The sequence below is a fragment of the Candidatus Nitrospira neuquenensis genome (genome assembly GCF_979578155.1).
Map to the genome: position 1 here is coordinate 1 of NZ_CEFZDU010000022.1, position 115,343 is coordinate 115,343.

A 115,343-nucleotide genomic window follows, 5' to 3' on the forward strand; every position below is an offset into this window, starting at 1 on the left:
GTGCCGTTGCCAGGCTCTCGGAGGCTTGCTATACTGCGCCGCCGCTCGATCGCCGGGGCCGGCCGCGGGCGGCGGAGAAAGGAAGCCGTATGCACATCAGCGTCATCGGCACCGGCTACGTGGGCTTGGTCACGGGGGCCTGTTTCGCGGAGTTCGGCATCACCGTGACCTGTATGGACACGGACTCGACGCGGATCGCCCGCCTGCAGAAGGGCGAGGTCCCCTTCTACGAACCGGGGATCACCGAGCTGGTCGGCAAGGGGCTCCGCGAAGGCCGCCTCACCTTCACGACGGACATCGCCAGGGCGGTGGACCAGGCCTTGGTGATCTTCATCGCCGTCGGCACGCCCTCGCGCAGCGACGGCTCCGCCGACCTCTCCTACGTCGAGGAGGTCGGCCGCGGAATCGCCCGGCACATGGCCGGCTACAAGGTCATCGCCACCAAATCCACCGTGCCCGTCGGCACCGGCGCCCACCTCCGCGGCGTGATCCAGGCCGATCAGCCGACGCCCTGCCGCTTCGACATCGTCTCCAACCCGGAATTCCTGCGTGAAGGCTCCGCCATCGAGGACTTCCTCCGGCCCAACCGCGTCGTCATCGGCGCCGACAGCCCGGAGGCGGTCGCGATCATGAAGGACCTGTACCGTCCCCTCTACCTGATCGAGACCCCCTTCGTCATCACCGACATCCCCACCGCCGAGATGATCAAGTACGCCTCCAACGCCTTCCTGGCGACCAAGGTGTCGTTCATCAACGAGATCGCCAACCTCTGCGAGCTCGTCGGCGCGGACGTCAAGGTGGTCGCCAAGGCCATGGGCCTGGATCACCGCATCGGGGCCAAGTTCCTGCACGCGGGCCCGGGGTTCGGCGGCTCCTGCTTTCCCAAGGACACGGCGGCGCTCATTCAGATGGGCGAGAAGGCCGGCTGCGAGATGCAGATCGCGCGGGCGACGGCGACGGTCAACGAGCGGCAGCGGGCCCGGATGGTGGAGAAGATCGGCCAGGTGGTCGGCGGGCTCGAGGGAAAGACGCTCGGGCTGCTCGGCCTGTCGTTCAAGCCGAACACGAACGACCTGCGCGAGGCGCCGGCGATGGCGATCGCCGAGCGGGCCATGCGGGCGGGCGCGACCATCCGGGCCTACGACCCCGCCTCGCTCGCGGAGGCCGCGAAGGCGCTGCCGGGGCTCGTCCCCTGCGCGGACGCCTACGACGCGGCGCGGGGGGCCGACGCCCTCGTGCTGCTGACCGAATGGAACCAGTTCCGGAACCTGGACCTGGACAGGATCAAAGCGGCGCTCAAGCGGCCGATCTTCGTGGACCTGCGAAACGTGTACGAGCCGGAGGCCATGGCGGCGCGGGGGTTCCGGTACGTGGCCGTCGGCCGCCCCACGAAGACCCGCGACGCCTGACGAGCGCCGAGGGCCGGCTCCCCGGCCCTCTCCGATCACCCTTCACGTTTCACCGTGCTCACGCCTTCGGCTTATAGCCCATTCGATCGAGCACCTTGAGGATCTTGCCCTTCAGCCGCTCGTCCGCCTCGCCCAGCGCCGTCGCCAACGGTTCGACCGCCGGTTTGCCGATCTTGCGGATGATCTCGGTCGCCGCCTGCCGCAGCTCGTCTTCCTCCGAGTTGAGCAGCGGCACCAGCGCGGGCACGGATGCGGCGCCCAGCTTGATCAGCGAGTCGTAGGCCCGCTGCCGAACGTCCCCGACCTCGTCCATCAGGCACTCCACCAGCGGCGCCACCGCCCGCGGGTCCTTCAGGTCGCCGAGCTGCTCGGCCGCGTACTTCCGGTTCAGCCAGTGCGTGTCCTTGAGGTCCAGCAGCATCGCGTCCGCCTTGGCGGCATTGGGGTCCTTGGGCCGGACCTTGAGCTGCTTGACGAGGCGCTTGCCGCCCTCCTCGACCACGCGGAGCGTCGCTCCGTCCCCCGGCTTGACCTTCTGGAAGTCCTCGAGCGCCTCGTCGGAGACGTCCAACACGACGGTCTTCCCGTCGTAGGCCAGCAGCTCCACCTCGAGCTGCTTCGCCTGGGGATTCACCGCGACGACCCGCTCCGTGACCAGGTTGAACCCGTCTTTCTTCCCCCCGCCCTTCGGGGTGATCTGCACCAGCTTGATGGGAGCCTCGTCGGCCATGGTACGTCCCCTATGAAAAAGGAAAATGGATTTCAGGTCGCGGGATCGGGCTTCCAGCCGAGGCTCGCCAGGGCCGCCTCGGCCGTCTCCTTGACCATCTCGTTCTCGTCCTCGAGCAGCGGCACGAGCGCCTCGACCGCCCGGCGGTCGCCGAGCCGCGCGAGCGACTCCGCCGCGTTCCGGCGCACGAGCCAGTCCTCGTCCTGCAACGCCTCGACCAGCGCGCCGTACCCCCGCGGGTCGCCGATCTTCCCGAGCGCCTCGGCCGCGTGGCGGCGAACCATCCAGTTGTTGCCGAGCAGGCCCTCGATCAGCGCCTCCACCGCCCGCACGTCCCCCACCTTCTTGAGCACGCGCGCCGCGTCCTCCCGCAAGGTGCTGTCGCCGAGGGCCTCGATCAGGCCGGGCACCGCCCGCGGGTCCCCGATGCGCTCCAGCGCCCAGACCGCGGCGGAGCGCACGGCTCCGTCACGGTCCTTCAGGGCCTTGATCAACGGCTCGACGCCGCGGGGGTCTTTCAGCTTGCCCAGCGCCGTCACGGCCTGCTCGCGCACCGCCCACTCCTCGTCGTCCAGGGCCGCGATCAGCGGCTCGACGACGGAGGGGCCCATCTGCACGATCGCGCTCGCCGCGGCCTCGCGGATGACCATGTCCTCGTCGGCCAGCAGGGTGATGAGCTTGGGCAGGGCCGCCGGCCCCGCCTGCCCCAGGCTGGCCGCCGCGTGGTCGCGCAGGGCTTCGTTCTCGTCCCGCAGGGCCGATAGCAACTGATCGATCCGATCGCCGGGCTCACTCATCATTCGACCCTTCCTGCTGATCGTGCCCCGCCGCGCCGGCGGCGGTCTCCGTCTCCATCGCCAGCGCCTTGAGCTTGTCCACGATCACGCCCGCGTTGTAGGACACCAGCCCGTCCCGGTCCGTCTTGAGTCGCTCGAAGAGCGCCAGGTGGGGCGCGAGCACCTCCACCTGCTTGACCTTGGCCAGGGCCTCCATCGCGAAGACCCGCAGGGGCCGCACCCCGATCGCGTCCAGATAGAGGTCCACCGGCCGCGCGTCGCCGATCAGCCCCAGCGACTTGAGCGCATATTCCTTGACCCCCGTGTCCTTGTCTACCTTGAGCCGCCGCATCAGGGGCTCCACCGCCCGCACGTCGCCGATCTTCCCCAGCAGGTCCGCGGCGGCCTCCCGGACCACCCAGTCGTCGTCCTCCAGGTATTCGATCAGGATCTCGACGGCCGGCCGCCCGATCGCGAGCAGCTCGATCACGGTCGCCATCCGGGCCGCCTCGCGCTGGCCGGACTCCTCGACGTCCCGCAGGGCGTCGAAGGCCTCGTCGATCCGCTGGCGGACGGCCCCCAGCTTTTTGAGCGTGCGCGCGGCCGCGTCCCGCACCGCGTGGTCGCCCATGGCGTCCACGAGGGCGTCCGCGCAACGCGGGTCGAGCAGGCGCTCCAGGCTCTCCGCCGCCAGAAGCCGGGCCTGGGCGTCGGGGTGCTTGAGCATCGCCCCCAACGGCCCGACGGCGTTGGGCATGGTCCCCAGCAGCCGCTGGACCAGCGCCCGCGACTCCTCGGCCAGGTCCTCGGAGAGCATCCGCGCGAGGGCCTCGGCCGCCGCCGCGTCGAGGACGCCGGCCATCTGCTCGAGCGCGACCGCCGCCGCCTTCCGGACCAACGGGTCCCCGTCCTTGAGCAGCCCGGCCAGCGGAACCCCGGCGCGCGGGTCCTTGAGGCGCGCCAGCATGCCCGCGATCTCGACCTTGAGCGCGACGCCGGCGCCGCCCAGGGCCCGGATCAGCTCCTCGACGGCCTTGGGGCCTCCGGCCAGGCAGGCCGCGGTGGCCCGCATCCGCCGCCAGTCCTCCTCGTGGACCAATTCCGCGATCAGGGTCGCGAGCGACTCTTTCGGCATGTCACCCCGCCCTCGGCGCCCGGCCCGCCGTTCAGACGCGATTCGGTCGCCAGCCGGCCTGGGCCAGCGCGCCCTTCACGTGGTAGAGGATGTTGTCGTCCTTCTCCGTCCGAAGCACGTCGAGGAGGCCGGGAACGGCGCGCGCCCCGAAAGTCGCCAGGGCCGTCGCGGCCTCCGCGCGGACCGCCGTGTTCTTGAGCGCGCCGAGCAGCACGGGGACGGCGGCCTCGTCGCCGATCTCGGCCAGGGCCTTCACCGCCGTCCCCATCACGAGCATCTCCTCATCCCAGCGGTCTCCGCAGCCGTGGATCGGTCGGCTCTCCGCCGGCCGGCCGGCGCCCGTCACGATGTCCAGGAGCGCCGGGACGGCGCGCCGATCGCGGATCTTCCCCAGCGCCTCGACCGCCGGCCCGCGCAGTCGGGGCTCGCGCAGGGCGAGGAGCAGGAACTCGACCGCCCGCGGGTCGCCGATCTCCCCCAGGGACGTGACGCTGTCCTCGCGGACCGCCGGGTCCCGGTCGTTGAACAGCGCGTGCAGGAGCGGCTCCACGGCTTCCGGCGACTTGATCCGGCCCAGCGCCTCGACGGCGTGCAGCCGGACCAGCCACTCCTCGTGCTTGAGCGCGGCCAGGAGCGACGGCACGGCGGGCCGTCCGATGCGGACCAGCGCGGCGGCCGCCTCCACCCGCACGGCCTTGACCTTGTCGTCGAGCAGCAGGATCAGCCGCGGGACGGCGTCCGCGGCGCCCATCCGTCCCAGCGCCTGAGCCGCGTGCATGCGGACGATCCAGTCGGCGCTCGCCAGGGCGCCCATCAGGGGGCCGGCGACGCGGGCGTCCCCGATCTGCGCCAGGATGCGCGCGGCCGATTCCTGGACGGTCAGGTTCGCTTCGGCCAGACAGGCGCCCACCGCGATCACGGCCGGCTCGCCGATCCGGATCAAGGCGCCGGTCGCCGCCTCCCGCACGGCGCGGTCGGCGTCCTTGAGCAGGGCCAGGAGCGGGGTCACCGCCCGGGGGTCCCGGGCCTCGCCGAGCGCGATCGCCGCCTCTTCGCGGATGCCCCAGTCCTCGTCCCCGAGGGCCGCGATGTTCTCCAGCACCGGGTCGCCCATCCACATCTCTCGCGTTGCGCTCGCCCCGGGGGGTGGCTGGTCGGGAGGACGGCGGCGAGGCGGAAGGGACCGCGACCCTTGCGCGCCCGTCGCCGTCCGGGACCGCGCGGGGAAGAGGGCGCCCGTACCGTAACACACGCTTTTTCCGAGGGTCAACTGGGAGTCCCCGCCTCCGGCTTCAGGCGCCGGCGCAGTTGACAGCCTCCCCGCCCGGTGTTAAGTATGCCTCCGTCCGTTCCCGCACGCATCCGTTTCTCCCGCGCGCATTCGCATCGTCGGTGAACCATTCACGCAAGGAGGGTCCTCATGGACAGGGTACTCACAGTCGGCGGAGCCGGGACGATGAGACTCTTCCTCGCGGTGCTCGTCGCGACGGCGGCGGGCCTGGGGCTCGACGCGCGGTCCGCGTCGCCGGCCGCCGCTTACGAGGTCTGGGCCCTGGATCAGTCGGACACGGCCAAGGAGAGCGGCGGCTACCTGCACATCTTCGACGGCGCACAGCTCGCCGCCGCCCCCGGGAACGCCAAGCCGAAGGAAACCATCGACCTGGCCGGGGAGGTCAACACGCTCTGCCAGGACGCGACCAAGAAGGCGGTGCGGCGGCCCCACATGATCTTCTTCACGAAGGACGGCTCCCACGCCATCCTTTCCTTCCTCTCCGGGCAGGTCCTCTTCATGGACGCGGCGACGCGCAAGCCCGAAGCCTGTCTGTCCATGGGGAAGAACGTCCACGCGGCGTGGCCGACGCCGGACCAGAAGATGGCCCTGGCCGCCAACATGGCGGACAAGACGCTCATCCGCATCTGGACGGACTATGCGGGCCACAAATTCGGCTTCGACCCGGCCAAGGACGTGCTGAACCTCAAGGAGCTGGAGAGCGGCGAGCGGCCGGACACGGCGCCGGTCTGCCCGATCACGGACGCCTCGGGCAAGTACGGCTTCGTCACGCTGCGGGGCGGCGGACTGTTCGTCGTGGACGTGACCGAGACGCCGATGAAGATCGTGGCCACGGCGACCAACGAGCAGGTCCACCCCTCGGGCTGCGGGGGCGTGCAGGTGGGCGACACGATGTACATCAACTCGGGCGGCGGCTGGCCGGCGGACAAGTTCCCCGCCGCGGCCTCCCTGGCCTATGACGTCTACGCGATCAACCTCTCCGCCCTGCCGAAGGCCGTGGACGCGAGGCTGATCACCTCCCGCGATACCAAGTTCGCCGACTCCCACGGGATGGTCGGCGTCGGGCGCTACGTCTGGAGCGCGGACCGCGCGGGCAACAACATCGAGATCATCGACAGCCTGACCAACCTGAGCGTCGGCGGGATCGACCTGGTCGGCCCGGCCAGCGACGACCCGGCGCCGGATCTGATGGACGCGGCGCCGGACGGTGGGACCGTCTTCGTCGCGCTGCGCGGCCCCACCCCGCTCACGGGCAACGACAAGAAGGTGGACAACGCGAAGGGCTCGACCCCCGGCGTGGGCGTGATCACGGTCAAGGACGGCGGCAAGGGCGGCCAGTTCGTGGGCGTCGCTCGGGTGAGCAACATCAAGGACGGGAAGGAAACGGCCGACCCGCACGGGGTCGCCGTGCGGAAGTAATCGTCAGGTCCCGGGCCGGTCGCCGGCGGGGCCGAACCGTCCGGCCTCGCCGAGCGGCTTGTCCACCCGCAGGTTGTCGGCCTGCGAGGCGGCGTCCAGCGCCTCCTCCTCGCCCGGCGGCGGCTCCCAGCCCAGCTTCTTGAGCGTCTCGTAGGTCAGCTTCTTCAGCGACTCGACCGCGGTCAGGCGGCTCGTCGCGAAGGACAACACCCGCTCCCCCTCCGCCCCGACCTCCGAGGCCTTCGGGTCGTGCAGGAACGCCACCAGCGGCTCGATCGCCGTATCGCCGATCAGGACCAGCGAAGCCGCCGCCTGGTCGCGGAGGTTCACGTCCTTGAGCAACATGATGAGGTCCGGGATCACGCGCGGGTCGCGGAAGTGGCCGAGCGCCGTGGCCGCCGCCTCCTTGATGAAGGCCTCCTCGCTCACGATGCAGCCGGGGGTCGGCGTGCCGTCCTGCCGGATCCCCTTCCCGCGCAGGGCGTTCAGCACCGCCGGGAGCGCGCGGGCGTCGCCGATCATGCCCAGCGACGCGATCGCGTGCCGCTTCACCGCCCCGTCCTGCATCGCCTCGATGAGCGCGTCCACCGCCCGCGGGTCGCCGATCATGCCCAGCGCGATCGTCGCGTCCTCGCGCACCGCCCGATCCGGGTCCTTGAGCGCCCCGATCAGCGCGTCCACGACCTTCGGCGACCGGGCCCAGGCCCGGCCGATCTGGTAGTCCGTCGTCATCCCGCCCAGCGCGCGGGCCCCGTGGCAGCGCACGACGAAGTCCTTGTCGGCGAGGCAGTCGATCAGCGGATCAACGGAGGGCTCCCCGATCGCGACCAGCGCCGTGCCCGCCGTCTCGCGGACGATCTTCGAGGAGTCGCGGAACAGCTTGACCAGCGCCGGCACCGCCTTCGGATCGCCGATCCTGCCCAGGGCCTCCGCCGCGGCGCTCTTGACCGCGCCGTCGCGGTCGCGGCAGGCGACGATCAGGGCGTCCACCGCGCGGCTGTCCCGGATCTCGCCGCAGGCCTTGGCCGCATGCTCCCGGACGCGCCACCGCTCGTCCTTCAGACACGCCACCAGCCGGTCCACGACCGAGGCCCCGAGCCCGGCCACGGCCGCCACCGCCGCGTTCCGCACCTCCATGATGGGATCGTTGAACAGGCCGATGAGGGCGGCGACCGCCTGGGGGCCGCCGAGCCGGCCGAGGGCCGTCGCGACGTGGCAGCGGACGGACCAGAACTCATCCTCGACCGCGCGCAGGAGCGCCTCGAGGGTCGCCGGGTCCGCCAGGTCGGCCAGCGCCTTGGCGGCCTCCTCCCGCGTGGCGTCGTCCACGTCCTCGAGGGCTTCCAGCAGCTCTTCGACCGCGTCGGTCATCGTCGTGCCTCGCCGGCGTCCCGGCTCAATACTCCGGCTTGCCGCCGTAGGGCTGGGTCCGGCTGCAGCGGACCTTGAGCGTCCGCGTGCCCCGCCCCTCGACGCACTGGTCCAGGGAAGGGGCGAAGTCCAAGGTTCCTTCCAGCGTCACCCGGAACGGAAAGTCGAAGGTGAAGGTCCCGAAGCGATAGCTGCCCGGCTTGAGCTTCACCGTCTGGACGTCCGTGGTCCGGTAGGCCTCGGTGCTGGCGGGGTCCAGGCTCCAGATCAGGGGCGTGATCCCGGGCACATGCCACCAGGTCGGCGGCTGGAGCGCCGTCGCGTCCACGGTGATCTCATACGGCGTGGTGTACGGCGAGTCGGGGGCGGCCGGCGACTCGCCCGCTCCCGCGACCGCCAGCAGACAGGCCAGCGCCGTCGCGCCGACTCGGCAACGCGTCTCAGTGCGCATGGGCGTCGCGTCCCGGCTCATACTCGGGAAACTCCTGGGGCGGCTCCACGAGCCGCAGGGGACCCGTGAAGATCTCCTCCACCGGCCGGCTGTCCCATTCCGTATGGGTGGCCAGGCCCAGGCTGCGCATCACCGTCGCACCGATGTCGATCACCGACACCGGCTGCCGGATGGCATAGCCCGCCTTGACCCCCGGCCCCCAGACGATGAGAGGCAGCCGCGGGACCGCCGCGCCGTTCGCCGCCGCCCCGTCGGCGGCCGGCTTGCCGCCGGCCGGGCTCAGGGCGGTGACGATGATGTTCGTCCGCTTCAGCAGCCCCATCTCCTTGTAGAGGTCCAGGAGCGAGCCGACCGCCTGGTCCACCGTCTTGAGCGAGTCGCGGTAGGCGGCGGAGGTCCACCCCTCGGCCTCGCCGACCCGCGCCGGCTCCGGAAGGTGCACCACCAACAGATGCGGCAGGTACTGGATGGCGTGGCCGTAGCCCTGCTTGCTCCGGGCCTTCTGGAAGTACTGGCGGATGTACTTGAGGATCGTGCCCGTGTTGCACTCGGGCTTGAGCGGCCCGCACATCTGGTAGTCGGTGTAGGGCTCCGGCTTCGCGAGCTGGTACAGCGACTCGTCCATGAAGAAAATCGCGCTGTCCTTCCCCCCGCTCAGGTCCAGGTAATCGAAGAGGGTCGGCGGGCGCGGATAGCCGCGGATGAAGTCGAAGGAGTTCCAAGCGACGCCGTGCTTTTCGACGGGGAGTCCCGTGATGATCGAGGCCATGGTGGGCAGCCGCAGGGGCGGGTTGACTCCGGCCGCCGACCAGGTGACCGAGCCCTCCCTGACCAGGCGGCTCACCGTCGGCATGGCGCCGCCCTTCAGCGACTCCTGCCCCACCCCCTCGAAGACCACCAGCATGACATACTCCACGGCCTCCGGCTCGCCCTTCGGCGCGGGAGACGCCGGCTTCCCGGGCTCGGCGGACGCCGGCCAGGCCTGGCCCAGAGCCAGGAGGGCGGCCAGAGCCAGGCCCCCCGCCCCCCAAAACCTCACGACAGCACTCCAGACTGACATGGTTCGACGTTCCTGCACGATGGTGTGGGAATGTCCGGCATGGGCTCGCAAACAGAGCCGTACCTTAGCACGCGCCTTTTCAGCCGGTCAACCGGCGGTCTCGACGACGGGACCGCGCCCGGGGGGCGCGGCGGACCGGCCGGCCTCGTTGCGCTCCTTCGCCCAGTTCAGGTATGAAGGGGCACGCGGATTCGGAGGACGGGATGCCTCCCGGCAATACCTTTCAACATGCGCCCTACTTGCGGGCGGACCCCGGCGAGCGGGCTCGGTACGTCGAGGTCGTCCCCGGCGCGCCGCCCGGCTCCGCCGCCTGGCTGGACGCGACGGCCGGCCACGGCCGGACCCTGGCAGCGGCCCGCGTCCGCCTGCTCCTCCTGCTCCACGGCACCTTCCTGGGAACCGACCTCTTCGGCGTCCGTCGGCTCGACGAGGCGGGCGGGCTCAAGCGCGGCTATTCGCGCGGCATCCCCGGCGTGGACGCGCTCCTCGCCCTCATGCGGGAGGACACGAACGGCCTGCCGCGGCCGGCGAGCGGCGGGACACCGCCGCTGGCCGACGAGGAAGAGCCGAAGGCGGAGCTGGACCGGCAGGCCGGCGACGCCGGCAACTTTCCGGCGCGGATCGTCGAGTCGCTGACCATCGGCCTGAACCGGGACCTGCGCGGCGCCGGGCCGCTGGCCGTCGTCCGCCGCCTCTGGCCCTGCGAGCACCACCACCTCGGCCGCGCGCTGGAGGCGGTCCGGCTCATCGTCCGACTCCGGGCGCTCATCGCGGCGCACCGGCTGGAGCAGGGCGACCGGGTCCTGGTCCTCGCCCACGGCCACGCGGGCCAGGTGCTCGCCCTGCTCTCCAACCTGCTGGCGGCGGAGGAGTCGCCCGGGCGGACTCACGTCTTCAAAACGTTGGCGGCCTACGCGCAGGAGGCCGACGCCCCGCCGGGCCTGGCCGCGCAGGTCGAGGAGGTCCGCACGGCCCTCTCGGCGGGGCCGCCGTTCGGCGGCGTCGCGCTCGATGTCGTGACGCTCGGCACGCCGGTCCGGTACGGCTGGGACCCCGCCCCCCTCGGCCGCCTCCTCCACATCATCAACCACCGGCCCATGAGGCTGGACGGCAAGCGCTGGCTCGCCAAGGTGGACCTGCCGCAGATCACGATGGAGATGCCGATGGTCCTCGGCGGGGACTATGTCCAGCAGCTCGCCGTGGCCGGGTCGGACGCGGTGCCGCCCACGCCGGCCGCGCAGGCGGCCAACAAGGCGCTCTGGGAGCTGCTGGAGCCCTACGACGGGTTCGAGCGGTGGCTGGAATGCGTCCGGCGCGGCGTGCGCTGCCCGCAGGACGGGCTCTGCCTGCTGGTGGATTACAAGGATACGGTCCTGCCGCCGGCCGCCAAGGCGGCGGACGTCGTGTACGGGCACGCGGCCTACACCCGCGCGAACACCCTCCTCTTCACCCTGGACGCGATCGTCGGCGCGCTATACCCGTAGCCTCGGCCGGGCCGAGGCCGGCGGGGGCGGTCCACGGCGGGCGGGTCATCGAAGAACGCGCTCCTTCACCGCCTCGCGGGCGCCATGGGCCCCTCGTCGGCGCGCCTCGATCCCCGTTCCGATCTTCTGCCGGACGTAGATTTCATCCATGCTGTCCTCCCCGCTCACCCGCTCCGGCAGCTTCCGGTGAGGTCCAAGGTCGGTTTCGTGCTCGTTGACATCGGCGGCCGCCTCGTGCCGTCGGCCCGCTTGCCGGCGGCGACCGGCTGCCCGTCAATCGTCACGGATGCGCCTCCCGCCAGTTGCGGCCGACGCCGAGGTCCACCTTGAGCGGCACGGTCAGCCCGAGCCGCGCGCCCGTCGCCTCCATCTCGCCGCGGACCAGTGCCTTGGCCGCCTCGACCTCGCGCTCGGGCGCCTCGAAGATCAGCTCGTCGTGGACCTGGAGGATCATTTTCACCATCGGCCGTTCCTCCCGCAGCCGGCGGCTGACCTGGATCATAGCCACCTTGATGAGGTCGGCCGCCGAGCCCTGGATCGGGCTGTTCACCGCCATCCGCTCCCCGAAGCCGCGCTGGGTCGGGTCGGCGCTCTTAAGCTCGGGGATCGGCCGGCGGCGGCCGAGGAGGGTCGTCACGTAGCCCCGCGCCCTCGCCTCCGCGATCGTCCGGTCCAGGAAGGCCTTCACCCCCGCGTACCGCTCGAAGTAGGTGTCGATGTAGCGCTTCGCCTCCGCCTGCGAGACGCCGATGTTCTGGGAGAGGCCGAAGGGGCTGATCCCGTACAGGATGCCGAAGACGACGGTCTTGGCCGCCCGGCGCATCTCCCGGGTGATCTGCGCGGCCGGCAGGCCGAAGAGCTCGACGGCGGTGGCCATGTGGATGTCCTCGCCGCGCTCGAAGACCGCCAGGAGCTTCTCGTCGCGGGAGAGGTGCGCCAGCAGGCGCGGCTCGATCTGGCTGTAGTCGGCGGAAATCAGCCGGTGGCCCGGCTCCGCGACGAAGGCCTCGCGGATCCGGAGCCCGTACTCGCCCTTCACGGGGATGTTCTGCAGGTTCGGCTCGGTGGAGGAGAGCCGGCCCGTCGCCGCGACGGTCTGGTTCAGCGAGGTGTGCAGCCGGCCGGTCTGGGGGTGCACCAGCGCCGGCAGCGCGTCCACGTAGGTGGATTTGAGCTTGCTGAGCGTCCGGTAGCCGAGGATCTGGGCCGGCAGCTCGTGCTGGGTCGCGAGCTGCGTGAGCGTGTCCTCGTCGGTAGAGTAGCCGGTCTTGGTCTTGCGGATCGGCTTGAGGCCCAGCTTGTCGAAGAGCACGGCCGCCAGTTGCTTGGGCGAGTTGATGTTGAACTCGCCGCCGGCCAGGCGGGCGATGGCCGCCATCATCCGATCCAGCTCCCGCTCCAGCTCCTTGCTCAGCTCCTCGAGCGCGGCCCGGTCCAGCTTGAAGCCGTTCCGCTCGATCTCGGCCAGGACCGGGACGAGCGGCATCTCGACCTCCTCGAAGAGGCGCAGGCTCCCCTGCTCCTCCAGCCGCGCCTTCAGCGGCTCCGCGAGCCGCCGGGTCAGCGCGGCCTCCTCCGCCAGCCGCGCGGGCGGCGGCTCCTCGGCGGGAAAGAGCCCCTGCGGCTCCGCGGGCGTCGCGGCCGCGGCGCCCGCGCCCAGCCGGTAGCCCAGCACCTCGAGCCCGACCGCCTCCAATGACGGCGTCCGCCGGTTGGGGTTGAGCAGGTAGGCGGCGACCATCGTGTCGAACCAGGGCGGGGGCACTTCGATTCCCGCCTGCCCGAGCGCGAGCAGGGCCGGCTTGAGGTCGTGGACGACCTTGAGCCGATCGGCGCTCGCCAGCAGCCGGCGGATCGGCTCGAGCCGGGCCGCCCGGCCGCCTCCCGCGTCGCGCAGGGAGACGACGGCGGCCCGGTCGTCCGCGAACGCCAGCGCGAGGCCCTCCGCGCTCGGGAACCCCGCCGGCGGGCCGGCGCCCTCGGCCGGGGCCCAGGCCAGCCCGATCGGCTCGCCGGCGCCGGCCGCCCCGGCGACCCGCTCCGCCGTCGCCCGATCGCACAGCGTGACGACCTCCGCGCCCAGGACGTCCCCGGGCGAGGCCGAGGGCTGGACCATCTTGAGCAGCGTGGAGAACTCCAGCTCGCGCAGGAGCGCGACGAGGGGTTCCGGCGGCGGCGGCGCGACGCGGAAGCGCTCGGGCTCGAACCGCACCGGACCGTCCACGTGGATCGTCGCCAGCCGCCGGCTGAGCCGCGCCCGCTCCGCCTGCTCGATCAGCAGAGCGCGGGTCTTCGGCGGCTTGACCTCGTCCACCCGCCGGAGCAGTTCCTCGATCGTCCCGAACTCCGCGATCAGCTTCGCCGCGGTCTTCTCCCCGATCCCCTTGACGCCGGGGATGTTGTCCACGGCGTCGCCCATCAGCCCCATGATCTCGACGAGGCGGGCCGGCTCGACGCCGAAGCGCTCCCGGCACTCCGCCTCGCCGATCCACCGGTCCTTGACCGGGTCGTAGATCCGGACGGCCGGCGACACGAGCTGGACCATGTCCTTGTCGCCGGTGACGATCACCACCTCGAACCCCGCCGCCTCCGCCTGGCGCGCGAGCGTCCCGATCAGGTCGTCCGCCTCGTAGCCGGCGGCCCGGACTACCGGCAGTCCCATCGCCTCCACCACCCGATGGATGTAAGGAATCTGCGCGGCCATGCCCTCCGGCATCGGCGGGCGGTGGGCCTTGTACTCCTTGAACGCCTCGTGGCGCTGCGTCGGGCCCCGCTCGTCGAAGGCGACGGCGAGCAGTTCCGGCCGGTGCTCGCGGAGGATCTTGAGCAGCATCGTCGTGAAGCCGTAGACCGCGTGGGTCTGCAGGCCGCGGGAGTTGGTGAGGACGGGCAGCGCGTAGTAGGCGCGGTAGACGTAGGCGCTGCCGTCGATGAGGTAGAGGGCGCGGCGGGAGTTGGCGGGCGGCTCGGTCATGGCCCTTGGCCGGTTACGGGTCCGGCGTCACGGTGAGCGGCGGCCGGTTGTGCTTGGCCCGGTGGGCGTTGATGGCCCGGAGCACCAGCGGCTGCCCGATGATCTTCCGTTCGAGATAGTGCTTGCCGGGAAAATCGAGCAGCGACAGCCCCAACAGGATCGTCACCCAGCCCGGACCGGGCAGGGGAACCATCGGGATACCGACCAGGACCAGCGCCGCGCCCACCAGGTTCTTGAGGATCAGGCCGACCGTGCGGAGCACCGGATGGTGGTCCTTCATCCAGATGCGCGGGTGCCGTTCGTCGAAGTAGTGCGGGGGGAGCCGCACCAGGATGAACGGCAGGGCCACGACGGTGCCGACCATGCCGACGACGGAGAAGACCCCCAGCCCGATCAACACCTCCTGGGTGAGCAGCGCCTCAACCTGTGCGAGCCATCCCTCCATCGGGCCGGCATCCTAGCACGGGGTCCCGGGGCAGACAAGGCGGGACGGCGGCGCGCCCCGATCGGTTTACGGCGCCGCGCCCCCCGGCTATAATCCGGCCCTGTGAAGCCCCTGCTGCTTACCGGATGGGACCTGACGCCGGAGGCCTTCCACGAGGTCGCCGTCGAGGGCCGGCCCGTCCGGCTGGAGCCCCGGGCCCGGCGGCGGATGCTCCGCGCCCGCGAGGTGGTCCGGCGGGCGGCCGAGCGGCCTGAGCCGCGCTACGGGGTCAACACGGGCTTCGGCAAGCTCTCGGACCAGCGCATTCCGCCCCGCGAGATCGCGCAGCTCCAGCTCAACCTCGTGCGCAGCCACGCCGCCGGCGTGGGCGAGCCCCTCTCGCGCGCCGCGACGCGCGGCATGCTCCTGCTGCGCGCCAACGTGCTCGCGAGCGGCCACTGCGGCGTCCGGCCGCTCGTCGTGGACTACCTGCTCGCGCTCCTGAACGAGGACGTCCTGCCGGTGGTCCCCTGCCGCGGGTCGGTCGGGGCCAGCGGGGACCTGGCGCCGCTCGCCCACCTGGCGCTCGTCCTGATCGGCGAGGGCGAGGCGATGGTCGGCGGACGCCGGCGCCCGGGGCGCGACGCGCTCGCGCGGATCGGGCTTCACCCCCTGGTCTTGGAGGCCAAGGAGGGGCTGTCGCTCGTCAACGGCACCCAGGCGACGCTCGCCCTCGGGCTGCTCGCGCTGCGCCGCTGTGAGCGGCTGGCCGACGCGGCGGACGTCGCCGGCGCCCTCTCGCTGGAGGCGCTCAAGGGCACCCCCGCCGCCTTCGACGCGCGGATGCAGCGCCTGCGCCCCTATCCGGGCCACGGGCTGGTGGCCTCGCACCTGCGGGCGCTGGTCGCCGGGAGCGGGATCCGGGCCTCGCACCTGGACTGCCCCCGCGTCCAGGACGCCTACAGCCTGCGCTGCATGCCCCAGGTCCACGGCGCGGTCCGCGACGCGATCGCGCACGTCAAACAGACATTGCTCGTCGAGCTGAACAGCGTGACGGACAACCCCCTGGTCTTCCCCGAGCGCGGCGAGATCCTCTCCGGCGGCAACTTCCACGGCCAGCCGCTCGGCCTCGTCCTCGACTACCTGGCGATCGCGATGACGGAGCTCGGGAGCATCGCCGAGCGCCGGATCGAACGATTGACGAACCCCGAGTACGGCGACCTCCCGCCCTTCCTGAGCCCGAAGCCCGGCCTCCGGTCGGGCTTCATGCTCGCGCAGGTGACGGCCGCGGCGCTCGCCTCCGAGAACAAGGTGCTCTCCCATCCCGCCTCCGTGGACTCGATCCCGACCTCGGGCAACCAGGAGGACCACGTGAGCATGGGCATGGGGGCGGCGCTCAAGCTCGGCCAGATCCTGGACCACGTCGAGCGCATCCTGGCCATCGAGCTGCTCTGCGCCGCGCAGGGCGTGGAGTTCCACCGCCCGCTGCAGCCGGGCGCCGGGAGCCGCCTTGCGCTCCGCGAGGTGCGCCGGGTCGCGCCCCGGCTGGAGGAGGACCGGCCGCCGGCGCCGGACATCGAGCGCGTGGGACGCCTCGTCGCGGAGGGCGTCCTGACGCGCGTGCTGGAACGATCCCTTCACCCCGCACCGAGGAGCGCACCATGAGCCACCGTCCGCCCCTTGCCCGTCTCGGCCTCGTCGCCTTGTGGTCGGCCGCGCTGACGACCGCCGCCCTCCTCCTCCCCCACCCGCCGCCCGCCCGCGCCGCCGACGACCTCCAGGTGGAGGTGGCGAAGAAGGGCCTCGGCAAGGAGGTCTCGATCAAGCAGGGCGCCAAGGAGTGGTTCATGATGGTCGAGGTGACGGCGGAGAACACCGTCATCGTCCGGCAGGAGATCGACAACGGCGCCTACCTCGTGGACGAGAGCGAGACGCACGACCGCGCCATGACGAAGGAAGAAGTGGACGCGGCGATCGAAGCCTTCATCAACAGCGTGAAGACCCAGGCGGCCAAGCGCAAATGACCCGCCCCGCCGCCATCCGGGCGCCCCGCGGCGCGGCCCTGAGCTGTAAGGGCTGGGCGCAGGAGGCCGCGCTCCGGATGCTCATGAACAACCTCGACGACGAGGTCGCGGAGAACCCGCGCGAGCTGATCGTATACGGCGGCGCGGGCAAGGCCGCGCGCTCGTGGGCGTGCTACGAGGCCATCGTCCGCGAGCTGCGCGCGCTGGAGGGCGACCGGACCCTGCTCGTCCAGTCCGGCAAGCCGGTGGGCGTGCTGCGGACCCACGAGTGGGCGCCCCGCGTGCTCATCGCCAACGCGAACCTGGTCGGCCGGTGGGCGACCCGGGAGGAGTTCCAGCGGCTCGAGGCGCTGGGGCTCACCATGTTCGGCCAGATGACCGCCGGCTCCTGGTTCTACATCGGCACCCAGGGCATCGTGCAGGGCACCTACGAGACCTTCGCCGCCGCCGCGCGCCGGCACTTCGGCGGCGACCTGGCCGGCCGCTTCGTCCTCACCGGCGGCATGGGCGGCATGGGCGGGGCCCAGCCGCTCGCGGCGACGATGAACGGCGCGGCGATCCTCTGCGTGGAGGTGGACCCGGCGCGGATCGCCAGGCGGATCGCGACCCGCTACTGCGACCGGATGACGGCCTCGCTGGAGGAGGCGCTGGGTTGGATCATGGAGGCGAAGACCGCGCGCCGCGCCGGCTCGGTCGGGCTGGTCGGCAACTGCGCCGAGGTCCTGCCGGCCCTGGTCCGGCGCGGCGTCGTGCCGGACCTCGTGACGGACCAGACCTCCGCCCACGACCCCCTCAACGGCTACGTGCCGGCCGGGCTCACACTGGAAGAGGCGGCGGCGCTGCGCCGGCGGGCGCCGGCGGAGTACGTGGACCGCGCGCTGGACTCGATCGCCGTCCACGTCCGCGCCATGCTCGACTTTCTACGGGCCGGCTCGGTCGTCTTCGACTACGGCAACAACATCCGGACGATGGCCCACCAACGCGGCGTGGCCGACGCCTACGCCTTCCCCGGCTTCGTGCCCGCCTACATCCGGCCGCTGTTCTGCGAGGGCAAGGGGCCCTTCCGCTGGGTGGCCCTGTCGGGCGATCCGGCCGACATCGCCGCGACGGACGAGGCGGCCCGCGCCCTGTTCCCGGCGAACGAGGGGCTGCGGCGCTGGCTCGCGCTGGCCCGCGAGCGCGTGGCCTTCCAGGGGCTGCCGGCGCGGATCTGCTGGCTGGGGTACGGGGAGCGGGCGGCGATGGGACGGCGGATGAACGAGCTGGTGCGGCGCGGGACGCTCAAGGCGCCGGTCGTGATCGGCCGCGACCACCTGGACGCGGGGTCGGTCGCCTCCCCCTACCGGGAGACGGAGGGGATGAAGGACGGGAGCGACGCGATCGCCGACTGGCCGATCCTCAACGCGCTGCTGAACACGGCCTCCGGCGCGAGCTGGGTGTCGTTTCACCACGGCGGCGGGGTCGGGATCGGCTACGCGCTGCACGCGGGCCAGGCGGTCGTGGCGGACGGCACCGCCGAGGCGGCCGCCAAGATCGAGCGGGTGCTGACCAACGACCCCGCGAGCGGCATCCTGCGGCACGCCGACGCCGGCTACGAGGAGGCGATCGCCGCGGCCTCGCGCCATGGCCTCCCCCTGCCCATGGACCCCGCCGGGGCGCGCTTGTCGTCCCCCGGGGCTGAGGGTATAATCCGCCACGACCCGCCGAGCCCCCACGAACCGGAGCGACCGTGAGCCAGAAACCCCGCTTCATCATCTACGCCCACGACGCCACCTACGACAAGCTGCACCAGGTGGCGACGATCGGGCTCACCGCCGCCGCCATGGGCAAGGACGTGACGGTGATCCTGATGTTCTGGACCATCAAGAAGCTGGCGGAGGGCCGGCTCGACGCCGTGGACTTCCCCCCCGAGTACGAGGGCCAGGCCGCGGAGGTCGCCCGCCTGCTCAGGGAGAAGAAGGTCCCGACGATCTCCGAGATGTTTCAGCAGGCCCGGCAGGTGGGGCAGTTCCGGCTGGTGGCCTGCAGCGCGGGGCTCGAATACATGGGCGTGGACCCGGAGCGGGTCGCCAAGAACGTGGACGAGGTCATGGGGCTCCCCGCCATCATCAACTACGCCGCCAAGGCGGAAACGACGCTGTTCATCTGACCGGACGATTGAGGGATTGCCGCGACTCTCGTGCGCTCCTGCCCGCCTTGCCCCCGCTACCGCGACGTCGTCACGCCCCGCCGATCACAATAAGGAACGAGCCGGCACCGGCTGCACCAGGGCGAGACCGGCCGGCAGAGGTGCTGGCCGAAGGGAACGAGCAGGTCGTTGAAGGTGATCCAGTAGCGGGCGGGCAGCTTGCGCCGGAGCGCCTGCTCGGTCTGCTCCGGCGTCTTGGTCCGCACGTAGCCCCAGCGGTTCGAGATGCGGTGGACGTGGATGTCCACGCAGATGCCCGGCTTCCCGTACCCGACCGTGACGACCAGGTTGGCCGTCTTGCGCCCCACGCCCTTCAGCGTGAGCAGCTCGTCGATCTCGTCCGGGACCCGCCCACCGTAGGCATCGAGCAGCCGGTCGCAGATCGCGTGGATCTGCCGGGCCTTGGTCCGGTAGAACCCGACGGGGTAGATCGCCCGCTCCAGCCGGCGGAGCGGCAGGGCGCGCATCGCGGCCGGGTCGGCGGCGAGGGCGAAGAGGCGACGGCCGGCGGCGGCGGTGGTCTGGTCCTGGGTGCGGAGGCTCAGGAGGCAGGCGATCAGGATGCGGAAGGGGTCGCGCGACTCCCGGGCGACGACGCCGACGACCGGCTCCTGCCACCGGCGGACTTCCCGGCGCAGGATGCGGAGGGCGGCGTGGATGTCCTCGTCGCGCATCGAACCGCTACCGCTGATGGGGATGAGGAAGGAGGGGACCGCCGGACGGAAGGAATGAACCGCCGAGAGACGCTCAATCCATCTTGTGCTTGGCCAGCCACTTCTGGCGGCGGCGCTGGGCCTCGCGCTGCTTGGCCTTCCGCCTGACACTCGGCTTCTCGTAGAAGCGACGGCGCTTCAGCTCCCGGAACAGTCCCTCGCCGGCCAGTTTCTTCTTGGCGACCTTCAGGGCCTTTTCGACGTTGTTGTTGAAAACTTTGATTTCCATCGTTCCCGCTGTTCCTTTTTCGTGACCGCCCGCCCGGCTTTCGCCCGGTCTGTTGGAATCGAGGGGCGAGTCTAGCACAGCCCCTTGAGTGAAACAAGGCTCTCGTTGAGTCGCCTGGCCTTTTCCGAAAACGATCGCGCAACGTCTTGGTTTTTCATCGCTTTGACATTTTCCGCCACGTTCTCCAGCCCCCCGGACGCCGCGGCGACCGCCAGCCACAGCCCCACCTTGAGGTCCGGCGCGACCGAGGGCCTGACCTTGCCGCCGATCCCCCTGATCAGGCCAGCCGTTTCGAGGGCAAGGGCGGCGGTCTGGAGCGGCACTTCGGTGGCGGCGCGGAGGCGTTCGGTGATAACCTCCGCGCGGTTCGGGTCTTCCCTGGGAAGGCGGTAGCTCTGGATGACGCCCTCGTAGGCCTCGGCGTCGGCCCGGGCGAGGCGCCGGAGCTCACGCTCGATCGCTTCGAGGCGGTGTGCCGCTTGGGCCAGCGCCCTTCCCGTCGCTTCCGGTTCCGGGCCCGAGGACGGAGGGCCGATCCGGCAGGCCATGAGGCCGAGGGCCGCGGCCATGGCGCCGGCCAGGGCGGCGGCGCTGCCCCCGCCCGGCGCGGGTGTCCCCGCGGCCAGCGCGTCGAGGAAGGGCCCGGGCGCGGCGGCCCAGCCGGCGGCGGACCTCGCGCGCTCGGCCAGAGCCGCTTCCAGCCTCACTTCCAGCACCTGGGAGGGATCGAAGCCCTCCAGTTTCAGGGCCCGCTCGGCCGCGGCGAACAGCGCCCGCTGCGGCACGAGCCCGACGATCTCGCTGCCCGCCACCGCGAGGCCCCGCCGCTCGGCTTCTCCGACCACCGCGTCGAAGGCGACGTGGGGGGGCGTCTCTTCATGGTCGGTGAGGTTCATGGACACCTGCACGAGGCCGCGGCTCGGAAGCGCCACGCCGATGGCCTTGACGCAGGGCAGGCCCCCCCCCGAGGCCCGGACCGTCTTGGCGATGGCCTTGGCCGCCTCCAGGTCCGTCGTCGCCAAGTTGACGTTGTAGGCGATGAGCGGCGGCCGCGCGCCGACGACCGTGACCCCCGCCGTCTCGTGGGGCCCGACCGGACCGAAGTCCGGTCGCCACGCCGCCTCCTCCGCCATGCGCTTGGCCAATCCTTCCAATCCGCCCTTCCTGATCGCTTCCAGGTTGGTCCGCTCCGGCCGGCTCGCCGCCCGTTCGTAGAGAAAGACCGGGATGCGCAGCTCGCGGCCGATCCGCTCGCCCAGGGCCCTGGCCAGGGCCACGCAGTCCGCCATCGTCACGCCGCGGACCGGCACGAAGGGCACGACGTCGGTCGCGCCGACGCGCGGGTGGCCGCCCCGATGGCGCCCGAGGTCGATCCGCTCGGTCGCCGCCCGCGTCGCGCGGAAGACGGCCTCCGCAACCGCCTCCGGCGGGCCGACGACGGTCAGGACGGCGCGGTGATGGTCGGCGTCCATCTCCAGGTCCAGCAGGACGACGTCCTCGACGCTCCGAAGCGCGGCCGCCAGCGCCTCAACCGTCGCGCGATCACGCCCCTCGCTGAAGTTCGGCACGCATTCGACCAGCCGTTCCATCACGTCGCGCTCCCACGATCGACCACGCCGCGAGGCTCCGCGTCACAAGGGGTCGGCCGCCCGCCAGTCCGGCCTCGCATAGACAAGCGCGCCCGCCTTGATCGCCGCAACGCAGTGGTTCATCCCGAAATAATAGGGAATCTCCCGGTAGTCTCTGAGGTCCATGATGACCACGTCGGCCTGTTTGCCGGGCTCCAGCGAGCCGAGCCGGCCGCCGCGCCCCAGCGCATGGGCGCCGTTGATCGTCGCGGCGACGATCGCCTCCTCCGGCGTCATCTTCATCCCGGCGCAGGCGAGCGAGAGCGCCATCTGCATGTTGAGCGTGGGCGAGCTGCCGGGGTTGAAGTTCGTCGCCAGCGCCACGGGCACCCCCGCGTCGATGAGGCGGCGGGCCGGCGCGGCGGGCCCCTCGTTCAGGTGGAAGGCCGCCCCCGGCAGCAGCGTCGCCACCGTGCCGGCTCCCCGCAGGCATCCGATGTCGCGCGCCCGGAGGTGCTCCAAATGGTCCACGGACAGGGCCCCGAGGCCGGCCGCGAGCGCCGCGGCGCCGGAGGGGGCCAACTGCTCCGCATGGACCTTGAGCTTCAGCCCCGCGGCGGCCGCCGCGCCGAGCAGCGCGCGGGTCTCCGCCGAAGAGAAGTAGCCCCGGTCGCAGAAGACATCGAAGCATTCGGCGAGCCCGCCGCGGGCGGCCTCCGGGATCAGCCGGTGCAGCCAGAGGGAGAGATAGGCCGCGCGGCGCGACCGGAACCGTGCCGGCACGGCGTGGGCCAGCAGCGTCGGCACCACCTCGACGGGACTCCCGGCCGAGGCCCGGCGGATGGCGCGCAGCAGCTTCAGCTCCTGCGCCGGCTCCAGGCCGTAGCCGCTCTTGACCTCGACCGTCGTGCTGCCGTGGGCGAGGAAACGCGCCAGCACCGCCGCCAGACGGCGGGCCAGGGTCCGCTCCGAGGCGGCCCTCGTGTGCCGGGCGCTGGCCTGGATGCCGCCGCCGGCCGCGGCGATCTGCTCGTAGCCGGCGCCTCCGATGCGGGCGACGTACTCGCCGACGCGGGAGCGGGCGAAGAGCGCATGGGTATGGGAGTCCACGAACCCCGGCAGCACGACCCGTCCGCCCACGTCGAGCACCAGGGCACCGCGCCCCGCCGCCCGCGCCGGCCGCGCCCGCCCCGCGGCGACCGCGGCGATCCGTCCTCCGCGGATCAGGAGGCTCCCGCCACGGACGAGGCCCACGTCCGCCATCCGCCGGCCGGCCCGGGGTCCGGCCGGCCCGGCGAGCGTGAGCACCTGTCCGCAATCCACGAGCAGGATGGGGCGGCGTCGCGAGGGCATGCGATCCTTGCGGGGGCGACGAGGGAACGGCGGCCCTACGGTACGGGCCGCCGTGCAGGATGTCAAGGCGAGGCCGGCCGGCGCCGTCAGCGGCCGGTCGGGGCGAGGGCGCAGGCGGCGCAGCCGGCCGTCGTGCACCGCCAGGCCCGACCCTCGACGCCCGGCGGAGGCGGCACATTGTCGCTCGGCCGGTAGCGATGGTACCAGGTCCGCTGCAGGTGCATCGCCTCCTCGGCGGAGCCCGCATACGCGAACCAGAAATAGCGGTAGCCGGCCCCGCGATGCCCCACGATGGCGCCGGCCACGTCCTGGGGACTGGCGCCGACCAGGTCGGCGGTCTTGCCGTTGCGGGAGAGGATGAACGCGCCCCCGCTCCGTTTCGTCACGAAGAGATGCAGGTACCTGAGGTTGAACGGGCCTGACATACGGGCCTCCCTGTCCGGGTTCGAATCGAGGCCGTCCGTGGCGCCATCGGCCGTCAGCGGCCGGCGCCGACGGACGGGACCGGCACGATCCGGATCCGGGACAGGGAGGCGAGCAGCTTTACCGGATTGGAGATGTCGCTGCCGAACGGCACATAGAGGAGCGCCCGCCTCGCCTGGACGCCGGCCATTAGCCGACGCACCTCGCCGATGTCGGCGGGAGAGAGGACCTCCCGGTTCCGCACCACCGCCAGGACCCGTTCGAGCGCCGTGTCCACCACCAGGCCATCGGGCCGACCGCTCTCCTGGTTGACCAGGGGCTCGACACGGGACTCGTCGGCTTCGGCCATCACCCTGCACGTCAAGTCGAACACGACCTCGTCGAAGACCAGTGCGCTGCCCGTCATTGGTCCACCTCCTTGGTCGAGTGCACTGTCGGGGTCCGTCGGGAGAGTCGGAAGGCGAGGGAACGAGCGAGGCCGACCGCAACATCGGGGAAGACGCTGCCGCTCATCGCATCGCGCCCCCTTGAGGATCGAAACACCGCAGGATGACCCCTTGTACCAGCCTGAACCGTCAAAATCAAGCAAAAAACACCATATGTAGAAGGCATCAAGGATGCCACCCTTAGGGGTTGTGGGTTGACGGAGGCTTTCCTGTTGGTCCGCGGCGGGCAAGCTGGGGATAAAAAAGCCGGAGCACCCCTCGGCACCCCGGCTCGTGGCTCCACGGTCAGGTTGGAACTACTTGGTTTTCTTGACGAAGGCCTTGTAGATGCGCTTGCGCTCCTGCTCGGTTTCCTCCAGGCCGACCATCTCGTGCCCGGTCGTCTGACACCAGGCCGGCATGTCTTTCTTGATGCCCTCGTCGTCCGAGATGACTTCGAGCACCTGTCCCAGGGTCAGCTCCTTGATTTTCTTGCTCGTCATGATGATCGGCATCGGGCAGAAGTACCCGAGCGTATCGAGCGTGACGTCTGACTGAATCACGACGCGCTGCTCCGTCAAATGAACAGATTCACGCTGCCCTGCCTGGCCTCGGCCAGGTAGGTGCTCACGCCGGCGAGCTGGTCCACGCCGTCGATCAGGGTGTCCTTGGTGATCCCCATGAGGCCCATGGTCGTGGTGCAGGCGATGAACCGCACCCCGAGGTCCTGCGCCGTTTCCATGAGCTCGGGGATGCCCGGCATGCGGTGCTGCTTCATGACGGTCTTCATCATCCGGGTCCCCAGCCCCCCGAAGTGGAAGCGGGAGAGGGGCAGGCGGTCCGCGCCGCCCCGGTTCAGCAGGCCGAACATCCGCCTCAGCCAGTCGCGGGCGCCGCTCGCGGCTCCCTGCTTCCGGATGGCGTTCAGCCCCCAGAAGGTGAAGAACATCGTGACCTGCATGCCCATGGCGGCCGCGCCGGTCGCGATGATGAACGCGGCCATGACCCGGTCCATGTCGCCGCTCAGCACGACGAGCGTCACCCGGTCGGGCTTGGACTCCTTCAGCTCGGCGAGCGCGACGTGTGGCTCCACTCCGGTCTGGCTCATGGGCACCCCCTTGGCTCAGGGGCCTCGCACAGGAGGGGATCGAACCGGCGGCACCGAGACCCGCCGTCACTATACGGTGCGCTCGTTTTCCCTGTCAAGGCACGGGGATCGAGCCCTTCCCGCGTCAGGCTTCCTTGCTGTCGGCCAGGAGCCCCACGGCCCGCCGGATCTGGTCCCGCGAGCCGAGGAGGACCACGATGTCGTCCGGTTGCAGGCTGGTGCGCGCGGAGGGGTTGGACTCGGTGACGCCTCGGCGGGTCAGGGCGATCACCGAGGCGCCGGTCCGCGGCCGGATGGAGAGCTGGCCCAGCGTCCGGCCGACCGCCGGGGAGTCCGGCTCGATCCGGCAGGTGTCCACCTCGACATCGGTCAGCGTGCCGCCCCGGAGGTGGTGGGCGAGCTCCGGCAGGGCGGTGCGCCGCAGCAGAGCGTACCCCTCCCGCCGCACCTGCTCGGCCTTCTGATGGATGAACTCCGGCGGCAGCCGGTAGGAGCGCAGGACCAGGGCGAAGATCTCGATGGAGGTCTCGAACTCCTCCGGCACCACCTCGTCCGCGCCGAGCTGGTGCAACTCCTCGATCTCCTTGAGGTACCGCGTGCGGACGATCACGTGCAGCGCGGGGTTCATCCCCTTGGCGATCTTGACCGCCCGCCTCGTCGAGAAGGGGTCGGAGATCGCCATGACGAGCACCCGCGCGTCCTCCACCCGCGCATGCCGGAGCACGTGGGGATTGGTCGCGTCGCCGTAGTAGATCGGCATGCCCCGCTGGGCTTCGGCGCGGACCAAGTCGCCGTTGAGCTCCAGGACGACGAAGGGAATCTCGGTGTCCAGGAGCACCCGCGCGACGTTGCGCCCGTTGAGCCCGCAGCCCACCACGATCACGTGGTCCTTGATCCGCAAGTGCCGCAGGTCCTGCCGCTCCATGTGGGCGGTCGTCTGCCCGGGGAACCAGTGCCGGAGCCGCTGCATCGCCTCGGCGCGCCGGGCGAGCCGCGGCGCCCCCTGCATCAAGAGGGGCGTCACCACCATCGTCAGCACCGAGACGACCAGGAACACCTGGTAGGGCTCGTCCGCCAGGAGCCCCACGGCCTGTCCTTCCTGCGCCAGGATGAAGGCGAACTCCCCCACCTGGGCCAGGGCCACGCCGGCCAGCACGGCGGAGCGGGGCGGATAGCCCGCCGCCAGCACCGGCCCGGCCGCGGTCGCGAACTTGCCGACGAGCACCGCCGCGACGAGCCCGACCACGAGCACCGGATGCGCCGCCACGACGCGGACGTCCATCAGCATGCCGACGGACACGAAGAACAGGCTGTTGAAGGAGTCCCGGAACGGCAGGATCTCGGCCATCGCCTGGTGGCTGTATTCGGACTCGGAGATGATCAGGCCCGCGATGAAGGCCCCCAGCGCCAGCGAGAGCCCCGTGACGGACGTCAGCCAGGCGATCCCCAAGCAGAGGACGATGACCGTGAGGAGGAAGAGCTCGCGGCTGCGGCTCCGCACGATCTGCCGGAGGATCCGGGGCACGAGGAACCGGGCCCCCACGACGATGGCCGCCACTACCGCCGCCGCCTTCAGCAGCGGCAGGAGCAGGGCCGTGAGCGAGGTCTCCGCGGGCCCGGCCAGCATGGGGGCGATCAGCATCATCGGCACGACGGCCAGGTCCTGGACGATCAGGATGCCGATCGTCGCCCGCCCGTGCAGCGAATCCGTCTCCCCCCGCTCGGAGAGGGCCTTCAGCACGATGGCCGTGCTGCTGAGCGAGAGCAGGCAGCCCCAGAAGACCGCCTCGCGCCACGGGAGGCCGGCGGTCGCGGCCACGGCCGTGACCAGCAGCAGGACGCCCGCGAGCTGGAGGGGGGCGCTGATCAGGAGCACGCTCCGCGAGGCGGCGAGCTGCGTGAGGGAGAACTCCACGCCGATCGTGAACAGGAGGAGGACGACGCCGATCTCGGCCATGGTCTGGACCCGCCCGAGGTCCGAGACGAGGTTGAGCCCGTGCGGGCCGATGAGCGCGCCGGCGGCCAGGAAGCCGGCGATGGAGGGCAGCCGGGCCTTCTGGAACAGAAAGACCACCGTGATCGACACGGCGAAGATCACCAGCAGGTCGGTCAGGAGGTCGCGTTCCGCCATACGTCCTCGTTCGCCGGGGATTGTGGGGGCAAGGGCAGGATACAGGAGGGACCCTCGGTGGGCAAGGCGCGCTTGCCCGCGCCGCGCCCGCGTGGTACCGTGCCGCGGGCCGAGTCGGGAGGGGGGAATGTTGCGGGCCGTGATCTTCGACTTCAACGGCGTCGTCGCGGACGACGAGACGCCGCATTTCCTCGCCTTCCAGCGGGCGCTGGCCGAGGAGGGCCTGACGTTGCTTCAGGAGGACTACTATGGCCGGTATCTCGGGATGGACGAGCGCAATTGCGCGACCGCCCTCCTGGCCGCCTCCGGATGGACCGATCCCGCCCGGCTGGCCCGGATCCTGGAGCGAAAGGCCGCGCTGTTCAGGGAAGAGACGGCGGCGAGGAAGCCGCCGCTGTTTCCGGGAGTGGTGGAGTTCGTGAAGCGGGCGGGGGCGCGCTATCGGCTGGCGATCGCCTCGGGGGGCAGGAGGGAGCAGATCGCGTTCGCGTTGAGGGAGACGCCCGTCGAGCAGGACTTCGCGGTCATCGTGTCGGCCGAGGATACGACGATCGGCAAGCCGGACCCGGCCGTCTATCGGCTGGCGCTGGCGCGGCTGAACGCCTCGGCGCCGCCGGCCGAGCCGCCCATCGAACCGGGCGAGTGTCTGGTGATCGAGGACTCGCTGGCCGGCATCGAGGCGGCCCTGGCCGCCGGCATGACGGCGGTCGCCGTCGCCACCACCTATGCGGCCGACCGGCTCGCGCGGGCCCGCCTCGTGCTGCCCGGGCTGGACGCGGCCGCGCTCGAGCGCATGGAAGCGCTGTTCCGGTAATCATCCACCGCCCCCGCCGCCTCAGAACTCCATCGTCAGCATCGTCCAGAGGAAGTTGTTGTTGGCCACGACGCCGGAGGCGAAGGTCTGCGTGTAGGGCGTGAGCGAGGCGATCTGGCCCGGGTTGTCCAGGCGCTGGAAGGCGTAATTCACGCTGATGTGCTTGCGGGGCGCGAACCACCAGGTCAGGTCGAGGTCGAACTCCTTCTTCTTTTCGTGGACCGGGACGCTCATGCCGCGCTCGGAGTATTCGAGGTTGAGGCCGACCTGGATGTCCTCGCGGAAGAAGCGGCTGGTGCGCAGGAAGTAGTCCACCGCGTCGGGCCCCATCCAATGGCCGAGCGGATAGCCGCGGTAGCGCATGCCGCTCGTGTAGAAGAAATTGTTGTACCAGACGTTGGCCTGGCCGGTCCGGCGGTAGCTCAAATCGGTGTCGGCGTACTCGAAGCGCAGGTCCCAGGAATCGCCCGGAATCAACTGCGGGATGTAGAGGCCGCCCAGGATCGCCGCCTGGGTCGGCAGCGGAAACTTCGTCCACTTGTCCTCGGACCCGATCTCGCCGTAGATCTGCAGGCCGGAGGCGAAGGGCACCAGGTAGTTCACGTGGGGGACCTTGATCTTGAAGTCGATCATGGCCTGCTCGTTCACGTCCGTCTGTCCGAGGCTGTTGGTGGGGTTCGAAAAATAGCTCTCGAAGACGATCTTGGGGAACGACTGCGGGTTCCCCTCGCCGTTGAACTGGGTCAGGCGCGTCAGCCCCAGCTCCAACCAACTGGTGGGCAGGTAGCTGATGCGCAGCCCGAACAGCTTCGCTTTGGGGAAGTCCCGATCCTTGTCGAGCCGCGCGAGGAAAGTGTTGATCTTCCACTCGCCCAGCGGCTTGAAGACCCAGGGCAGGCTGAAGGCCTCCTCGCTCCCGAGCTGGATCATGTCCAGGGGAAAGGCATGGTCGGTCAGGAGCAGCGAGCCCCGGTACCCCGGCCCCCACCAGAGGCTGGAGCGTCCGATCTGCGCCGTGACGTTCCAGAGGGTGAGCTTCGCGTTGAGCTCCTGCATGTAGACGTTGTGCGCGTTGTTCGTCGGCCCGATGCCCAGGGCGTGCGGGTCGCTGATGAAGCGGGGCGTGGCGGTGATGGAGAAGGCGTCGGTGATCTCGACCCAGGCCCGGAAGTCCGACTGGACCTGCGGGCTGTTGGCGTAGTACTGGCCCATCCGGTTTTCCCGGAGACGGACCGTCTGCCCCCCGCCGACGAAGAAGGCGTCGCCCTCGACCTGGAGCCGGCCGCCGTAGCGGAAGGAGCCCCCCGGCAGGCCCAGCGACAGGCCGGCGGGCGCGCCGACGGGCTTGGGCATCGCGCCGAGGTCGACCAGTTCCGGCTCGAACTCCCGCATCAGCCGCGGGAGCAGCAGGCCGACCGTCGCCTCCTGCTGATCCACCTGAAACTCGGGGGTCGAGGCGTTCTCGATCGCGAGCGCGACGTACTTGGCCGCCTGCTTCCGGCTGTAGGGCTTGGCGACGATCATCGCCCGGTCCACCAGGCCCATCACCGACAGACGGTCGATCGCGTCGTAGGCCCAGTGATGGAGGGGGAGGTTCACCGAGGCCTGCGCCACGCTGCCCGTCGCCATCGCCAGGCCCAGCACAAGCAGGAGCGCCCAGCACCCGACCCGACGCTTCACTCCGTCCCGCTCCCTTCACCATCGCAGGGCCCCCCTGCGTGAGGACCCGACCGACCCGCTGTCCGTGGTCCCGTCACCCCCACGGGCCGCACGCAACTGACCCCCTGACCCTGTACCGCCCGGCCGGGGAGCCTGGAGAAGGAGGCGGAGGGGGTATCCGCTGGGAGCAGAGCCGACGTCCACAAGGGGCCCGATCGTCGAGAACCCGACCCTCGGAGCCGGCCGCGCCGTGTCCGAGTCGGCGCGGGCTTCCGCCGGGCGCCATCCCGCTATCTCGGGAAGGCCTCACGATTGCCGCCGTCGACCGGAATCATGGCGCCCGTGGTCTTGGCCGACCGGTCGGAGGCGAGGAACAACACGGCTTCCGCCACGTCGTCGGCGGTGATCTTGACCTTCAGCAGATTGCGGCTCGCGCAGTAGTCCTCCAGCTTGTCCACCGGCACGCCGTAGGTCGTCGCGCGCGCCTGACGGATCTCCCGGGACCAGAGGCCCGACCCGTCGAACACGGCATCCGGGTTCACCATGTTCACCCGGACGCCGAGCTCGGCCCCCTCGATCGCGAGCACCTTCGCCAGTTGCGCCTGCGCGGCCTTCGATGCCGAGTAGGCCCCGAAATGTTTTCCGGGGGCCAGGATATTCTTGGTCGCGACGACGACGATGTTGCCGCCGAGCCCCTGCTCCGTGAAGATCCGCATGGCCTCGCGGCAGACCAGGAAATGGCCGGTGGCGTTGACCGCGAAGCAGGCCTGCCAGTCCGCCAGCGAATGCGACGCCACGGGGGCGCTGTGGGCCACGCCCGCGTTGGACACCAGGATGTCGAGCCCGCCGAAGGCGAGCACCGCCTTCCGGAAGGCCGCGGCGACCGACGCCTCGTCGCTCACGTCCAGGGGGACGGCGACGGTGTTCTCCTCGCCGGAGGCTCGATTCAACTCCTCCGAGAGGCCACGGACCTTGACGCCGTCGAGGTCCGTCAGGACCACGGAAGCGCCCTCCGCCACAAACCGCTCGGCGATCGCGCGCCCGATCGCCCCGGCCGCGCCCGTGACCAGGGCCACCCGCCGCGACAGCGTCTTCTCCGGCGGCAGCAACGTCAGCTTGAAGTTCTCCATCGGCCAGTACTCGAAGTCGCAAAGGTCCTTCGGCGGCAGCGAGGCGTAATGGTCGAGCGCCGAGGCGTCCAGGATGACCCGCATCGTGTGGTGGTAGAGGTCGTGACAGATCCTGGCGGCGCGCCGATCCTTGCCCGTCGTGAACATCCCCAGACCGGGGACGAGGACCACCCGCGGATAGGGATCGAGCATCGTGACGCCGGGCGCCTTGAACTGCTCGACGTACCGGACGTAGTCACGCCGGTAGTCCTCCACCGCCTTGGCGACGGCGGAGGCAAGGCTTGGGCCGCTGTCCCCCGGAGGAATCTCCAGGAACAGCGGCTTCGGCTTGGTATGCAACATGTGATCGGGCGTGAAGGGGCCGATCTGCGACAGGCGGCGGGCGCGGGGATCGTTGACGAACGCGAGCGTCGCCGCATCGTCCTCGTAGGTCACCAGGACCCGCCGGTTGCGGCTCAACGCTCCCCGGAGGATGGGCAGCAATCGGGCGGCCACACGCCGCCGCTCCTCGACGGACGCCGTCCCCGACCGCTTGGCCGGGGGCATGACGTTCCGGCGGATGAAGCGCTCGGCCTCGGACACCACCCCGATGGTCCGCAGGTAGGCCCCCTTGGCGGTGTCGCCCCACGTGACGAGGCCGTGCTTGTCGAGCACGATGGCGTGCAGGCGAGGGTTGCGCCGATAGGCCTCCCCGACCATCTTGGCCAGGCGGAACCCCGGCCGCACGTAGGGGACCACGGCGACCCGCTCGCCGTAGACCCGCTTGAGCAGGTCATGACTCTGCGAGGTGTCCGTCAAGGTGCAGATCGCATCGGCATGGGTGTGGTAGACGTGGGCGGCCGGGACGAAGGCATGGAGCAGGGTTTCGATCGAGGGCTTCGGCGCCGTCGGCTCGATCGTGCAGCGGGTCTGGTAGGCGACCATCTCCTCGTCCGTCATCGCCTCCCGCTCCTCCAGGCGCAGCAAGTCGTCCAATCGGAGCGGCGTGAACTGCTTGGGGGTGATCGTCTTCATGTCCGACCCGCTGCCCTTGACCCAGAGCACCCGGACCTCCCGGCCGACGTGGTCCGTCGCGAGGACCTTGACCGACGAGTTGCCGCCGCCCCAGAGGACCAGCCTGGGCTCCGCGCCGATCAGCCTCGTGGCGTAGACCAGCTCGTCCAGCCCCTCAAGGCCCTTCGCCTCCCGGTCGGCCCAACGGCTTTTCATCGAGATCCTCCGGTTGATTCCCGGCTCCCGAGACCTTGAAGGGTCTCCCCTCGCATGTGGGGCCTTTATAAGCCAGTTGGGGCCGTCTGTCGAGCCCCACGGACGGCGGTGATGGGATGGCTGGACCCGGGAGCGGGAGCGCCGGAGGGAGCGCGGACGGTGCACAAGGAAGGGGGGCTCCGCCGCCGAGCACCCGTCGCCCTCATCCTATTGAGCGCGCCCCCCTCCCGCGGCGCGAGGTCCTTCGTCGTCGGAAGATGCGAACCGATAGAGGTACGCCTCGTGCAAGACACCCGCCGCGAGCGTCTTGCCCGAAGGGGAAAAGGCCAGGCTCGTGATCGGAAGAACGTGCTGCCTGGACCACACCACGCGGCTTTCCTTCGGCTCGATCACCTGGACCTTGCCGCTGTCGAACCCTACCGCAAGGTAGCGACCGTCGGAAGAGAAGGCCACGGCCGTCACCGCGCTCATCCCGACGGCCTCCACGAGCGGCTGCTTCAACCCGAAGAGGAATACTCCCAGCCTCCCGTCCCTCCGTCCATAGGCGAGGAGCGCCCCGTCTCGCGAGAAGGCCAGGCTCGTAACCTCGCCGCTCTTGCCCCCGTACCTGGGCAGGAGGTCCACGAGGTTGCCGCTCGCGCCGAACTCCCAGGCAACGAGGCCACCGCTGGCCATGCCGAGCACGAGGTACTTACCGTCAGGGGAAAAACTCAGGGCCGAAACCGGCTCAAATCGCGTCTTGGTCCGGATCATGCCGCCGGTCGCCGGGTCCATGAACCCCAGAGGGTAGCTGGGGTCCCGGCTTCCGGAGGCGATCCAGCGGCCATCCGGCGAAAAGGCCAGAGCCGTGATCTCACCGTTCTGGTGGATCGGGCGGGCCGTGACTCTCGTGGGCTCCTTCGACAGGAGCACCCGTCCATCCCCATCGCCCAGCGCCCACCCTTGCCCATCCGGTGCCACGGCGAAGGCGGTCACGGGGTCCGGGTAACGGAGCGTCCGGCTCACCTGGACCTGCTCGACCTCCCACAACTCCATGAGGCCGGAAGTACAGGCTCTCGGGGTGGGCTCGAACCGGTCGGCGCACCCCGCGATGGCGAGCAGGCGTCCCTGCTGGGTAAACGCGACCGTCTTGATCCGCCCAGGAAAGGCAAAACGGACCGGCGGTTGGGCGAGAAGAGATTCCTGTCCCCGGGCCAGCGGCCACGAGGATAGGCTCTGGCAGCCAGCGAGCAGCACAATGACCAGGCAGGCCGCCGTGCCCCGCAGCCCCCTCCCGATGTCGATCGCAGTCACCCATGCCCCCGGAGGCCCTTTCGTCAGTGCCATGCCTGCCTTTTATCCGGCTCCTCATGCTCCGCGTCCGATTGGTACAGGCCGTTTCGCGAGCCTTCTCCGTTACTCCTGGCTTGGAAGAGGTCCGTCAGCGAGGGCATGACGGTCACCGGCAGTCCGGTGGACTCGCAGTCCTGAATCACCCTGGCCAACCGGTCCGCCCGGACTGAGGGCATCGCGACGACGAGCTGGTCCACCCGGAATCGCTCGACGACGTCCCGGATCCGGTCCCGCCCCCCCAGCACCGGTACCCCGTGGATGATCCGGCCCTGCTTGTCGGGATCGTCGTCCAGGAAGCCCAACGGGACGCAGCCGAGCTTGGCGTTGTTCTGAAATTCCCGCAACGTCATCACGCCCGCGTCGCCGGCCCCCACGATCACGACCCGCTTGCCCCTCATGTCGGAGAGGCGGAACAGGTAATCTCGGATCACCCGAATGAGCACCCGGCACCCCGACACCAGAAGGAGCAGGGCCATCCAATCGACCACGAATACGCTCCGCGGGAACAGGTCGAACCGGAACAACATGGTCATGGCCGTCACGGCCAGCAGCGAACTCAACGTCACCGCCTTGGCGATGGCGATCGCGTCCTGGATCCCCAGATGACGCCAGACCCCCCGATAGAGGCCGCAGGAGGCGAAGACGAGCAGCTTGATCATGACGATCATCGGCAACGACTGGACGAGCACGCGGAAGTGTTCATTGGGGATATAACCTTCAAACCGGATGCCGAAGGCGGCCACGTATGCCAGACAGATGAGGCCCAGATCCAGCAGCACTTCCAGGATCCGGCGCTTGTGCATGAGGAAGATGTCCAGCACAGTGCCGCGGCTCTCCGCTTCCCGCACCCGCGCCTCGCCCTCCGTGCCGTACACGACGATGCCGCTCAGGAACATCCCGAGGTAGGAGATCCCGATCACTGTGAGCGTGCCGAGCAGCGCCAGCAGGAAACTGTTGTACCAGACCCCCAGAAACGCGATGGAGCCGCACAAGAGGCTGATGCCGTAGAAGAGCGTCACGGCCTTGCGCTCGGACAGGCCGAAGGCCACGAGCCGGTGCGAGGTGTGGTCCCGCCCGCCCTGGGAAATCGCCCGGCCGTTCAGCCAGCGCATGAGCGTCACGAAGGTGGTGTCGAAGATCGGGACGGCCAAGACCAGCAACGGCGCCAGGACCATCAGCAGGAGGTTCGTCGCATGTTCCCAATGGCCTTTCATTGTCAGAGATGTCAGCATGAAGCCCAGGAACATACTTCCCGAGTCGCCCATAAAAATGGAGGCAGGGTTAAAGTTGTAGACCAGGAAGCCCAAGGTGGCCCCCACCAGAATGGCCGAAGCGACGGCGACGGTGCCGCTGTCCTGGGTCAGGGCGATGAGGCAGAGGAAGAACGACGCGATACAGGCGGTCCCGGCCGACAACCCATCCATGTTGTCCAACAGGTTGAAGGCGTTGGTCAGGGCGACCAGGCCGAAGATCGCCAGGGGAATGAGCACCGGGGCAAGCCCGCCCGACGGGATGAAGGCGCCGAACGTCGCCAGGCTGGCCGCCGCGATCTGGAAAACGAGCTTCGTGTAAGGCTCGAGGCGGAGCAGGTCGTCCACCAACCCCAGGAGGAAGATGGCGGCCCCTCCTCCGACCAGGAAGAGGAAGCTGGGGTCATGGTCGGTCAGGAGGGCGAAGGGGACGGCGAAGGCGAGGAAAATGGCCACGCCGCCGAACAGCGCCGTCGGCTGCTTGTGCCACCGGTCGCCGCGTGGCTGCGCCACCAGGCCGCGCCGACGCGCGACCCACCGCACCAGCGGGGTCAAGACCAACGCCAGCGCAAGGGCGCTGAACGCGCCGATGAGCGAGGCTTCGACCATGGTCAGGCCGACCTCTGCGCAAAGTGCTCGTTGACGGACTTGAGAATGCCGTCCAGTCCGACCGTCGGCCTGTAGCCGATCAGGCGACCGGCCTTCTCCAACGAGGGGACACGTCGCGGCATATCCTCGAAGCCCGCCGTGTACGCCTGCTCATAGGGAATGAAGACGATGGGAGAGGAGCTTTTCGTCACCTCCTTCACGCGCTCGGCCAGCTCCAAGATCGTGACCTCCTCGGTGCTGCCCAGGTTGAAGATCTCCCCGACCGCGCCGGGGTGCTCCGAGAGCGCGATGATGGCCTGCACGACGTCGCCGACCCACGTAAAGCAGCGCCGCTGGCTGCCGTCGCCGTAGACGGTGATCGGTTCATGCTTGCGGGCCTGGGCGATGAACCGGGGCACGACCATCCCGTATTGCCCCGTCTGCCGGGGGCCCACGGTGTTGAAGAGGCGCACGACCACGGTGGGCACCTGCTTCTCCTTCCAGTAGGCCAGGGCCAGGAACTCGTCGATCATCTTCGAGCAGGCGTAGCTCCACCGGCCCTTGTCGGTCGCCCCCAGGACCAAATCGTCGTCCTCGCAGAAGGGCACCTTGCTGGCCTTGCCGTAGACCTCGCTCGTGGAGGCGATCATGACCTTTTTCTTTTTCTTGCCGGCGAGCTCCAGCACCAGTTCCGTGCCCTTGATATTGGTCTCGATCGTCCGCACCGGGCTCTCGACGATCAGCCGGACGCCCACCGCCGCCGCCAGGTGGATGATCACATCGGCCCGGTCCACCAACTCCGTGAGCGCCGACCGGTTCATCACGGTGTCCAGCACGTAGTGAAATCGGCGATCCGACTTCAGGTGCTCGATGTTGAGGATGCTGCCCGTGGACAGATCGTCGATCACCGCGACGTCGGCGCCGTGCTTCAGCAGCGCCTCCGCCAGGTGTGACCCGATGAATCCCGCCCCGCCCGTGATCAGGTAATTCATGCGTTGACCTTTTTCCCCCTCGTCGCTGCGTCCCGGCTCCGCGCTGGGACCGTGGGCTCACGCTCGATGGAACAGTTCCGCCCGCGAAGGCAGTTCTCGTACAGCGCCCGCATGTCCTCCAGCAGCCGCTCCTTGGAGTACCGTTGCGCGACGAAGCGGCGGCCCTCCTGTCCCATCCGCGCCATGGCCCCTCCGTCCGACAGCAGGTGTTCCAGAGCGACCCCCAGTCCTTCCTCGTCTCCCGGCTCCGCGAGGAACCCGTTGGCAAACGCGGTGAACACCGTCCGGCCACCAGCGCCCGCCATCGGCCTCCCGGCTCCGACCATGAGGTCTCGCACCCCCCCGACCGCCGTGGCCACGAAGGGAAGACCCGCCGCCATCGCCTCGATCAAGGCCACGGGAGTTCCCTCATTCTTCGACGTCAGGATGACGGCGTCCAAGCGGCGGTAGAGGTCCCCCATGTCCTGGCGCCACCCACAGAACTCGACTTGGGCGACAAGCCCCGTATCCCTCACGTACGCCTCGATATCCGCCCGCAGCTCTCCGTCACCCACGACGACGAGCCGGATGCGCCGCCCGCCCGGCAGCCTGGTGGCCACCGCATGGAACGCCCGGAGGGCGAGCAGGGGATCTTTGACCGGTACCAGTCGTCCGACGAACCCCACGATGAGCTCATCGCGGCGGGCACCGGTCTCCTCCATTGCTCGCCGCGCGGGCTGCGCGAGCAACGGCTCCAAGTCCAGCCCGATGGGGATGACCTGAAACTTATTGGCGGGCGCGATGCCATACCGCCAGGCCAGGTCTGCGAGCTGCGCCTCGCTGATCGCGACGATCCTGGTCGTGATCTTCGCCAGGAGGCGCTCGATGAGGAGAAATACCCTGGTCTTGAGCGGGCTGAAGTACCCGTGAAAGACATGGCCATGGAAGGTGTGGATCCTGACGGGTACGCCGGCGGCCGCGGCGGCCAGTCGGCCGAGCGTGCCGGCCTTGGCCGTGTGGGTGTGCACGATGGTCGGGCGCTCTCTTCGCAGCAGGCGGTACAGCTTCCACAGCGCGACCGGATCGTCCCACCAGGAGATCTCCCTGCCCAGCTCCGGAATGACGTGGGGAGCGACACCGTGCTGGGCGGCAAGGTAGGCCATGTCGCCTTCGGTCTTTCCGATCGTTCCGGTCACTAGGATGGACTGAAAGCGCCCGTCCTGGAGCCCCTCCGTGAGCAGGACCGTATGGATGGCCGGACCGCCGATGTTCAACCGGCCGATCACACGGACGATCTTGACAGACTGCGCCCGCCTCCTCGACGCCTCGCTCTCACGGATGGTCCCCCGCGAGTCTTGATCCCCGGACACCGGCTGCCGCCCCCTCTCCGACGTCACCGCCCGCCGACAGGCCATCGGTCCTGTGGCGCCCGTCAGCGGTGGAGATGTTCCGGTTCCTTCTCGAACTCACCGAACGCTCCGACTTTGCCGGCCGACCCGTTCGGCTCCGGCAGCAGCTCGCCGGCGCCGCTCAGGTAGGGAGTCTCGACACGGTCTTGGACCCGCAGTTGCTTCACATAATCCAGGAAGAAGGCCAGCAGGATTCCAAGGATGAGGGAAAGGGCGGCGGCCGCCTGCAGGTTCTGCATCGTCCTGGGCCGGCTCGGCCACGCGGCCGGCACGGCCCTGTCCAACTGTTGGATGGTCGGAACATCGCGCGACTCGGCGATCCTGGCTTGCTCCAGCATGCCGACGAGCATGCCGTACACGGACTCCTCGACCTTGACCTGTCGGGCGAGCCGTAGATAGTCCAGGGCGAGGGCCGGGGCCTCGGCATATTCGGTGAAAGCCTGTTTGGACAGTGGGAGCCGGGACCGTTTGCCACTGGTTCCCTGTATCTGGTTCTTCTCCATGTGGTCGAGCTGCCGGCGGAGCTCCGCGATCTGGACCTCGAGCTGATTGATCTGCGGATGGCTTGGGGTGGCATAGGACCGAAGCGCGGCCAACTCCACTTCCAACCCGACGATCTGGCTGTGGAGGTCGGCGACGGCGCTCATGGCGGCCTTTGTCTCTTCGGTCAGACTTATGGTGCGGTGCTCGGTCTGGAACGCTCGCAAGGACTCCTCCGCTTCCGCGAGTTTCTTGGTCTTCTCGGCCAACCGGGCTTCCAGGAAGGTCCGATGGTGCTTGGTGGAGGAAATCTGGAGCTCCTTGTGCAGCCGGTCCAACTGTTCGACGTAAGTGTTGGCGATCAAGGCACCTATCTGGGGATCCCGGGTCAGGACCGTGACCTCGTAGGTCTTGAAGGGCGAGGCCCGGACGTCGGTTTCGCTCTGCAGGGTGGCGATGGCGAGATCGAGGGACGTCGTGCCGTAATACTCCAGCAAGTTCAGTTCCTTGACCATCCGCTCCGCCAGTGTGCGGGAAACGAGCAAGGCATGGAGAATCTCCATGGTATTGGGACCGGATTTCTGCCCCGTCAGCATCTCCATGGCCATCCCTCCCCCACCGCCCTTGTCCTTGTCGCCGAAGGAGATCCCGCCCCCGCCGACCTGTTCTCTCGCCGGCAGCAGCGTGGCCTTGGCCTCGTAGAGGCGCGGGGATAGTTTGCACCAGACCCAGGTGCCGGAAACGGACAGGAGTACGAGGACGAAGATCATCAGCCAGTAACGCCGCAGGACCTTCCAATAGTCCAGAAGCGTTGCCTGTTTTGCCGGAATCGTACCGTCCATCGGTGGGCTACTTGTTGAAGGTGCTCAGGAACGCAAAGCTGGAAAAGACGAGGCTTGTGAGTCCCCCGATGATACCGACGTAATCGGAGGGAGTGGCGAAGTATTTCTGCTCCACCTGGATGGCATCGCCGTTAAACAGAACCGCGTCGGACCGGAAGGGCTCGACGGTGCCGTCGGCGCGGATAATGGTGGACCGGTCCAAGCTGGCCTGCAGGCTGAGCCCCCCCGCCAGTCCTAGATACTCCTCCGCTGTCCGGTCCGGCACATAGGCGAAGGCCCCGCCGGTTCGAACCAATCCATTGACGAAGACCCGTCGGATTGTAGAGGGAATGAAGACCTGGTCTCCCGCCTGAAGCTCGATGTCTTGTGTCCTATCACGTTCGTACAGCACCCGCCTGGCGTCCACGGGGATCTTCATCTGGCCCTCGGGAGACTTGGAATTCCGGATGATGTACACCCCTTCAAGATTCCACCAAGGACTCAGGGGGCCAACCTGGAGGAACAACTGGCTGAGCCGTTCACCCTCCTTGAGCTCGACCTCTCGGGGGGTGGAATTCTCGGTGACCTGCCCGGTCTGCGGGCTCGTCACCACCTCATTGGCGACCACGGACACCACCATCTGGCGGATCGGCGGGACGAACAGGACGTCGTCGTCCATCAGCGTGGGATTCTTCCTGTCATCGCCCTCCCTTAAGTAGGCGATCAGGTCTGCTTTGGGCCCCACTTGCCCGCCGCGCCGCACTTCCACTTCCCGCCAACTTCCGCCCGGCAGAACTCCTCCGGCTTCGGCGATCAGGTCCGATACCCGCCTGACCGGCGTGGCCAGGTAGGTGCCGGGGGCCACGACCGCGCCGAGGACAGAAACCTGGAACACTCTCAGCGTCGTCAGGCTCAGACCGCTCCGCACGTTCCGATAATACCGCTTCACTTCGCCGTCGATGAGCGCCTCAGCCTCGGCCAGCGTCAACCCCTTGACCTTCAGGTCGCCCAGCGTCGGCAGGCTGACCTTCCCGTCCGGGGTGACCCGCACTTCGTAGAGCGCCTCGAACTCGCCCCAGAGGTTGACGGTGAGTCCATCGCCGGGCCCAAGAACGTACTGGTCTGGCCGGACGGCCCGCGACAGCGCCGCCCCGCCCGGCAACCTTTCGAGGGAGGGGGTTGCCCCCTCCACCCCTATTTCCGCGCTGCCCTGCCCTCCTGCCGTACCTGCCCCCCCCTTACGCTGGGAGCCGGGGGGGCGGAACTTGCTGCCCTTGCCCTTCGCCCCTCCCTCCGTTCCCTGCGACCAGATGAGCGCAGGGAACCCGAGGGTCATTTGCAGAACGAGCAGGATGACGAGCGCCTTCGCAATCATAGCCTTCGCGGCTCCTTCGCTCACGCCCTCCCCCTACCTCGACAGCCAGTCTCTGTAGGTGGAACGGGTCGAGAACGCCGAGCCAATCTCATGCCCATCCAGGAGCGCCACACTTGCTTGCGTGAATCAATGTCGCCGGGATCATGGGGGTAAGGAAGCCTTGGAGTGATACCAGGGCATCGGGCCGTGTAGCCCGATCAAGGCCGCCCAGCTATAACATTCTGTTCCTAAAATGTCAAAATTTATGGCTCTTCAGGCTTTCGTGTGGGTTGGATAGAGATCCAGTCCTCCACAATGGAAGTAGATCGCGGTCTTGAAGTGCTCGACGTTGCGGAAGCCGCGAGCGGTGTTCTTGACCCATTGGATCGTCGCGTTGACGGCTTCCAATCCCGCATGGGTGATGCCATGCCGCAGATAGGTGAGCACATTGGGGAGGTGGCGCTGGATCAGCTTCGCCACCTCAGCCATCGGCCGCAGGCGGCTGTGCGGGGCGCGCCAGAACCAGCGGGCGAAGAACTTCTGGGCGGCCTCCCGGTAGGCATAGTCCCACAACTGGCGGAAGCGCTCCTTCAGGGCCCAGGCCCGGGCCACCTTGAGGTCACTGCGCGTGAGTGTGCGGAAGGTGGCCCGCTGCTCGGCCGTCATGGCCGTGGGCCGCATGAGCCAGAGGTATTTGGTTCCCGTCAGCCGACTATCGCCCGCCTGCTTCAAGGCCCGCTGTTCCGCCCGGCGCACCCCGTCCACGGCCTCATGCAGATGCTTGGCCAGATGGAACTTGTCGAACACGATCGTGGCTTCAGCCCCATCGAGGTGAGCCTGGGTCGACTGGATGGCGGGCGCCCACATGTCCATCGCGATGGCCTCAATCCCCACCCGTTGCTCAGGCGTCAGCGTGCCCCCAGAAGCCATCCACGCTTTCCTGCTTGCGGTCCTCTGCCACATACAGGACGCGGCTGCGTTCCAGATCCGCCACCACGGTGAGGGACCGATGCCCCTTCGCGATGGCCTTCTCATCGACACCGAGGTGTGCGACGACGTCCTGGGTGCGGCGGCTGAGCCCCCGGGCGACGGCGCGCGCCTCGATCCCCCAGGCCTCACCCCAGGTGAGGCGCAGCAGGCCGGCGGCCCCCTTCACCGAGCACTCCCGGAGCCAGTCAATGGCCAGGCGCTCGAACCAGGCCGTGAACTGACTGCCGGGCTCCGCCCAGGGCACCGTGATCTGTTTGACCCCATGGGTCGGACAGTTCACGTGAGGGAGGTCCGCCTGAATCCACGTCGTGAACTGGCAGGTATCCAGATGGCGCCACCGTCGACGCTTGCAGTCATAGCCCGGGACAGGCTCCTGACACGCGGGGCAGGGATAGGGCCCCGGTCCAGCCTCGACGGTCACGGTCACCTGCTGCCCCGTCACATTCAGTTCCACGTTGACCACGGTCCAGGGGGCTTTGAGCCCCAGCACCGCTTGATAGAGTTCGAGGTCGCGCATCGCTCGGGTCCTCCTTTCGAGGCCCCGAGCATAGCGCAAGCGGAGTCAGTGACCCACACGATTTCCTGAAGAGCCAAATTTATTAATGGCTTCGACGCCACGGCTCCGAGGTGTCTGCCTCCCGTCCAGACCAGATGCGAGACCGACCTCCGCGCTGCCGGCGACCTCGCCGCCACGGCTACCGGCCGCAGCCTTTCCTGCCTCCGCGGCAGGAGCGCCACGATCTCCCCATCCTCGAAGGCCACCTCGTACTCCGTCTGGAGAAACACCAGCAAAGGAGCCTCCAGCCCGGCTTGAAACCGGTTCGTCAACTCGAAGACCGAGGAGCCCGGCAGGGGCGAGCTGGTGAGGAAGAGCAGCCAGTGGGTCGAGGGGTTGTCCTCCGAAACGGCTGGAGTGAGATCGGCCCGGCGCGCCAGCACGATCGCGCGTCGCTCACGTAGATCCTGGATCACGCGCCGCATATCCGCCTCAGTGAAGACCGACGTCAGCGAAGGGAAATACAACAGCGGCTCAAGCCCGAATCGGAGATAAACGGGAAGGCGGTAATACTCCAGCTTATGCATGTAGTAAGGGCGATCTCGGCCGAAATGCTCGATTGCGCGCACGAGGCTGGCCTGGATCGCTTCCTTCGGGGAGCGGCCCCCGGGCGCAACGTGCCCTGCTCCCGCTTGTTGCGCGGAGACGATGCCTGGCTTGAGGTAGGGGAGAAACATCATTCCATGGAACAGTTGGAGCGGGAGGACGACCCCAACCACCATCAGCATCGCCAGCCAGCGGGTACCGCCCTGCCCGCGCAGGAGGACCGGAGCGCAGCGGACGGCGAGCAAGTATAAGGGGAGGCCACTGTAGGCGATGTGACTGACGTCTGCCTTGCCGAAAGCCGCCCGTTCCATCAACAGGATCAGGACCCCGTAAGCGAGGAGCCACACGGTCGACTCGTCCCATCCCCGGCTCTTCAAGGCCCGAAGGAGCATGACCCCTGTCCCCAGAGTCAACCCCATCATTGTGAGGGTCGGGAGGCTGGGCTCCACCGGAGTGTTCCATCCCCCAGAGGAGAATGTCACGATCGGCTGGAAGTAGGCTGGCAACGCCCTGCCCAGGGGGTCCATGAGACGAAAGAGGAGGACCAGGAGTCCGACCGACGCGAGAGGCACAGCCAGATGGACCAACAGCGACGTCGGCGACACCCGCTCCCCACGAGGGCACAGCAAGACCAGGAGACTGAGCGTCGCGATGCTGACCGTCGTCACCAGTCCGATCTCCGGCGAATAGCAGAGGGCCAACGTGACCAGTGCTACCGTCCCCGCGAGCCGCGCCGGCGCCGGGGCCCGAAAAGCCCACCAGGCGCACAGGAGGGCGGCGACGGGCAGCATGTGCCGAAGGATGGCATAGTTCAGCCCGGTATAGGGATTAAAGAAACCGAAGGCGAAGAACAGAAACCAAGCTTGGGTGGCACGGCGGGAGCTCAACAGGCTCGCGAGCGCGACGTACATCAAATAAAGCCCGGCCAGATAACTGGCCGCGTAATAGAGCGCGTAAGCGGGGCCGATCCCCATCCAGCGGCTCAGGAAGTATGCTGGATAGAGCATCGCCGGACCATAGAAGAAGTGGACATCGACGAAGGGGATCGCACCCGCCTGCATCCGGTAGAGGAGGTCCTGGAAGTACAGGGCCTCCGCGAAGACGAAGCCTTGTTTGGCCGCGTAGAGGGCCCAGAAGAGGAGACCGTGCACCCCCAGGATCGACCAGACAAGCGGGGGCGGAACCAGGGAGGTGGCAACGGGAACTAGCGGGGGCGTCGGCTCCGACTCGGCAGCTCCGGCAATGCAGTAGACCGAGAGTCCCAGAAACAGGAGATAGAGGGGGTAGGCGACCGAGTTGTTGTACCCCGACAGCGTGGATACGCTAAGCAGCGCACCCGGCTGCGGTACTAGGTAGGGAATGACGAACACTCCGGCGGCCAGGCCCCCGAGTGACAGAGGGAGGAGCAGCAGGCGGCTCATGCGGCTATGCGGTTCCGGGCGGGCTGCCGGCACAGGGGCATTCGGACCCCCGGTTCCCGTCATCGGGTCGGGGCACTCCGACCGCGAAAACTTCCGTGCCGACGAAAGGAAGATTGAAGCGATAAGCAATATCTGCAAGGATCATGATCGCCCGCTTTTTCCAGTTGTACTCGCCCAGTCCCACTTGTTCCACCGCACTCTTGGGCAGATGCCGGACGAGCTGCCGATAGATCAGGGAGTGGACCGGCCACCCGCAGGTGAAGGCCCGCACCACGCGAAAACCCGCCTGCTCCATTTTCTGGACCAACCCGTCCTTCGTGTAGTGGCGATAGTGCCCCATCCGCCGGCCGTGCTCGTCGAGCTCGCCCCCGGGGACACTGATCAGCACGTAGCGGCGGCACATCTTCCTTAAGTTTCTGAGTGCCGCGAGGTCGTCCTGGAGATGCTCCAGCACTTGGACGGAAATAATGAGGTCGTAGGCTCGTTCCGGGACGTCATCCCGCACAATGTCCAGACGGAACAACTGCGCCTGCGGAAGCTGTTCCTTGCAATAGCGCAACGCCGTGGCGCTCAACTCGGACCCCGCCAGCGCGACCCCCGGATAGCGTTGGGCGATCATTCGCAGCAAGGTCCCTTCTCCGCACCCCATGTCCAGGACTGACTCGAACGCAAGACGCCTCACTTGGCGCAGGACCATCCGACGGAGATACCGCGGCGCGGGCGCATACCGTTGCATGTCGCGCCAGGCCACCCAGATGTCATCGTAAAAGGCCTGCTGCGCGGCGGGATCGTCCTGAACCTGGCCCTCCGTCTCCTCCCGCTTAGGCTTGGCCGCCACCACTTCGACCGACGCACCGGCGCTGGCCCCCCAACTGGCCACGGCCAGCAGCAGACTGGGCAGCACCAAGAGACTACCGGTGAGGGTCATGGTCAGGCCGGCTGGAGACAGCACTGCCCCTCGATCCACTCCCATCAAGACCTTGGTCAACAGGTTTTGCGGGAACCCCATTCGATTCAGGAGGCTCTGAACCCACCCGTAGGGATCATGCTCGAACGAGGCGTACCGTGTTTCCTTGACCGCCAGCCCGGCACGGCTCAGCAGCAGGAATAGCGACTCCTTGGTGAAGTGGTAGAGATGGCGCGGCACGTCGAGGTGGAACCACGACCGGCCGGTCGCCACCGCCTGCCATCCCTCCAGGTTCGGCACGGCCAAGACCACATGACCGCCGGCCTTGAGCAGCCTGGCCACCTGCCGTAGCGTGCCCAGGGGATCGGGCAGATGCTCGAGGACTTGAAAGAGAATGATCAGATCGAAGCAGGGCTCGGGTTTCAGCCCGTCGAGGTTCCCAGCGAACACCGGAATACCGCCGGTCCGTGCGGCTGCCGCGCTGAGCACAGACCGCTCAACCCCGACCGCTTTCCAGCCCTGCTGCCGGAGAGCTCCGAGCATCCACCCGGCGCCGCACCCCACCTCCAGCGCCAATCCGGAGGGCCCCAGTTTCCTGACCCACTTGCGCACCCGCCGATCGTAGAGGAGCTTCAAGACACGCTGCGTCAGCCCGCCATACTGGCGGTACTGGCGTGGGTAAAACCGATTCAAGGAAAGCGGTTGTGGCCAGGTGAAGACAACGCCGCAGGCCAGGCACCGATGCAGGTCGAAGGATTCGCCCGTGATGTAATCTCGAACGCCGGGGAGGAAGATCGCCGTCTTCGACGACCCACAGACCCGGCAGTTCGCCTGTAAGCCGATCGTGGTCTCGGGTTGGCTCATAAATACGACTGTGTCTCGTCGACCACATAGACCGGCCGAGCCACCCCGTTCTTGTAAGTCCTGGCAAGGTAGAGCGCAATGATGGGGACGGTCACGAGGAGGAAGTAAAACGACAGGATCATGGCCAGTCGGCCGGCCGCTTCGAGCGTCAATCCCCGCAGCAGGACCAGGCTCGGATAGGCCACGGCCAACGCCGCCGCGACGTACAACACCAGCCGGAGGGGGAACGTCGAGCTCGACAGGATGCCCGCCGCCGCGAAGCGCGTCATCCGCCAGAGACTGTAGTGCGAGCGCCCATGGGCGCGCTTGGCCCGGAAATACGGAATGCCGACCCGCTTGAACCCGACGTACCCCAGCTCCGCACGCAGGAAGGGATAGGTGGTGTGCGGCGCGATGATTGCGTCGCGGACCTGCCTGGTGATCATGGCGAACTCGGCCATCCAGAGAACGATCTCGCTGTCCGCGATCCGCTTGTTGGCGTAGTAGAACAACTTCCGGAGAAAGGTGATGACGGCCGGCTCCTCGCGGTTCGACCGGATGCCGTAGGCCACTTGCGCGCCGCCCTGGATCGCACCGTAGAACTGGACGAAGAGCTCCGGGGGGTCCTCGCAATCCACGTCCACCATGGCATAGAGGTCGCTCTCCACGGTCGTGAGCCCGGCCATCAGGACCGCGTGGTAGCCGAACCGCCTCGACAGCGTGATCACGCGGACGCGCGAATCCTGCGCCCGCAGCTTGAGAATCTCGGAAAGCGAGTCATCCTCACTGGCGTCGTTGACGAAGACCAGCGACCATTCGCGGAGGCCCGGCAAGGACTCCAGCACCGCCCGAGCTCGTTGGTAAAAAGGTGCGATGTTGGCGCTCTCGTTGTGGACCGGGACGATGACGGAGAGATTCATCGCTCCATCCTCAGGTCGCCTGCGCCCCCAGCGACCGCTGGGGCAGCACCGCCCCCGGCGCGCCGACTCGGTTCGCTCCGACCATCCCCTTGGCATATCCTTCACGGTGGAGGAGCAGGAAGAGGACCATGACCATGAACGGCACCATCTGCAGCTTATAGCGCACCCCGGCCCCGAAGTTTGCGAGAAGGATCGCCCCGTGCAGCGCCGACCACAGCACGCAGTAGGACGCGGCCCAGATCACGACCGGATCCCTCACGGTAGACCACTTCAAACGCCGGAGCGCTATCAGGACCAAGACGAGCAGGATGGTATTTTCCACGGCGGCCAATCCGCTGAAGATGTTCCGGGCGTCGAACGGCAGGGGGCGGAACAAGCCGCTGAAGATCACGACCGGGAGCGCCTGCCCCAGGTTACCGCTTTGCATCTGTTGCGCCAGCTCCATCGCCTCGTTGGCCCGGCGCGAGCCCCCGAACTCCGCGGTGTAGGCGGTCCACTCGGACCTCACGTCCTGGCCCTCGGTAAGTTGGACGTACAGCCGTTCAACGGACTTCAGGTCTTCGATGTGAAACCGCTTGGCGATCGGTTCCCACGCATAAAGGAGTGCCGGCAGTGCGAGTACGACGATCGCCAAACGTTGAATCACATGGCCCCTCCGGATGAGGACGGCCAGCACCAGGCAGCCAGCGGCCATCACCGCCGTCCACGGTCGGACATTGAAGGCCAGGACGAATCCGCCGCTCGCGATAAAAAAACCTTTCGCCTCTCCCCTGACCAACAGGCGGGCGGCTCCGTAGGCGACGATGCCCAGAATCATGAAGATGAGCGGGTCCTTCCCCAGGATCGAAGACCAGAACAGGATGGAGGGAAAGAAGGCCAGCCAGTAGAAGGCGATCGGCGCAGGCCGGCCCAGCATCACGACGACGGCGCGGTAAAAGGCGTAGGCCCCCATGAGGCCGAAGAAGGCGAAAACGATCTTGAGGGCGTGGTAATACTTTCCAGCAATCAAGGAAATCAACATGACCAGCCGCAGCATGTTGTCCGTGCCCTGGCCGAGACGGTGCTCCTCTAGCCCCCTGGTCGGATCCCGGAAGAGGTGGTACCACTCCTCGCGCCAGTCGATTCCGGGGTACATGAAGTGGATGCCGGTGACCGTAGCTCGAAAATAGTGGTACGCATCCAGCCCGTAGCGTTGCTCATAGAACAGCATCACCACCAGCACTACGAAGAACTTCGCGAGCCATGCCGCCAGCAGCAGCTTCCGATCCTCGCCGCCCAGCCAGATGAGGCCGACGGCCAGCACGATCCACCAGAGGACGCCCATCGCATAGTCCAACCCGATGGCCGGCTGCTCGATGCGGAAGCCGAGGTCGCGGATGTGGTAACCGATCCACACCGCCGCGGCGACGGTGCCGCCGAAGAAGATCAGGGTGTCCCACCGCAGCCAATCTTGTGTGTGCTGTCCGTTCACGGGATGATCCCGGCAAGGCTCAGGGGATCGGTGGGCTGGGCGTCGGACGGCGCGAGGACGGCGATCGAGGTGCCCGTCACCAGACGAACCGGTTCTTGTAGAATTCCACGACGGCCTTCACCTCAATGTCGAAGTCCTTCGTGTTCTTCCAGCCCAGGGCGCGGATGGCCGAATCGTCGAGCGAATAGCGCACGTCCTGCCCCATGCGGTCGTAATTGAACTGGACGTGGTCCTCCAGCGGAACGGGTGTGCCGAAGTAGGCGGTCAACACCTTGGAGATGACCTCCCGGTTCGGCGCCTCGTAGTTGCCCGAGACGTTGTAAATCCGGTTACGCCCGCCGTGCTCGACCAGGTGCAGGATCGCCGACACCGTGTCCTCGACGTGCAGCCAATTGCGCACGTAGGAACCGTCGCCGTGCAGGGGGATCTTCTTCCCGAGCGAGAGGTACTTGATGGCCTTCGGGATGAGCTTCTCCGGGTACTGGTAGATGCCGTAGTTGTTGGTCGGCCGGATGATCAGATAGGGCACCTTGTGAGTCCGGTGCCAGCCCATCACCAGCATGTCCGCCGCGGCCTTGCTGGCGGAGTAAGGATTGCTGGGCCGAAGCGGGTCGGTTTCCTTGTGGTTTCCGTTGAGGACGTCACCGTAGACTTCGTCGGTGCTGATCTGGACCAGCAGCGGCATCTCGTAGTTCCGCTTGCCGCGGATCAATTCGAGCAGGTTCTCGACGCCCAGGATGTTGGACATCGTGAACCGCTGGCTGTCCATGATACTGTTGTCTACATGGGTCTCGGCCGCGAAATTGAAGACATAGTCCACGTCGTAGAGGTGGTCCATGCGGGCGATGTCCGCTTCCAGGTACCGGAACGAGGAGGACTGACCGAACTCCTCCAACAGTTCCGTCCGCGCGGCATAGGTCTTCTTGTCCACGCCCCAGACCTTCCAGCCGCGCTGGAGGCAGGCGCGGGTGAAGTGTGACCCGATGAAGCCCAGGCAACCGGTCACGAGGACCACCTTGCGCTCTGGCATATGTGCCTTCTTGGACATGGACAAGCCTCCCTCCTAGGACAGGATCCGGGCCTCGGGGACGGGCAGGATGTAGGCGCCGCGGTAGTCGATGGCGCGGCAGCGGCGGCGGATTTCCGCCTCGAAGTTCCACGCGAGCAGCAGCAGATAGTCCACCTTGGAGCGGGCCAATTCCTCGGGACCGGTGATCCGCATGTGCGAGCCCGGCGTGTACCACCCCCACTTTTTCGGGTTGTCGTCCACGGCCACCGGAATGGTGTCGCGCGTCAGCCCGAAATAATTCATCAGCGTGTTGCCCTTGGCGCTGGCCCCGTAGGCCCAGATCGTCCGCCCCTGTCCGTGCAGCTCGCGGACCAACTCGACGAGGCGAGCCTTGTTGCCCTGGACGCGCCGGCCGAAGGCCTCGTACAGGTGGAAGTCCCGGATGCCGAAGGCCTGCTCCTGTTCCAGGCAGCGCGCCACGGACGGCTGGGGACGATGCTCGCCGGCCCGGCCGGTGAAGACCCGCACCGTGCCGCCGTGGATGTCCTTGAAATACTCGACGTCCAGGACGGTCATTCCATACTGCTTCATCAGGATGGTGAGCGGGAGAATTCCCACGTACGAGAGGTGCTCATGGTAGGCCGTGTCGAACTCGTTTTTCTCGATGAAGTCCACCACGTAGGGACACTCGATGACCAACAGGCCCTTGGGAGCCAAGCAGCGATCCACGGCGCGGACGAACTCGTGGACGTCATCCACGTGGGCGAACACATTCGTGGCCGTGATGACTTTCGGGCAGCCGTACCGGCTCGCGACCGTCTCCGCCGTCTCTAAGGACCAGTAGGCGCACAGCGTCGGGATGCCGGCCTTGTTCGCCTCGGCCGCCAGGTTTTTCGCCGGATCGACGCCGATCACCTGCATTCCCTCGTCCCGGAACTTGGACAGCAGGCAACCGTCGTTGCTCGCGATGTCCATGACCAAGTCGCCGGCCCGGCACGCCGCGCGGGCGACTGCGGTCTTCGCCAACTCCACGCAGTGATTGCGGAAGGTTTCCGTCGTCGAGCTGACGTACAGGTAATTCCGGAACATCAGGTCCGGATGCACGACCTTGGTCAACTGGGACAGGCCGCAGTCCTCGCAGACCTGGAGCGCCAGCTCTTCCGCGAACTCGGGGCGGCCGAGGTCTTCCTCCCGCAGGTAGGAATTGGCCAGCGGCGTCCGGCCGAGGTCGAGATAGACCCGCAGCCGCGCCGATCGGCAGATGCGGCAGGTTGTCTGCGACTTGGATGTCGGGGAGGTCTGGATCATGGCACCGATGGTATACCCCTAGGCCCGGCGGGGCTCCTTATCTACCTCCAACGACCGGAGGGAGTCAAGCCGGACGGGCCTAAGCCGGGCATGGTCAGATACGCGCGCCGGACAACAGGAACCTGATGAAGTAGTACACGTTGTAGAGGAAGTCCCCTCTGAACAAACCCTTCCAGAAGTGCCGGACATAGTACCAGGGATTCCAGAGCACCATCTTCCGATAGGCCAGCCGGTGGTACCGCTCGATCGTCTCCCAGGACAGTGAGGGATGCCGGTACATCGCGCGCGGGTTGTAGACGTTGTACTTGCTCCAGTTTCGATCCTCGATCAACCCCCTGGCCTCCAGCTCCGAGAACATGGCGGTGCCCGGGAAGGGAACGCAGATGCTCACCTTCAGAACATTGACGGGCAAGGAACGTCCCATCGCGATCGTCTTGGCCATCCCCTGTTCCGTGTCATGCAGCAGACCAACCATGAAAAACCCATAGACCTCGATACCGGCCTTCCGGCACATGGCGACGGCCCGACGGGCGGCGGCGGCGGAGGCGTGCCCGCCGCGGCCGTTCTCCTGCAGCACCCAGTCGTCCCCCGATTCGAACCCGAAGGCCACCTTGTAGCAGCCGGCGCGCTTCATCAGGTCGAACATCTCTTGGTCGCCGATGTCCACGCGAAGGCCGCTGGCGCAGCTCCAGGCGATCCCGATCCCTGCGCGGATGACCCCTTCGCAGATCGCCTTGACCCTCGCCGGCTCGGCGGTGAAGATGTCGTCCACGACGAAGAGCTCGCGGAACCCGGCGCGGCGCATCGCGGCGAATTCTTCGACCACCCGGGGCACCGACTTCTTCCGCAACAGACGGCCGGCGGTGTTCTTGCTCGCGCAGTAATTGCAGGAGAAGGTGCAGCCCCGCGAGGTCTCAATGAAGCCCGTCGCGCCGCGCCGGCGGGCCAGCGGGGGAGCGTACCGCGCATACTGCCGGAGGTCGAAGAGGTCCCAGCTCGGAAAGGGGAGGTCGTCGAGGTCTTCGATCCAGCCGCGCGGGGCGGAGCGGACCGGCCGGCCTCCGTCCGACCAGACGAGCCCCGGCACATCTTTCGGCGCCTTGCCGTCCACCAAGGACGCCAGCGCGAAGTCCCCTTCACCGCAGCAGACGACATCGAGCCCCGCTTCCTCGAGCGACCGCTCCGGCAGCGCGGAACAGTGGGCTCCCCCGCCGACGACCATGATGTCGCGGCGGTATCGCTTGACCCGCTCGGTGATGGCACAGACTTGAGGAAACAGCGGCGTGGTCCCCGTCAGGCCCACGACGTCCGGCTTCCATCCTCTGACGACGTCCATGATGCCGTCCAGGTCGAGATCCTCGTAGCAGTAATCGAGCACGCGCACCTCGTGCCCCAACTCCCGCGGCCTCGCCGCCACCGTCGCCAGGCCCAGCACGGGATAGAACGGCAGGCAGAAGCGGGGCATGATGTTCGCGTGGGTCTCTTTGTAGGAGGGGTTGACGAGCAAGAGTCTGGCCATCGGCGGAACCAATCCTTTCGTTGGGCGTCCGGGTGAGGGATCAGGAGGCGGGCGGGGCGGAGGACCGGGCGGACTGGGGCGACTGCAGCGGATCATCCTGCACATACTCCAAGCCAAGCCGCAGGGCAACCTCGGCCTTCTGCAGCTCGCTGCCCAGGTAGGCCGCATGAGGCAGAGTGGACACGGTCTTCAGCCGGACCAGGGTGTTGAAGATGTCCTCCGCCTTCCGGCCCTGCACCACGTAGAGCAGCTCATGCTTGGCCGTGTAGCAACGGACCTTGATGAGCCCCTGATCCGGGAAGATCTTGATCGTGACGAACCCCTTGGGGTCCATCTCCCATTCCTTCTCGCTGTCATACGTCGCCTCGATCACGCGCGCGGTTTCCTTCTCCCGCTCGGCGGTCGGCGTGATCTCCAGGATGCTCTTGTCGGTCGCCAGGTCGATGATGTCGATCGCATAGACGGGACAGACCAGGGCCGAATCCTTGATCTTCCGGATGTCGCCCCCGTCCACGACGAGTTCGTACCGCTCGGTGGCCGGGTTCAGCGTGCCCCCGTTCAGGATCGCCTTGGCTTCGTCGTCCAGGCTCCAGAGGTCCGGATGGACGCCGACGCAGGCGCCGGCCCCGATGCACTCCGCCTTGTTATAGAGGATCTTGAACTGCGACATGACCCCGTGATTCCTCGCTTCGTTAGGGGCTCTTGAAGGCCAGCCCGATGACGAACTGCAGGGCGTTGTAATGCTGTTTGATGTCGTCCCACGTCCGAATGCGGGTCAACCGCTGCCAGATGTAACCCGGCCGCAGGTAGAACTTCCGGTAGGCCCGGCGGATCGTCTCCTCAATCTCCTTGGCGTCCCGGTAGCCCTCCGGCACGTACTGGGCATGGTCCCGGCCCTTGTACGTGTCGTCGAGAAACTTCCCCTCCTGGACCAGCTCGTAATAGAGGGGCGTCCCGTACTCGGGAAAGTAGGGGTAGAACATGACGTAGCTGATCCGGTTGTCGATCGCGAACCGGACGCTGTTCATCGCCTTGGCCGGCGATTCGCCCGGCAGCGACAGGATGAAAGTGCCCCGCACGTCCATCCCCGCGTCGAGCACCCAGCGGATGGCCTGGGCGATCTGGTCCACCTTCACGCCCTTCTTCACGCGGTCCAGCACGTCCTGGTTGGCCGACTCGAAGCCGATGTAGACGTTCCAGCAGCCGGCGCGCGCGGCCGCGTCCACCATTTTCTTGGTCATGGTCCCCGAGTAGCCGTAGGCCTGCCAGACCAGCTCCTTCTCCAGCCCCTCCTGCCGGATCAGCTCACAGAATTTCAGGACCCACGCCTCGTCCACGAGAAAAATGTCGTCCCAGAAGGCCACCTCGCGCACGCCCCACTTCACGACGGCCTCCTTCATGTCGCGGACGACCCGCTCCGGGCTGTGCCGCCGGTAGATCGGCGCCGCGCTCCCGGCCTGGAAGCAGAACGTGCACTGGCCGTAGGGGCACCCACGGGAGGCCATGTAGAGGATGATCGGGTGGCGCTTGTACATGAGCGGGAGCGGATGGTAGAGGCTCAAGTCACACACGCTCCAGTCGGGCGAGGGCTGCAGGTCCAGGTTCATCAGCATGGGGCGCGGGTCCGTCCGCACGATGCGGCCGTTGTCCCGGTAGCAGAGCCCGCGCACGCCCTTCAGGTTGTCGCCCCGCTCGATTTTCTTGAGCACCTCGACGATCGTCTGCTCGGCCTCGCCCACGACGGCGAAGTCCAGCCCCGGGTTCTCCGCCAACACGCTCTCCCCGAAGCTGGTGGCCAGCAGGCCGCCGAGGAAGATCGGCGCCTCGAACTCCTTGTCCAGCGCCTCGATCAGCGGCTTGATGTGCTCGCGCGTCGCCAGCAGGGAGCTGATCCCGATGACGTCGGGCTTGCTGCGCTTGAGATGCTGCACGATCTCCGCGGCGCCGTAGTCCACCATCGGACAGTCCAGGTATTCCACGTCCCAGCCGATCTTCCTCACGCCGCCGGCCAGGACGGCCACGCCGAAGGAGGGCCAGTAGCCGAACTTCTTTCCGCGGTTCCGGCGGGAACCGTAGGATTCCATGATGTCGTGCGGCGGGTTGATGATGCTGAGCTTCATGGTGTGCGATCCCCTCTACTGGTGCCGGGATGACCAAGACGACGGGGCCGGGCGGTCGTGGAGCAGGCGTCACGCTCGGCGGCGGGGCCGTGGACAGGCCCGGCCGGGCGATCGGCGTCGCGTCTCGCCTTGGCAAGTCGGGTACTGTAGTCAGGGCCGGCGAGCGAAGTCAACGTCAAAGTTTGACGGGCTCCGCCATGCGCCGCAGCCACAGCTCGAAGTTCATCAGGGTCCAGAGCTGCGTGCCGTAATCCCGCTCCCGCGCCTGGTGGCTGTCGAAGATCCGCCGCACCCCCTCCGGACGGATGAAGGGCCGATACCGCGGCGAGGTACCCAGCAGCAGGTCGGCGACAAACTCCTTCAGCTCGCCCCGGAACCAGGCGCCCAGCGGCACGCCAAACCCGCGCTTCCCTCGCTTCAGGATCGGCTCGGGCAACAGGTCGGCGAAGGCCGCCTTGAGGGCGTACTTGAGTTTCCAGCGGTTCAGCTTGTACTCCGGCGGCAGTGAGGCCACGTACTCGACCAGCGCCGTGTCCAGAAACGGCGATCGCGTCTCGAGCGCGTGGGCCATGCTCATCCGGTCCATCTTCACCATCAGGTCGTCCGGCAGGTAGGTCTTGAAGTTCAGATAGAGAATCCGATGCAGGAGCGCCCGGTTCTGCGACCGCTCGAAGCAGGCATCGAAGCTTGCGCGGACCGTGGGCGGCGGCGGGCTCGCCAGCATCTCCGCCAGCATCTCCTGCGAGAAGAGCGAGCACCAGGCGAGGTAGCGGTCCGCGAGCGGCTTGGCGGCTTGCAGCAGGAACCGATGCGCGCGGACGACCAGGCGGCGCCGCCCGCCCAGCCGCAGGCAGGCGCCGGTCAGCCCGGTGCCCAGCCTTGTCAGCCACGCCGGCATCCGCTCAGACAGCACAGCGCCGAGGAACCGCTCGTAGCCCGCGAAGACCTCGTCGCCGCCGTCTCCGTTCAGCGCGACCGTGACGTGCTCCCGCGCGAGGCGGCAGAGCAAATAGGTCGGCAGCGCGGAGGAGTCCCCGTAGGGCTGGTCGTGGTGCCATAGAAGCCGCTCCACGTGCTCGAAGGCGGTGGGCTCGAGGATAAACTCCGTGTGGTCCGTCTGGAAGTGTCGTGCCACGATGCGCGAGAAGGGCGTCTCGTCGAATTCCTTGTCGCCGGTGAAGCCGATGCTGAAGGTCTTGACCCGGCGGCCCACCAGGCGACTCATAATGCCGACGACGATGGAGGAATCGATGCCTCCGCTCAAGAAGGCCCCGAGCGGCACGTCGCTGAGCAGGCGCCGTTCCACCGCGGCCTCCAACAGGCGGCGGATCTCACGGCAGGCCTCCTCCAAGGGCACGCGCCGCTCTCGGCCGGCCAAGGGGTATTCCAGGTCCCAGTAAGCGCGGGGCTCGCCGACCCGACCGCGATCCACGACCAGATAGGAAGCGGGCGGCACCTGCAGAACGTCCCGGTAGGAGGTCTCCGGCCAGGGCACGTAGCCGTAGGTGAGGTAGAGCGGCACCGCCGCCTCGTTGACCTCCCGCCGCACCGCCGGATGGGCGAAGAGCGCCTTGAGCTCGGAGCCGAAGACGAACGCCTTCGGCGCGGCGCGATAATAGAGCGGCTTCTTGCCAGCCCGGTCCCTGGCCAGCAGCAGCCGCTCCCGCTCCTCGTCCCAGACGGCCAGCGCGAACATCCCGTCCAGCCGAGACACAAAGTCGTCGCCATACTGCTCGTAGGCGTGGACGATCACCTCCGAGTCGGTCTTGGAACGGAAGACGTGACCGCAGGCCTCCAGCTCACGGCGCAGGGCCCAGAAATTGTAGATCTCGCCGTTGAAGACGACCCAGACCTTTCCCGTCTCGTTGGAGAGCGGCTGCCGGCCGGCCTCCGACAGATCGAGGATGCTCAGGCGGGTGTGGCCGAGAAAGACGGAGCCGGCGCCCGTCCTGGATTCGTAGCGGCCCTGCGCATCCGGGCCGCGGTGATGCAGGCTCCCGACCATGCGCTCGACCGTGTCCGGGGCGCAGTCGCTGCCGTCGAAGCTCAGAGCACCGCAGAGGCCGCACATGGTCAGGTCCCCTCCCGGACCGACGACACCACGGCCGGCCTGAACGAATAGGCCAGCGGCCCGCCGAGCCGGAATGTGGACTCGCCGATTTCCATCGTCACCAGATCATACCGACTCTTGGGGTAGATTCGGAACTCGCCGGGGTTCGACGGCGCATCCCAGACCTCCTGCGCGAGATACCCGATCCGGTAGGCGTCCGGGCTCTCCTCGAGACGGAAGGTGCCCTCGCGCTTGAAGACCGATGGCCGAGGCCAGCCGAGCCAGTCGGCGTAGAAGTTGAACGTGACCGGCGCGCTGGCCGGACAGCACCAGAAGAAATAGATCCCATCGAAGGTGAAACCGGTCGTGAGGGTCCGCCCGGCGAAGTGCCGCTCCCACAGGAAGCGGCCAAGCCCGACCAGCTTGGCGGTCCCCGTCGCCCCCGACAGGGCCTCCCGGATCTGATCCCGCAGCGTCCGCCATCCGCCGGCCCGCTCCAAGAGAAACACGGGCTCCCGCCCGCTCGCCGAAAGGCGCTGCTGCTCCTGCAAGACCGCTTCGACCAGCGCCCGTTCCTTCCAATCCGCCTCCACGTAGGAGGCCTTCTGGATCTCGAGGTTCACCAGCCACAACGCCGCCACCAGCGCCCCGGCGACGGCCAGCGCCGGCGAGGCGTGCGGGCGGAGCCGATCCACCAAGAGGCCCACGGCGGTTCCCACGAAGAGGACGACGCCCATGGAGCCGAGGATGTTGATCCGGTCCACGTGCAGGCCGACGTTGCGCGGATACCCGATGGACAGCAGGAAGGGGAAATAGGACAGGAAGGCCCAGAGCGCGCCAGCGACGAGCAGGAACCGTCGATCCATGCCGCCGCCGCCCCCAGGGCCGACCTTCGCCGACCGCCACCAGCTCCACCCTACCAACGCCGCGAGCACGGCCAGCGGCGCCCAGACCGTCGCGCCCAGACCCACGAGGTAACCGGCCGCCCGCACCGTGTCGGCCAGCGGATAGACCAGGAGCCCGGCGGTGTTCGCGAAGAGGTAAGAGAGACCGACCAGCACGGCGTTGCCTGCCATGACCCCGACCTTGACCAGCCCCTCCGGCAGACGTGCCTGCTGCGCGAGATCGCTGAAGCGACTCCCATAGGAAGCCACCGTGAGCCGGTGGCCGGTGAACAGGAGTGCAGGTAGGAGGCTCGTCAGGAGGAACAGCGCGGCCATCGCCGTGTAGGGCGTGACCCAGCGCCGGAACCGCCAGACGCCCTGCCCGCCGTTGGCCCGATAGATGGCCAGATAGACGAACAGCGGAGAGAGGCAGATCGCATACTCCACCGTGATGATCGAGAGCCACAGGCAAAGCAGGCTCGGCAGGAGCCAACAGAACAGGTTTCGGCCCTCCCGCCCCGGTGCGAAGTCCACGTTGAGAAAAAACGTCAGGGAGGCTAGGAACAGGGTCGCCGCCAGATTCACCGGCAGGCCTGCCTGCCAGTAGTGGTTGGAGGCGGCGAAGGGATAGAGCAGGTACAGCAGCAGGTAGGGGAGCCACCGGCCCGGGCCGGCCAGCTTCCGGACGACATAGGCGAAGAGCGCCGCGTTCAGCGCCTGCGCGCCCAGGTTCACTACATTGACCAAGACCAGCTTGGTCTCCAACACCAGAGGAAGCCGGTAGAGGAAATAGAGTTCCGCCGCCATCAACCCTTCGTTGCGGTAGAGCAGCGACCAATCCACCCGGCCTGTGGCGGGGTCCACGACGCGTAGCCCCCAGAAGTCCGGGAAGGGATCCTTCGAGAGGAAGTGCAGCGTGTTGAAGTGGACCGCTTCCAGCGGGTAGCCACGGAAGGCGAGCCAGAACACCGCGAGGCAGATCAGCACTGAGGGCAGGAGGGATGGGGGGCCGGCGAAGGACCCGACCGCAACACCCGAGCGTCCATCGCCGGCCAAAGAGGCGGAAGCGAACCTGTCGCCGAGGCTTCGGCTCATCCGGCCTTGTACCCGAACAGGCGAAACCCGTAGGCGCCGGTCGCCGAGATCACGACGTCGCGGAGCCCGGCGCGCGCCGCCCACCCCTGCAGGTCCTTCTCGTCGTAATAGAACCGGATGGGCGCGGCGAGGCGGTCGAACCAGTCGGCGAAGCAGACCCGGAACGGGAACTTGGCGTAGAGCCGGACCCTCGGCGGCGCCCACGGCCGCAGGCCCGCCTGCGCCAGCAGGCGGTATGGATTGACGAAGACATAGTAGTCCACCACTGCCAGCGCCCAGCAGAGCCGCTTGAGCAGGCCGAGAGGGAGCCGCGTCGTCAGGCGGCGGAGCCCCTCGAGGAGCGAGTTCAGCACCCGTCGCCGCTTGCTGTAGACCCAGATGAAGACCGCGCCGTTTTTTTTGACGAGGGGCAGCAGGCTTTGGAAGCCGGCCTCGGGGTCCGGCAAGTGGTGGAGCGCACCGAGGCTGTAGACGAAGTCGAAGCTCTCGGGACGGAAGGGCATCCGATAGATATCCCCCCGCACCAGCGAGGCGCCGGGCCGCCCGGCCAGCACCCGCCTCGCAGATCGGATCGCATCGCTGAAGTCCAACCCCACCATCCGGGCGCCGAATTCCCTCGCATAGTAGAGATGGCGCCCGAACCCGCAGGCGGCGTCCAGCCCGACCTTGCCCTTGAAGAATGAAGGCTCGACCGGGGCGATGTACGTGAGGAAATGCTCCCGGTTCGCCTCCACCATATCGGCGAACTGGGTCCATTGATAGCCGAAGCTCCGCTGGGTGGCGCGTTGCAGGTCGTCGAGGCTGTCCATGTTGGGTTTCATCTCCGAGGGGAGCCCGCCGGTCCTCCTCATCGCAGACCGAGGAGGCGCCGCATCGAGGCGGCATGGTGGGTGATCCGGGCCAGAGGCCCCGTGAGCCGGAGGGCTTGCATGGCTTCAAGCAGCCAATAGGCCAGGACCTGTATCGGACCGGTCCGAAAGCGCCGGAGCTGCTCCCGCACGCTGCGCACCTCCTCCTCCGTCAAGCGGTAGTCGGAGAGCTCGAACACGGACCGATTACCCGACCGCTTGCGCCGGGTTTCCTCCGAGGCCTGCCGGAAGTGCAGGCCCAGCTCATAGGCGAGGGCCCAGAACAGGTAGCGGTCGATGTCCCGACGCCACCGCCGCACCAGGTCCGCATGTCCGGGCCAGCGGCCCAGGTGATCGTCGCAGTACCGGTTGAGGTTTTCGTAATAGTCGCGGGTCAGGGACTCGATCGTCCGGCGACTGAACGACCGGGCATGGACCCGGTAACGCCAGAGCCGCCGAGGGATATGTCCGATGCTGAACCGTTCGGCGATCTGGAACCAGATGACGAAGTCGGCGAACCCGATCGGTCCGTCCTCCCGGAACCGCAGGGGGCCGAGCGCGGCGCGCCGGATCACCGCGCCCGGACAGCCGATGAACGACTGGCCGCTTCGCATGGTGCGGCCGATATAGTCGAGCCCGGACACGACATCCGGCACGTCGTGGTCCCGGACGCCGACCTGTCGGCCCTCGTCGTCCAGCAGGTCCCAGTCCGAGCAGACGATCCCGACCTCCGGATGCCGGAGCAGGAAGCCGACCGAGTCGCAGACCAAGTCCGGGTGGTGCTGGTCGTCGTCGTGAAAGAGGCAGAGGAATTCGCCTCGGCTTTCCTCGATGCAGAAATTGTGGTTGCCGTACAGCCCCAGCCGCGTCGGCTGGCGGACATAGCGCACACGAGGGTCCGCGTCGGCCAACTCACGGCAGAGCTTCTCGGTCTCGTCCGTCGAGGCGTCGTCGCTGATGAGGATTTCCAGGTTGCGATACCTCTGCCCGCAGATGGTGCGTAGGCTCTGCCGCAGCAAAGGCGCGCGGTTGCAGGTCGGCACGCAGATGGACACCAGCGGATTGTCCACGGTTCGCTCGCCCTCAGGTTCCGCGGTCTTTCGGGCCTTGCTCGTCGCGGCCCCGCGGCTCCCCCGCGGCCGCGGCCAACCCGCTCTCGTGCCAGGCGTGGAGCGCCGACAGCCCCTCGTCGAGCGACCGGAAGGGACGCACACCGGCCTCCCGCAGCTTCCCGCAGTCCAGGACGACCCGCAGGGGGCGGGGGGCGGCCTGGCCAAGCTCGCGGGTCGGCGTCGGGAGGATATGCCGGCTGTCGAGCCCGAACCGCTCGCAGACCCGCTGCGCCAGCCGCACGCGGTCGATCACCTCGGGGCCGACCGCATGAAAGGTTCCCCCCAGGCCCCGCTCGACGAGGACCAGCGTCGCCGCCGCCAGATCCTCCGTGTAAGTCGGCGTCCCCCACTGATCGGAGGGCACTGGCACGTCGCAGCCCTCCCCGATCCGCTGGGCGAGCCGCAACGCGAAGTTCTTCCTGGCCCGGTCCGGGCCGTACAGCCAGGCCGTCCTCAGGATCAGATGCCGGTCGGGCAGGCGCTCGCGCAGCGCCGTCTCCCCCGCCGCTTTGCTCTGCGCATAGACGTTCAACGGATTGATGGGATCGGTTTCCCGGTAGGTATCGCCGGTGCCGTCGAAGACCTGGTCGGTCGAATAGTAGACGACGCGGCAGGAGCCTTCCCGCGCATAGTCGGCGACGGCCTCCGCGCCTCCGACATTCACCCGCCAGCAGGCCTCCCGTTCGGTCTCGCAGAGGTCCACGTGGCAGAACGCGCCGGCGAGCAGCACGAGGTCCGGCTTGGCCTCAAGAAGGGCGGCGCGCAGGGCCGCCCTGTCCCCCAGGTCCGCCGTCCGTTGCCCGGGACGGGGATGGCGGTACACGGTCTCCACCACCACGTGCGACCGGGCGAAGCAGCGGCTGAGCGCGCTCCCCAACTGGCCGTTGGCGCCGATGATCAAGACTCGCACGGAGAGATTCGTGGTCTTCCGTTCAGCACGCGCGGGTTCAGAGGTAATGCGGCAGGGGGAGCGGGTGCAGCAGACGTCCGCCAGCGTCCAGGTAGGGCTTCTGTTGGCGCTGGATCTCCTCCGCGTAGTTCCAGGAGGACAGGAGCAGGACATCGGGCCGGCGCGCCGGGACGGCCTCAGGGGCCAGGATCGGGAGGTGCATGCCCGGGGTGAGACGCCCCTGCTTCAGCTCGCTCTTGTCCACGACGAAGTCGAGCAAGTCCAGGCCGACGCCGCAGAACTGCAGCATGACCTGGCCTTTCGCTGCGGCGCCGTAGGCGGCGACCCGTTTCCCCGCGCGCTTGAGCTCCCGGAGCTCCGCCGTGAGCGCCTCGCGCTGCTCGTACGCGCGTCGCGCGAATCCGACCCAGGCCTCCCGGGTCGCCAATCCGCTCTCGGCCTCGGCCCGTACCATGCGCTCCACGGAGGGGTGCGTCGCCCGGGCTCCGCCGCGCTTCTGGGCAAAGGCCACGATCGAGCCGCCGTGCATGTCCACCTCCTCGACGGCAAAGAGGTCGAGCCCGTGCATGCCGAGCAGCCGCCGCAGCACCGTCACCGAGAAGTAGCCGAGATGCTCGTGATAGACCTGATCGTACTGCAGTCCGCGGTAGAGGGGAAGGACGTGGGAGCATTCCACCGCGGCAATTCCGTCGTCGCGGAGGGCGAGCGCGAGGCCCGACACAAAGTCGTGCAGCGCCGCGACGTGGGCGATGACGTGGCGGGCCAGGACGACGTCGGCCGGTCCGTCCTTGCGCACGATCGCCTCGGCCGCCCGGACGCCGAAAAAGTCCGGGATCGTGGGAATGCCACGCCCGTTGGCGATCGCCGCGACGTTCTCCGCCGGGTCCACCCCCAGGACCTTCCAGCCCGCCCGCTGGAAGGCCGAGAGAATCGTCCCGTCGTTGCTCGCCGCCTCGAGGAGAAAGGCGCCAGGCCGGAGCGAAGCGCCGCCCGTCCGACTCACCAGCTCGACCAGTAGCCGGCCATGCCGTTGCACCGCCTCCGACACCCCCGTGACGTAGAGATAGTTACGAAAGAGGACCGCGGGATCCACGACCTCGTTGATCTGGACATGCCCGCAGGACTCGCACAGGCAGAGTGTGAGGGGAAACCGGGGCTCCCCGGGGATCTCCGACTCGTCGCGCAGAAAGGCGTTGGCCAGGGCCTGACGGCCGAAGTCCATGGCCTCGAACAGCGTCGCCGCGCCGCAGACCTGACAGGCCGTCACCTTCATGATGGACCGCCTCCGCAGATCCCGACGCCACGGCGGCGCGGCGTCAGCCGAGCAGTTTCCGGTACCATTCGATCGTCTCGGTCAAGCCGGTTTCGATGTCCCAGATGGGTTTCCATCCAAGCACCTCTCGGGCCTTCTTCGCGGACAGGTACTGCTTGCGGATCTCGTTGGTGACCTGGTTCTGGACGACGGGCTCGATGTCCGGACGCCCCATCAGGCGAAGGATAAGGGCAACGAGCTCCAGCACGGTGGACGGCTGCTCGTTGGAGAAATTGAACGCCTGGCCGTGGATGTCCGGCAGCTCCGCCATCTTCTCGGCCAGTGTGCAATAGGCCGCGGCACCGTCCTTCACGAAGAAGTAATCCCGCACATAGGTCCCATCGGACCGGATGATGGGTCGCTCTCCGCGCAGCACGGATCGGATCGTGCCGGGCACCACCCGGTTCCAGTTCAGGTCGCCGGGTCCGTAGAAGTTTCCACACATCGTCACACAGACCGGCAATCTGTAGGTCTTGGCGTAGGAAAAGGAGATCAGCGCCGCGCAGGACTTGCTCATGTCGTATGGGGCCCGGCCCTGGAGAGGAAACGTTTCGTCGTATGGCAGGACCGTCTGGTCGCCGTAGGCCTTGTCCGATGACGCCACGACGATCTGCTCCACCGTGGGTGACCGCCGGCAAGCCTCCAGCAACCGCCAGGTCCCGGCGATGTTGGTCTCGAACGTGCTGATGGGATTCCGGCAGGCCACGCCCACCTGGCTCTGGGCGGCCAAGTGCAAGACCGTGCGGATGTCGTACTCGCCCAGCGTCCGCTCGATCAACGGCTGGTCACAGAGATCGCCGCGGACCATGCTGCAGCGGTTGGCCAACCCTGCGCGGACGAATTCGGAGTAGGGCACCCAATCCCGCACGAGGCAGACCGGGTCCGCGCCGGAATCGATCAGTCGCTTGACCGTCCATGTGCCGACGAGACCGGTGGCCCCCGTCACCAACACCCGGCGATCCCTCCAAAACTTGGTGTTCAGCTCCATACCGCTCATTCTCCCCCCAGCCGTCGCCGGCGACCTTCGCTCGCCCTCACTCTCCGCGTTCCCGCTCCTCCCCGGGCCCCGGTCAGGGCAGATAATGCGGCATGGGGAGCGGATGCAGCAGCCTCCCTCCCTGCCGGACATAGGCGTCCTCCTGACGCCGGATCTCATCGGCAAGATTCCAGGCTGAAAGGAGCAACACGTCCGGCCGGTCCACGAGCAGGCGCTCAGTGGAATGGACGGGGATGTGCGTGCCAGGGGTCAGCTTCCCCTGCTTCCAGGCGCTCTTGTCCACCACGTAGTCCAGCAGGCTGCCGTCGATGCCGCAGAACTGGAGCATGGCCTGCCCCTTGCCGGACGCCCCATAGGCGGCCACGCGCTGCCCGCGCGCCTTGATCGCACGCAGCTCGTCCACCAGGGCCACCTTCTGCTTCTCCACCCGACGAGCGAAGTCGCGCCAGGCTTCCAACCCCTCCAGCCCCCGCGCCCGCTCTTTCTGGAGCACGCAGGCCACCGACTCGTCCGGAACTCGCGCCGCGCCCTCGTGGGAGAGATACACGCGGACCGACCCCCCGTGGATCGGGATCTCCTCGACCCGGACTACCTTGAGCCTGTGCATCCGGAAGAGCGTGATCAGCACCTCCACCGAATAGTAACCGATGTGCTCGTGGAACACCTGGTCGTACTGCAGCAGGTCGTACATCGTCAGGACATGGGGCACTTCGACAACACCGACGCCCTCGGGGCCCATCACCCTCCTGATCCCCTCGACGAACCCGTGCAAGTCGGCGACGTGCGCCAGCACGTTGCGCGCGATGACCACGTCCGCATCGGGCAGCCGGTGGGCCACGACCTCCGCGGTGTCCCGGTTGAAGAACTCCGCGATCGTCTCCACGCCCCGCTCGTTCGCGATCTTGGCGATGTTGCGCGCCGGATCCACCCCAAGCACCTGACAGCCGTTGTGCTGGAAGACAGAAAGGACGGTCCCATCGTTGCTCGCCGCCTCGACGACCCGCAATCGGGGCACACCCGCCTTGCCCAGCACCGCCACGACCGCCTCATAGAGCTGCCGTGCATGGACAAGCACTGTCTCGCCGACGCCCGTCAAATAGATGTAATCGCGGAAGAGCAGCTCCGGGCTCACGATCTCGTTGATCTGGAGGTGGCCGCAGCCTCCACAGCGGCAGAGGGCCAGCGGGTAGCGCGGCTCGTCTTGCACCCGCGCCGGGGAGTCGAGGAACCCGTCGGCGAGCGCCACCCTCCCGTAGTCCAGGATCTCAACCAGCGGTCCGGCCGAGCAGATCCGGCATCGCTCCACGTTCACGCGCGATCCTCCTTAGCGCTCGGGGGCGACTCCCTTGACGAAGGAGGGGCAGTATACACCAGCGAGGGGGTGAAGCAAACGATCAAATGGAGGGCGCTCCCCCCGAGCGCAGGGGCAGCGTGTTGTCGGTGCCGGCCATCCCGCCGGCATACGGACGGAGGCGATAGGCTACAGGGCCTCCGAACCGGAAAAAGGCTTCATCCAAGTCCACTACCAGCACGTCGGTCTCGCGTTTCGGGAAGGCCATGACCTTGTCCTCGCCAAAGGAGTAGGACCAGACCCTGATGTCCCGGTACCCGATCCGCCACGACTCGCCGTCCTCGTACAGGCGGAAGGGCTCCTCAACCTTGAACACCGGCACCGCTGGCTTCGCCCAGAGCTTCGCGTACCCTTCGAACGTCTGGTGGCCGGAGTCGGGACAGCACCCGAACAGGTAGAGGCCCTGCAGATGAAAGCTGGTGCTGATCACTTCCTCCCTGAAGTAGCGGTCGAACAGGAATCCTCCGACCTGGCGCGCCTTGGCAGCGAACCCGGGCGCCTGGAGGGCTGCCATGAGCTGCGCCCGGGGAAAGGTCGTCTTGGTCGGCTTGTCCAAGAGGACGATAAGCCGCCGTCCCGTCCGGCGCGCCTCCTCCCCGGCCTCCAGCACCACCCGGGCGATCTCCCGTTCCTTCCGGTACGCATCCTCGTAGTAGCCCCGTTGGACCGCGAGGTTGAGCGCCAGCACCCCGAAAAGGAGCCACAGCCCAGCCAGGGTGGCGGCCCGGGCCGGCGCCAACGCCCGGACAGCGGCGCGGAGCAGCCGCTGCAACAGCCAGCCGAGCACGAGCGAGATCCCGCAGGCGGCCAGGATGTTCACGCGATCGGCCATCATCCCAACGATGCGCGGATAGCCGATCGAGGTGGAAAAGGGCAGATAGGCCAGCACCACCCATGCCGTGCCGCACAGGAGCAAGAAGCCGCTGGGGTCCCGCCGCGCATCCGGCGCCAGCGGGGCAGTCCGCGCCGCCGCGGCCAGGCCCCAGACCAGCGCTGCGCTCAACAGGCCGACGGCGACGACCGTGACCGGCCAGGCCGGCAGCGCGCCGAGGCTGTGCCACAGCAGCAGCGAAGGGTACAGAGGATAGCCCAGCGTGTTGGAGAAGGCCGCCGACAGGTAGAATAGCAGCGCGTTCACTCCGGCCGCCAGGACGGGCACCAGCCCCTCCGGCGCATGGAGGGTCGCCGCCAGCTCACGGAACCGCGGCGCGTACAACAGGACGGAGGGCACGTCGGACACGAGGAAGGCAGCGGCCGCGGCGCTGACGGCCAGGAAGGCCGCGCCGAGGAAGACCGACGGAGCCCGCCAGTCGGTGAACCGCCAGAGCGTGGCCCCCCCGTGCCGCTCATAGAGCGCCACGTACAGGCACAGCGGCGAGAGAAAGAGCGCATACTCGTGGTTGAAGATGGACAGCCAATAGGACAGCAGCGCGGGCAGGCCCCAGCCCAGCAGCCGCCGGCGCGAGGCGGGAGCGGCGATCGCCTTCAGAAAGAGCGAGAAGGACAGCAGGAAAAGGGTCACCGCCAGGTTGTTCACGACGATGACCTGGAGGAAGTGGCTCGCGGCGGCAAAGGGGTAGAGGCTGTAGACGACCACCGAGGAGAGGAGGAGCCCCGGCCCGGCCAGCCGCCAGACCACGTAGGCGAACAGCAGCAGGTTCGCGGCCAGCACCGCGACACAGAGCACGTTCATGAACACGACGTGATCTCCGACGGACAGGGTCTCGAACAACAGGTAGATGATCGGCACCAGACCGCGCCGCGAGTACAAGAAGGAGAAGTCGTACGCACCGCTCGCCGGGTCGTAGAGAAAGGTCTTGGGGGAGCCGGTCTTGGTCGAGTCGCCGTAGCCGGGAAACTTGAACTGCCGGACCTCGTTGTCGTGGAAGTTCCAGCTTTCGTTGACGACCATCCCGTCGAAGGGATAGGCCCAATACAGCAGACCGAAGTGGGCCAACGCATAGGCTAGGACGAGCCACCAGGCGACGCGGGAGTTCATGCCTCCCCCTGTGCACCTGCGGGGAGCCGCCCGTCCCCGGCCAGCCGCCGGTACAGATCCCCGTAGTGCCTGGCGCCGGCCTCCACGTCGAAATACCGCCGGGCGGTGTCGCGGCAGCGGGCGGCCCGCTCCGGGTCGGCCAGGAGCCGCTCGATCTCCGGGACCGAGGCCGCGAAGGCTTGCGGGCGTGTGTCGGACAGCACGACCCCCACGTGATGGTCGCGGACGATCCAGCCGGAATCCCCCACCCCGTCATTGATGACGACGGGCACGCCGCAGCCGAGAAACTCACCGAGTTTCGTCGCCGCCGAGCCGCGCTTGGAGAAACAGACCTTGATGAAGAACAGGCCGAGGTCCATCAGCCGCATGTACTCCGGCATGGCGGAGAAGGGCGCCTCGGCCAAGACTAGACGGTCGGCCGGGACACCGGCCGCGACCGCGTCCCTTCGAAGCTGCCCATGGTCGTCTCTTGTCACGATCAAGACCTCGAGCGCCGGGTCCCACGCCGTGAGGCAGGCCAGGTAGTCGAGCATCGGTTGGCGCAGGTACCAGTTGTGCATCGTCCCGACGCAGCCGACGACGCGACGGCCCGCCAGCCCCAGCCGGGCGGCCAGTGCCTGATCCTTCGGGCCCGGCGAGAACCTCTCCAAATCCGCGCAGGTCGGGATCACGAGGAGGGGCGTCTCCGGCGGGATGCGGTACCCGAGGTCGGGAATGGCCTTCACACCCTCGTGCGTGAGGGACACGATGGCATCGGCCCGTTCGTAGAAGCGCCGCTCGCACCACTTCGTGACGGCGTAGATCCGGCTGTCGCGCCGCCAGTGGCCGCCGTCCACCTTCTCGTCCGCCCAGAACCCCCGCATGTCGAAGATGAATTTGGTTCCGGTCAGCCCCTTCAGACCGAGGGCGATGAGCGCCGGGACATAGCCCCGGGCGTGGGCCAGCGCGACGCCCCGGGACCGGGAGAGGCGCAGGCCGGCAAGCAGGCCCGCGAGGACATCCCAGAGCGTCGAGAGGATCGGCGGCCGCTTGTGGTACCGCAGGGGCCTCCATGCGATCCCCGCCGCACGGAGCCGCTCCGCCATCCGACTGGCCCGCTCGCCGTCGCGGAGATCCTTCGCCTTCTCGAAGCTGAGCAGCACCGGCTGCACGTCCCCGGCCAGCCGCTCCAGGTAGGCCACAACCTGAGACTCCCCCAGCGGCTCCAAGATCCCGTCGTAGGAAATGTAGAGCGTTCTCACGAGGCGGACCTTGGGGCCAGGGCTTGAGCCGCCCGCAGGCGTCGCACTCGGCGGATCCCTTGGAGGCACAGCCGGCCAACCGGGTTCCGAAGCGCCGCCGCCAGCCCGGCATAGACCCGGGAGAGTCCTTGCCGCTCCAGCCCCCGCAGCACGTTGATGAAGCCGGCGGCCGCCCGATGATCGTCCTCGCAGATGGCCGCCACAGCGGCTACGAAGAACCGTCGCCCCTGGGAACGGACGGACCGGAGTAGCAGCTCGGGCCGATTCGTCACGAGCGAGGGGCAGGCAGCCTCGGCCAACGCGAGGCCCCGCTCCAGAATGATCAAAAAATCCCGGCACCACCGCGCGGCGTCGATCGAGGAAGAAAAAGAGGCGCCGTGGACGCGCATGCACGCGAGCGGCTCCGCCACGTAGGCGACGTCGCCCTGCAGACAGAGCTTCAGCCACATGAGCCAGTCCGAGCACAACAGCCCCGGGTCGAATCCGCCCAGTTTGGCGTACAGGATCCGACGGACCATGACGGTGGAGCAGCAGACATTGTGGCCGCCGAGATACCGCAGGAACTCTGCCTTCCCTTCAACGACCCGGTCCTCCGGATAGGCCCGAACCACCCGCCGCCGCCGACCCTCCCCATCGATCTCGTAGGTCGCGCAGTGCACAAAGGCGACGCCGGGATGGCGGTCAAGCATGGCCGCCTGGCGCTCCAGGAAGCGGGGCTCGTAGAGGTCGTCGTCGTGGGCCACGCAGACATAGTCGCCCCTGGCCAAGGCCAGGCACCGATTCATGTTCGGGAAGGCTCCGACGTTCCGCTCGTTCCGAATGTAGCGCACCCGTGGGTCGGGGCGCCGCGCGACCACCTCCTGCGTGGCGTCCGGCGAGCAGTTGTCGGAGACGATCACCTCAAAGTCCTGGAAGGTCTGGGAGAGGAGGCTGTCCAGGCACGCGCCCAGATAGGCGGCCCGATTGTAGGTCGGCAGGCACACGGTCACCTTGGGCCAATCGGGAAGGGGCCGAGCCGGATCAAGCGGGTCGCGATCGGTCACGATTCCCTCCCGGGTGTGCCGCCGGCCGTCGGCTGCTCCCGCATCCAGGCGATCGTACGGCGCAGGGCCTCGTCCAGCGTCGTGCCGGGGCGAAAGCCCGTGGCCTCGGCCAGACGTGTCACGTCGGGTGCGTATCGACGGCCGAGAATTCCCGAGGGCGGCGCGCCTTCGGCAACCACCCGCACCGGCTTGCCGAGGCACCGCCCCACCCGCTCGGCGAGCTCAAGGAAGGAGACAACCTCTAGGTCGCTCCCGATGTTGAACGCGCCGCCGGCCGGTCCCCGGAGCAGCACCTTCCACAGCCCGATCACCGCATCGGCGATGTAGCAGTAGGAGCGGACCGTGCGACCGTCGTCCTTGATACGAATCACGTCGCCCGCCAGAGCCTGCCGGATGAAATCCACGACGGCCGACGTCGTGTTCAGCTCCTGATAGGGCCCGACCAGCGAGAACAGCCGCCCGATGGTCGTCGGCACCCGATACTGCTCCAGGTGGATCCGACACAGCAGCTCGGCATAACGCTTGGCCTCCGCATAGCAGGACTTCACGCTGGAGAGGTCCGGCCCGCCGGAATAGTCCTCGCCCAGCCAGGGGCGGTCGTCCGGTTGCATCCCATACACGGCGCCCGAGCTGACGAAGAGCAGGGCCTCGACCGGCGCTTGGCGCGCGACGTCGAGGACCGCTCTGGTCCCCTCTACGATGGTGTCGGCCGCGCTCAAGGGGTCCGCCGCGAACTGCCGCGCGTCCGCCGACGCCGCAGCATGGATGATGAACGTCCAAGGCCGCGGCGGAAGCCGTACCGTCCGGATGTCCCCTTCGAGCAACGAAAGATCGCGCCGCCCGACCCACTCCGGAAAGCGGGCCCGGACTCGGTCCGGATTCCTGGTAACGGCGTGAACTCGGCAGGGCTCGGCCAACACCCCGTCGTTGAGGGCCATGAGCGTCCCCAGGAGATAGCTCCCGACGAAACCCGTCCCTCCCGTCAGCAGGAGGTCACAGCCGCTCAACCGCTGGGCATCTTCCCCGAGAGCCTTGGCGATCTGCTGGAGATCCTGCTCGACAACGGAGGAACTCACCGCGACCAACCACTCCTGACGCCTGCGGCTACCAAACCTTCCACGGCGCCCTGCCCGAGTCCCACAGCTCCTGCAGCAGGCGCTTCTCCCGGATCGTGTCCATCGGCTGCCAGAATCCCTCGTGCCGGAAGGCCATGAGCTGGCCTTCCTTGGCGAGGCGCTGCAGCGGCTCGGCCTCCCACACCGTCGAGTCCGCGGCGATCAGGTCGAAGACCCCGGGCTCCAGGACGAAGAACCCGCCGTTGATCCACCCGCCCTCGGCTTGGAGCTTCTCCGTAAACTCCACAGCCCGATCGCCTTCGAAGGTCAGGCTCCCGAAGCGGGAAGGGGGTCGGACGGCGGTCACGGTCGCCAGCTTGCCGTGCGAGCGATGGAAGGCCAGGAGCGCTGCCAGGTCCACGCTCCCCACGCCGTCTCCGTAGGTCATCATGAAAGTCTGGCTCCCCAGCCAGGGTTTCAGCCTGCGGATCCGCCCGCCGGTCTGCGTGTGCAGCCCCGTGTCCACCAGCGTCACGGTCCAGTCCGGCGCCTTGTTGTGGTGGTAGGTCACCTTCCCAGATCCCAAGTGGATTGTGAGGTCGTTGTTGTGGGGATAAAAGTTGAGAAAGTATTCTTTGACGAAGTCGCCCTTGTACCCCAGGGCGATGACGAAATCGGTGAACGACGCAGCGGCGTAGATGTTCATGATGTGCCACAGGAGCGGATGGCCTCCGATCTCCACCATCGGCTTCGGCCGCACATCCGTCTCCTCCGCCAACCTCGTCCCCATCCCGCCGGCCAGAATCACGACTTTCATGCGTCTCGTTCCTCCTCAGGCTGTCCGACGATGGATCCGCCGGCCTCTCAACCCGCCTTCTGACAGAAGGCCTTGACCAGACCCGACCGGATGAGCACCAGGAGGCCGTTCCCCTCCAAGACCGCGAGGGACTCTGCCCCGAGCAGGCCCAGGCGGCGGGCGAGCAGCCACGCGAGCCCGCCGGCCACAACGGCGCCGGCGACGAGACCGGACGCGCCGTAGCGCAGTAGCGCGCAGGCCGACGCGGCGACGACCGGCGATCCTAACCAGGCATACCGCAGGACGGACGCGCGCACCGCCCGCGCCGTTGCCGCCAGCATCATGCCGGCCGCCGCCCAGTACCCGAGCAGAGTCGCGACCGCGGCGCCCGTGACGCCGTAGCGGGGAACGAGCGGCAACGCCGCCGCCAGGTTGACCAACGCCGAGGTCAGCGTGATCCCCGAGAGCATCCAGGTGCCGCCAAGGGCGCTGATCAACGGCATGAAGGTATTGAAGAGCGCGAGCCCCATGGAGGCGATCAAGAGCAGGATCAAGGGCGGAACCGACCCCACAAAAGACGGACCGAACAACAGGGGGATGACGAGACCAGAGGCCAAGACGCCGACGCTCAACAGGAGGGCGAACCCGAGGAGCCCATAGGGCACGATCCGCTCGACCTGACGGCGGATCTCCTTCTCCTCCCGATTCGCGACGAGCACGGCGAAATGCGGCAGCAGAAGGGAGGAGGAAATGATGGTGACCTGCTGCGCCACCCCGGCCATCTGGCTTGCCAGGGAGTACAGCCCCAGATCGGACAGCGAGAGGTAGTGCTTGATGATCGCGTAGTTGATCCACTGGGTCCCGATCAATCCGATCCAGGTGGAGAAGATGAGCGGCAGGGAAAAGGTCCACATGGCGCGGATCGCGACGCCGCCCACGCGTACGGGCGCGAGCAGGCGCCGGAGCTTCACGAGGGCCCAGGCGCTGACCGCCAGACTGGCCGTCGCGTAACAGCCGACGACCGCAACCGGGTCCTGCGCATAGGGCGCCGGCAGCAGCAGTACGCCGGCCAAGGCGGCGGCCTTGTCGAGGAACAGCGTCACGGCGTAGCGGGGCATCTGCTGGCTGGCCTGGAACACGCCGCCGAGCGAGAGCAGGAGGCTGGACAGGACGAAATACCCGAACACCAACCAGACGCCGGCGACCGTCACGCCGAAATAGGCCGAGGCTGCGTTCTGTCCCACCGCCAGGGCGGCTGCGGCGGCCAGCAGCCAGGGCGCGACCACGACGAGCCGGCTCCAGAAGCTTTCCGCGACCGAGCCGGTCCGCGCGAACTCCTGGGCGCCGAACCGGATCAGGCCCGTCAGGGTCCAGTTGAAGATGATGCAGCCCAGCACCTGGACCGCCATGATCAACAGCGACAGTCGCCCGTACTGCTCGGCGCCCAGCCGCCAGGTCAGAACGACGTTCAGCGCGAAGGACAGCGCAATCGCCCCGTAGTTCCCGGCGCTGACGCCCAGAAAGTTGTGGACGAAGCCCCGGGCCTCCCGTTCGGTCGCGTGCGCGCCCATGTTACGCATACCCCTTGAGCCGGTAATAGGCGATCGCGCCGTACTCGTGCAGGATCGCCCGGACATGCTTCCAGGACACGGCGCCCCCATCGCCGAAGAACGCGCTGCGGGGGGCGGGCGTGAGCCGGACGTCGAACCCGCCCAGGTTCTTCTCGACGACCAGCCGGCTCCGAGCCGTGTTGTACCGCGACGTGACCAGCAACATCTTCCGCCACCCGCGCTCCTCGAAGATCCGCTTGGCGTTCAGAAGGCTCCCGTAGTTTCCGCCGCCCTTCTCGTCGAGGATGATGGCCTCCTCCGGCACGCCCAGCGACACCGCCAGAGCCTTCATGACCCCCGCTTCCTTGAAAACATAGCCGACGCCGGAGGAAAACACGAGGTGCCCGGCGTAGCCCCTCCGGTAGAGCTCGACCCCCTGCTGAACCTTCTCCTGATACTCTTCCCCCGGCACGCCGGATTCGCCGATCCCTCCGGCCAAGACCACGATCGCGTCCGCCGGCGCCGGCTCGTCCGCTCCGCGCAGCGGTTCGGCGACGAGCCACAGGGCGGGCGTGTAGAAGGCCACCCCGTAGAGGAGCGCACAGATGGCCGCGGCGCCCACCGCCTTGCGCCGGCCGGCCCGATAGACCTGCCGCAGCGTCTGCTGCCAGTTGATCTCCCGCGTCTTGGCCTTCTCGTCGAGTTTGGCCTGGATCAGGCCGGTCATGGCCTCGATCTTCTCGCTCCAGGCGTTTTTGGCCACCTGAGCGACCCGCCGAGCCCGCCGGTCCTCGGAGTCCCCCCTCAATTCCTCGCCCACCCGCGTGACGAAGTCCTCGACATCGCGCGCGAGCGACACGATGCCCCCGTGGCATGCGTTGAAGTACTCGACCTCCGGCAGGTTGGTCGAGACGACGGGTTTGCCCATGATGAGATATTCATTGAGCTTCGTCGGATAGACGCTCCGCGTGTACTCGTTCAGCACGTAGGGGATGAGTCCGACGTCGAACTGCCGGATGTAGGCGGGCAGCTCCTCGTATGGCTTCTGGCCGAGACAGTGGACGTTCGGCAGCTTCGCGAGGCGCGACACCTCCACCTGCAGGGGCCCGACGAGCACCAGGGACTTGTCCGGATGCGCCGTCGCCACGCGCTCGAGCAGCGCCTGGTCCACGTGCTGATGGACCCCGCCGATGTAACCGAGGATCGGCCGGCGGATCCCCGCGAGGTCGGCCGGCGGATCCCCCTCATCCCGGGCGAACACCTCGCGGTTGAACCCGTACTGGAAGACGTGGACCTGGCTGTTCAACCGGCTGCAGCGGTCGAAGAGCGCCTTCGAGTGGGCGAACACCAGGTCGGCCTGTCGGATCAAGACGTCCTCCGTCTCGCGGATCCGCTTGCTGCCGGCGGAACTGGCCTGAAAATCGTCGCAACAGTAGTAGACGACGAGTTGGGCGTCGAGCGCCCGGATCAATTCCAGCGCCAGGGCGGTCGGGAGCCAGGTCCAGACCACGGGGTTGTCGAAGCGCATGCTGCGGGTCCAGCTCCGCAGCGTCCAGAACATGAGCGCCTTGTTGAGGAACCGGGCGAGGCGCGAATAGGGAAAGGGCAGGACGAGCGGGGCGTAGACATAGAGGTTGTCCGTGACCTTGCGGATGCCGCGGACGCCCCTCCGCCAGTTCAGCAGCCGCGACTTGAGCCGCGGGAGGTCCTTGAGCTGGACGCTCCGGACCCCCGTGTTCTCGATGAAGAGCACACGGTGCCCCTGCCGAGCCAGCGTGGACATGATCTCCTGGTGCCCCTGCCAGATGAAATCCCAGTCGATCGTGGAGATGCAGACGATGTTGTGCGATTCGCGGATCATCGCCCCGCGGCCCTCAGCAGGGTTTCCATCCGATGCCGGTAGGTGTGCTCGGCCAGGACGCGCCGGTGGCCGGCCTCGGCGATCCGGCGCCGCTCGTCCTCGGCCTTCGCGTAGTACCGGGCCAAGTCCGCTGCCTCCTCCGCAGTCCGGTAGACGGCCACCTCGCGTCCCGGCTCTAGCAAGGCCTCCATCCCCGGCACGTGATCGGTCAGCTCGAATCCTCCCGCGGCCGGAATCTCAAACGCCCTGGTGTTCACGCCACCGTCGCGCGACTGGTGGTGATGCGTGTTGAGGTTGATCGTGCTGGCGTTGTACACCTTGCAGGCTTCGCAGGGAGTCAGCCCTTCACCGCGAAACGCCTCTCGGGCCCGCCGTTCTGCCAGCCACCCCTGCCAGCCGGGGCCCCAGATGCCCAGCCCCGGCACCGAGCAGAGACCCGACAGCACGGCGGCCCTGGACTCCGTGTAGACCCCGACCAGGCTCAGCGAGGCCCCGTAGCTCGCCCGCTCCCGCACGGTCAGGGGAAACGGCCGGTACAAGACAGGGTCGGCCGCGCAGGGCAGGAAGTGCACCGCCCGTGCCCCGGCCCGGCTGAGGTCCCCTTCGTACGACCGGTCGAAGACAAAACAGGCATCGTAGAGCGGCAGGCAGGCGGGAAGCTCCGACCACGGCCGCCCCGTCTCCGCATTCATGAAGGGATGGTCCACCCACCAGCCGGCCAATGTCGCGCCGGTGGCGGCCTTGAGCCGTTCCAAGATTGACGCCCGCAGTGACTCGCCCTTGAGCACGAGGACCAAGTCCGGTTTGAACCGCCGCGCGACATCCAGCACGGCACGGCTCGCCCAAGCGGCGCGCCACCTGGCATAGCGCTCCCGCAGGACCGGGGGAAAGTCGGGGAGGATCCGCCTGACTCGGCGGACGACGGATGGTCGCCCTTCGCCGATGTCGTGCCGGGGCTGGCTCAAACGATTGTAGAAGACCGTCTCGACGGAGCAGCCGACGCTCGTGAGTGCCCGGGCCACCGACTCGGTCCACCGGAGAACGAGCTTGGGACCGACCAGGAGAACGCGCGGCTGGCCACGGCGGCTCATGGGCGACCAGAAGCCGACGACAACGCCGGGGTATCCGTCTCCAGGTCGCTGGACGGCTGTCCGAGAGCATCCAACACCGGACGATACGCGGCCTCCCCGGTCCGGCCGAAGAACCGCGCCGCCAGCGCCCGCCCCCGCCGACGACGTTCGGCCAGCCGGTCCCCCTCCTCGCTCAGGAGGGCACGAACCGCCGCCCGCAACTCCCCGGGAGCCCTGGTCCTGACCCGCTCCTCGCAGTCCGGCCCGATCGTATCGAGATCGAGCGACCATTCCGACGCCACGTGGACCACGCCCAGGCCGTGGGCCAAGGCTTCCACCGACGTCGTCGAGTCCATGTACACCAGGATGCCGGCCTGGGGGAGCAATTCGCCGAACAGCCTGGTGGAGACCTCGAAATGGCGAGGGAGCGTCACGCCTCCCAGTTCCCTCGCAACATCCTCGAACGGAAAGACCGGATGACACTTGATGACCACCCGGATGTCCGATTCTCCGCCGAGCGCGGCGAGGGTTTTCTGCACGAGCTCGGCGGCCAGCGCCTTGCTGCTGGGAACGACCACGAGGGCCACAGGGGGCAGTCTCTCCCCGTCCCCATCCTGCCTCCCCTGCCGGACCTCCGGATCCAATCGCCTGACGGAAGACTCGAAGCGGATCGCGCCGCCCTTCAACAGACGGTCTTCGCCGTAACCGGCGCGCCGGAAAACCTCGAAACTGTAGGGGCCGTTCGTGACCACGAGATGGGGCCCGGGCACTCTCGCCCGTTCGTCTTCGGCAAAGAAGAAATTCGTGCAGAGGTCGGGCACGTTGGCGTCCTGGTACCCGATGCGCCGCGCCGACGGGAAGGCTCTCTCGAAGCCGAGACAGAAGGCTCGCTCCCAGAGATGATTCTCATAGGAGTACACGAAGGCGGCCACGGGCAGATCAGCGTTTCGCCATCGCTCGACGAGGAGCGCATAGAGGAAATTGACGGCCAACCTTGCCGTCGCGCGGTCCTGGGCAAGGTCGGATTCGATCAAGGGACCGATATCGAGCGACCGGAACGGCGGAAAGGGCCCGCGCGGGCGCCGCCATGCGAGGTCGGCGCGCGCCGCCTTGACCACATCGCCCGGCGTGAGCCACGCATGCGGCAGAAGGAACGCAATGCCGCTTTGCAGGAGCGCACGGACGGTTCGACCATAGGACACCGTCGGGAGCACGAGGGGCACAAGGCGACAGGACCAGCCATGGCGTTCAAGATAGGCTCCCAAATCTGCCAGGTTGACGTTCCGATACCGGCCCCGCTCGTCGAAACTCCGGCCATCCACCCAGCCATGCAACAGCACCAGCCCGGGGCCGCCCGTCTTGCATCTGCCGCCCCACGCCCCCGGACGGCGAGCCCCCAGCAGCCGGGCCTGGGCCGACCGAACCCAATGGACAACGACGAACCGGACCAACGGGAGCAGGTTCACCAAAGGGGCGGTCATCTTGGTCCGGATGGCCGGCCAGCCCAGCTCCCCATCCACGACCACGCTCCACCCCGTCGCGTCGAGACGGCGAGTCAGGACCTGTCGGACCGCGGCCTGTTCGGCGATGACAAGGAGGGGCTGGTGTGCCGGCGTCCTCTCCAGCAGGCGAACGGCGGCCAGGATCTGGCACAGCCACAGAAAGGTCTTGGAGATGTAGGGATTTTTCTCCGACAGCGAGCTGAGCCACCATTCGGGGGCATCAAGCTGCACCCCGAGCCGCCCTATATACTCGAGGTAGTCCTGCTTGACCTCCCGGGCCGTCACTTGCAACTCCGCACCCAGGCTCAGTCGCTCCCCCCTGCCGGCGAGCCAGCGGTCGCAGGCCTCGGAGACGGTCACCCGCTCGCCGAGGTACACCCATCCTCCGAATGCCTGTGGCTCGGCGTCCAGCGCTCGACGAACGGCCTTTTCTGCGGCCGGGACGATGTAAACGCGACGTTCCCCCACGCGAGAGAGTCTTCGTGCAGCGGCGAAAAACGGGCGGCGCCGGGAAGGGTCAGCCGGCCCGTTCCATCGCCAACAGACGCTCCGTGATCGTGGTGAGCCCCATGAAATCCTCGATGCGCACCGTCAGGGCCTCGGCGGGCAGCGGCGACGCCTGCGCCCCATTCACGCGACCGATGAACGGGATGCCCCACTCCCGCGCGGCATGCCAGTCCGTCGGAGCGTCCCCCACGACCAAGACATCGAGGGGAGCCAGCCCCCAGTCGGCGAGAATGCGCCCGAGGATAGCATGTTTCGTGTCGGGCGAGCCGAAGACGCCCCGGAAATACGGCCGGAGGCGACGCCGGTCCAGCAGGGTCTCCAGCTCCTCTTGCGGAGTGCCTGACGCGACGAATAGCGCGAGGCGTTCATGGTAGGCCCTGAGGAATTGGCGCACGCCCCGGACCAGGGGGACGGCGAGGACCTTCTCGAAGGACAGCTCGGCGAACCGAGCGCACAGATCGGTCAACTGCCGCTCCGGAAGCGGCTGATGCAGGATATGCCGATAGATGTGACGAATCTTCTCGTACCGCGACACCCCTCCATGGGCGCGATGATAGGCCAGGATGGCGTCGAGATGCTGCGGGTGCTCGGCGAAGAGCGTGCGATAGGCCTCGGTCTTGGCGTCCACCGACTCCAGCAGCACGCCGTCGCAATCGAAGACGATCGCCTGCAGGGAACGCGTCGCGTTCACATGCGACCGGGATCGGTGGAGGGACGAGAGGTATCCCAAGGAAAGGGCACGTCCCACTGTGGTGCCGATTCCTCGGGCATCGGCCGCTTCGCCAGGACCACTTGCACCATGCAGACTTCCTCATGCGGCGTCGAGGCCATCTCGGACACCGCGTGCCGGTACCCGACGCCGCCGACGTGGCGGGGGACGGGGCGGAGAGCGCCGAGCGCCTCGCGGAACGTGCCCACGCTGACGATGACGTACGGCGCGATCGGCGCCGCGGCCCGATCGCCGTGAAACGCGAGTCGCACCCAGGACTTGGTCATGTCCTCCAGGGTCTCCCCGTCCATCGCCACGCGGAGGTCGAACAGAAAGCGGTCTCGGGTCACACGCCAGCATTCATGGAGCACGTCGCGCCAAGTCAGGTTGGTCACGAGGGTGCCGCCGGTGCAAATCACCAGGTCGAACGCGCCGTCCCCGAACGGCAGGCAGGCGGCATCGGCGACGTCGAAACGGGCGCCGGGGAACCGCCGACGGGCTTGCTCGATCATGAGCGTCGAGCAGTCCACGCCCACATAGTCGAGGTCGGGCTGGTATTCCCGCATAGCCCCCAACAGCCCGCCGGCCGCGCACCCGACATCCAGGACGCGAAGGCCGGGGGTCAGCAGCGCCGGCAGCAGGCGACGCTCGGACCGATAGAGCTGCTCGGAGCTGGTGCGGTGGCGGGAGAAAAACTCCACGGCGGCGGACTGGTTCCAGACCCGCCCTGGATCATTCAGTTGGCCGTGCGCGTCCGCCGAGCGATGCGAGGGACCGGGAGTCTTGCTCAACACGACACCTCATCGTCGTTGATCCGGTTGTGGGCGTAGTACCGGCTGTAGATGAGCGAGAGCTCCTCGAAGGCCTGCAGGCCTTCCGCGTCCTCGCGCTCGGCCACCTGAATCCGAGGCCAATACTCCCTCGGCAACTTGACGTACAGGGCGAAGGTCTTCATCAAGCCGCGGATCTCGGCCTTGCTGAGTTGCGGCATGTTGAGCACGGAGTCCTTCGTGAAGACCGTGGCGCGTTCCTCCGGCTTGAGGTAGCCGCGCTCCAAGGCCAGCTCCCGGAGCCTCGTCCCGTGGTAGGGGGAGAAAGTGAAGGCGTTGATCGTGTCGCACTCATACTTCCGGTTCAGCTCGATGGTCTCGAAGATCATCTCGCGGGTCTCGTCCGGAAAGCCGATGATGTTGTTCGCGACGACGGGGATGCCGGCCTCATTCATGTACTTGAAGGCGTTGATCATCTGCTCGTCGCTGACGGGCCGCCCCACCACCTCCCGCCTGAATTTCTGGTTCCCGTGCTCGACCCCGATGTTCACGCGATAGCAATTGACCTCCTTCAAGAGCTTCGCGCGACGCAGGGACAGCGTCTCCGGCCGCGTATTCATGAAGAAGGGCAGCTTGATGCTGCGGTACATCTCGATGAACTCGTCGAACTCCGCCTCCGACATCGCGAGGAACGTGTCCGTGATGAAGAAAATAAACTCGATGTGGTAGCGGTCCCTCAGGGTCGTGATCTCGTCGTAGACATGCTTCATGGACCGTTTCCGATAGAACCGCCCCGCCTCCGCTTCTTTGTAGATGTCGTTGTTCGCGGGCGAGTTGCAGAACGTGCACTTGTAGGGGCAGCCGCGCTGGGTCTCGATGGGCGCCATGCGCCAGATCTTCCCGGCCAGGGGCCGGAAGAGGGTATGCGGCTCGAAGATCGAGAGGTCCTGGATCGGGAGTTCATTCACGTCCAGGGCCGGCCGCATGTCGTTCTTGATGATCGTGTCGCCGGCCTTGATCCAGAGGTTGGGAATGCGCGAAGGATCCTCCCCCCTCGAGAGGGCCCGGCACAGGTCGAGGAGTGCCCCCTCGCCCTCGCCGCGACAGAGGTAGTGGACGGTCGGCTCTGCGATCGCGATGTGCGGGGCATAAGTGGCGAAGACGCCGCCCATGACCGTGGGGATATTGAAGTCCGCCACCGCGTTGAGCAGTCTGGTGCCGATCGGAAAGGTATCCTCCACGACCGAAACCGCGAGCAGGTCGGGCTTGAAGCTCTCGACCTTCCGCCGAAAGTCCGCCTCCATCTCGCTCGTCTTGAGCGTGACGCCCCGCTCGGCGAGGTTGAAGGGGCGGACCTGCAAGTGCTTCATCTTGCGCTCATCGCTGCTGTCCTCGGCGGTCTTGTACAGCGTGGCGTCGAAGAGATCGACGACGAAGCCCTCCTGCTTCAGGTAGGCGGAAAACAGGCCGATCGCGTTCGGCACCAACATGCTCATCATCGTGTTGGGATAGACGAGCAGCACCCTGTACCCAGCCATGGAACTTCCCCCTTCGCGCGGCCGGACCGCGCCGTCGGTATCATGGGAACGGCCGGTCGTGCCGGTCAAGGCGCCCGGCCCGATCACCCATCCCTCCGCCGATCCGCCTCGTCCCGGTCCTCACCTTGGCCGGCGACCGACTCCGCCACGGCGCCATCCGGCCGGTGGCGTCGGAGCCAGAACTCCACCATCGGAATCTGCCATTCGTAATCCACATCGCAGCCCCCCCACTGCTTGAGGGGATAGATGCGCCGCCCCATCCATCTCTGCGGCAACAGTCCCGTCTCGATGTGGTCCAGGCAGCGCGGCCGCACGACGGACACCCCCATGTCCGCGAACCAGACGTCGCCCTGGGAGTCGCGGTCGCAGTTGAGCGTCGCCGGGTCCCCGAACACCTCGAAGGGCACGAAGGGGTGGAGCAGGCCGTCTTCTCCGATGCGTCTCGCCCGGAGCGGGCTCCACATGTTGTAGCGGGAGACGCTCACGGCAGAGTCGTAGTCCTCGTTCCCGCGGAGGACGCGGACCCCCTCGTCGATCATCTCGGCGGAGACGGTGGCGGCGTTGGCGAAGAGCAGCACCATCAGCTCGACGGTCTGCCCCTCGCGGGCCAGCTCCTCGCGGATGACCCGGTAGCCGTGCACGTAGGCATCCTCGCCCAGCGCCTTGCTGGTCGCCAGGTGCGGGGGACGGTCGATGATCGAGGCACCATGCTCCCTTCCGATCTCTTTCAGCCGCGGCGAGTCGGTGGACACGTAGATGCGGTCCACGCTCTTGGCCGCCCGGGCGGCCATGAGCGGGTAGGCCACTAGCGGACGCCCCAGCACAGGAGTGACGTTCTTCCCGCGGAAACCGGCCGACCCCTCGCGGCCCAGCAACAACGCGCAAATCATCCTATGCCACAAACTCAAACAGGGTCACGTTATTGCACGTAGGCCACCGTCGATCCAGGAAACGGAGCGCCGCATAGACCTTCGGCAGGTGCGCGTCAAGGCCGAGGCGTGTCCACTCGACCGCGAATCCGGCATGGCCGACCCGTCTGATCGAAAACCCCTCCCCCCACGAAATCCGACGCCGTCACCTCATAGCCGGCTCGAAACAGGAGCACCTCGTGCTCTCCAAGTCCCGAACCGATCGACAAAATCGACATCCCGCGTTGAAGCCAGCCACGGAGGACCTCGTGGACCTCGAGGACCCACTGGACCTGACAGCATCTGGTCAGGAACTCATGCTGGTCAGCGAAGGTGTAGTGGCCATACCGCATGGTATCCGCAAATTCAGTCGGACTGACCTCGATCGTCGTACGGCGCGCGCTGCGATTCAACACGTAGACGTGGCGCACTCTCATAGGGTTTCGACCGCTCTCCCCGTATGCCGGGGCGTCCGACCTTCCAGGAAGGTGGGGGCAGTGGGCTGGCTCGTTATACCTCCATCCCGCAGGAGCGTGACCGGGTGCGGATCGGTCGAGTGGCCCACGCTGCCCTGAACGCTGCCAGGAATCGCCTCATCTCGGTCACGGGGCCGACGGTCACTCGCACCCAGCCGGGATGCGCGGGGAGCCTGAGCGCTGCCCCGATGAGAACCCCGCGCGAATGCAGTTCGCCCACGATGCGGTCTTTCAGAGACCCTAGATCCGCCAGGACAAAGTTGCCGTAGCCGCACCGAACGGGAACGCCGAGCTTCTTCAACGCAGACGCGAGAAACCGCCTTCCCTGTTCGGTCTGCCGCACGTACCGGTCGAGGAGTTCCTCGTGATCGAGCAGGTAAGCGCCGACGTGGGCGGCGGAGGCACTGACATGATCGATCGGTTGTACCCTGTTTAGCGAGGCGATCACGGCCCTGGGACCCACGGCATACCCGAGGCGCAGCCCGGCGAGGCCCCAGGCCTTCGAAAACGTCCGCGTGACGACGAGGTTGTCGTGCCGCGGCACATGGCCCATCATGGTTCGGCCGTAAAAATGAAAATAGGCCTCGTCCACCAACACGAGGGCGCCGTGGACAGACGCGCGCCGGACGATCTCCAAGAGGGCCTCGTCATCGAGCACGGTGCCGGTGGGGTTGTTCGGATTGGCCAGAGCGACGATTCTGGTCCGCGGTCCGATGCGCTGGAGGATCCTCTCGGGGGCCATGTCCAGCCGGGGGCCGAAGGCTACCGCAGCCGGTCGAGCCCCGTACAGCCTCGCGTAGACCTCGAACATGGCGAACGACGGGTCGAGGAGAACCACCTCGTCCCGGCGGCGCAGGAACGCCTCGAAGAGGTATCGAATGGCCATCTCCGAGCCGGCCGTGACGGCCAGGTTCTCCACCCCCACCCCATGGTGCTTGGCCAGCTTGTCGTACAGCGCTCCGGGCTCGGGATAGGCCGCCAGGTGATGACCGGAGAGCGAACGCAGCATCGCCCGGACCACCCCGGCCGGCCAGGCCATGCAGCGCTCGTTCTTGTCCAGCCGCAACGCCGAATAGCGGCCGGACTGGGGCACCGCCGTCCGGATCAGCCGATCGACGGTTCGGCGGGGACTCGGCGTCATCCCGTCCGCTCGCTGGCCTTGGCGATCCCCAACTTCTCCAGCTCCATGCCGCGGAACGAACAGCGGTCACAGGCCTCCAGCTCGTGGGCCCTACCGCCCTGGTGCAGCATCCGATACCGAACCGCGCGCTCGCTTTGCCACAGCGCCTTCACACCGTACTCCTGGACCGTTCCGAGCGCCAGGAGGGAGAAATCCGTCACCCCGTGCATCAAGCAGGGAAGCACGGTGCCGTCCCACAGAATCGTCATTCGTTGCCACAAGAAGGGGCAGGCCCAGTCGGCTCGGAGCCCGCGGTGGTCGTCCCGGGGCCCTTCGCGGCGCGCGTCCAGGTACGCTACTTCGTCCGCCCACGGCCGCCAGAACTCGACATACTGGTCGAAGAGCGGGCGCAACTCGGGCAGCATGACCGTCTGAATGCGGATCTGCGGGTAGCCCTGCCCCCGGCCGTCCCGGATCCGGCGCAGGCGCTTCACGTTCTCAACGACCCTGTCGTACGTGGCGCCCGGACGATAGGCCTCGTAGGCCTCCCGGGTGATGCCTTCGAAGGACAGGGAGATCCGATCCAGGCCGGCGTCGATGAGCCGGTGCACCAAGGCTTCGGTCAGCAGCGTCGCGTTGGTGTTGAAGTAGACGTCGAGAATGCCCCGCTGCTTGGCGTAGGCCACCATCTCCGGAAGCCGGGGATGCAGGGTGGGCTCCCCGCGGAAGCTCAGCTTGATCGAGCAGAGTCCCTCCTCGGCCCCCTCGTCGATGATGCGGCGGAACAGGTCGAGCGCCATGTAGCCGGGCTGGTCCGGCCCCCAGGTCTTGGTTGTAGTGGCGCAGAACGGGCAGCGCAGGTTGCAGACACCGGTGGATTCGATGTCCAGATGGATGGGGAAGGGGCCGGCGGTGAAGGAAGCGGGGTCCTCGACCCACCGACGCCGATACTCCTGGAACCGCGGCTCGGCCTGTCGCGCATCGAACACACTCCGCGTCGTCACGCTGTGGAAGTTCGCGTTCGCCTGCGCCTTTCCTGTCTTCACGGTGTCCGCCTCCCGAATTCCCGCATCGTGTACTCGTACTCCGGTACCGGCTGGCGCAGCGGCTTGCCTTCCAGGAACCGGATCACCTCCTCGGTCGCCTCCAGCTCCATCCGCAGCCGGCAATCCCTCGACATGGACCCCATGTGGCAGGTCAACAGGCAGTTCTCCAGGTTCGTCAGCGGCCCCGAATAGGGCTCCTGCCCGAAGACATCGATCGCGGCGCCGGCTAGCCGCCCCGCCTGCAACGCCTCTGCGAGGTCCCGCTCGTCCACCATGTTCCCGCGCGAGGTGTTGATGAGCACCGCCTCGGGTTTCATGAGCTGGAGTTGGGGCGCGGCGATCAACCGGGCGGTCATCGGCGTCAGGGGCACATGGAGCGTGATGATGTCGGCCTCCCGGTAGATCTGCTCCTTCTCGACCCACTCCACCCCATACTTGGCGCCGAAATCCTGGTCCGGTGTCAAGTCGTTGGCCAGTACCCGCGGGCCGAATCCCGTCAGATGTTGGATCACCCGCTTGCCGACTCGTCCCACCCCGACCACCCCGACCGTCAGCTCGCCGAGCCGACGCCCCATGAATCGGTGCCACACGCCGTGCCGCATACCCCGATCGGCGTTGGCAATGTGCCGCAAGGTCGAGAGGATCAACCCGATGACCAAGTCCGCCACCGCCGGAGCCGGAGCGTCCGGCGTGTAGGACACCTGGATGCCCCGCCGGCGCGCCTCGGTGAGGTCAACGCTGTCCAGGCCGATGCCGACCCGGGAGATCAACCGCAAGTGACGCGCGCGGGCCAGCACCTCGGCCGTGATGGGCTCAGTCCCGGCGATCAGCACCTCCACATCGCCGATAAGCTCGGCCAACTCGTGTTCGCGCAGCTTCCGTCCCACGGGGTTGACGATGTACTCGACCCCGGCCCGCTCCAACAGGTCGAAGGGGCGCCGATCCAGTTCGCCGAAGGGGATCGTCGTGATGAGAACGCGCCGCTTCGCGCCCACCGTGCACGACCGAGCCGACGCCGGAGCGACGGCCGACTCCATCCCGGCCCGGCGACGATCGTAGGGCGTCGCCTCCGGAGTGAACCCCCGGCGACGAAGCCACTCCTCGATGGCCGGAATCTGCCACAGGTAGTCCACGTCGCCGTATCCCTCGTGGATCAACGGCGAGATCCGCTGCGTGGCGCAGTTCACGATGCGGCTCGGGAGCACGTCCCGCGCCGCTCCGACCAGGAAGCTGGACGGGCGAACCACCCACAACAGCGCGTCCGGAAAGTAGGCGTCGCGGAGCCCGGCGGCCTGACGCACGACCTCGACGTGGGGCACGAGGCGGCCTTCCTCGTCGAGCTGCAGGGCATAGGACGGATGGAACTCGTTCCGCAACGACACCGACATGACCCCGTCGAGCCTGGAATCGTCCAGGAGGCGCTCGACGCCATGGTCGATGAGATCGCCCGTCACGGTGGGAGCGTTGCAGAGGAGCACTACCAGCGCCTCGGGGGCTGTCGCGGTCAGGCGTCGGATTTCCTCGTAGCCATGGGCCAGGATCCGCTCCAGCGGGATGTCGGGTCCACTCAGTTCTGGAGGTCGCCGGAGCACATGCGCGCCCAGACGCTCGGCCACACGCGCGATGGCCGGCGCGTCGGTGCTCACGAAGACGTCGTCCACCAGGCGCGCGTGCTGGGCGGCCAGGATCGGATAGACCATCATCGGCCGACCGATCAGCGGGAAAGTGTTCCGTCCGGGAAACCGGTCATCGTCCAGCCGACCGCAGATGAGCGCCGCCACGCCCTTAGCCATCTCGTCCCAGGCTCTCCCTCATCCACATGGATCAGGCGGTGACACCAGTCCGTCGTACGCGCCCGTCGTCACCAACCGGCCATCCTTGCTCCACGATGCAACGCGCGAGGTGGTCGGCGACACACCTCATGCCTTCGGGCGTAAAATGAATGGTATCTACGAAGTAGGCGTCCTCATCCGGCACGAGTGCGGCAAGGTCCACCAGGGGCAGCTCATACTCGCGGGCCAGCTCGCACCAAACCTGGTTCTCCATGCGCACGCCGTCTCTGTACTTGAGGACCTGCCGGTCATCTCGAACCCGCTCATGGACATGATAGGCAAATGTGGTCAGAACGACCCCGATGCGGTTGGCACGACAGAGTTGAATCAACTGACGGATGTTCCGGCGTTCGGTGTCCAATCCCATGAACGGATTATCGAGGTTCGGCTTTCCCGCCCTGATGCTGCTGAGCAGGTCATACCGCACGTTCCCGAACCCCAAAAGCCGACTCTTCAGGAACGCATAGGACTTCCAAAGACGCAGATTGGGTAGGCGAGACGCCAATTTAATCCTAGCGTACGCTTCCCCGAAATTCTTCCGACTATGCGAGTAGTCGGAAGCGAAGGGCGCGGTCAGCGAGGCCTCGAGGTCGTTGAAGCCGTGGTAGAGGACGATGAGAGCGGGCCGGAGGTCGATCAGGTGTAGCGCGAAGTTGACGAGAATCTCCGCGGAGGTCCATCCCCCCATTCCGCAGTTCAGAACCTCATAGCGACCGTCCGGGTCCCTCTGCTTCAGTGACTCACGCAGGCAGAGTGGATAGGAGTATTCGTCAGGATCGCCGACCACCCAGAGGCTGTTCGCGGTCGTGGACCCTCCGAGGCACATGATGCGTCGGACGCCCGGCGCGGCCTCAGGGGACACGTCCTCATTGAAGAACCGAATGTTGTTGATCCGGTGAGGCCGAAATTCGAACCGTCCCCGGTGGAGCGGATAGGGGGCGGGCTGGACGTTGCCAACGACTGTGTTGGGCCGATACACGTACGGCAAATAGGGGTGCGGTACCACGTACAGGTCCCGGTGTGTCCGCGGCACGACGAATGTGGTTCCCCGGAGGCGCAGGAACGCCCGAAAGCTGACCTCCACCGTCAGCAGCGCTGCGGCTATCGCGACGAGCCAGAGAAGCATTCCTTCGAGCTACCAGAGCGGATAGATCGAATCCGGATGCACCGCGTCAGGCTTTGGAGACGACTCGCCCCCCCGCTGGGGAACTCGGCCGGGAGAGAGCCGACGCAGCAGACGGCGAGCCGCCCTGAACACCCCCTCTAGAAACCCTCTCAGCATTGCGATCCCTCCAGGCTCGGCACATCACGATGGATGGGGAGCATACAGCGCGGCGTACAATCCCTTCCGGACGACCAGGTCGGCGTGTCGCCCTTCCTCGACGACGCGCCCGCCATCGAGCACCACGATGTGGTCCGCCCGCACAACCGTTGACAAACGATGGGCAATTACAATCACCGTCCTCCCACAAGCCGCGCGCTCCATGGCAGCCTGGACCTCCGATTCCGACTGCGTATCAAGCGCACTGGTCGCCTCATCGAAGATCAAGATTCTGGGATCGCGCAGCAAGGCACGGGCAATGGCCAGCCGCTGCCGTTCGCCACCGGAGAGCTTGAGCCCCCGGTCGCCTACCACCGTCTCATAGCCTTGCGGGAGTCGCTCGATGAACCCATGGGCGTTCGCCTTTTGGGCCGCCTCCATAATCTCCTCGCGAGCGGCCCCTGCCCGCGACAGGGCGATGTTCTCCGCCACCGTCCCGTGGAAGATGAATGTGTCCTGGCTCACAAACCCAATGGCCCCAAGCCAGGAGTCTCGGTCGTAATCCCGGAGGTCCAGTCCGTCGACCACGATCCGTCCCTCGCCCGGTTCGTAGAACCTGATCAGCAAGTCCACCAGCGTGGACTTTCCAGCACCGGATGGACCAACGATGGCCGTCATCTCACCTTCTCGAATCTCGACCGTGATGTCCTGGAGCGCGGGCGTCCTACGGCCATACGCGAAGCTTACCCGCTCGAAGCGAATTCCTTCCCGCAGTCCGTTGAACGGGACCCGGCCCGCCTGGCTCGCCTGGCTCGGCTCATCGGACGCCGCAAGCTCGCCGACGACGCGGGCGGCGGGGAGGAAGAACTTGAGCGTCAGCCACCCCTGTCCCATCTGAGAAAAATAGGGGCCGACGCGGAACCCGATCGCGGCCGACAGCGCCAGGACGGGCATGATCGTCCGCGGGTCCTCAACGAACCCCAGGGCCGGGAGGCAAAGGAGAAGGCCCAGTACCCCTACCCAGAACACTTCATTGATGCGCGCCGGCAGCAGACTGATCACCCAGTGCCTGGCCAGCACACGCTGCAACCGTTGGATGGCGGCCCCGTACAGGTCATGGATACGTTCAGTGGCGGAGAATATCTTAAGCTGGCGGATTCCCGCGATGGATTCGGCGAGTATGGCCAGCGCCTCGCCCTCCGCCTCCTGGCGCACGGGACCGTCTGCATGCGTCAGCTTGGAGAAGGAGGCCATGACCCCGGCATAGACGACACCGAACGCCGCCAGCAGGAGCATCACTTTCCACGAGACGGCCAGAAGGAGCCCCAGGAGCACGACCATCGTAAGCATGTTCGACAATTGCTCGATCGCCGCCTGAACCGCATAGGAGAAATGGTTCGGCTCATGGTAAAGCAACTCCACCAGCCGGCCCTGTTTCTTATCCAGGAAATACCCGTAAGGACGATCCAGCGTCCGTGCGAGCACTTGCCGTCTCGTCGCGGCGCTGATACTGAGCCAGAGTCGAGCCGAAACGGCGCCGCGCAAGTACTGGAGAACATTCTTGAGCACAAACAGTCCGACCATGCCCGCACCGAGGAACGCCAAGGCCAGATCGGTTGGGTAAGACGATACGAAGCTCCAGACCCCTTTGAACGGCCCGGTAATCGGAGCGGGCGGTTCTCCTTGCGACGCGCCGGTGAGCATCTGCACCACCGGTACGATGAGACCATAGGACACTCCCTCCAGCGCCGAGGTCGCGAGGATGAGGGCCAATACGCCGGCCACAGCCCACCGATGCGGGTACAGCGCAAGCGCCAGGTACCCATAAGCCTCCCGATCCCGTGATCCCGAACGAAGTTCCATTCGATTCACATCACCCGGGAGTACGGAGAAATGGCCCTGGCATCAGGCGCTTCCGCAGCCCGCCCCCCAGCAAGTCGGCGATCATACCGGCGGAAAGCTCATCCTTCACGGTGAGCAGTTCAGGCCCCAGCAACTCCACGTATCCCACGCGGCAACGGTCGAGCGGCCGCCCTTCCACGAGCACATCCGTGCGGGCAACCATCATCTCGCCAGCCTCACGCACAACGCGCCCGCTTCCGGCGCCCGTGCCGTACCCCATGCCCGGACGAAGTCCCCCTTCGCCCTCTGTCCAAACCCTTGCCGCTTCCGCGTCCACCGAGAGCACGACATCACACTGATGGAGGGCGAGCGTATTAACGGCTTCCTCCAGCCGCCCATGGTCCCGGAACGGACAGTACGGGGAGAGGAGCGCGACGTAGTCGTGCTTCGCACCGTTCGCGAGTACCAGGGCCCGCATGAAGGCGAGAACCGGCGGCCAGCCCGGCACGCCGGTGTCGGGCTCCGGCCACGGGGCACACGCAATCTCCCGCTCCGCGCAAGCCCGTGACAGCGCCTCTTCGGCACCTATTACAATGATTCGGTCGCGGCCTGAGGCCTGTGCGCGAATCTGGCCAAGGCTGAAGTCCAGGAGTGTCGCGTCGCCGAACGGTTCGGTCAGCCAAGCCTGCGCCCTAGCAGATTCTCCCGGCCAGTCGGTCGGAACGGCGATCAGGCCCGACCAGGCGCTGCGGTTCGCGACCCGTCCGGCATGAACACGCTTGACGTGTCGCCGTGCTGCGGATCGGCTCACGAGGTTCCGCGACATGGAGCGAGCATGCTGGCGGTAATACAGCAACGGGAGGTGCACGGTTCCCACCTCATATCGACCGACCAGTCGGAGCCACAGATCGTAGTCTTCTTGGTACCGCAGCGTCTCGTCAAATCCGCCCAGTGCCTCCAAGCAGGCCCTTCTCCACATCGAGCCACCCGGCAGAGGAGAGCGCCCCGTTCCGGCCACGGAGCGGCTAAAATCCAGTGTCCGGGTGTACCCAAGCAGTATCCCGTCTTCGCGGACCGTGAAATAATCCGGGTAGACCATGGCCGCCGCGGGATGATCGTCCAGGTACCCGGCAAGCACGGCCAAGGCGTGGCGGTCCAGATAGTCGTCGGCGTCGAGTCGCATCACATATTCGGCCGTGGCGCGCATAATCCCCTCGTTGGCCGCCGCGGCAAGGCCCACCCCGTGTAGACGATGCACCGACAATCTCGAATCCCCGGCATAACGCGCCACCACCTGGGCCGTATCGTCCGTGCTGCCATCGTCGACGACGATGACCTTGAAATCGCGGAGCGTCTGGTCCAGCACACTCCGGATGCACTGGTCCAGGAAGCGCCCGTAATTGTGCGCGGTCACGACCACGGCCACCTTCATCGACATCCAGCCACCATGGCCGCCCGGCGGTGTCCCGAAAACTCAGCTCGCCGCCCGAGAAGCAGCCGGATCTGGCGGAGCACGCGGAGCGTGGCGTCACGCAGGACCGCTCTGACCCGGTGGTTCATGGAGCCGGGACGGCGACCTCTGATCAGAGCCGTCAGCTTGCTCGTCAAAGCCCTCTCGTCCTTCACGAGGATGAAGGTCCTGGCAGTGTCCCAATGGAACCGCCGCATAGGATCCCGCTCGCCTTCGACAATCGTGGGCAAGGTCAAGCCGACGACGGGCTTGCCGAGGACGTAGGCTTGGATCAACGGCATGGCGGTCAGCCCCATCACGATGTCCGCCGCGGCCACGGCTTCGACGTCCGAACACAAGCCGTCGTGGAGCATCGGGACCGGGACCTCGCCCCCCGCAGCGTACATCCGACCTTCATAGGGATGCGGGCGCAGTGCGATGACGACCTGACGTCCGGTCCGAGTCGAGGTGCGTTCCACCGCAAGCCTGACGGTGTCCAAGAGAGTTCCTTCAGGGGTTGCGCCTTGGAACAGAGAATGACATGACTGCGTACACGGAGAGTCCGGGCCGTGGACATGCAGCACCTCCGAACAGCAGAGCACGAGCACCCCATCGTCCGGCACTCCGATCCGTCGCCGGAGCGAGGCGACCCGTCGCCGAGCGAGCAGCCGTCGCCGAGTCCTGTGCATTTCTTCCAGGTAGGGGTGGCCAACCACGCGGATGCGATCCCTTTTCAGACCCAGACGCTCCAACATGCGCGAGGTGTTCTGGTCCATGACCCCCAGCACGTCCGGTGCATGCCGGAACCCGTCTCCGTTCCGTCCACGGAATCGGTCGAGGTTCTTCCAATGGTCGAGGAGGGCCACCGTCGGGACTCCCAGCCGCCGGCACGCGGACAACAAGTGGACCGCCGTTCGGTCGCGCAAATGGCCGGCATCGCTGATGTAGAGGTCCGGAGACAGCGCAGCCACCCACCGTATCACCTGCCGGTCCCGAACCGGCGGTCCCAGTCCCGCGGCCTTCAGCGTCTGGCACGGGATACCCGCCAGACGAAAGACGTCGCAGGCCGACTCGGTCCCCAGCACGGTCACGGAGGTGGTTCGTTCCCGCCTCAGACGCTTGACGACGGGAAGAAGTACGCGCGCTCCCCCGATGTCCTGTCCGTAAACGAGCAGCCTCGGTTGCATCTCAGCCTTCGGACCAACCCCGCAGCGCATCACGATTGGCGAAAACTTTCTCCACTGCAGCGACTAGATCGTCCACGTCGGCCTCGACCGCGGGATACCGGCAGATATTCGTGGTCAGCACCTCATCCCGGTACAACCGCTCGGCCACGGGACACAGGCCTTCCCGGTAGTCAACGTTCCCCTGGTAGGCCGGGCACGCCGGCCCGCATCCACGGCCACCCACATGACGACCGCGCCGAAAGAGGGGGAGCAGGTGCAGCGGTTTCGCATAGCCGCGTCCGACCGGAATTCCCTCGGCAACAAGGGCCTTAACGACGCTATCGCGCGGCACGCCCCAGAGATCACTCCTGATGCGCATGGCATAGCTGTAGTAGACGTGAGAGCATTCGGCCCGAACCGCTGGCGGCTCGAGATATTCGCACCCACGGAGACGCTTCGTCAGGTGCTCGGCCAGTCGGACGCGCCACGCGTTCAGCCAATCAAGTTTCTGGACCTGGGCTCTCGCCACCGCAGCCTGCAGCTCAGTCATCCGGTAGTTCCAGCCGATCATCCCGTACAACGTCGGGTCGCCGTGGCTTTCGACAACGGTCTCGCCATGGTTGCGGAGGAGTTGCAACCGCAAGGCCAGGTTCGAGTCATCAACCACGGCGATCCCGCCCTCGCCGCACTGTATGGTCTTGTGCCGGTTCAGGCTGAACACACCCATGTCGCCGATGGTCCCCGTATATCGGCCACGATAGGTCGCGCCGGGGGCTTGGGCGTTGTCTTCGATGAGACGGAGAGCGTGTCGCCGTGCGATCTCGCGCAAGGCTCCCAGCTCGGCCGGCTGTCCGAGTAGATTCACGGCGACGATCGCCCGAGTACGGGGGGTGATCAGCTTCACCACGCTGTCGGGATCGAGGCAGAAGGTGCGCTCCTCGACGTCGGCGAAGACGGGCACGGCGTTCTGCATGAGCACACAGGTCGCCGACGCCGACATGGAATAGGGCGAAGTGATGACCTCGTCGCCCGGGCCGATGCCGGCGGCGGCCACGCAGGCGTGAAGGGCCGACGTCGCCGAATTGAACGCCACGGCATGCTTGGCGCGGAACTTCGCGCAATAGGCCGCCTCCAGCCTGCGTACCTCCGGGCCGCCGAGGAATTCCTCGCTGCCGCCAGCGACGAAGCCGGAGAGGAGACCGGAATCCAGGACGGAGGTGACCGCAGCCCGCTCCTCCTCGCCGATCGTATTGTGGGCCGGATACGGCTTGCGCCGCACCGGTTCCCCACCGAGCAATGCCAACCGCGTCAGGCTCACGATCGATTCCTTCCACCCGCAGGCAGGTCCGTGGCCACCGGCCCGAGCAACACCTCTCGACAGCCTTCGCGCGCCGACAGCCTGATCGCTTCCGCAACCCGCAGAGCTTCGATCGCCTCCGCCCCTCCGCATCGTGGACGTTGCCCGGTCTCGATGCAGGCGATGAGGTCGCTCACCGAACGGGAAAGGGAAGTCTCCCAGTCGGTATCGCGCGCCTCGCCTTCCGGCGCCAACAACCGATAGCCGGGGAAATGCGCATCCGCAACGGCGCGGACCCGCTCGATGCGCCGTCCGTTCCCGGTTACACGGATCCGTCCCCGATCTGCCAGGATGTCGATCTCCAATAGAGAGTACGCCCCGGGATCGCAACTCTGGAGCAGGCACGGGGCATCGCTCTTTGTCCGGCACCAGGCATCGAGCTGCGGATCGGGATCATCCCCTCCGGCTGGAGTCAATGCCCGCACGGACTCAAGGTCCCCGACCATCCAGCGGATGAGGTCAATGGCGTGAGTCCCATTGCCGACAACACCCCCCGGATAATAGGCCGACACCCGCCTGATGATCCCCCACTCGCCACGATGGAGCTCGTCAGCCAATTTCCCGAGCGCGCCGACCCATCGCCGCCCGTAATGGACCTGCACAACGGTCCCTCGCTCGGCCGATACTGCCAGCGCCCGCATTCCTTCCGAGAGGTCAAGGGCCAACGGCTTTTCACAAAATATCGCCCGCACACCTCGGCGCGCGGCCTCTTCGATCAACGGAGCGTGGGTCTGGGTGGGCGTACAGATGCTGACGATGTCAACGGCCTCCCGTTCGAGCAATTCCCCCGCATCCCGGTACAGGGCACGGACGTTCCAGAATCGTCCGAACTCCTCCAGACGCCCATCATCCCGGTCGGCGGCGGCGACCAACAGGACGCCCTCCGTGGTCCGGTAGGCGCCCGCGTGGCTCAACGGAGGACACCCGGGTGTCCACCTGCGCAAGGAATCGTTTCGCCCTCCGATCCTGCCGCACCCCAGGACAGCGACTCGGTACGGCCTAGCCACGCGACGCCCGTCGCTCGGAAACGATTCGCTGGCGCACGTGCCCATTCAGCGCCCTCAGTCGGGGCGTTTCCGCTAGAAGGCGAATCGCCTCCCCCGTACTGAACCGGATGTCACGCCCTCCCAACGTCTCGAAGATTTCCCTGATCACGGCGAGGTCCTCGGCAGTGTCCACCGTCATGCGGAGATCCGGCCGGCGCCAGGAGGCATAAGGACCGGCCGCCTCGAAGGCGCCGAGCCGGTACCGTTCAGGGTGGTCATAGATGGCGAAGGCCGTGTGCTCGCGAACCGCGGGATCGTCGTCCGACCCAGCGGCGTCGGCGAGCGCGTGGCGGGAGAAGACCTGGACCGATACCCCGACTGGGAAGGTCCGCTCGGCCTTCCAGTTCAGGCTGTGATGCATGTGCGTCGTCGTGACGTAGTCAAACCCACCCGCTCGATAGAACTCGACGACGTCATCGATCAACTGCGGATCCACCAACGGGTTGTCACCCGTCAGCGCCACGATGTCGTCGGCGCCGAATGCTTCCGCCGCGCCCAGGACCCGTCCCACGACATCGTCCACGCTGCCGCGGTGACACCCGACGCCGAGACGGGCGGCCAACGCCTCAATCTCGTCGTCCGCCGGATTGACCGTCGTCGCCACCACAATCTGATCAACGCTGGAGGCCGCCGCAACGCGCTCGATCAGCAGCTCCAGCAAAGGCCGCCCCAGGATAAGGGCCATCACCTTGGCCGGCAGACGCGTGGACGCCATGCGCGCTTCGATGGTCGCGACGATCTTCCTTGACGGACTCACATGGACACCGCTCTCGCCGGCACTTGGTTCAGACAGGGCTGAGCAGGGGCTTCCGCCCGAGGACAACCACACGATCCGCCCGTCCAAGGTCAAGGAGCCACGCGCTATACGCGTACTCCATGGCCATCCCGAGCTTGCCGAGCATCCGGGGAAGATCCCAGCCAAGCCGGTATTTGAGGTTGGTGCCCGGATAGGCTTTCAGAGCAAGGACATCGAATCCCGAACGCACGAGAATATGGCGGAGGGAGGTGCCGGTGAAGAAAGCCTGGATGCTGTCGCCATGCCGGCTGAAGAGCGATTTGCCGGGATCGTCGTAGAAGGCGCTCGTGGCTTGCGCCATCTTGATCAACAGATGCCCGCCGGGTGTCAACATCTTGCGGAGGAGGCGGAAGGCTTCGCGCATGTCGGTGAAAAACCCGGCGCACTCGTTGATCGTAATCAGCCGGTAGTCCCGCGCCGTGACCTCGAACGGCAGGTCGTTAGGGAACGCCCCCTGGTACACCTTGAGCCCGTTGCCTTGGGCAATCGCGACAGCGTTGGGATCGGGATCGACGCCACAAGCGTCGAAGCCGAGGACATTCAGGACATGACAGAATTGCCCGGTCGAGGTTCCGATATCCAATGCGGGGCCTCGCTCCGGAATCCGCGACCGGATCAGCCGGTACAGACATTCTCGCTTCCCGACGACGCCCGGGCTGGTATCATAATCGTAGGACTTCGCCCATTGAGCGGAAACCCATCTCGCGTAGCCGACGGCCTCGTCCTCATCCATGCGGCTCTCTGGATAAAACAAGCCACATTCTTGACACTCCAGGACATCGCGGCACCGGCCGCCGTACTTTTCCTTCTGCCGGGCGCGATACAGCACGGCCCGGCTGTGGTGACAGAACGGACAATCTTTAACGATCATCGGTCAGCACCTCATTAAGCCTTGCACGCTGAAGACCGTCTCGCTGTCTGCTGTTGAACCCGGACAGCCCTTTCACCACATTCCGCTCAAGCAGCGCATCATAGATGACGGAGAAAGCCAGCCGGTTGCCGGCGGAGTTCCAATGGTCGTCTCGAGGAAAATACACCTGCTCCTTCCGCGCCGCGCTGGCCCTAAATGCAGGAATCAGATCGATGATGGGAATGCCCAGACCATGGGCCAGGTCGGAAATGACGCGATACGGCGCGACCATATCGCACCCGACAAGCCAAGGCGGCCCACCGCTTGTAGTCTCTTGTAGCTGTTTTAAGTAGGTGATCTCCTTGGTCGGAAAGAGCGCCACAACCAGCGTGGCGTCGTGTTCCTCCGAGAATGTCTTGGCCTGAGCCATGGCGGCTTTCTGAATCTCCAGCCCCTCACGGACCTGGGCCCTGCCCAGGTCCGTTTCCTGACACCGATTGTCGAACCGCACAGTCAAGCCACCGGCCCGATACCAAACCCGCTCGTCCAACTGCCGACTGGTGGCACGCGCACGCATGCGCAGCAACACCCTCCAGAGAATCGAAGAATTATAGAGCCACAACTTCAGGCCCCGCCGTCCGGTGCCCCAGGCAGGACCGTAGTGGACAAAGCGCCAGTTCTCTACCAGGTCGTTCCCATAAAACCCCCAGATGATCAGGCGAGGATGGTATGCCCTTCCCCACTTCTCCAGCCGGCGGACTTGCTCGAGTCCTCCCCCCCCACATGCCGAGGTTGGCAAATTCAACGCCTAACGCCCGGGCCAAGAGGGTAACCCAGCAGTCGTCGCTCTCCACTCCGAAGCACCCGGTAAATGAATCTCCGAGCGCCAGGAGGGGAGCTTCGCCCGAATCCCGGTCGTCCCGAAACCCGGCGTCGCTAAACCGGTTCGACGTGGACACATGAAATACCCCATCTTCAAAGGCCTCAGGGTACCGCTTAAGTCCGGGGACATATCGTGCTCCGTAGGTCCAATCGTCGAGTCCGGTTGCCGTCGGAATGGGTGGCCGTTCAGCGTTGAGCCGCCAGGACTTGGCAACGGGATGGGACCAGGAGGGGAACACCGCCACCGCCATGCGCAGACCGAACTCGGCGGACAGCAGCCCCACGAGCGCCCCGAACAGACTCAGTAGTGGGACACTCACCGTCTTGCGAATGCGTGCGGCGCTGGTCTGTGTTGCGTGGATGAATCGCATCGCTCGGCTATGCTACGTACTCAGCCGACCGGAAGAGCCGTTTCACAAAGACCTTGGCGAGCATCCTGGTCTGGCCTGTGAGGCTGCTCCCGAAGACGTTCACGTGGCGGCGGATGGCGTCCCGCTGCGCCTCAGAGTGGAAGAATCGAACTTCACGCGGCTCCGGCAGGACTAAGTCTTCAATCCGTCCAACGCCATTCGGGGACGACAGGAAGCCCACGACGTCGAACCGGAATCGGGCGCTGAAGCTCCTCCCGATGTCGAGCATCGCCGTGCGCTCGCACCGGTGGTATTCCACGATCTCGTTGAGGAGCGCCAGCGCCAAGTCGACGTCACCGCCGAGCGTACGGATCTGCTCCTCGGCGACCCGGGCGGCGACTCTGCAAAACTCGTCCACATGATGCAAATAGGCCAGGGCCCGGTATTTAAAGAGTAGATTGCTCCCCAACTCGCCGTTGAGATACCGCTGCAACGTGGCGCGGTTTCGAAGGTGGGCGCGCAACGCCTCCCTATCCTCCCACAACTCGCTTTCCACTTCGCGCATCAACTCCCCCAGGAGATGCTTGACCGCTCCTTCGTACGGATGGTCCGACAGGTCGCGCAGCCACTCGAAGACGGACAGCCCGAGCAACTTGAGCAGCTTCGTCACTCCAACGAAGACGCCGTTGTCGTAGAAGGTGCTCACGAAGAACCGCAGGCGGCACGCTTCCAGGTAGTCTGCATAGGAGAAGGTGTCCGTCGCGACGCAGATCTCTTCTATCTCGGCCGCATTCAGCTCGCGACCATCGAAGTCGTAGCACCCGTAGCACCGAGGAAGTACGCGGAACCGCGTCCGCATGCCGTACTTGGCACGCGACTCCCGGGTCGCCATCTCCGTCCCGGGCAGCAACATCAACTGGTAGATCTGCACGGTGAGAAACCCTGCATCCAGCACCGCTTCCAGCGTCCGGTAATAACTCTCCAGCGTTTCGCCCGGCAGGGCGATGATGACCTCGGTGTAGCTGTTCGTGCCCAGGGCGTTCGCCTTGAGCGCTACGTCCATTAGACCTTCGGCGGAGATGTTCCCTCTCTTGATGTTGGTGAGGACCTGGGGGGTCAGGCTTTGGACCGACCCGGCCAGCCGCATCGCCCCGCTCAGGAGGGCCGCGCCTTCCAGTACACGCTCGCGATTGTTCTTGCCCGTCGCCACGCTGATATAGTCGGGCCACTGATAGCGCTTCCTGGCCGCGGCCAGCTCCCGGCAGGTCTCGATATCTTCCTTGAACATCCCGAAATTGGAATCCGCGATGAAGAGATCGTTCCGCCCCCCCCTGTCGCGGAGGCTCGCCATCTTCCCGGCGATGTACTCGATCTCGGCGCCGACCTTCTCCCTGTTGCTCTTGTAGACTTTTGTGTAGTAGCCCAGGCCCTCGATGCAGAAGGTGCATTCGAACGGACAGCCCCGGTTCGTCTGAATGATGGGCTGGAGCATACCGTCGAAGAACTGATCGAGCAGTCCTTCCAGGTAAGGGGACGGGATTTCGGACAGGTCCCGAATGCGCGGGAGGATCTCGCCTCGGTAAAAGCGGCCATCGGCGCGCGACACATAGGCCACGCTCGGCAGCGACGTAGCGAGCCTCTCTGGCTCCATGGAAACCCCGATCAGTCTCTTGATGAGCTCCGTGAACGCCGCCTCGCCTTCCTTCAAGATATAGAAGTCGATGGCGGGATGGGCTCGGAGGAAGGACTCCTGTTCCCCCGGCTCGACGGGGAAGTTGGGGCCGCCGAACACCGTCACGCTGCCGGGTGAACGTCTCTTGACGGCTTCCGCCACGGTGTAACTCAGGTGCAGATTCCACACGTAATTGCTGAGGGCGAGGACTTTCGGCGTCTGGACCTGCAACGCCTCAAGCAGGCCGTCAGGATACTTGAAGAGGCGCACACGGACGTCCGGCGGCCCGTGCTTGAGCAGGAAGGCGGCGATACCGCCGACCGCAGCAGGCATCGTTTCGGACGAGATGGTCTGCTGGGTATACGTAAGATCAGCGAACCAAACGGTCAGGGGTGTCGTGCTTCGGGCCATCGGGCTCACTCCACCGCCCCCGGCAGGAGCGGACAGTGCATCGAGACCGGCTTGCGCACACGCCGCCCCACAAGCTCATCGATTCGGCTCGCGTCAATCCCTCCCGCCACGAGCGGTCGCAGCGGCAGCAGGTCCGCCTCTCGCAGCACCCGGCCGGGCTCAAGGTCATGCGCGGCATAGACGGACCGTCGCAGTCGGGCCCTGAAGTACTCCTCCGACGGCTGCACCGATTTACCATAGCGACCGACCATGCGCTCAACCTGCCGGATCACACGGACCAGCTCCGTCAGCTCCTCCGGGACGATGGACAAGGCGGCGTCCGCCGCCGGCACATCGCGAGAGAGCATCACGTGCTTCTCGATCACCTGCGCTCCCACGGAAACGGCTGCCATCGCCGCGTTGATTCCAACGGTGTGATCTGAGAACCCGACAGGCACGCCGTACCGGTCGGCGAGGAACCGGATCGCACCAAGGTGCACCTCCTCCGGCGGCGTCGGATACGCCCCCACGCAGTGCAACAGGCAAAGCCGCTCGCGGGGGATGCGCGTGGCCGCCCAATCAATCTCATCCACCGTCGCAAAGCCGGTCGAGAGGAGCACCGGCTTACCCGTCCCGGCCACACGATCCAGAAGCCGCACGTGGGTCAGGTCGCCGGAAGCGATCTTGAAGGCCGGCACGAGCGGGTCGAGGAAGTCCACCGCCCGCTCGTCGAAGGGCGTGACCAGGAACAGGACCCCTGCCCTGCGGGCAAGGTCCGCCAGTTCCAGGAACGTCTCCCGCGGCAGGGCCAGGCTCCGAAAGCGCTCCCGCTGCGTCTTGTGGGTCTGCGCGATGTACCGCAGCACCGGCATCGTCGGGTCCACGAGAGTGTCCGGGTCGTACATCTGGAACTTGACCGCGTCCGCGCCGCTCTCGGCCGCGGCGAGCAGCGTGCGGCGGGCCAGGTCCGGATCCCCGCAGTGGTTGCTGCCGACCTCCGCGATGATGAGCGTCCGCTCGCCGATCTCCATGTCCCCGATCTTCACGCGCGCCCGTCCTTCACGATTGAGTGCCGGCGTAGCCGACCGCGGCGGCCGCCGCCGGCCCGTACCGCGCATCCAGCTCGACCGACGGCTTGTGGTAGGCCAGGTTCAGGATGTAGCCGCAGGAGCAGCCGGGGCATTCCTTCCGAAACATGGCCTGGCAGCGGAGACGGTACGCCGCGGACTTCAGGATGTCGGCCAGCGGCGCCCGCCGGACGTTGCCCACCGGCGGCAGTCCCCAGCAGTTGGAGTAAACGTCGCCGTTGGCGTCCACGTCCACGCCGATGTAGCCCAGGTGGCAGGGGATGGCCGCCTGCTTCGGATCGTCGAAGTAGCGCCGGGCGTACTCCAGCGAGGAAAAGGTGTTGCCGATCAGGACGGGGTCCCGCTCCTTCGCCGCGACGAGCGTGTCGATCACCGCCTGGAGCCGGGCGCGATCCCGCACCGTCATCAGGTCCGCCGGCGCGCCCCGGAAGAAGTAGGTGCCGCGGTCGATCAGGTTCACGAACAGGACGGCGCGGTGTGCGCGGGCCAGCTCGATCAGGCCACCGACCTCGCCGAAGGTCTTCTCCATCAGCGTCGCGGCGAGCTTGACCGACAGCCGCCAGCCCCGAGCCCGCCGCTCGGATAGACGGTCCAGGTGCCGCAGAATCTTCGCCGTGTTGCCCGGGACGCCCCGGATCTCGTCGTGCAGCGTGAGCCCCTCCAGCGAGAGCACGAGTTGCGTCAGCCCCGCCTCGTGCAGCGCCGTGAGCTTGTCCTGGGTCAGGGACAGCCCGTTGGTCGTCAGGCCGATCGTCTCGAAGCCCGCCTGCGCGGCCCGGCGCACCACGGCCGGCAACTCCGCGCGCATGGTCGGTTCCCCACCCGTGAACATCACTTCCCGCACGCCGAGCGCCCCAAGCTGCTCCACGACGGACAGCAGCTCGTCCAGCGTCAACTCGTTCTCGTGCGTCGTCTTCCAGTAGTCGCAGGTGACGCACTTGCTGTTGCAATTGTCCGTGAGCTTGACCTTGGCGTGCTCGAACGCCGGCTCGACCGCCGTCAACGCCTCGGACGACCGCTCGGCCGCCGCAAACGCCCGGATGAGCTCGGCTCGGTTCGCGGCCATCGCTACTCCTCCCGCCATTTCACGGTGGGATAGAGCACCTGGCCGTCCACCTGCCCTTTGGCCGTCATCACCGCCCCCAGCATCTCCTCGATCAGCACGTCGCTGAGCAACCGGGGCTTGAGGCCCAGGTCGGCCAGCTTCGTGTGCTTGGGGTTGTAGTAGTGCTGCTCCAGCTCGGCGCGTGGGTTCGGGATGTGGTCGATCGCCGCCCGCAGGCCCAAGTGCGCCGCGGCCTGCTTGACCCGCTCGGCGAGGTCCAGGACCGTGAAGACCTCCGTGAACTGATTGAAGACCCGGTACTCGCCGGGCTTGGGGACGTTGCGAACCGTCAGGTCTACGCACTGCAGCGTGTCCATGATGTTCAGGAAGCCGCGTGTCTGGCCGCCCTTGCCGTAGACGGTCAGCGGTGCGCCGATCGCAGCCTGCACACAAAACCGGTTCAGCGCCGTGCCGAAGATCGCGTCGTAGTGGAAGCTGGTGCGCAGGAACTCCGGATGCAACCTCGTCTCGTCCGTTTCGATCCCGTAGACCACGCCCTGGTTGAGATCGGTCGCCCGCAGGCCCCACACCTTGCAGGCGAACATGATGTTGTGGCTGTCGTGGACCTTGGAGAGGTGATAGAAGGAGCCCGGCTGCTTAGGGAAGGGTAGCGTATCCGTCCGGCCGTTGTGGATGATCGTGAGGAACCCCTCTTCGATGTCGATGTTCGGGGTGCCGTACTCGCCCATCGTGCCGAGTTTGACCAGGTGCGCCTCCGGGCAGCGGCTCTTCATGGCGAACAGCAAGTTCATCGTGCCGAGCACGTTGTTCTGCTGCGTGAGCACCGCCTTCTGCCGGCTGATCATGGAAAAGGGCGCCGACGGCTGCTCGGCGTAGTGGACGATCGCCTCCGGCCGGAACTCTTCCAGGACTTCGTAAAGCCGGCGATCGTTCGTCGCGATGTCCACGATCCGCGCTTCGATCGCCCGGCCCGTGACCTCCTTCCAGTGGCGGACGCGCTGGTGCAACGTCGGAACCGGCCAGAGGGGCAGGGCCTCGCACTCGGCCTCCCAGAGCCGCTTGGCGAGGCTGTCCGCGATCATGACCTCGTGGCCGCGGCTGGAGAAGTACATGGCCGTCGGCCACCCGAGGTATCCGTCGCCGCCCAACACCAGAATCCTCATCCCGCTGTCTCCTCCCTGAGGCGCCGGCCCTCCACCTCGGCGAGGGCGTCGAGGATGACCCGCCGGAAGCGGTCCAGGTTGCGGCCGTCCGCGAAATAACAATAGTCCTTCGCCAGCTGGTCCCACCGGCAATCCCAGCCAATGAACCCCTGGCGGACCTGCTTGACGACCCGCACGAGATCGTCCGCCGTCCGGAGTATGAGATCGGTCCCAAACCTGGCGTAGACGATTTCAGCGATCATTTGATAATCGAACGTGAAGCACGGCTTCCCCGCGGCCGCTGCCTCGATCATCCCGGTCGAGGCACTGTTCACGATGACCGCATCGCTCAGCGCAAACCATTCGTACGTGGTGAAGTCCGTCATGTCCACCACGATCCTTGGGTCGGCCTTCATGATCCCGGCAAGGCCCTTCTCCAGGAAGGCCTCCAGGTGGGCGGGCGCCTTGAACCGGCAGACGATCGTCAAATCCCCGCCGACCTCGAGCACCCGGCTCAGGCCATCGAGCATCGCCGTCACTCGGGCCGGGACGTTGAGACGAGAAAGGCCGGGGAACAGGAGAACGATCAGCGGGCGACGGCCGCCGTAGCGCTCCGCGAAGCGGCGATCGAGCTCGTTGCATCCGTCGCTCGCCAGGGCGTTCACGACGTAATCCAGGCGGGGGGCTCCGACCGCTTCCAATCCGAGATCCTCCCAATAAGGCGCGTAGAGGCGGCGGAATGCCTCTCCCCAAAGACAATACCGGCTGACCCGCACATACCGCAGCGCGGGCAAGAGATAGGGGCCATCCGGCTCGTTATGATGCAGACCGACGGTCACGCGTCCGCTCCGCTCGGCCAGGATCGTGCGGAGCACGTGAGCCGACAGATAGTCCTGATACTCCAGAAGGACCCGGTATTCGACCGAGCGAGTGAAGAGCATCTCCTGCAGGTAGTGGTAGAGGAGTGCCGCGGCGATCGCCACGAACCAGGGATCGTCCCAGAGAATCCACGGGCGTCGGGCCAGGCCCCACCAGAGTCGGACACATAGGACGAACGCCTCGCGCAGATACCCCGGCGTGGGAGAAAATTCCCGAGGGTCGCAATACCGTATCCCTTGCCTCTCCATGAACGTTTCCAGCGTCCTCCTCTCCTCCGGCTCGAAGGTCCAGTCGGAGAAGAAGAAAAGAAAACGATCCAGCGGGAGGCTCTCGTTCGCCAGATATCCGTTGTCGTGCCGTCGTCGTCCCCGAACCACTCCGTCTTTGCCGAATCCCCAGATCAAGGGCATGGCGACATCCGTGCGGAACGGCACGCTCTTGAACGCGATCCCACGGCGCAGGATTAACCACGTGAGATACGCCAGCGGCAACGCGGCGAGTCGGAGTGGGTTCCATAGGCTGACAACGGCCAGCCATCGCGTCGCGGTCCTACGAGCGGACCGCGCCGCACGCACACCCCAGGGCACCAAACGTCGCACCTGCCCACCGGAATCAAGGATGTCCGTCAGGCCGTAGGAGTCGTTCGTTGCAGGAACAGCGGCACCGGTGCCCCTCCCTCTCAGGACCGTGGGAACTGCCCGCCAAAAACAGGCCTGCTCTCGGATGGGGTCAAGGAGCCGCATCTTAAAAAAATTGGCGACTCGTTGGTCCCCTACGACCTCGCGTACCAGCGAATACGCGCCCGACCGCTCGACCCGCTCGAAAACTCTCTCGACCAAGACATCCGATTCGAAGTTATTTTGGTAGAAGCCGAGCGCGTAGAGTTGCTCTTGATTCACCTCCTCGATCAGCGCGTCTCTGTTGAGCAGCCGGACGAGGCGCATCCCCGGGTCCGGCGCGGGACGAAGAGGCAACTCGCCCAAGGGGGCACGATGATGGAAGACCACGCGCGAGGCCCGCCTTACATGCCGCCAAGCCAACGCTACGCTCCACCATGACCTCGTCTGAAAGAACAGGATCATGCGGGCCTCTCGTGATCGCCGGCCGGGGAGTAGGTCGCGGACACCGTCACACGGAAAGGTTCGCGAGGGCCTGCCACGCCCGCTCTACGCTGTCCCCGTCGTCCAGATGAGTGCCGAACTCGCGCAGCAAGGTACTGTCGCCCACCCGTGGCAGGGGAAGATGGCGAAAGATCTCCGGCAGCCGACGATCGAGGTCGTCGAGCGTCTCTAGGTATATCACCCTGTCGCGCCACATCGGCGTGATCGCCGGATGCCACCGCTCCGGCTGGAACGGCCACGGCATCTCCCAGCCACAGAGGACGACCGGCAGGTCGGTCGCGAGCATCTGGAAGAACGAGAAGGTAGGGGTGTCCGCGACCAACAGGTCCGCACCGGCTAGAATCGCCTCGATCGGAGCGCGGACGATGCGGCAATTCGAGGGACCGTGCTCCTCTAGAACTTCCTCGATCGGCGTTCGGTCCGACAGAACCTGGTGATGGGGATAGCTTTTGATGAACAAACGGACCTGGGGGCAGGCCGCCGCTGCGCGAAGGAGATGTTGTTCCAGTCTCCATTGCTGCCCCGTTGAACGGCCTCGGTGCGGAGGCTGGCGAATAACGCCCTCTCCCAGATTCTGGACGTAGAGCGCGACGCGAGTGGAGTCGTCCACGCCCAGCCACGCCCGAGCCAGCATTCTGGCCCAGGGGCGCCGGCTGGCCCGGCGGAAGCCGTCGAGATGGGCCGAGCCCACGGGAAGGGTCTTGTGCCCGACCCGATGCCACTTCTCCATGTAGGCCACGACGCCGGGTCCCTGGGCAAGCACCCGCGTCGCCCACCGCCATCCGCGGTGAAACGCCAGGGGTGCCCCCCTTGTTTCAAAGGAAGAGGCCATGAGCCCGACGCCGTGGTTGTACTCGACCGCGGGGATATTCCGTAAGCTCGCGAGTCGCTGGACCACATGCTCGCGCCGATGCGAAAACTCCGTCAACACCACCGATGGCTGGAGTCGGTCGAGCATGACCTCCGCCGCGGTGGTCAAGGTCGCCAACTCGGGCGCGATCCGGTCGCAGAGATGCTCCAGCTCAGGAGCTAGGACCCGGTCCAACCCGACCCCCTCGAAGGTCGTCGCCTCCGCAAGGTCGGCGTCGGTCCAGACCTCCGACCACAACGAGCCGGGATGCGGTGGCGATGCCGTTGGAGCCGGTCGATCGAGGCGGCGGCGCGGTAGCGGGGAAATCCGTAGGGGCGGTGTCAGGAAGTTCCAGGTCCAGATGCCGGACTCGTTCCGGCGGCTTGCCACCGGCAGGAGATGCGACAGCTCGTCCCCTCGGGGTCCCAGAACCAGTACGGGCCCCTTCGAGATTCCTGCTCCGTGTCCCAGCAGCAGCCGGGTGCCCCGGAAAGCGGTCAGAGCTGCGCGAACGCCCCTCCACCACAGCGGAATGCGCTCACGGAGGGGCAGGGAAATCCGCCGGTCGGGCTGGCCCGCAGGCTCCCGGATGATCTGGATGCGCAACCCTCGTGACGCCGCCAGCGCCGACAGGGTTATCGGCCACGGGGAAGTGAGTCTCCGTTCAAGGACCGTTGCCCCTAGGGAAGCACCCGCAAAACAGAGGACGCGCGACGGTCGCAGCCCATCGAGCACGCGGACGAGCACGGCGGTCGCGGCGGCATAGGGCGAGAGGAGGCGGTGCACCTCCCACCAGGCCAGAGCCACCGGGCCCGCCCCCTCCAGGCGCTTGAGGTCGGGCAACCGGTCGATCAACAACGGATCGAGTTTGGACTCCAGCACGCCGAGGAGCCGGGTCACCCAGTCGCCCGCTCCGTTGATGACTTCCTGGGTGCAGAAGTCGTCGGGTGTCACCGACGTGCGACCGACCCGTTCGAGCGCGTGCTGCGCCAGCGCGGTGACTGCGAGAACCTCCGTTCCCGGCCGGCCCGGCAAGCCGGCCGCCTCCAAGGCTGCCACGTGCCCTGGATGCTCGGCGATCAGCAGGGTACCGCCCACGTCAGCACACCTTCTCAGGCTGGACCGGCTCGGTGGAACGGACACCGCCGGCCAAGTCCGGCGCTAAAGCCGGAATCGCGGCGGCGGCGGCGCCGTCGCCGAGCGCGGCGATGATGGGTGCCCCGCGAAGCAGGGATGCGACGAACGCGCGCGCCTGACTCTCGAATTCGCCAAGCCCTACCAGCTGGGTTGCGCAGTCCATCGCCTCCACGGCCCCAGGGCGCTTACCCCTCGTGACCAGAACCACGACCCGCGCGACACCGTCAGGATCGCCGGTACGCCTTGCCTCCGCTTCGATATGCACATGATAGACGGCTCGGACCGACAAGGGGGCCGTCTCGCCGCGAGGGAGCCGAATCAGCCAGCCGCTCCGCGCCAGACGCCCGGCGGTGACCTCTCCTCGGTCGGCGACGAGCCGGCCGGCCAGATCCGCTCCGCTCAGGCGCTCATCCACGCACAGACCGCGCGAGGAATCGAGGAACACTTCAAGGGCACCGCCCGCCGACGTCGCAAGGCTCCGGCCATCCGAGTCCCGGATCGATGCCTCCACGCGCACGAGCCATGCCGGCACAACCCAGACCCATCGCTCGATGCCGTCCTGGTTTACGGCATAGAGACGGAAACCGTGAGGAGATCCGGCCGAAAGAAGCCCTGCAACCCGGTCGATCGTAGACTCAGCATTCGGCCTGGACGAGAAGGCATAGGGATCGGCGTCGATTCTCGCTCTCATTAGGTGGAACAGCGCCCTGCTCGAGGCCAGTCGAAGCGGAAGCCCCGCGAGCGAGGTGAGGGTGAAGTGCCCCTGCCGATCATGATCGAGCACGTCAAACAAGGGCCTCGGCTCAAGCCCCCGGTTCAGGTACCGGACCCAATGCTCGCAAACATCCTCCCTGATCGCCCCGCCGGTCTCGACCCAGCCGCGGAACCGCTTGGGATACCGGTAGGGCACCCGGCAGGCCCACTGGACGTAGTCGGAGAACGAACAGACGGAGACGCCGACCGTCAGGTGCTTCGTGTCGGCCCGGTGCATGCGGCCGAAGGGCGAGCCCTCGCCGAAGGAGGTGTCGTCCACGCCGTCGAGGAGCGCGCCGGCCGCCGGTCCCACTGCGGCCACTGACATCAACGGATGCGGGCTCCGTTTCGCGCCCGGGAGCGTGCGGACATACTCACTGAAGCTGCCCTCGAACGACGGGCTCGTGGCCGGGTTGTAGACCTCCCCTCTTGTCCAACTGTAGCTGAAAGTCGGGACGACGACCGTCCCCTCATCGCCGAGCACCTCGCGCAGCGCCTCGTAGAGCAGGGCGGGGGGCAGCGCCAGCGCGAGTCGGCCGGTTTCGTCCCTCACCACGCCGAACCGCCGCAGGTCGCTGTGAACCATGACTTGGTCGCCGCGCCCCAGCCCGAGCGACCGCAGCGCCGAGGCGACGCCCTTGACGGTGAAGGAACCTTCCTGAGCAGGTCGGCTCATGACGCCACCTCCCGGGCCAGCCGTGCAAGGTCGCGCCGAAGAACCTTGCCGTTGCCGGTCCTCGGAATCGTCGGCACCGAGACTGCACGGACCGGAACCTTATAGGGCTCGACGCAGGCCGACAGCCGCGCCACCACCTCTCGGAAGAGCGCCGGGCCGACCGGCGTGGCCTGGCTGTAATAGAGGACCGGCCTGGCGCCGAGCAGCGCGTGCGGCTCCGCACCGACCGCGCAGTCCAACTCAGGAAAGGCGTCCCTGATCCGCTGCTCGACTTCCAGCGGATAGAGCTTCTTGCCGCCGACGTTGATCTGGTCGTCGGCCCGCCCGACCAGTTCCAGGTAACCTTCCGCGTCCTTGCGGGCCAGGTCGCCCGTCCGGAACCAGCCGTCCACGAACCGCTCCCTGGTCAGGGCCTCGTCCTGCAGGTAGCCGGCCGCGACGCTGTAGCCCCTGACCCAGACCTCCCCCACGGCCCCACGCGGAACTTCCGTCCCCTCGTCGTCGGCCAGCTTGACCTCGAGGCCGGGCGAGGGCTTGCCGACCGTGTGCAGCTTGTGTGCGTCCCGGGCAAAGTGGAGGAACGTCACTTTCGACGCCTCGGTGAGGCCGTAGTGCATGGAGATCTGCGCCTTGGGAAACAGCTCGCACAACTCGGCCTTGCCCTGGGCGGAGAGCGGCGCGCTCCCGAGCTCGATAAACTCGATGCGCGGTCCCACCTCGCGGAGGGCCTGGGCGAAGGCCGCCTGCATCACCGCAAGCACGCCGGGAACCGCCGAGAGGCCGGTGCAGGCGCGGTCCCTCAGCCGCCGAAGCGCCAGAGCCGGGTTGAAGGGCCCATCCTCCACGACCACCGTTCCGCCGAGCAGGTGATCGCAGACGACTCGCCGCAGCCCGAAGGCATGGCTCAAGGGAACGGTCACGAATTCGGTGACCGGCCGCTCCACGCCCATGAACCGGTTGATCATCAGCGCGGTCTCGATCAGATTCCGATGACTGATGGGGACCGCCTTTTTGTCGCCGGTCGTGCCGGAGGTGAACAGGACCAGCGCCTCGTCATCCGGGTCGGGCGACCATGCCGTCGCGCCACCGTCCGACCGTTCCAGCGGCGGCCCCGAGAGCAATTCGAGCGCGCCGGAGCGCGCCAGCGCGAAGCGCCGGCCTTCGTAGCCGCTGAGCGCGCCGGCCGTCCGCGCGACCGTGCCCTCGTCCAAGATCACGCCGTCCGGTCGGTACTTCGCCAGCACCCCGTTCAACTGCTCGGGCGTCAACTCCTCCGGGCAGACCATGGCCGACCGACCATGGCCCGCGATGCCGTAGAAAGCCAGGCAGAGGGACGCCTTGCCCGCGACATACACCGCGATCCGGCCGGGGGAACCGGACGGGATGTGCCGCGCCAGCGTCCGGGCGATCTGACCGGCGCGCTCCGCGACTTCGCGATAGGTCACGGCGCTCTGCGACCCGACGAACGCCGGCGTGAGACCGAAGCGTTCGGCCCCGGCGGTCAGGAGATCGGCAATCGTGGTGAGCTGTCCCATGGAGATCGCGACGAGCCCGTCAGCGGGCCGGGAGCCGTCCGGGAACCTTGGCCTCGATCAGACGGCGGAGGTCGCCGATGGTCTTCGTGGCGGCCGCCTCGTCGAGCGACAGCGTGATGCCGTACCGGGCCTCTACCGCGTTCAGGAGCGCCAGCCAGCCGAGGGAGTCCCAGCCCGTCACGTCCGAGGGGCCCATATCGTCGGAGAGGGGATGCTCGGGGTCCAGGCGGAACACCTCGACCAGGCAGTCGTGCAGATCGTCCATGCGAGGCGGAGGCCGGGCGTCGCTCAGGGCGAGGCGGGGGCCGTCCCGTCCTTCAAAGGCACCAAGCGGCCCCGTTCCCAGACCGGAACCACGTCGTAGACGTTCTGCTCGGCGCAGAACATCACGTCGGCCCGCTTACCCAGCGAGACGAGGTTCGCGCCCGATTCGGAGGCCAGCAGGTCACTGAGCAGGTCCGCGCTCTGCTGCAGCGGGATCTCCCCCCGCACCGCGCAGTTCGGCAAGGCCAGCGCGATCTCACCGGCGCAGAGGAGGTCCTCCACCGCCATCTTGTTGTTGCGTCCGGCCACCAGAAGCGTGATGTTGCGGTTCGTCTCCCGGGCCAGCCGGTAGGCCTGCGCTGCCACGGCCCGTGCGTTCACGAGTGCGCCGATCAGCACGAGTCCTCGACCGGCCGCCGCCGCCTTGATGCACTCCGTCCCGTTCGTCGTCGTCAACACCAGTTCCTTGCCGCGGTAGTCCTTGTGGGCGAAGACGACCGGCGAGTTGTCGTGCATGAGCCCCGCGACCGTCTTGCCACCGCGTTCGCCCGCCGTCACCTCGCCGCGACATTCTTCGACCGAAGTCGTCGGCACGACGGCCCGCATGCCGTGGGCGAGCGCGGTCACGATCGTGGTGCTTGCGCGCAGGACGTCGATCACCACGATGACGTCGCCGCGCGCGCCGGCGGCCAGGGCGCCTTGCGGGCCCAGCTCGATGGTGATGGCGGTCTGGTCCACGTGGTAGTCGCGGACCGTGTCGCCGCGCAGCCCCACCCGCAGGCTCTCGACCGAGATCACGTCGGCGGGCGAGATGTTGGCGAGGTTCACGTTGGGCCCGAAGTGCCGGATGAGCCACACCTGCTGGCTCTTCTGCGGCGCCTCCCAGACGACGGCCGAGGGGTCCGCCGCCTCGGAGATCCGCCCGACCATCTCCGGCTTGACCCGGCCGGTTGCGTCGTAGATGCCCACGTCGCCCGATTCGCGGCCCTCGATGACGACCTTCCAGGAGCCGGCGGCCAACTCCCGGCGGATCGCCTCGATGCGCTGGCCGATGTCCAGCCGCTCGTCCTCGACGCTGGACTTGCGCCCCACCTCGGAGAGGACCTGAAAGCCCAGGGCCACCGCGCGCCCGATCAGATCGAGCTTCCGGGCGCCGAGCGACACCACGCCGTCGGACACTTCGATGTGAGTGAAGCCCAGGTCGCGGGCTTCCGTCAGGAATTCGTCCGCCTGCCCCTGGGCCGCCGCGATCTCCAGGAAGGTCCCGCCGGGGCAGACCCCGATCCCCTGCCCCCGGTAGACCTCGATCTTCTCGCGCACGAGCCGCCGGTCCAACAGACGCGCCGTGCCCCAACCCAGCTTGACCACGTCGATGTAGGGACCGGCGAACGCCGCCTGCTCCCGCGTCTCCGGAATCGTCAGCCCCTTGTCCAGGACCAGGGTGAGACCGGCCGACCGCGGCTTCTCGGTCCGCGCCGGCAGCCGGATGAACCCGAACGCGCAGCCCCTGTCCTCGCTCATGGCCGTTCTCCCCGGCGGCGTCCGCGCCGGCCGATCAGCACGTCGCCGAGCCACAGAAGATCGAGGTCCGACCGCTCGAAGGTGGAGAGGGCGTCCTCCGGCGTAAGGCAGATGGGCTCGCCGTGCAGGTTGAAGGAGGTGTTCAGCAGCGCGCCGACCCCGGTCCGACGCTCGAAGGCCTCGAGCAGGTCCGCGCAGGCTCGGTTGTCCTCCCGTGCGAGGACCTGGGGCCGCCCGCTCTTGTCCGAGGGGTGGAGCGCCGCGGGCAAGTCCCGCCGGGCCCGCTCGGTCGAGGGCCAGACGAACATCATGTAGGGTGACCCGACAACCTTGCCGGGCGGCAGCACGAAGTACTCCGCCAGCCGCTCGCGCCGTACCATCGGCGCGAAGGGCATCCAGAAGTCCCGATACTTGACCTGCCGGTTGATCGTCTCGACGACCTCCGGCCGGCGCGGATCGGCGAGGATCGAGCGGTTGCCCAGTGCCCGCTGCCCGAACTCCATCCGGCCCGCACAGCGCGCGACGACCGCGCCCTCCGCCAGCCGCGCCGCGACGTCCTCGGGGGAGACGCCCTCGGTCACCTCGAGTCGTCCGCGGAGGTCCCGGCGCTCGACCATCCGGCGAACCGCCCCCGCGTCAAGGTCGGGGCCGAGGTAGATGTCCGTGATGGGCGCCAGTCCCTCCGGCCCCTCCCCGCGCTCGCCCGCGAGGTAGCAAGCGCCGATCGCGAGCGACTCGTCCGCCGGGCTCGCCGGCACGTAGAAATCATCCAGGAACGGCGCCGCGCCCAGCTTCCCGTTGAGCACCACGTTCATGGCCACGCCGCCGCAGAAGGCCAGGGCGCGGCAGGCCTGCCGCTCGGCTGTGACACGCATCCATTCCGTGACGCAGTTCTCCGCCATCCGCTGGGTCGCCGCGGCGATCCCATCGAACCGGTGGCCCTCGAAGGCGCGCTGGTAGTGGAAGAAGAGGTCGCGCGGCTTCCCGGCCTTGAAGACGCTGACGCCGTCAACGACCGCGAACTGATCCTTGAAGACCGTCCAGCTCCGTTCGAACTCCCGCTCGGTGGCGTAGGGGGCCAGACCCATCAGCTTGTGCTCGTCGTGGCCGAGCTTCATCCCGAGCAGGAGCGTCATGCTCCGGTAGAGCCGGGCCACGTGACAGTCGTTGGAGCGGGCCAACTCCTTGAGGCCCTGCGGCGTCGAGCGGAATAGCGCCGCGGTGCTCCCGTCGCCGCCCCCGTCCAGGGCGTAGACCAGCGTGTCCGGCCGGCGGTTCGGGTTGGCATAGTAGGCATAGGCCGCGTGGGCGCGGTGATGGTTGTAGCAGCGTACCCGGTCGGTCGGGCACCCCAGGTGCCGGCGTACGGCGTCATGCCGGAGTCGGCGGGTGGCATCCGCCCGGCCGGCCGGCGGCCCGTCCAGGTCCACGAGCGAGAAATCATAGTAATGGGCCAGCCCGCGGAACCGCTCATCCTTCAGGAGCTGGCGCCGGTACTCGGACCAGCGGTCCACGCCGTCGTACAGGAGAGGCCGCCAGACCTCGCGCTCCTGGGTCAGCCAGTCCTCGATCGTGAAGGTCGCATGGCTCTTGACCCAGAGAAACAACGGGTCGTGGGTGCAGGTGGCGAAGGCGATCTCGTCCACGTCCCGCCCCCGCACGCCGGCCTCCCGCAGGCAGTAGTCGATGGCATGCACGGGATAGCCCGCGTCCATCTTCACGCGCGTGAAACGCTCCTCGCTCGCGCAAGCCTTGACCCTGCCGTCCACCATGACGGCGGCAGTCGCATTGTGCCCGTCATGGATGCCGAGGATGATCATGTGGCGCCGCGCCAAGAAACCGTGGCCCCGCGGCGGACTGGCGCTGAACCATGATCGTCCGACGCGGGCACCTCGCCTTCGGAAGCCGGCACGATGATCCGGCGGCGGTTGGAGGAGTTGATCGTCAAAAAATGCCGCTTGTACCGTTCCAAGAGCGTGTCGGTGTTGCCCCACAGGGCATGATAGTTTTCCGGGTTTCTGATACGGAGCCCGATCCGGATCGGCGCCGCGCGCCGGTATTCGCCGAGTGGGCGTAGATACCGATCCTGGGCCCACGACGCTACGTCGTACGCTCCGACCACGGCCAGCTCTTCCGGACTCTGCCGGTCGAGCGGGATGTGGCAGTGGATCACGATTTGCTTGATGAGCTCCAGTTGATCCAGGAGGGCGGCGTCGAAGTCCCCGTGCCGCTGCCGATAGATCTCCCGGCCGGCATCCGCCACTTCGTCCACGACTTGCGGGAGATGCCCGGCCATCAGCAGCTCGATCATCAGCCGGTCCTTGAGGCGATAGATGCCTTCGAGCTCCGAGGGGTTGGTGGCCATCTTCTTTCGCACGAAGGCCTCGACGGCGTCCGGGGTGTCGAACAAGAACTGCTGCATGGCGGAGACGAAGCGCCCGGCATAACGGCCGGCCGTCGGGTATCGGGCGGGGTCCTGGGCCACGCGCCAGAGCACTTCGGTAGTCCGCACGCCCAGCGCCTCGAAGAAGAACAGCGCCTCGCGCAGCATGCCGCGGTAGTGGCCGAAGTCGAAGAGGAAGATGAAGCCGTTGGCGCGGAAATAGTCCTCGCGGGTCAGGGTCTTGTTCTCGACCACCCACTCGTCGATCTCGATGTTCTCCAGCTCCGGGTGGTTGGTGTAGCCGTTCTCGGACATGGCGAACTGTGTCCTGACCCCGTACCTGCGCCGATCCTCGGGCAGGTCCATCTCCGTGCCCTTGAGAATCCGCAGTTGATGCAACGCGATGCTCTCGAAGCGGAGTTCGACCAGCCGGTCGATCGAGGCGAGGAACGACTGGAGTGTCTCCCCCGGCAGCGCGAAGATCAGCTCGCTGACCAGCATCAGGTCGTTGGCCCGCGCGAACGCCACCGCTTCGGCGACCCGGCAGTCCTTCAGGTTCACGCGCTTGATGTTGGTCAGCACCTCGTCGGTCATGGATTGATAGCTGATGTTGAACGGTAGCAGGTCGCGCATCAGGAGGTTGATGCTCTTCACCCGGTCCGTCGGATGCTTGTCTGTGTAGACGGATACCGCGGTCGGGAACCCGGAATCCTTCCGTTTGCGCGCCAGGTAGTCGGCGATCTCGATATCGCGATGCAGGATGCCGAAGTTCTCGTCGGCCAACCGGAGATAGCGGTTGACCGCCCGCTTCTCGATGTAGTCGATCTCGGCCTTGACCCGCTCCATCGCGAAGGCCTTGACCTTGTTCCAACTGTCCTTGCCGGACACGCAGAAGGTGCACTGGTAGGGACAGCCTCGGGCGGTCTGGATGATGGGCAGGTAGTCCGGCTCGGCCAGGAACCGGTCCATCAACCCGTCGCAGTAGGGCGAAGGAATGTCGTTGATGTCCCCCTCGAAGCGGGCGATGACGTCGCCGCGGACCTCGCCGGTCTCGGGGTCGAGCGACAGGCAGCCGTGGACGTCCCGGCGTCTCACCTCGACCGCGTCGCTCCCCAGCAGCGCCTCCACGAGATTGCGCGTGGGGGCCTCGCCCTCGTTGGGCAAGTAGAAGTCCACCTCCGGATGGGCCCGGAGTTCCTCGGCCGTAAGCGACACGACTTCAGAGACATCGGGCCCTCCTACCGCGATGATCGCCGCCGGCAGCCTGGACCGCAGATACCGCGCGGCCTTGACGGTCAGTTGCGTGTTCCAACTGTAGGAGCCAAACGCCACGAGCCGCGGGGTCCTGGACTTGAGCGCCTCGTGGAGCTCCTCGAACTTCCTGAACTGATGGATCTCGATGTCGCGGCCGAAGACCTTGTTGAGGTAGGCCGCGACGTAGCCCATCCCGATCGGAACGGAATTGCGGATGTATCGGTAGTAGGAGTTCTGCAGATCGGCGAGGAACACGACCACGGGGGAGGTCACGCGCGTCATACGGACCCAGCCCCCTCCCGCCACGGCAGGACTTCGACCAGGTCCAGCGACACGAAGCGCATCACATACCCGCGCACGTCCCAGTAGTCCAGGCCCGTCCGCTCGGCGATGTCGAAGACGGACTCGCGCCCGCTGAGCCGGACCAAGATCTGATCCATGGCGGCGTTGAGCGGCGGATTGACTCGCCAGTCCACCCATAAACCATACCGGCTCAGGAAGATCGGACCCTTCACTCGGCTGCGCGGCACGAAGTTCGAGGCATAGATGCGGACGATCCGCTCGACCGCGTCGGCCGTCTCTTGGAGCATGTCCTCCTGGATGATGGAGAGATTGTCGTCGCTGGTATGGTATTCGTCATAGGGCCAGCGGCTCAGCCCGATCGCAGGGACCTCGACGCCAGGGCAGCTCAGTACGAACTCGTCGTTGACCACGACCCGCGCGAAGGGCCCCTCCCGGAAGGGCCTGCCCATCGCCGCCAGGACCGAACGGGCGACGCGGTCCAGCAGGTGATCGTCCTGCAGGGTCCGCTGCAGAATCAGGCTCTCCCGATGCCCGCACATCTCGCAGTACAGCCCCCCGCGGAACCCGGGGATGAGGTCCTCGTGCCGCGAGAGATAGGCGATGCTGCCGACGGTCTCCGGGCAGAACAGGAACCGGACCGCCATGGAATGGGCCGGCAGGGGACGTTCCGCTAACCGCCGCGCCAGCTCAATCGCGACGGCGACGCCCGTGATACTGTCGTTCGCCTGGAAGGGGTGGCAGACGTCCGCGACGATGAGGAATTCTCCGAATCCCGGCCGCGCCCCGCCGGTCGGCTGCAGCAGGCCGCAGCCGACCCGCAGGCCCTGCAGCGGGTCGCTCACGAACTCCGACCGGATGACGGCGCGGTAGCGGATCGCCCGGTCCAGTGTGTCGAATCGGCTCTTGCTCAGGCAGAACCCCCAGTCGCGCTCGTAGTACTTGAACTCCCAGGGAATAGCATCGGGTCGCTTGGCTGAGTAATGGAGGTGCGGCTCCAGCTCGGCCCAGGTCAGGAGACGGTCGATCGGCTTGGAGTAGGAGACCAGGTGCAGCGGGTGATCCTTGAAGTCGAGGATTCTCCGCCCGTCTTCCGTCTCGAGATAGGCCTCGTGCACCTGGTACCGCTCCGGAATCCTCCAGGTCCAGGCCTCCGCGCCGGGCGCGTAGGTTTCGACGGCAAACCCCCCTTCCTTCGGGAAGTGGGCGGCGATGATGCTCAAGGCCGTATCCGTCCCATCGGACACAAGGGTCCGGTGGAGCGGGTAGAGTTCCTCGACCAGGGGCTTCAGCGGGCGGGACATGCGTGGTCTGCAGACGGATTGCTCAGGCGGCCGGCGTCGGGCGCGGCGCCTGCCTGAGCGAGAGGAGCAACTCGATCAGTTTCTTCCCCTCGGCGAGGTCGTTGCAGGTCGGC

Annotated in this window: 92 protein-coding genes (1 of these 92 running past the window's edge); 8 read left to right on the forward strand and 84 right to left on the reverse strand. The window is 67.3% G+C overall.

The window, feature by feature from the left end; all coding sequences use genetic code 11:
- Positions 1–1,409, forward strand: a 1,409-nt coding sequence (locus tag AC1U7O_RS08910; protein WP_479894371.1) for a UDP-glucose dehydrogenase family protein, incomplete at its 5' end; no start/stop codon positions are given.
- 58 nt (positions 1,410–1,467) lie between these two features.
- Here AC1U7O_RS08910 and AC1U7O_RS08915 read toward each other — a convergent pair.
- The 4 genes from AC1U7O_RS08915 to AC1U7O_RS08930 are packed head-to-tail and all read right to left on the reverse strand — an operon-like array spanning position 1,468 to position 5,164.
- Entirely contained in the window at positions 1,468–2,139 is a 672-nt protein-coding gene (locus tag AC1U7O_RS08915; protein WP_479894372.1) for a HEAT repeat domain-containing protein, read from the reverse strand.
- A 32-nt stretch (positions 2,140–2,171) separates the two neighbouring features.
- Complete coding sequence (locus tag AC1U7O_RS08920; RefSeq protein WP_479894373.1) at positions 2,172–2,939, reverse strand: HEAT repeat domain-containing protein; 768 nt, start codon at positions 2,937–2,939, stop codon at positions 2,172–2,174.
- On the reverse strand, positions 2,929–4,050 hold the full coding sequence (locus AC1U7O_RS08925; RefSeq protein ID WP_479894374.1) for a HEAT repeat domain-containing protein: 1,122 nt from the start codon (positions 4,048–4,050) through the stop codon (positions 2,929–2,931). Before AC1U7O_RS08925 ends, AC1U7O_RS08920 begins: the two co-directional genes overlap by 11 nt.
- 31 nt (positions 4,051–4,081) lie before the next feature.
- Positions 4,082–5,164, reverse strand: a complete 1,083-nt coding sequence (locus AC1U7O_RS08930) for a HEAT repeat domain-containing protein (protein ID WP_479894375.1) — start codon at positions 5,162–5,164, stop codon at positions 4,082–4,084.
- A gap of 306 nt (positions 5,165–5,470) precedes the next feature.
- Between AC1U7O_RS08930 and AC1U7O_RS08935 the strand changes: the two genes are divergently transcribed.
- Entirely contained in the window at positions 5,471–6,760 is a 1,290-nt protein-coding gene (locus AC1U7O_RS08935) for a hypothetical protein (RefSeq protein WP_479894376.1), read from the forward strand.
- A 3-nt stretch (positions 6,761–6,763) separates the two neighbouring features.
- Here the strand turns inward: AC1U7O_RS08935 and AC1U7O_RS08940 are convergent, their stop codons facing one another.
- Genes AC1U7O_RS08940 through AC1U7O_RS08950 form a run of 3 tightly spaced genes read right to left on the reverse strand, consistent with a single transcriptional unit; the run spans position 6,764 to position 9,621 of the window.
- The gene (locus AC1U7O_RS08940) at positions 6,764–8,131 is read right to left on the reverse strand and encodes a HEAT repeat domain-containing protein (RefSeq protein ID WP_479894377.1); all 1,368 of its coding nucleotides are present in this window, start codon (positions 8,129–8,131) and stop codon (positions 6,764–6,766) included.
- Between the two features lie 25 nt (positions 8,132–8,156).
- A complete protein-coding gene (locus AC1U7O_RS08945; RefSeq protein ID WP_479894378.1) occupies positions 8,157–8,582 on the reverse strand; it encodes a hypothetical protein in 426 nt (141 codons plus the stop codon).
- Complete coding sequence (locus AC1U7O_RS08950; RefSeq protein ID WP_479894379.1) at positions 8,572–9,621, reverse strand: alkaline phosphatase family protein; 1,050 nt, start codon at positions 9,619–9,621, stop codon at positions 8,572–8,574. The genes AC1U7O_RS08945 and AC1U7O_RS08950 overlap by 11 nt, the downstream gene beginning before the upstream one ends.
- A gap of 224 nt (positions 9,622–9,845) precedes the next feature.
- On the opposite strand from AC1U7O_RS08950, the gene AC1U7O_RS08955 reads away from it, so the two are divergent.
- Positions 9,846–11,126 (forward strand): hypothetical protein, encoded by a 1,281-nt coding sequence (locus AC1U7O_RS08955; RefSeq protein WP_479894380.1) that lies wholly within the window; start codon positions 9,846–9,848, stop codon positions 11,124–11,126.
- A gap of 280 nt (positions 11,127–11,406) precedes the next feature.
- Here the strand turns inward: AC1U7O_RS08955 and polA are convergent, their stop codons facing one another.
- Both polA and AC1U7O_RS08965 read right to left on the reverse strand, forming a co-directional pair.
- On the reverse strand, positions 11,407–14,100 hold the full coding sequence (gene polA / locus AC1U7O_RS08960) for a DNA polymerase I (protein WP_479894381.1): 2,694 nt from the start codon (positions 14,098–14,100) through the stop codon (positions 11,407–11,409).
- Positions 14,101–14,113: 13 nt separating this feature from the next.
- The gene (locus AC1U7O_RS08965) at positions 14,114–14,545 is read right to left on the reverse strand and encodes a PGPGW domain-containing protein (RefSeq protein WP_479894382.1); all 432 of its coding nucleotides are present in this window, start codon (positions 14,543–14,545) and stop codon (positions 14,114–14,116) included.
- 102 nt (positions 14,546–14,647) lie between these two features.
- On the opposite strand from AC1U7O_RS08965, the gene hutH reads away from it, so the two are divergent.
- Genes hutH through AC1U7O_RS08985 form a run of 4 tightly spaced genes read left to right on the forward strand, consistent with a single transcriptional unit; the run spans position 14,648 to position 18,697 of the window.
- On the forward strand, positions 14,648–16,189 hold the full coding sequence (gene hutH / locus AC1U7O_RS08970; protein WP_479894383.1) for a histidine ammonia-lyase: 1,542 nt from the start codon (positions 14,648–14,650) through the stop codon (positions 16,187–16,189).
- Positions 16,186–16,548 carry a hypothetical protein gene (locus tag AC1U7O_RS08975; RefSeq protein ID WP_479894384.1) on the forward strand — a complete coding sequence of 121 codons (363 nt, stop codon included), beginning with the start codon at positions 16,186–16,188 and terminating at the stop codon, positions 16,546–16,548. The genes hutH and AC1U7O_RS08975 overlap by 4 nt, the downstream gene beginning before the upstream one ends.
- The gene (gene hutU, locus AC1U7O_RS08980) at positions 16,545–18,281 is read left to right on the forward strand and encodes a urocanate hydratase (protein ID WP_479894385.1); all 1,737 of its coding nucleotides are present in this window, start codon (positions 16,545–16,547) and stop codon (positions 18,279–18,281) included. The genes AC1U7O_RS08975 and hutU overlap by 4 nt, the downstream gene beginning before the upstream one ends.
- Positions 18,278–18,697: a DsrE/DsrF/DrsH-like family protein gene (locus AC1U7O_RS08985; RefSeq protein ID WP_479894386.1), complete on the forward strand. Its 420-nt coding sequence runs from the start codon at positions 18,278–18,280 to the stop codon at positions 18,695–18,697. Before hutU ends, AC1U7O_RS08985 begins: the two co-directional genes overlap by 4 nt.
- Before the next feature lie 56 nt (positions 18,698–18,753).
- On the opposite strand, the gene AC1U7O_RS08990 is transcribed toward AC1U7O_RS08985, so the two are convergent.
- The 9 genes from AC1U7O_RS08990 to AC1U7O_RS09030 all read right to left on the reverse strand — a co-directional run bounded on the left by AC1U7O_RS08990 (position 18,754) and on the right by AC1U7O_RS09030 (position 26,686).
- On the reverse strand, positions 18,754–19,410 hold the full coding sequence (locus AC1U7O_RS08990; RefSeq protein WP_479894387.1) for an endonuclease III domain-containing protein: 657 nt from the start codon (positions 19,408–19,410) through the stop codon (positions 18,754–18,756).
- Between the two features lie 73 nt (positions 19,411–19,483).
- Entirely contained in the window at positions 19,484–19,678 is a 195-nt protein-coding gene (gene rpsU, locus AC1U7O_RS08995; protein WP_447974951.1) for a 30S ribosomal protein S21, read from the reverse strand.
- 71 nt (positions 19,679–19,749) lie between these two features.
- Positions 19,750–21,267: a glutamate formimidoyltransferase gene (gene ftcD, locus AC1U7O_RS09000; RefSeq protein WP_479894388.1), complete on the reverse strand. Its 1,518-nt coding sequence runs from the start codon at positions 21,265–21,267 to the stop codon at positions 19,750–19,752.
- Positions 21,268–21,309: 42 nt separating this feature from the next.
- The gene (hutI, locus tag AC1U7O_RS09005) at positions 21,310–22,599 is read right to left on the reverse strand and encodes an imidazolonepropionase (protein WP_479894389.1); all 1,290 of its coding nucleotides are present in this window, start codon (positions 22,597–22,599) and stop codon (positions 21,310–21,312) included.
- An 86-nt stretch (positions 22,600–22,685) separates the two neighbouring features.
- A complete protein-coding gene (locus AC1U7O_RS09010) occupies positions 22,686–23,024 on the reverse strand; it encodes a hypothetical protein (protein WP_479894390.1) in 339 nt (112 codons plus the stop codon).
- A 53-nt stretch (positions 23,025–23,077) separates the two neighbouring features.
- Positions 23,078–23,428 (reverse strand): hypothetical protein, encoded by a 351-nt coding sequence (locus tag AC1U7O_RS09015; RefSeq protein ID WP_479894391.1) that lies wholly within the window; start codon positions 23,426–23,428, stop codon positions 23,078–23,080.
- A gap of 336 nt (positions 23,429–23,764) precedes the next feature.
- Positions 23,765–24,010, reverse strand: a complete 246-nt coding sequence (locus tag AC1U7O_RS09020) for a sulfurtransferase TusA family protein (protein ID WP_479894392.1) — start codon at positions 24,008–24,010, stop codon at positions 23,765–23,767.
- Between the two features lie 14 nt (positions 24,011–24,024).
- Positions 24,025–24,555 (reverse strand): DsrE/DsrF/DrsH-like family protein, encoded by a 531-nt coding sequence (locus tag AC1U7O_RS09025; protein ID WP_479894393.1) that lies wholly within the window; start codon positions 24,553–24,555, stop codon positions 24,025–24,027.
- Between the two features lie 124 nt (positions 24,556–24,679).
- Entirely contained in the window at positions 24,680–26,686 is a 2,007-nt protein-coding gene (locus AC1U7O_RS09030) for a monovalent cation:proton antiporter family protein (RefSeq protein ID WP_479894394.1), read from the reverse strand.
- A 127-nt stretch (positions 26,687–26,813) separates the two neighbouring features.
- On the opposite strand from AC1U7O_RS09030, the gene AC1U7O_RS09035 reads away from it, so the two are divergent.
- Positions 26,814–27,500 (forward strand): HAD family hydrolase, encoded by a 687-nt coding sequence (locus AC1U7O_RS09035; protein WP_479894395.1) that lies wholly within the window; start codon positions 26,814–26,816, stop codon positions 27,498–27,500.
- Positions 27,501–27,521: 21 nt separating this feature from the next.
- Here the strand turns inward: AC1U7O_RS09035 and AC1U7O_RS09040 are convergent, their stop codons facing one another.
- From AC1U7O_RS09040 to AC1U7O_RS09365, 66 genes are all read right to left on the reverse strand, one after another.
- A complete protein-coding gene (locus AC1U7O_RS09040; protein ID WP_479894396.1) occupies positions 27,522–29,180 on the reverse strand; it encodes a capsule assembly Wzi family protein in 1,659 nt (552 codons plus the stop codon).
- A 269-nt stretch (positions 29,181–29,449) separates the two neighbouring features.
- Entirely contained in the window at positions 29,450–31,498 is a 2,049-nt protein-coding gene (rhaD, locus tag AC1U7O_RS09045; RefSeq protein ID WP_479894397.1) for a bifunctional rhamnulose-1-phosphate aldolase/short-chain dehydrogenase, read from the reverse strand.
- A 207-nt stretch (positions 31,499–31,705) separates the two neighbouring features.
- Complete coding sequence (locus AC1U7O_RS09050) at positions 31,706–32,791, reverse strand: WD40 repeat domain-containing protein (protein WP_479894398.1); 1,086 nt, start codon at positions 32,789–32,791, stop codon at positions 31,706–31,708.
- 23 nt (positions 32,792–32,814) lie between these two features.
- Positions 32,815–34,689 (reverse strand): hypothetical protein, encoded by a 1,875-nt coding sequence (locus tag AC1U7O_RS09055; RefSeq protein WP_479894399.1) that lies wholly within the window; start codon positions 34,687–34,689, stop codon positions 32,815–32,817.
- Between the two features lie 2 nt (positions 34,690–34,691).
- Positions 34,692–35,660, reverse strand: a complete 969-nt coding sequence (locus tag AC1U7O_RS09060; RefSeq protein WP_479894400.1) for a GDP-mannose 4,6-dehydratase — start codon at positions 35,658–35,660, stop codon at positions 34,692–34,694.
- Positions 35,657–36,925 (reverse strand): glycosyltransferase family 4 protein, encoded by a 1,269-nt coding sequence (locus AC1U7O_RS09065; protein ID WP_479894401.1) that lies wholly within the window; start codon positions 36,923–36,925, stop codon positions 35,657–35,659. Before AC1U7O_RS09065 ends, AC1U7O_RS09060 begins: the two co-directional genes overlap by 4 nt.
- Positions 36,926–37,071: 146 nt before the next feature.
- A complete protein-coding gene (locus tag AC1U7O_RS09070; protein ID WP_479894402.1) occupies positions 37,072–38,370 on the reverse strand; it encodes a GumC family protein in 1,299 nt (432 codons plus the stop codon).
- 7 nt (positions 38,371–38,377) lie between these two features.
- Complete coding sequence (locus AC1U7O_RS09075) at positions 38,378–39,724, reverse strand: polysaccharide biosynthesis/export family protein (protein ID WP_479894403.1); 1,347 nt, start codon at positions 39,722–39,724, stop codon at positions 38,378–38,380.
- A gap of 252 nt (positions 39,725–39,976) precedes the next feature.
- Positions 39,977–40,576 carry a transposase gene (locus AC1U7O_RS09080; RefSeq protein ID WP_479894404.1) on the reverse strand — a complete coding sequence of 200 codons (600 nt, stop codon included), beginning with the start codon at positions 40,574–40,576 and terminating at the stop codon, positions 39,977–39,979.
- 28 nt (positions 40,577–40,604) lie between these two features.
- Positions 40,605–41,210 (reverse strand): helix-turn-helix domain-containing protein, encoded by a 606-nt coding sequence (locus AC1U7O_RS09085; protein ID WP_479894405.1) that lies wholly within the window; start codon positions 41,208–41,210, stop codon positions 40,605–40,607.
- Positions 41,138–43,216 (reverse strand): hypothetical protein, encoded by a 2,079-nt coding sequence (locus tag AC1U7O_RS09090; protein ID WP_479894406.1) that lies wholly within the window; start codon positions 43,214–43,216, stop codon positions 41,138–41,140. Before AC1U7O_RS09090 ends, AC1U7O_RS09085 begins: the two co-directional genes overlap by 73 nt.
- Before the next feature lie 4 nt (positions 43,217–43,220).
- Positions 43,221–44,987 carry a class I SAM-dependent methyltransferase gene (locus AC1U7O_RS09095; RefSeq protein WP_479894407.1) on the reverse strand — a complete coding sequence of 589 codons (1,767 nt, stop codon included), beginning with the start codon at positions 44,985–44,987 and terminating at the stop codon, positions 43,221–43,223.
- The gene (locus AC1U7O_RS09100) at positions 44,984–45,886 is read right to left on the reverse strand and encodes a glycosyltransferase family 2 protein (RefSeq protein WP_479894408.1); all 903 of its coding nucleotides are present in this window, start codon (positions 45,884–45,886) and stop codon (positions 44,984–44,986) included. The genes AC1U7O_RS09095 and AC1U7O_RS09100 overlap by 4 nt, the downstream gene beginning before the upstream one ends.
- Before the next feature lie 10 nt (positions 45,887–45,896).
- On the reverse strand, positions 45,897–47,357 hold the full coding sequence (locus tag AC1U7O_RS09105) for a hypothetical protein (protein WP_479894409.1): 1,461 nt from the start codon (positions 47,355–47,357) through the stop codon (positions 45,897–45,899).
- 76 nt (positions 47,358–47,433) lie between these two features.
- Entirely contained in the window at positions 47,434–48,387 is a 954-nt protein-coding gene (locus AC1U7O_RS09110; RefSeq protein ID WP_479894410.1) for a dTDP-glucose 4,6-dehydratase, read from the reverse strand.
- Positions 48,388–48,420: 33 nt separating this feature from the next.
- Positions 48,421–49,674 (reverse strand): methyltransferase domain-containing protein, encoded by a 1,254-nt coding sequence (locus tag AC1U7O_RS09115; RefSeq protein WP_479894411.1) that lies wholly within the window; start codon positions 49,672–49,674, stop codon positions 48,421–48,423.
- Positions 49,675–49,768: 94 nt separating this feature from the next.
- Entirely contained in the window at positions 49,769–51,193 is a 1,425-nt protein-coding gene (locus tag AC1U7O_RS09120) for a B12-binding domain-containing radical SAM protein (protein ID WP_479894412.1), read from the reverse strand.
- Between the two features lie 40 nt (positions 51,194–51,233).
- Positions 51,234–51,863, reverse strand: a complete 630-nt coding sequence (locus tag AC1U7O_RS09125; protein WP_479894413.1) for a ferredoxin — start codon at positions 51,861–51,863, stop codon at positions 51,234–51,236.
- A gap of 22 nt (positions 51,864–51,885) precedes the next feature.
- Positions 51,886–53,313 (reverse strand): B12-binding domain-containing radical SAM protein, encoded by a 1,428-nt coding sequence (locus AC1U7O_RS09130; protein WP_479894414.1) that lies wholly within the window; start codon positions 53,311–53,313, stop codon positions 51,886–51,888.
- 175 nt (positions 53,314–53,488) lie between these two features.
- Positions 53,489–55,384 carry an asparagine synthase (glutamine-hydrolyzing) gene (asnB, locus tag AC1U7O_RS09135; RefSeq protein ID WP_479894415.1) on the reverse strand — a complete coding sequence of 632 codons (1,896 nt, stop codon included), beginning with the start codon at positions 55,382–55,384 and terminating at the stop codon, positions 53,489–53,491.
- 2 nt (positions 55,385–55,386) lie between these two features.
- Entirely contained in the window at positions 55,387–57,342 is a 1,956-nt protein-coding gene (locus AC1U7O_RS09140) for a hypothetical protein (protein WP_479894416.1), read from the reverse strand.
- Positions 57,339–58,151: a class I SAM-dependent methyltransferase gene (locus AC1U7O_RS09145; protein WP_479894417.1), complete on the reverse strand. Its 813-nt coding sequence runs from the start codon at positions 58,149–58,151 to the stop codon at positions 57,339–57,341. The genes AC1U7O_RS09140 and AC1U7O_RS09145 overlap by 4 nt, the downstream gene beginning before the upstream one ends.
- A gap of 38 nt (positions 58,152–58,189) precedes the next feature.
- Positions 58,190–59,260 carry a glycosyltransferase family 2 protein gene (locus tag AC1U7O_RS09150; protein ID WP_479894418.1) on the reverse strand — a complete coding sequence of 357 codons (1,071 nt, stop codon included), beginning with the start codon at positions 59,258–59,260 and terminating at the stop codon, positions 58,190–58,192.
- Positions 59,261–59,273: 13 nt separating this feature from the next.
- A complete protein-coding gene (locus tag AC1U7O_RS09155; protein WP_479894419.1) occupies positions 59,274–60,212 on the reverse strand; it encodes an SDR family oxidoreductase in 939 nt (312 codons plus the stop codon).
- Between the two features lie 37 nt (positions 60,213–60,249).
- Positions 60,250–61,485, reverse strand: a complete 1,236-nt coding sequence (locus AC1U7O_RS09160; protein ID WP_479894420.1) for a methyltransferase domain-containing protein — start codon at positions 61,483–61,485, stop codon at positions 60,250–60,252.
- Between the two features lie 43 nt (positions 61,486–61,528).
- On the reverse strand, positions 61,529–62,512 hold the full coding sequence (locus AC1U7O_RS09165) for a GDP-mannose 4,6-dehydratase (protein ID WP_479894421.1): 984 nt from the start codon (positions 62,510–62,512) through the stop codon (positions 61,529–61,531).
- Between the two features lie 82 nt (positions 62,513–62,594).
- A complete protein-coding gene (locus AC1U7O_RS09170) occupies positions 62,595–63,833 on the reverse strand; it encodes a methyltransferase domain-containing protein (RefSeq protein WP_479894422.1) in 1,239 nt (412 codons plus the stop codon).
- A gap of 82 nt (positions 63,834–63,915) precedes the next feature.
- Positions 63,916–65,871, reverse strand: a complete 1,956-nt coding sequence (locus AC1U7O_RS09175; protein WP_479894424.1) for a hypothetical protein — start codon at positions 65,869–65,871, stop codon at positions 63,916–63,918.
- Positions 65,868–67,112 carry a glycosyltransferase gene (locus tag AC1U7O_RS09180; protein WP_479894425.1) on the reverse strand — a complete coding sequence of 415 codons (1,245 nt, stop codon included), beginning with the start codon at positions 67,110–67,112 and terminating at the stop codon, positions 65,868–65,870. Before AC1U7O_RS09180 ends, AC1U7O_RS09175 begins: the two co-directional genes overlap by 4 nt.
- The gene (locus AC1U7O_RS09185) at positions 67,109–68,155 is read right to left on the reverse strand and encodes a glycosyltransferase (RefSeq protein ID WP_479894427.1); all 1,047 of its coding nucleotides are present in this window, start codon (positions 68,153–68,155) and stop codon (positions 67,109–67,111) included. Before AC1U7O_RS09185 ends, AC1U7O_RS09180 begins: the two co-directional genes overlap by 4 nt.
- Positions 68,152–69,231, reverse strand: a complete 1,080-nt coding sequence (locus AC1U7O_RS09190; protein ID WP_479894428.1) for an NAD-dependent epimerase/dehydratase family protein — start codon at positions 69,229–69,231, stop codon at positions 68,152–68,154. The genes AC1U7O_RS09185 and AC1U7O_RS09190 overlap by 4 nt, the downstream gene beginning before the upstream one ends.
- Positions 69,232–69,259: 28 nt before the next feature.
- Entirely contained in the window at positions 69,260–70,027 is a 768-nt protein-coding gene (rfbF, locus tag AC1U7O_RS09195) for a glucose-1-phosphate cytidylyltransferase (protein WP_479894429.1), read from the reverse strand.
- 47 nt (positions 70,028–70,074) lie between these two features.
- Positions 70,075–71,577 carry a lipopolysaccharide biosynthesis protein gene (locus tag AC1U7O_RS09200; RefSeq protein ID WP_479894430.1) on the reverse strand — a complete coding sequence of 501 codons (1,503 nt, stop codon included), beginning with the start codon at positions 71,575–71,577 and terminating at the stop codon, positions 70,075–70,077.
- 1 nt (position 71,578) lies between these two features.
- Positions 71,579–73,417, reverse strand: a complete 1,839-nt coding sequence (locus tag AC1U7O_RS09205) for an ElyC/SanA/YdcF family protein (RefSeq protein WP_479894431.1) — start codon at positions 73,415–73,417, stop codon at positions 71,579–71,581.
- Positions 73,414–74,439 (reverse strand): CgeB family protein, encoded by a 1,026-nt coding sequence (locus AC1U7O_RS09210; RefSeq protein WP_479894433.1) that lies wholly within the window; start codon positions 74,437–74,439, stop codon positions 73,414–73,416. Before AC1U7O_RS09210 ends, AC1U7O_RS09205 begins: the two co-directional genes overlap by 4 nt.
- A 65-nt stretch (positions 74,440–74,504) precedes the next feature.
- The gene (locus AC1U7O_RS09215; protein ID WP_479894434.1) at positions 74,505–76,367 is read right to left on the reverse strand and encodes a hypothetical protein; all 1,863 of its coding nucleotides are present in this window, start codon (positions 76,365–76,367) and stop codon (positions 74,505–74,507) included.
- Between the two features lie 139 nt (positions 76,368–76,506).
- Complete coding sequence (locus tag AC1U7O_RS09220) at positions 76,507–77,187, reverse strand: HAD family hydrolase (RefSeq protein ID WP_479894435.1); 681 nt, start codon at positions 77,185–77,187, stop codon at positions 76,507–76,509.
- Positions 77,184–77,996, reverse strand: coding sequence for a class I SAM-dependent methyltransferase (locus AC1U7O_RS09225; protein WP_479894437.1), 813 nt, complete (start codon positions 77,994–77,996; stop codon positions 77,184–77,186). Before AC1U7O_RS09225 ends, AC1U7O_RS09220 begins: the two co-directional genes overlap by 4 nt.
- Complete coding sequence (locus AC1U7O_RS09230; protein WP_479894438.1) at positions 77,993–79,513, reverse strand: B12-binding domain-containing radical SAM protein; 1,521 nt, start codon at positions 79,511–79,513, stop codon at positions 77,993–77,995. Before AC1U7O_RS09230 ends, AC1U7O_RS09225 begins: the two co-directional genes overlap by 4 nt.
- An 83-nt stretch (positions 79,514–79,596) precedes the next feature.
- Positions 79,597–80,403 carry an acylneuraminate cytidylyltransferase family protein gene (locus tag AC1U7O_RS09235; protein WP_479894439.1) on the reverse strand — a complete coding sequence of 269 codons (807 nt, stop codon included), beginning with the start codon at positions 80,401–80,403 and terminating at the stop codon, positions 79,597–79,599.
- A 528-nt stretch (positions 80,404–80,931) separates the two neighbouring features.
- Entirely contained in the window at positions 80,932–82,038 is a 1,107-nt protein-coding gene (locus AC1U7O_RS09240; RefSeq protein WP_479894441.1) for a pyridoxal phosphate-dependent aminotransferase, read from the reverse strand.
- Positions 82,035–83,063 carry a radical SAM/SPASM domain-containing protein gene (locus AC1U7O_RS09245; protein ID WP_479894442.1) on the reverse strand — a complete coding sequence of 343 codons (1,029 nt, stop codon included), beginning with the start codon at positions 83,061–83,063 and terminating at the stop codon, positions 82,035–82,037. The genes AC1U7O_RS09240 and AC1U7O_RS09245 overlap by 4 nt, the downstream gene beginning before the upstream one ends.
- Positions 83,060–84,856 carry an NAD(P)-dependent oxidoreductase gene (locus AC1U7O_RS09250; protein ID WP_479894443.1) on the reverse strand — a complete coding sequence of 599 codons (1,797 nt, stop codon included), beginning with the start codon at positions 84,854–84,856 and terminating at the stop codon, positions 83,060–83,062. Before AC1U7O_RS09250 ends, AC1U7O_RS09245 begins: the two co-directional genes overlap by 4 nt.
- 31 nt (positions 84,857–84,887) lie before the next feature.
- Positions 84,888–86,021: an SGNH/GDSL hydrolase family protein gene (locus tag AC1U7O_RS09255; protein ID WP_479894444.1), complete on the reverse strand. Its 1,134-nt coding sequence runs from the start codon at positions 86,019–86,021 to the stop codon at positions 84,888–84,890.
- A gap of 180 nt (positions 86,022–86,201) precedes the next feature.
- The gene (locus tag AC1U7O_RS09260) at positions 86,202–88,019 is read right to left on the reverse strand and encodes an ABC transporter ATP-binding protein (RefSeq protein ID WP_479894445.1); all 1,818 of its coding nucleotides are present in this window, start codon (positions 88,017–88,019) and stop codon (positions 86,202–86,204) included.
- A 10-nt stretch (positions 88,020–88,029) separates the two neighbouring features.
- Complete coding sequence (locus AC1U7O_RS09265; protein WP_479894447.1) at positions 88,030–89,430, reverse strand: glycosyltransferase family 2 protein; 1,401 nt, start codon at positions 89,428–89,430, stop codon at positions 88,030–88,032.
- Positions 89,427–90,539: a hypothetical protein gene (locus AC1U7O_RS09270; RefSeq protein ID WP_479894449.1), complete on the reverse strand. Its 1,113-nt coding sequence runs from the start codon at positions 90,537–90,539 to the stop codon at positions 89,427–89,429. The genes AC1U7O_RS09265 and AC1U7O_RS09270 overlap by 4 nt, the downstream gene beginning before the upstream one ends.
- Positions 90,540–90,636: 97 nt before the next feature.
- A complete protein-coding gene (locus AC1U7O_RS09275; RefSeq protein WP_479894450.1) occupies positions 90,637–91,932 on the reverse strand; it encodes a DegT/DnrJ/EryC1/StrS family aminotransferase in 1,296 nt (431 codons plus the stop codon).
- On the reverse strand, positions 91,929–93,023 hold the full coding sequence (locus tag AC1U7O_RS09280; RefSeq protein WP_479894451.1) for a Gfo/Idh/MocA family protein: 1,095 nt from the start codon (positions 93,021–93,023) through the stop codon (positions 91,929–91,931). Before AC1U7O_RS09280 ends, AC1U7O_RS09275 begins: the two co-directional genes overlap by 4 nt.
- Positions 92,971–93,846, reverse strand: coding sequence for a cytidylyltransferase domain-containing protein (locus AC1U7O_RS09285; protein ID WP_479894661.1), 876 nt, complete (start codon positions 93,844–93,846; stop codon positions 92,971–92,973). The genes AC1U7O_RS09280 and AC1U7O_RS09285 overlap by 53 nt, the downstream gene beginning before the upstream one ends.
- A complete protein-coding gene (locus tag AC1U7O_RS09290) occupies positions 93,803–94,684 on the reverse strand; it encodes a methyltransferase domain-containing protein (RefSeq protein WP_479894452.1) in 882 nt (293 codons plus the stop codon). The genes AC1U7O_RS09285 and AC1U7O_RS09290 overlap by 44 nt, the downstream gene beginning before the upstream one ends.
- Entirely contained in the window at positions 94,674–95,240 is a 567-nt protein-coding gene (locus tag AC1U7O_RS09295) for an alginate O-acetyltransferase AlgX-related protein (RefSeq protein ID WP_479894662.1), read from the reverse strand. Before AC1U7O_RS09295 ends, AC1U7O_RS09290 begins: the two co-directional genes overlap by 11 nt.
- Positions 95,241–95,923: 683 nt before the next feature.
- Positions 95,924–97,900, reverse strand: coding sequence for a B12-binding domain-containing radical SAM protein (locus AC1U7O_RS09300; protein WP_479894453.1), 1,977 nt, complete (start codon positions 97,898–97,900; stop codon positions 95,924–95,926).
- A gap of 83 nt (positions 97,901–97,983) precedes the next feature.
- A complete protein-coding gene (locus tag AC1U7O_RS09305) occupies positions 97,984–99,003 on the reverse strand; it encodes an N-acetylneuraminate synthase family protein (protein ID WP_479894454.1) in 1,020 nt (339 codons plus the stop codon).
- Positions 99,004–99,016: 13 nt separating this feature from the next.
- Positions 99,017–100,111 carry a radical SAM protein gene (locus AC1U7O_RS09310; RefSeq protein ID WP_479894455.1) on the reverse strand — a complete coding sequence of 365 codons (1,095 nt, stop codon included), beginning with the start codon at positions 100,109–100,111 and terminating at the stop codon, positions 99,017–99,019.
- Positions 100,112–100,113: 2 nt separating this feature from the next.
- A complete protein-coding gene (locus AC1U7O_RS09315; protein WP_479894456.1) occupies positions 100,114–101,274 on the reverse strand; it encodes an NAD-dependent epimerase/dehydratase family protein in 1,161 nt (386 codons plus the stop codon).
- A complete protein-coding gene (locus tag AC1U7O_RS09320; RefSeq protein WP_479894458.1) occupies positions 101,271–103,076 on the reverse strand; it encodes a hypothetical protein in 1,806 nt (601 codons plus the stop codon). The genes AC1U7O_RS09315 and AC1U7O_RS09320 overlap by 4 nt, the downstream gene beginning before the upstream one ends.
- Positions 103,077–103,260: 184 nt before the next feature.
- Positions 103,261–105,201 (reverse strand): hypothetical protein, encoded by a 1,941-nt coding sequence (locus AC1U7O_RS09325; RefSeq protein WP_479894459.1) that lies wholly within the window; start codon positions 105,199–105,201, stop codon positions 103,261–103,263.
- Between the two features lies 1 nt (position 105,202).
- The gene (locus AC1U7O_RS09330) at positions 105,203–106,669 is read right to left on the reverse strand and encodes an AAC(3) family N-acetyltransferase (RefSeq protein WP_479894460.1); all 1,467 of its coding nucleotides are present in this window, start codon (positions 106,667–106,669) and stop codon (positions 105,203–105,205) included.
- Positions 106,666–108,204: a class I adenylate-forming enzyme family protein gene (locus tag AC1U7O_RS09335; RefSeq protein WP_479894461.1), complete on the reverse strand. Its 1,539-nt coding sequence runs from the start codon at positions 108,202–108,204 to the stop codon at positions 106,666–106,668. The genes AC1U7O_RS09330 and AC1U7O_RS09335 overlap by 4 nt, the downstream gene beginning before the upstream one ends.
- Before the next feature lie 19 nt (positions 108,205–108,223).
- Positions 108,224–108,469, reverse strand: a complete 246-nt coding sequence (locus tag AC1U7O_RS09340; RefSeq protein ID WP_479894462.1) for an acyl carrier protein — start codon at positions 108,467–108,469, stop codon at positions 108,224–108,226.
- A gap of 23 nt (positions 108,470–108,492) precedes the next feature.
- Positions 108,493–109,989: a phosphosulfolactate synthase gene (comA, locus tag AC1U7O_RS09345; RefSeq protein WP_479894464.1), complete on the reverse strand. Its 1,497-nt coding sequence runs from the start codon at positions 109,987–109,989 to the stop codon at positions 108,493–108,495.
- On the reverse strand, positions 109,986–111,809 hold the full coding sequence (locus AC1U7O_RS09350) for a carbamoyltransferase C-terminal domain-containing protein (protein ID WP_479894465.1): 1,824 nt from the start codon (positions 111,807–111,809) through the stop codon (positions 109,986–109,988). Before AC1U7O_RS09350 ends, comA begins: the two co-directional genes overlap by 4 nt.
- Positions 111,806–113,908 carry a B12-binding domain-containing radical SAM protein gene (locus AC1U7O_RS09355; RefSeq protein WP_479894466.1) on the reverse strand — a complete coding sequence of 701 codons (2,103 nt, stop codon included), beginning with the start codon at positions 113,906–113,908 and terminating at the stop codon, positions 111,806–111,808. Before AC1U7O_RS09355 ends, AC1U7O_RS09350 begins: the two co-directional genes overlap by 4 nt.
- Positions 113,905–115,230 carry a DUF4910 domain-containing protein gene (locus AC1U7O_RS09360; RefSeq protein WP_479894467.1) on the reverse strand — a complete coding sequence of 442 codons (1,326 nt, stop codon included), beginning with the start codon at positions 115,228–115,230 and terminating at the stop codon, positions 113,905–113,907. Before AC1U7O_RS09360 ends, AC1U7O_RS09355 begins: the two co-directional genes overlap by 4 nt.
- Positions 115,231–115,252: 22 nt before the next feature.
- Positions 115,253–115,343, reverse strand: the final stretch of a protein-coding gene (locus AC1U7O_RS09365; protein ID WP_479894468.1) for a Gfo/Idh/MocA family protein. 917 nt of this gene lie beyond the right edge of the window; the window shows 91 of its 1,008 coding nt (coding positions 918–1,008); its start codon lies beyond the right edge, outside the window; it ends in the stop codon at positions 115,253–115,255.

Coding starts and splice junctions, on each gene's coding strand:
- AC1U7O_RS08915 (WP_479894372.1), bottom strand. CDS start 2,139: ATGGCCGACGAGGCTCCCATCAAGCTGGTGCAGATCACCCCGAAGGGC.
- AC1U7O_RS08920 (WP_479894373.1), bottom strand. CDS start 2,939: ATGATGAGTGAGCCCGGCGATCGGATCGATCAGTTGCTATCGGCCCTG.
- AC1U7O_RS08925 (WP_479894374.1), bottom strand. CDS start 4,050: ATGCCGAAAGAGTCGCTCGCGACCCTGATCGCGGAATTGGTCCACGAG.
- AC1U7O_RS08930 (WP_479894375.1), bottom strand. CDS start 5,164: ATGGGCGACCCGGTGCTGGAGAACATCGCGGCCCTCGGGGACGAGGAC.
- AC1U7O_RS08935 (WP_479894376.1), top strand. CDS start 5,471: ATGGACAGGGTACTCACAGTCGGCGGAGCCGGGACGATGAGACTCTTC.
- AC1U7O_RS08940 (WP_479894377.1), bottom strand. CDS start 8,131: ATGACCGACGCGGTCGAAGAGCTGCTGGAAGCCCTCGAGGACGTGGAC.
- AC1U7O_RS08945 (WP_479894378.1), bottom strand. CDS start 8,582: ATGCGCACTGAGACGCGTTGCCGAGTCGGCGCGACGGCGCTGGCCTGT.
- AC1U7O_RS08955 (WP_479894380.1), top strand. CDS start 9,846: ATGCCTCCCGGCAATACCTTTCAACATGCGCCCTACTTGCGGGCGGAC.
- polA (WP_479894381.1), bottom strand. CDS start 14,100: ATGACCGAGCCGCCCGCCAACTCCCGCCGCGCCCTCTACCTCATCGAC.
- AC1U7O_RS08965 (WP_479894382.1), bottom strand. CDS start 14,545: ATGGAGGGATGGCTCGCACAGGTTGAGGCGCTGCTCACCCAGGAGGTG.
- AC1U7O_RS08975 (WP_479894384.1), top strand. CDS start 16,186: ATGAGCCACCGTCCGCCCCTTGCCCGTCTCGGCCTCGTCGCCTTGTGG.
- hutU (WP_479894385.1), top strand. CDS start 16,545: ATGACCCGCCCCGCCGCCATCCGGGCGCCCCGCGGCGCGGCCCTGAGC.
- AC1U7O_RS08990 (WP_479894387.1), bottom strand. CDS start 19,410: ATGCGCGACGAGGACATCCACGCCGCCCTCCGCATCCTGCGCCGGGAA.
- rpsU (WP_447974951.1), bottom strand. CDS start 19,678: ATGGAAATCAAAGTTTTCAACAACAACGTCGAAAAGGCCCTGAAGGTC.
- ftcD (WP_479894388.1), bottom strand. CDS start 21,267: ATGGAACGGCTGGTCGAATGCGTGCCGAACTTCAGCGAGGGGCGTGAT.
- hutI (WP_479894389.1), bottom strand. CDS start 22,599: ATGCCCTCGCGACGCCGCCCCATCCTGCTCGTGGATTGCGGACAGGTG.
- AC1U7O_RS09010 (WP_479894390.1), bottom strand. CDS start 23,024: ATGTCAGGCCCGTTCAACCTCAGGTACCTGCATCTCTTCGTGACGAAA.
- AC1U7O_RS09015 (WP_479894391.1), bottom strand. CDS start 23,428: ATGACGGGCAGCGCACTGGTCTTCGACGAGGTCGTGTTCGACTTGACG.
- AC1U7O_RS09025 (WP_479894393.1), bottom strand. CDS start 24,555: ATGAGCCAGACCGGAGTGGAGCCACACGTCGCGCTCGCCGAGCTGAAG.
- AC1U7O_RS09030 (WP_479894394.1), bottom strand. CDS start 26,686: ATGGCGGAACGCGACCTCCTGACCGACCTGCTGGTGATCTTCGCCGTG.
- AC1U7O_RS09035 (WP_479894395.1), top strand. CDS start 26,814: ATGTTGCGGGCCGTGATCTTCGACTTCAACGGCGTCGTCGCGGACGAC.
- rhaD (WP_479894397.1), bottom strand. CDS start 31,498: ATGAAAAGCCGTTGGGCCGACCGGGAGGCGAAGGGCCTTGAGGGGCTG.
- AC1U7O_RS09055 (WP_479894399.1), bottom strand. CDS start 34,689: ATGGTCGAAGCCTCGCTCATCGGCGCGTTCAGCGCCCTTGCGCTGGCG.
- AC1U7O_RS09060 (WP_479894400.1), bottom strand. CDS start 35,660: ATGAATTACCTGATCACGGGCGGGGCGGGATTCATCGGGTCACACCTG.
- AC1U7O_RS09070 (WP_479894402.1), bottom strand. CDS start 38,370: ATGGACGGTACGATTCCGGCAAAACAGGCAACGCTTCTGGACTATTGG.
- AC1U7O_RS09075 (WP_479894403.1), bottom strand. CDS start 39,724: ATGATTGCGAAGGCGCTCGTCATCCTGCTCGTTCTGCAAATGACCCTC.
- AC1U7O_RS09080 (WP_479894404.1), bottom strand. CDS start 40,576: ATGGACATGTGGGCGCCCGCCATCCAGTCGACCCAGGCTCACCTCGAT.
- AC1U7O_RS09085 (WP_479894405.1), bottom strand. CDS start 41,210: ATGCGCGACCTCGAACTCTATCAAGCGGTGCTGGGGCTCAAAGCCCCC.
- AC1U7O_RS09090 (WP_479894406.1), bottom strand. CDS start 43,216: ATGAGCCGCCTGCTGCTCCTCCCTCTGTCACTCGGGGGCCTGGCCGCC.
- AC1U7O_RS09095 (WP_479894407.1), bottom strand. CDS start 44,987: ATGAGCCAACCCGAGACCACGATCGGCTTACAGGCGAACTGCCGGGTC.
- AC1U7O_RS09100 (WP_479894408.1), bottom strand. CDS start 45,886: ATGAATCTCTCCGTCATCGTCCCGGTCCACAACGAGAGCGCCAACATC.
- AC1U7O_RS09110 (WP_479894410.1), bottom strand. CDS start 48,387: ATGCCAGAGCGCAAGGTGGTCCTCGTGACCGGTTGCCTGGGCTTCATC.
- AC1U7O_RS09115 (WP_479894411.1), bottom strand. CDS start 49,674: ATGATCCAGACCTCCCCGACATCCAAGTCGCAGACAACCTGCCGCATC.
- AC1U7O_RS09120 (WP_479894412.1), bottom strand. CDS start 51,193: ATGGCCAGACTCTTGCTCGTCAACCCCTCCTACAAAGAGACCCACGCG.
- AC1U7O_RS09125 (WP_479894413.1), bottom strand. CDS start 51,863: ATGTCGCAGTTCAAGATCCTCTATAACAAGGCGGAGTGCATCGGGGCC.
- AC1U7O_RS09130 (WP_479894414.1), bottom strand. CDS start 53,313: ATGAAGCTCAGCATCATCAACCCGCCGCACGACATCATGGAATCCTAC.
- asnB (WP_479894415.1), bottom strand. CDS start 55,384: ATGTGCGGCCTCTGCGGTGCTCTGAGCTTCGACGGCAGCGACTGCGCC.
- AC1U7O_RS09140 (WP_479894416.1), bottom strand. CDS start 57,342: ATGAGCCGAAGCCTCGGCGACAGGTTCGCTTCCGCCTCTTTGGCCGGC.
- AC1U7O_RS09145 (WP_479894417.1), bottom strand. CDS start 58,151: ATGGACAGCCTCGACGACCTGCAACGCGCCACCCAGCGGAGCTTCGGC.
- AC1U7O_RS09160 (WP_479894420.1), bottom strand. CDS start 61,485: ATGAAGGTGACGGCCTGTCAGGTCTGCGGCGCGGCGACGCTGTTCGAG.
- AC1U7O_RS09165 (WP_479894421.1), bottom strand. CDS start 62,512: ATGGAGCTGAACACCAAGTTTTGGAGGGATCGCCGGGTGTTGGTGACG.
- AC1U7O_RS09175 (WP_479894424.1), bottom strand. CDS start 65,871: ATGAACTCCCGCGTCGCCTGGTGGCTCGTCCTAGCCTATGCGTTGGCC.
- rfbF (WP_479894429.1), bottom strand. CDS start 70,027: ATGAAAGTCGTGATTCTGGCCGGCGGGATGGGGACGAGGTTGGCGGAG.
- AC1U7O_RS09200 (WP_479894430.1), bottom strand. CDS start 71,577: ATGGGCGCGCACGCGACCGAACGGGAGGCCCGGGGCTTCGTCCACAAC.
- AC1U7O_RS09205 (WP_479894431.1), bottom strand. CDS start 73,417: ATGATCCGCGAATCGCACAACATCGTCTGCATCTCCACGATCGACTGG.
- AC1U7O_RS09230 (WP_479894438.1), bottom strand. CDS start 79,513: ATGGCTGGGTACAGGGTGCTGCTCGTCTATCCCAACACGATGATGAGC.
- AC1U7O_RS09235 (WP_479894439.1), bottom strand. CDS start 80,403: ATGATTTGCGCGTTGTTGCTGGGCCGCGAGGGGTCGGCCGGTTTCCGC.
- AC1U7O_RS09240 (WP_479894441.1), bottom strand. CDS start 82,038: ATGACGCCGAGTCCCCGCCGAACCGTCGATCGGCTGATCCGGACGGCG.
- AC1U7O_RS09250 (WP_479894443.1), bottom strand. CDS start 84,856: ATGGCTAAGGGCGTGGCGGCGCTCATCTGCGGTCGGCTGGACGATGAC.
- AC1U7O_RS09255 (WP_479894444.1), bottom strand. CDS start 86,021: ATGCTTCTCTGGCTCGTCGCGATAGCCGCAGCGCTGCTGACGGTGGAG.
- AC1U7O_RS09260 (WP_479894445.1), bottom strand. CDS start 88,019: ATGGAACTTCGTTCGGGATCACGGGATCGGGAGGCTTATGGGTACCTG.
- AC1U7O_RS09265 (WP_479894447.1), bottom strand. CDS start 89,430: ATGAAGGTGGCCGTGGTCGTGACCGCGCACAATTACGGGCGCTTCCTG.
- AC1U7O_RS09280 (WP_479894451.1), bottom strand. CDS start 93,023: ATGGGCACGTGCGCCAGCGAATCGTTTCCGAGCGACGGGCGTCGCGTG.
- AC1U7O_RS09290 (WP_479894452.1), bottom strand. CDS start 94,684: ATGATCGTTAAAGATTGTCCGTTCTGTCACCACAGCCGGGCCGTGCTG.
- AC1U7O_RS09295 (WP_479894662.1), bottom strand. CDS start 95,240: ATGCGTGCGCGTGCCACCAGTCGGCAGTTGGACGAGCGGGTTTGGTAT.
- AC1U7O_RS09300 (WP_479894453.1), bottom strand. CDS start 97,900: ATGCCTGCTGCGGTCGGCGGTATCGCCGCCTTCCTGCTCAAGCACGGG.
- AC1U7O_RS09310 (WP_479894455.1), bottom strand. CDS start 100,111: ATGGCCGCGAACCGAGCCGAGCTCATCCGGGCGTTTGCGGCGGCCGAG.
- AC1U7O_RS09315 (WP_479894456.1), bottom strand. CDS start 101,274: ATGAGGATTCTGGTGTTGGGCGGCGACGGATACCTCGGGTGGCCGACG.
- AC1U7O_RS09320 (WP_479894458.1), bottom strand. CDS start 103,076: ATGCGCCTCGTCCGGCTGCTCAACAGAGACGCGCTGATCGAGGAGGTG.
- AC1U7O_RS09330 (WP_479894460.1), bottom strand. CDS start 106,669: ATGAGCCGACCTGCTCAGGAAGGTTCCTTCACCGTCAAGGGCGTCGCC.
- AC1U7O_RS09335 (WP_479894461.1), bottom strand. CDS start 108,204: ATGGGACAGCTCACCACGATTGCCGATCTCCTGACCGCCGGGGCCGAA.
- AC1U7O_RS09340 (WP_479894462.1), bottom strand. CDS start 108,469: ATGGACGATCTGCACGACTGCCTGGTCGAGGTGTTCCGCCTGGACCCC.
- comA (WP_479894464.1), bottom strand. CDS start 109,989: ATGAGCGAGGACAGGGGCTGCGCGTTCGGGTTCATCCGGCTGCCGGCG.
- AC1U7O_RS09350 (WP_479894465.1), bottom strand. CDS start 111,809: ATGATCATCCTCGGCATCCATGACGGGCACAATGCGACTGCCGCCGTC.
- AC1U7O_RS09355 (WP_479894466.1), bottom strand. CDS start 113,908: ATGACGCGCGTGACCTCCCCCGTGGTCGTGTTCCTCGCCGATCTGCAG.
- AC1U7O_RS09360 (WP_479894467.1), bottom strand. CDS start 115,230: ATGTCCCGCCCGCTGAAGCCCCTGGTCGAGGAACTCTACCCGCTCCAC.